Origin of the sequence: Nostoc sp. FACHB-888 (assembly GCF_014696655.1) — a bacterium.
GTDB lineage: Bacteria > Cyanobacteriota > Cyanobacteriia > Cyanobacteriales > Nostocaceae > Nostoc.
Genome location: NZ_JACJQM010000006.1, coordinates 1 through 115,343, shown reverse-complemented (window position 1 = coordinate 115,343; position 115,343 = coordinate 1). Strand labels below are relative to the sequence as shown.

The following is a 115,343-nucleotide window of genomic DNA, read 5'->3' as shown; positions in this document are numbered from 1 at the left end:
ATGGGCCAGCATTTACAGGTACAGTGAGCATTCCCACAGCTTTACTTGATGATGTTAAGAAGATATCACTCGCTCTCACTGATTATCCCGCTCAAGAATTGAAGCTAGAAGCATCGAATATTCCTGTAGAGAGGTAGATTGGGCATTGGGACTGGGGCATTGGTGATTGATTATCTGCTATTCCCTATTCCTCTAAATGGAGGGCGTGAGTTTTACACGAGCTTTGGCAGTGAGTGGTTTTCCTGATTTAAGTTGGACAGAGGTGGCACTGCGGTTATTATCAGTGCTACTACTGATTGCCATAAATGCCTTTTTTGTGACGGCAGAATTTTCGATGGTGAGCGTGCGGCGATCGCGTATTCACCAGCTAGTTAAGGCTGGGGATATTCCAGCGATCGCAGTCGAAATGCTACAACGTAGTATTGACCGACTGCTATCTACCACTCAGTTAGGCATTACCCTTTCTAGTTTGGCATTAGGATGGATTGGAGAAAGTACGATTGTCGTGCTGGTGAGGGCATGGTTAAAATCCTGGCCTTTACCTATTGGAATGACTACCTTCCTAGCGCATTCCTTATCAATTCCCATTGCATTTTTCTTGATTGCCTATTTACAAATTGTGATCGGAGAATTATGTCCCAAATCCCTAGCCATGCTGTACTCAGAACAGCTAGCTCGGTTTTTGGGGCCTTCGGTAAAAGCGATCGTGCGTTTTTTTGGCCCCTTCATCTGGATTCTCAACCAATCAACTCGTTTCTTATTGCGGATTTTTGGCATCCAATACACAGGCCAAGGCTGGAGGCCACCTGTGACTCCAGAAGAATTGCAACTGATTATATCTACAGAATGGGGATCTACTGGTTTACAGCACGCAGAGCGAGAACTGCTCAATAATGTTTTTGAGTTTGGGGATGTCATGGTTCAAGATGTGATGATCCCCCGCACCAGTATTATCGCGTTGCCAAAAGATGCTACCTTCCAGACATTACTCAGGGAAATGGCTTCCACTGGTTACTCTCGTTATCCCGTGATTGGTGAATCTTTAGACGATGTTCGCGGTATTGTTTATTTTAAAGATTTGGCGCAACCTTTGGCTGTAGGAAAGCTCAGTTTAGAGGCACAAATCCAACCTTGGATGCGTCCCGTCCGGTTTATTCCAGAACATACGCCATTGAGTGAACTTTTGCCAATGATGCAGCAAGAGAAACCCGCTATGGTCATGGTAGTGAATGAATTCGGCGGTACTGTGGGACTAGTGACAATCAAAGATGTCATTGCCGAAATAATCGGCCACGCAAGCGTTCCTGAAAGCAACGACGACTTACTGATTCAAATGTTAGATGAGCAAAAATTTCTGGTACAGGCACAAATCAACCTCGAAGACCTAAACGAAGTTTTGCATCTCAACTTACCTGTGACAAGAGAATACCAGACACTAGGGGGCTTTTTGCTGTATAAGTTACAGAAAATTCCTGCCAAAGGCGAAATTTTCTGTTATGAAAATCTTGAATTTACTGTGGTATCAATTGTTGGGCCACGCCTGCATCAAATTCAACTGCGACGGTTAGAAGAGTTAGGAGTTGAAAGTTAGGAGTTAAAAGTTATGAATTTTAACTCTTAACTCCTCATTCAACAAGCATATGCCAGTGGATCAACGAGTCCTAATTCGGCGAAGGCTGCCAATCGCAAGCGACAAGAATCACATACACCGCAGGCAATATCATCACCAGCATAACAAGACCAAGTTAGCTCCCAAGGGACTCCCAATTGGTTACCTAGCTGGATGATTTCAGTTTTTTTCAAATTTATTAGCGGTGCAACAATATTGATTAGTTGTCCCTCACGCCCTTGTTTGGTTCCCAGGCGAAAAACTTCCTGCATTGCCTGGATATAGTCGGGACGACAGTCAGGATATCCTGAGTAATCTAAAGCATTGACACCGATATAGACACGTTCAGCTGCGATCGCTTCGGCGTAACCAAGAGCAAAGCTTAAAAAGATGGTATTACGCGCCGGAACATAGGTTACAGGAATATTTTGAGACATTTTATCCAGCGATCGCTCCTGAGGTAAATCAATCGCGTCATCGGTAAGTGCTGAACCACCCCATTGCCGTAAATCAAAATTAACCACCTGATGTTGTGCGATCGCAGCTTTTTGAGCAACAGTGAGGGCTGAATGTAACTCTCGTCGGTGTCGCTGCTGGTAATCAAAGGAAATAGCATGACATTCACAGCCATCAGCCTTAGCTTTGTACAAAATTGTGGAAGAGTCTAATCCCCCAGATAACAGAATTACAGCTTTCATCTCGATTACAAATTTTGAATTTTAAATCGCCAAATTACACCAGAAATTTGAAGAATTTACGTTTAAGTGTTACTTAATGTTTTAAAGTTAATAAAAAGACACATATTTATTGTAGAAAGTGCAAAATCCAAAACCAACCCGAACTATCTATACAAAAGATATTTGGATTACGGGAACCGATGACAAACTTTGAAATTCTTCATAAACATAGGCTCTATGTTACCATCTGGATGGTTTTAGACGGATCGTAACTGGCTTTCGAGTATAAACGCCAACGGCCGTAGCGTCTCTAAATTTGGTGGTTGAGGAGAGAATAATAGTGCAAGATAGCATGTCAGTGGCAGAAACGAATCCATATACACAGCGCAACCAGCCACGACCGATCCGCATAGGCGTGATTGGAGTGGGTAACATGGGACAACATCATGCTCGCGTGCTGAGTTCAATGAAAGATGTTGAACTAGTTGGAGTAGCAGATATTAATGTTGAGCGAGGGCTAGAAACTGCCAGCAAGTACAAGGTGCGTTTTTTTGAAGATTACTGTGACCTGTTACCCCTTGTAGAAGCAGTTTGTGTAGCAGTTCCCACCCGTTTACACTATGCTGTGGGCATCAACTGTCTGTTAGCGGGAATTCATGTTTTGATTGAAAAACCGATCGCAGCCAGTATTTCTGAGGCAGAGTCCCTAGTAAATGCCGCAGCCGAGTCTGGGTGTATCCTACAAGTGGGTCATATTGAGCGTTTTAATCCAGCTTTTAAAGAACTAAGCCAAGTGCTGAAAACTGAGGAATTGCTGGCGCTAGAAGCCCACAGAATGAGTCCTTACTCAGATCGAGCAAACGATGTTTCAGTTGTGCTGGATTTAATGATCCATGACATCGACCTACTTTTGGAATTAGCTGCTTCGCCAGTCACGAAATTGACTGCTAGCGGTTCTCGCGCCCTAGACTCTGGTTATTTAGATTATGTAACCGCCACCTTGGGGTTTGCCAATGGTATTGTTGCTACTCTGACCGCCAGTAAAGTCACTCACCGAAAAATTCGCCGGATTGTTGCCCATTGCAAAAATTCATTTACTGAGGCAGATTTTCTTAAAAATGAAATTTTGATTCACCGACAAACGACTGCCAATTCTCTCACCGACCACCGACAAGTACTTTACAGGCAAGATGGTGTGATTGAAAAAGTCTACACCAGTAATATTCAACCCCTAAGTGCAGAATTAGAACATTTTGTCAATTGTGTACATGGTGGCAATCAACCCTCAGTAGGCGGGGAACAAGCTCTTAAAGCCCTGAGACTGGCAAGTTTGATTGAGCAAATGGCGCTGGAAGATCGAGTTTGGAATCCATTAGACTGGCAATCGGAACCAAGAGTACAATCATTGACTCCGACAGCCTAGAAGAGGGGATGAGGGGGATAAGGGGGATGAGGGGGAAAGGTAACATTTTCTCCTTAATCTCCCACAACTACAACCTCAGAAGAAAACTCTAAAGTGTGTTATTAAATTTGCCATCAAATCTTTAGATCCTTCCTAGTCCTTTTAAAAAAACGACTAAGGGGGATCTAAAAAATTAGAAAACAAAATCTAGTGGTTGGTTTGATTCTAGCTTTCACCGATCTTACTCTGTTTCTTCGTTGCGATACCAACTTTATAATGCAGCAAAATTACTTTGACTTTAGGTAGCAAGAATAATTACCTTTTATTGAAGGAGGCAGAAGGCAGAAGGTCTAATTCACAAGGGGATTCAGACCCCTCCTGAATAAAAGCCACCAAATTTTTAATTTGGTGGGGGTCTTAAACCCAAGTTCCCTCCGGTGACGGGCAGGAGCTAGGGGTCAGTTTTCCTCCTGCCTCCTGCCCCCTAACTCCTGCCTTCGTTGATAAAGCTAAGGCTGAATTTATTAACAAAACTAGTCCAGCAATTTCAGGAATTAACTCAATGCTTGAATGGATAACTAATACCATCAACTATTTTGGATATTGGGGAATAGCCCTGTTAATGTTCTTAGAGAACTTATTTCCCCCTATTCCTTCGGAATTGATTATGCCACTGGCTGGATTTACAGCAAGCCCATATCAACCAGGAGGGGCAAAGCTGAATATCATTGGTGTGTTTTTTGCAGGACTTTTGGGTTCTGTATTGGGCGCACTTATTTGGTACTATCCAGGTCAGTTTTTGGGGGAAACCCGTTTGAAAGCTTGGGCTGACAAATATGGTAAATGGCTGGGCATATCCAGTAAAGATATAACCAAGGCTAAAGAGTGGTTTAACCGACAAGGCAGAACAGCAGTATTAATTGGTCGCCTTGTACCGGGAATCCGCACTTTAATTTCTGTTCCTGCAGGTATTAGCAATATGCCCCTGCTACCATTTTTGGTTTACACAACCTTAGGTAGCGCTGCTTGGGTGGGTTTGCTAACATACTCAGGATACATATTGGGTAGTCAGTATGAACTTGTGGACAAGTACCTTGCTCCTGTATCCAAAATCGTACTTGGGGGTTTGGTTCTAGCATTTGTTTTCTGGATATTCAAACGCCAGTTAAGACGTACTAGAAGATGAAACACGGACGTTTTTGGTTTGAAAGCAGTGAAAGCAGGGGTTACATCTGGCCAAAATTCGCCTACACTATGCCAAATAATACTAGATGTGCGAAGGCATGAGCTTATCAGAGGTATCGCCTGAATTAATTTTTGGCGTATTTCTAGCTACACTTGACGCAACCTAGAATTTTTGGTTGCTCGCATTTTTGTAAGATGAGCATGACAACTTTTTACAGTTAAGTTTGAACTAGGAGCTTTCATGACAGACCAACCTTCCGCCGCTACCCCTATCAATGCTGCTGCTATACCCATGAATAGAGTGTCAGCATCGACTCCCATGAATGCTGTTAATAATAATCCTCCAAAGACAGGCAGTGTTCCAGGGAAAACCATTCTCAGTGTTGATTTAGGCAGAACTTCCACAAAAACTTGTGTGAGTCGCGAACCCGGCAGCGTGGTGTTCGTTCCTGCTAACGTCAAGCAGATGTCAATAGAACAAGTACGCGGTGGTGTTTTTGAAGCTAGGGCTACTGACCCTTTAATGGATTTGTGGCTGGAGTACCAAGGAAATGGATATGCTGTTGGTCAATTGGCAGCAGATTTTGGGGCAAATTTAGGAGTCGGCCAATCTAAGGTAGAGGCTGCACTGGTAAAAGTATTAGCAAGTGCTGGCTACTTTAAACTCAGAGACGATATCTCAGTTGTATTAGGTCTGCCTTTTCTTTCCTTAGAGCAATTTGAAAAGGAAAAAGCACAGTTGATTAGCCAAGTCGGTGGCCCTCATGTGTTGAACTTCCGAGGCGAATCTGTATCGCTGAATGTCAGTAAGGTATGGGTAATGCCAGAGGGCTACGGCAGCCTGCTGTGGTCTGAAGCTCAACCAAAGAAAAGTCCTGGCAGTCCTGATTTTACAAAAATATCGGTGGCGATCGTTGATATTGGACATCAAACCGTCGATCTTTTGATGGTAGATAACTTCCGTTTTGCCAGAGGTGCTTCTAAGAGCGAAGACTTCGGTATGAATAAGTTCTATGAATTGGTGTCTGCCGAAATCGAGGGAGCAGATAGTCAATCTCTAGCCCTGATTTCTGCTGTGAACAAACCTAGAGGTGAACGCTATTACCGTCCTAAAGGCGCTAGCAAACCCACCAACCTAGACGATTTTCTTCCCAACCTCACAGAGATGTTTTCTCGCGAAATCTGTAGCCGTGTACTCGCTTGGTTGCCAGAACGTGTCACCGATGTGATTCTGACTGGCGGGGGTGGTGAGTTCTTCTGGGACGACGTTCAACGTCTGCTCAAGGAAGCAAAGATTAATGCTCATTTAGCAGCACCTTCTAGGCAGGCGAATGCTTTGGGGCAGTATATTTATGGAGAGGCACAATTATCCTCCAATCGCGCTGCTAGGGCATAAAGCTGATGTTCCAATGGTCAAAAAAGGTAGTTAAATCCGTCACGTTCAACCCAGAGCTTGCTGATGAAAGCTTGTTAGCGCAAGTAGAAAGTTATTTGGAAAAACAACCAGACAAGACTTTCAGCGACCTCTGTAAAGAAGCCTTGTGGCAATCTTTATGTGTACCGGAATCTGTACAACCTGCTCCACAAACAGCAGCAAGAACACCGATTGAACAACAAATTGGTGAACTGCAACGTCAAGTGGCTGGACTTGAGGAACGTTTTTTTGCCAAGGGATCTAATCGTTTGGAGGCGATGGAACACCATCTACTGCAACTTTCTCAGCAAGTTGCACAACTGGCGCTCATAGTCAATGATCGATCAATCATTCAGTCTCCAACTCAATTAGAAGTAGTAAATAATACTTCTTATACTGTTGCTACCCCTCCTCAAGAGGTTGACCCTGTAATCAGTCGCCTTAGTCAGTTTCTCGATGATTTTTAAGTAACAATTGAGTTTGTGAGCAGTTTTTGCTCCTCTTAACAATCCTTAATAGTATTATCTGTTAAGGATTGTTAATATTTATACCCTCAAATATTGGAATTTTCAGATTTGTGTGGATGAAGCGATCGCTCATAATAGCGAATCCTCAGAGCAATTCTAGTTTATCTGTTCTGGTATTTCTGTTATTTAATGCCAAAGCGTACTTAATAACCCATCTTTTGTTTATTAAATTGTTGTAGATAAATATGCAGGAAGTATTAAAGTTGATTCAAACCTAGGATGTGGCACAGATTTTACCAACTGTATTCCTTTAAAAAGTAAAAATATTAAAATAGCTAAAGATTATATCATTAGTTTTTTGGATAATTTTTACCCTTATACTCAGAGGCGATATACTTTAATAAAGCTTTTTAAAGATGGGATGAGAGACGCCCCGACGCCGTTGACGGTTGACAGTTAACAGTCAACAATCAAGAATGATCTTCGGAGATATTTAATGAATTGGAAAGCCTACACTGAATCTATGGTACAGTTTAGGCAACTCACATAATAATTAAGTGAATTAAAACAAATCTAAATCTGTGACAGCACCAAGACTGCTAGAAGATACCAATTTGGCATATTTCGCCAATACGCCTTTGGTGTAACGTGGTGCAGGAGGTTGCCAATTAGCACGACGACGAGCTAATTCTGATTCAGATATGTTCAACTGCAAGAGGCGAGCAGGTGCATCAATGGTAATACTATCGCCTTCTTCTACAAGAGCGATCGCACCACCAACTGCCGCTTCTGGAGCCACATGACCAACCACCATGCCGTAAGTACCACCAGAAAAGCGCCCATCGGTAATTAATCCCACCGCATCACCCAAACCAGCCCCAATAATTGCCGAAGTAGGAGCCAACATTTCCCGCATTCCAGGGCCACCCTTAGGCCCTTCGTAGCGGATAACCAAAATATCACCAGCTTGAATCTTCCCAGCCAAAATTGCATCTAAAGAGGCTTCTTCCGACTCAAACACCCGTGCAGGCCCGGTAATAACTGGTTTTTTCACGCCAGTAATTTTAGCGACAGCACCTTCCGTTGCCAAATTACCTCTGAGGATGGCTAAATGTCCTTGGGGATACATCGGGTTATTCCAAGTCCGAATCACATCTTGATTGGCAGATGGTTCTTCGGGGATGTCTGCTAATATCTCTGCAATGGTTTGACCGCTAATAGTCAGGCTATCACCATGTAATAAATCGTGTACAAGCAGCATCTTCATGACTTGCGGAATGCCACCAGCTTTGTGCAAATCTGTAGCGACATATTTACCACTTGGTTTTAAATCACACAAAACGGGAACACGGGCGCGGATTGTTTCAAAGTCATCTATGGTTAACTCTACATTAGCGGCACGGGCGATCGCTAAAAAATGCAACACTGCATTGGTTGAACCACCGACTGCCATAATCACAGAGATGGCATTCTCTATTGATTTGCGGGTGATAATTTGCCGGGGCAAGATTTGTTTCTTGATGGCTTCGACTAATACAAATGCCGATTTTTCGGTACTGTCGGCTTTTTCGGCATCTTCGGCTGCCATTGTCGAGGAATAGGGCAAACTCATCCCCATCGCTTCAAATGCTGAAGACATGGTGTTGGCGGTGAACATTCCCCCACAGGAACCAGCACCAGGACAAGCGCGACTTTCGACTTCTAATAATTCCTTGTCGTCAATTTTTCCAGCACTGTATTGACCAACTGCTTCAAAAGAACTGACAACTGTTAAATCGCGTCCGTTGTAGTGACCGGGTTTAATTGTGCCGCCGTAAACAAATATTGCAGGGATATTCATCCGGGCGATCGCCAGCATTGCCCCTGGCATATTTTTATCACAACCGCCAATGGCTAGCACACCATCCATACTTTGTCCAGTACAGGCGGTTTCAATGGAGTCGGCAATCACTTCCCGCGATACGAGGGAATATTTCATCCCTTCAGTTCCCATCGAAATCCCGTCGCTGATGGTAATTGTGCCAAACATTTGTGGCATTGCTCCGGCGGTTTTAATCCCAGCCTCGGCTATGAGCGCTAGTTGATTGATTCCCATGTTACAGGGAGTGATTGTACTGTAGCCATTGGCAATACCCACAATGGCTTTATTGAAATCTTCATCTTTAAAACCAACTGCACGCAGCATTGCTCGATTTGGCGATCGCTGCACTCCTTGCGTCACTACTTGGCTTCTCAAATTTTCCGACATCTTTTTTCCTTCCGTCAGTAAATCGCAACTGTTGCGATTGTATTACCTGATTTTCTCATGCATATGCGGCGCGATCAAACATGAGTAATGTATGTACTAACGTTGGTGATAAAACACCCCTCTCCAAACAGAGAGTAGAGGTGTAAAAGCAAACGGAGTTTTAGTAGGGTGGGTTTCTAGCGGAAATTAAGATTAATTAATCTTAATTTCCGCAAATATCTCTCAAACTCTGGTTTTTCCATGTCTTCTGTACCTCTGTGGTAGCCTACGGCAAGCCGCTTTTCGTCTACGTTATTCCGTAACTCTTGCGTAAGTCCTAAATCTAACTTGATATTCGACCCAGGCTGTTCACTCATTAATTAAAGGATAATATCGCTTGCAACTAGCCCTGGTGATCCTGCAAGTTGAATCTCAAACTCGGGGGCAAAATTGAAATTAGTGTTACCTTCAAGAATGCCTCCTGAATAACGGACTTGACCGACTCTGGAGAATACGCCAGAACCAATGTAAGTGAAGGCTTGGTTGCCCGCTAGAAAGGGGTTAGCGTCAATAGCAGATAAATCGATTCGGTCACCTGGCAAGTTACCGTTTCCATCGAAGCCAGCGATAGTATCCCGTGAAGAACTAGTAAGACTATCTGAAACTGAGTTGAAAACGAAAACATCATTGCCCAATCCTCCAGTAAGGCGATCGGTTCCAATACCACCATTTAGGGTATCGTTGCCAGCATTCCCATTGAGGATATCGCTGCCAGCATTCCCATTGAGGGTATCGTTACCCAATCCACCATTGAGGTTATCGTTACCTAATCCACCATTGAGGATGTCGCTGCCAGCATTCCCATTGAGGATATCGTTGCCAGCATTCCCATTGAGGATGTCGTTGCCAGCATCCCCATTGAGGGTATCGTTACCCAATCCACCATTTAGGGTATCGTTGCCAGCACGCCCATTGAGGATATCGTTGCCAGCACGCCCATTGAGGGTATCGCTGCTAGCACCCCCATTCAGGGCAGCGCGAAAGACAGATGGTTCACCGTTGACGGTATTATTGTCATTAAAAATGGTACCGGTTATGGTTGCCATAATAGACATCTCCTTAATTTATAGGGTAAATAAACTACCTCATCATTTCCTCACCAAGAAAGGAAGAGGAAAAATGAACAGATAGCTAAATTAGAAATGATTGAAGCAGATATTTGCAGTCAGGACTGAAGATATGAGAAGCACTGGATGTGCTGATGATCTTGGCATCAAAATTTTGCCAACACTCATCTTATATAGCGGTGTACAGTTGAGTGAGATACAAAAAATGCTGAATTATTTCACATAAGGACTTTAGTGTTCTCATATAATCGAGAACCGCTATATTGTTGTACCTTATGCCTTCCCTGGTTCTAGTTGTAGACTGCTAGGAAAAAAGCAGATTTCCTACTACGGAATTGTATAGGTTTTAGAACGTTTTGAATCACACGACTATACTATTACCATTAAAGGGACTTTTTTCTATTTATAAGAAATAGTAATTAGCCCTATTTTATTTTTTTGTCATAGAAAAATTTGAAACTCTTGTTCAGATAGGGTTAGTTTTGCTTATTGAGATTTGCTTGGTGGTTTCTGGAGTTATGTATAAGTAATTAATTGCCTATCACTTAAAAGTCTTATTGACCAGTATGATCGTTACACTCCTACGTTACAATTTAGCTTTTAAAATATTCTTACTCTAATATATTTTTACTTCTCTAGGGTGATTGCAAATATTGTGATTGTATTGCCTAATTTTCTAATGCATATACGGCACAATCAAGCCTTAGCAAATTAGTAAACATTAGTAATTACATTTTTTAAATATGCTTATGTTAATGTGCAGCCAATATGAGCAACTTTATTAGAAAAATATCTATTCTTAGTGTTTAACTGTGCTTGATTACAGCAATACCATTCTTGACAAATTAAAGACGAGTGGATTTTGTCTTTGCATAATAATCACTATAAAAAGAAGAGGCAAGTTAAGCTTACCTCTTCCGGCACCTGTTAAATTATTAGAATTCTGCCTTATGCCTTATTTTCAAGACAGATCCGTTCAATTAAAGGATAATGTCGCTTGCTCCTAGTGATGGTGCGCTTGCCAGCTGAATCTCAAATTCAGCTGCTAGATCCCCATCACTACTAGCTTGAAGAATACCTCCTGAATAACGAACCTGACCGGCTGCGAAGAACCCGCGAGATCCAATGAAAGTAAAGCCTTGGTTGCCCCCTATAGTGGAGTTGGCGTCGATGTTAGATAGATCGATTAGGTCACCTGGCAAGTTACCGTTGCCAAAAAAGTCAGTGATAACATCCCGTCCAGATCCAGCAGGACTATCTGAAATTGAGTTGAACTGGAAACGATCGTTACCCGATCCTCCAATAAGAGTATCAGTTCCACTACCGCCAACGAGGCGATCGTTGCCATTACCGCCAACGAGGCGATCGTTACCACTACCACCGCCAAGGACATCATTGCCATCACCACCGCCAATGACATCGTTGCCATTACCGCCAATGAGGCTATCGTTGCCACTCTCACCGAGCAGGGTATCGTTGCTATTACCACCGACAAGGGTATCGTTGCCATTACCACCAATGAGGCGATCATTGTCACCACCACCGGTAAGGACATCGTTGCCAGTACCGCCAACGATACTATCTCTACCACCGCCACCAGTAATGACATCATTGCCAGCACCACCGATAAGGGTATTGTTGCCACCACCACCAGTAATCACATCGTTGCCATCACCGCCATCGATGCGATCGCTGCCACTACCACCGATAAGGACATCACTGCCACTAGTGCCGTTAATGACTCTGTTACCACTACCGCCGGTTTGGATAGAGTTGTTAGGAAGATTGACGGTAAGGTCACCGGGAATAAGGCTAGAGAGAGAGAGATCGAGAATGTCGTCCATAAATGCGCTTTTCCTGAATTTATAGGGTAAAACAAATTACCTCGTGACTTCTCCATCAGAAAACGGTGTTACTGATTAAGAGTATGAATTTCCTTTACCCCAAAGGCGCAAAGGAACCAGCTTCAAACATTAAATTTTTGAATTTCACACTTTTATTCAGCAATGCCGAGAAAACAAGGTGGAGAAATAACAAGTCGTAAGAGATAACTGAACCACACCTGATTGGAACAGGCGTTTCTGTTAAGTCTAAACATTTGAGAAGCACTGCATATATTAATGATTTGGCATCAAATTGCGCCAAGAATCATGTTAATATCCTTGTGCCTTATCTATTCATTGCTTACAGTACTAGGCTGCTAGGGAACAAGCAGATTTTTAGTACGCAATCGCATAAATCTTATGATGTTTTTTTTGTATTACAATCACAAGATTATGATATTACTCTCAAGGCTACTTTTTTCTATCTATAAGAAATAATAATTAATCTTCTTTTATTCTTCTCACCACAAAAAAATCTGAAACCTTTGCTCAGACAGGGTTTTGTAATCTATATCGGAATAATAAAGTCATGATAGCGTCTTGGGGGTAGTTTGTTTTATTTATAAAAAAAGTGGCATTAATTACCACTTTTTTTATAAATTTATGATGAATTTTAGCGAGGTAGAGGTAACCCTGTAACGGCAACTGCTCCAGCGATCGCACTAGCTGCAAGGGAAGTCAATGCTGTCCCAAATAACCACCACGCAGCATTTGCAACGGTTTTTTTGGTTTCTTGAGCTTGCTTTTTGGTTTGCTCTTGGATCGCTTTCAGGCGTTTTTGTGTTTCTTTTTGGATGCGTTCGGCTCGTTGTAGTACGCCATCGCGCGCCGCTTCTATTTGGTCAATGATCCGGTTAGCATCCTCTTGAGAAATATCCTCACGAGAACTGATGACAGCAACTAAGGTGTCACGATCAAATTGACTGAGGCGATCGCGCAATGCTTCAAATCCAGCTTGCGGATCGTCGAAGACTTTCGCAAAGTCTTGCTTAATTCCTTCATAGCTGAGTTCGGAACGATCCAGCGAGTTGAGATAGTTGCGAACTCTCGCAAAAACTCCATCAAGCACTGATTGCACCCTTTCCTGGATCTGCTGGAATTGTTCGACAATCGAGGTGCGAACAGACTCAATTTGATCCACAATTCGGTTAGCTTCCTCTTCTGAGATATCTTCCCGTTGGGATAACAGGGCTACAATTGTCGAACGGTCAAATTTGGAAGCGCGATCGCTTAAACTCCCAATTCCAGCACGGGGAGAAGATAGCAGCAGTTGCAAATCGCGTTTAATTTCTTCTGGGTTGAGTTCTTCTTTGTTGGTATTACGCAGATAATCTTCAAGATTTGCTTCAAAATCCAGAGCTACTTGAGTGGTACGCTTGGCCAAACGTCGTGGCGCTCTCACAATACTAGTGATCGCATCTTGTACCTGATCAATTATCTGATTAATCTGCTCTTGGCTCAAATCTCCCCGTTGACTCACGAGTTGAACCAAGGTTTCTCGATCAACCTGAGATAGGCGATCGCGCAGTGCTAAAGCTCCTGCTTTTGGGTCATCGAGTAATTTTTCCAAATCGCTCCTGATCCCTTCTGGATCAAGTTCTTCCAAGTTGGTATTACGAAGATATTCTGTGATCGCTTTTGTGGTCTTTTCGTACTGTTCTTTTGCCTGCTGTGGTACTTGCAAAATACTATCTCGGACTGCTTCGATTTGATCGAGAGTTTGGTTTATCTGTTCTTCGCTCAAATCCTGACGTTGATTGAGCAATTGGACTAGTGTATCGCGGTCAAATTGCGATAAGCGCGAAGTTAATTGGCTAATTCCAGCTTGTGGATCGTCTAGTAAGGTTCTAAACTCACGTTTGATACTTTCGGGATTGAGTTCTTCTTTGTTAGTATTTCGCAGATAATCTTCAACTCTTTGGCGCAGTTCATCGGCTCTGGCTTTTGCTTGTTCTTGCAGTTCTCTTGCACGATTCAAGAAATTATCGCGGCTGCTTTCAAGTTGACCAACAATATTGTTAGCTTCCTCTTCGCTGATATCTTGACGTTGCTGGAGCAATTTTACCAAGGTGTCGCGGTCAAATTGTCCGAAGCGATCGCTTAAATCTTCAAACCCAGCTTCTGGATCTTCCACTAATCTCGTAAAGTCGCGTTCAATACCTTCAGGGTTGAGTTCTTCTTTCCCGGTAGAACGCAGATAATCTTCGATGCGGCTGCGGAAATCTTGCCCTTTTTCTCGCGCTTGAGCCTGTTTTACAGTTTCTAAAACTTCCAGGCGATCGCTTTCCATTTGTTCGGAAATTTCTTTCACCCTGAGTTCGCTAATATCACCCCGTTGCTTCAGCAAGTTGGTAAAATATTCTTGATTGATTTCTTCCAACTCTCGTCTCACAGTTGTCGGATCTGCATTAACGTCATAGATGAGTTCTTTAAATTCATCTCTTAAGGTAATGCGGTTAAAATGCCAAGGAAACGAATTCAATATGTAGTCTTTTACATCTGCCTTAATTGTATTTTCGAGTGATATTGGCAACCTTGCAGATACTTGTTCAGTTGCTTCATCTCTAAGTCTTTGGAGTTGTTCTGTGATTTGATTTACATCAACATCTTGAACTTTTTCTTTCAGCTTTTGCAACTGATTAGTAATTTTGTTAACATCGATATTGGAAAGGTTAGCCTGCTCCATAACTGCTGGTACAGCAGCACTCAAGCCATATCGAATAGCTTGTTTGATTACACCATTGCTTTGCTTGCCATTCCCACCTCCAACTGCAACCAGTTCTTGAAGCCGTTCACCTAATTGATCTGAATTCAATTCTTCGGGAGTAGCAGACTTTAGCAAATTAATTACTTGTTCTGTGGGATTGCTGCGATTCAAAGCTTGTTGCCAAGCACCTTGAAATTGGTCAGCAATGCCATTTATATCTTCATTAGATAAATCCGTGCGACTGCTAATTAAATCAACAAAGGTTTGACGATTGATATTTTGCAGTAAGTCGCTGTTAGCAATAGATTGCAAATCTGTATCTTTAAGAAGCTGGTCAAATTGGTTACGAATTTCTGTGATATCCAGCTTTGGCAATTGCAAAGAGCTTAAAGAACTTTGGAGTGTATTGCTAATATCTTCAGGATTAAAACCTGAAGTTAATTCCCGCCTAACTGCGGCTGTAATATCTTCAGCAGTAGAAACCAATTGTTTTTTCGCACTATTAGCACCGATTCCAGCAGTTGCGGTACCCATCAGAGTTTGAAAACCAGAAGTCACAGTACTAGCGATAGAACCAATAAAAGAACCTACTGCTGATGAACCGAACCAAATTACTAGTGAAAAATAGGTAGCCCAGATGACTACACCCATAGTTGCGCCTAGAGATTCACTTTCGATTAAGCTAAGTTTTACCGCCAGAAAACAAGCAATAAATAATGCAATACTAACGGTTAGCAACGCCCAAGCACCAATTTTGGTTTGAGTCGCACGAATTTTACTACCTAAACTTTCTGACTCATCATCAGAATCTGAGTCAATTTCCCAAGATGAAATTCCTACAGCGACTGAAAAATTAGTAAGTAATAATTGAAAGGCAAATGCCATTAAGACTCCAGCCAGCAATGCTACCAAGAATTGAGGGCCAGAAAACAGAACTGATGCTTCTTCTGGAGTTAGTACTTCCTGAGCTAAACTTATTGGTGCTAATCCAAAAGATAGCCAGTCCCATCCCCAAATAGTTAAAACATTTTGAAACATAGTATTCTCTCACTTGCAGTCAATTTAATAACCATTTACAGCAGTTTTTATCTGCATGAAGTACAAAGACATGGATTTTAAGGCAGGGGGTATCACTGAGCGCAGCCGTAAAGCCTGCGGCATAGCTACGCTTCCGGGCGCAGCCTCTCCAAGAGTTGGGCGTAGCCGAAGTGAGGTAGGAGGTAGAAACTCTTTATATCTGATGCGTGAGTCCTGCATTTTGTACCTCACTTAAAAAGCAAACTGCTGTATAAAACGGCTTATTCATCAATTTAGTTGCCAGTTATATAAACTGGTACTTTCTTAGGTAAGAAGTTTGCTTGCCAGAAGTCGTATTTTACAAAAAACAAATCTTTTTATTATTTTTTGACTAAATAAAATAATGTAAATTTTGGTGGTTTAATATCAATCTATTTGATAAGATTCAATCCGTTTGTTGCTAGTAAGATTTTTCCCTAGAATGTTTTTATTAAAGATTACATCTAAGAGATAGTTCTTTTAACAGGAATTTAACTAATTTTAAAACTAATAATTTAGATATTTTTCTATAGATATAATAGCTAATTATATAACTTTTCTAAATCATAATTTGTTGGAATATTAAAGTTTTTTACTATCTTTAGATAAAAGCACGTATGTCTAATGATAGAGATAAAAATTCTTCCAAGCGATTGATGAAATGTAAAGCTAAATATGTATTAATAATGCTTATTAGGAGCTATAAATTAGTGAATAATTGATTTTTGCTGAGGAGAAAGAATAATGGTTGTAGGTGTACATAAACGTGGCGTAGGTGTATTTTCTCATCGTCGAGATGTTGAAAATGCCCTACATGAATTAAAAAAAGTTGGCTTTGACATGAACAGAGTCTCTGTCATTACCCAGGATGGAGACAAAGATAATATTGCTGGTGCTGATGTACGCGATCGCGTCGGTGATAAATCTGACGAAGGCGCTAAAGTCGGAGCAGCTACAGGCGGTGCTTTGGGCGGATTGACTGGGTTATTAGTCGGTCTTGGTACTTTGGCAATTCCTGGAATCGGGCCAATTATGCTGGCTGGGGCCGCAGCAACAACCTTAGCTACGACTCTCGCTGGTGCTGGTATTGGTGCAGTAGCTGGTAGTTTGCTTGGTGCATTGGTTGGTTTAGGAATCCCCGAAGAACAAGCTAGAGTTTACGACGAACGTGTAAAACGCGGACACTATTTAGTCATCCTAGATGGTACAGATACAGAAATAGCTAGAGCAGAAGCAATTCTACATCAGGGTGGTGTCGAAGAGTTTGGTATTTATGACAATCCAGATGCTAGAAATGCTGATTATGTAGCTCCAACTTCTAATGTTAATGTGGCTCATAGTAGTGTTGCTAAACGCGCGATTGGAGTATTCTCTCATCGCCGAGATGCAGAAGCAGCAATTACAGAATTACGAGATGCAGGTTTTCCCTTAAGCAGAATTTCCATCATCGCCAAGGATGCAAACGGTCATGGGATCGCTGGTGTAGATGTAGATAAAAATGTCGGCACAGGTAACAAAGCAGACGATGGTGTAAAGGCTGGAGCAGCTACAGGCGGTGTCGTAGGCGGCTTGACCGGTTTATTAGTTGGTCTTGGGACTTTAGCGATTCCTGGAATTGGGCCCGTAATCGCAGGTGGTGCAGCAGCAACTGCTTTAGCATCAACACTAGCTGGCGGTGCGATCGGTGCAGCAGCTGGGGGTATTGTAGGCGGACTCGTTGGCTTGGGAATTCCTGAAGACAAGGCGCGAGTTTATAGCGATCGCTTCCAAAGAGGCGACTACTTGGTAATTATCGATGGTACAGAAGCTGAAATCCGCCAAGCTGAACCCATTCTCAATCGTAGAGGCATTCAAGAATTTGCTATTTATGATGGTACTGATTTAGGCGAACATAGCTTAGGTTTAGACAGAGGAGCGCATCAGGGCACAGCAGTTATTAATAGCGATCAGACCAATTACTCAGGAGACATTCATAGAGACGATCCTGCTGTAGTCATTGTTGATCGCCGTGATGAAACACTCTAACCAAAATTGTAGGAGCAAGAAGATGAAAACTTTGCTCCTCTCATCTGCCTTAACATTAACGAACTTTACAAATTTCACTTTCCGATTCCGAATTAAACATATGCAAAAGCTAACTCCTTTCTTAATTAGTTGTCTTCTAGTTTTTGGCGTTGCTGCCTGTCAAGATGCTGCCAAAACAACTGTAACTGCGCCTGCTCCTAATGAAGCTCCAGAAGCACCAAGTACACAAGCAACACAAGCTGCTCAAGAAGACGCGCAAAGTGAAGTTCGCAGAAGACAACTTGATGCTGATATCCGTGCCCGCGAACAGCGCAATAATGCAACTGGTGGTGATACACAAAGAGCTACAGGTGATCTAGCGAGTGAAGTTCGCTCCAAGTTGGAGGCTAACATACCCAAGGGCCAACTAACAGTTGATGCAGCAGAGGATGGAACTGTCACTGTTGCAGGAACTGTAAACAATCAGCAGGAGTTGGCTAAGATTGAACGTTTGGCTAAAGAAATCAAAGGTGTCAAAACTGTAGTTGTTAAAGCAACTGTTGCTCCACCGCAAAGCTAAGATAGCTAACAATAAATCTAAATGAGTAGGTAGGCATAAATAAAAAATTTAGATGCCTCTGCTCAGTTTTAGTGGTCAGTTCTACTTATTACTGACCATTAATAATTGACAAATTGACAACTGATGACCTTGATAATTATATTCATTGACGATCAGTCAGTTATATAAACTCTTGTACTTACCGAAAATAAAAACTATGGAAACCGAACAACAGCAACTTGAATCCATCAATACCTCTTTTTCACAAGGTACGCTAGCACTTGAAGGTAGAGATACTGAAAACTTACCAAAGTTACCACCAGCAAGCGAACCTGAATCTCAATGGCAGCAAATCAGTAGACAAGTTTCTCAATTTTTGGAGCAATTGCCTGAATACTTAGGTAGCTTTTTTCAAAACTATAAGCAACCTCTAATAACAGTTGGTTTAATTTTGGCGGCAATTGTTACAGCCAAGTTAGTGCTAGCAGTACTGGGTGCAATCAATGATATTCCATTACTATCACCAACTTTTGAATTAGTTGGAATTAGTTATGTCACTTGGTTTATTTCCCGTTATCTCTTAAAGGCTTCAACCCGGCAAGAATTAGCCGATGAGATTCAATCACTGAAAAATCAATTAGTGGGTGAATAAATTTCTCAAGCATTAAACTAGTGCACTATGGCGTAAGTTAGTTTACCTTTAACAAGTTGCTTAAACCCCAAGTCTTGTTAATTTGAATAGTGATTGGATTTGCATCAAGCTGTCTTAGCCTCAGTACACTAGTCTGTATCGTTCCCTAATTAAATCTATACAATCTAATGGTTCACATTCCCGACTTCTTTAAGAAGCCGGGATTTTTGTAATTATCCTATTTTCGATACAAAACGCAGTCGGGATACAATAATTTTTATTGCTACCAGTGTTAACTTTAGCTAAAACCCTTGTTTCACACGATGAATGGAAATTACAAGTATTTAGCCGGGCTTTGTATTAATCTTTTGAATACATCATACATCAAAAGATAGAGAGCATAACATTATATTTAATTTTAAATCACTTCTAAAGATAGTAGATCGAAGATGAAAAACAGCCTAATCTAGGCTTTGAGTTTATTTAATAGATTCTTTAACGAGGGCATAATTTATGGCTAATGAAGCAGTTAATAAAGGTATAGATTCATCTGATCGAGCTGAAGTAGATACGTATGATCGCGGTATTATCCCAGCTGAAACAGCTGCGCGAATGGAAAGAGAGGGAACTCTGTACAAAACACTCCCTACAGAAGAAAGGGAGGCAGATGCACCTACCGATGACCAAACCCATCCAGACAGTATACGCACTACTGACGGATATACCGTGGACAAAGAAGGTTTGTTGAACAACTATGCTGTTGAACCGGAAATGTACTACGAAGAACCGGGTGATGCACGCAAACAGGCAGCAGAAGAGAAAGCCCAACGTATTGAAGAACTCGGAGAACTTAGTCAGGACGAAGAAGGCAAGTTGACCGAAAATAGTGATACACGCGGTAGAGGTCCAGGAATACTTTAATTACAACCATCCTTTTTGCTGAGTGCAATTACACGGAAGAAGGCTAAATAGGCGGTTTTGAGAGACGCAATGATCATTGCGTCTCTATTTGTATAAATGAATAAAGTACAACCTGGGATATGATAATTTTTTAGCTTTTGATACATTGGGCTTGTAATAACTTGTGGTGAGTAGTCCATGTTAAAAGAAAAGCCCTTAGTTATCACTAAAGAAGATGAGGTATTCCCGCTATTTCCACGTCTACCAATTCTCACAAGCCTTCAAGCAGGTTGGCAGGGTGCTTCATTTACATATATGTGTCAACCTGCTTATGAATTTCCTGAAGTTTGCACTCCCTTGTGGCATTCTCTGATCATTTTCACTCATGGAACGCGGGTAATTAATGCTGAACGGAAAATGGATGGACGCAAGCATCATGATGCTGTAGTTGGAGGCGATATTATTATTACTCCTGTTAACGTCGGGCATCAGGCAGCTTGGGATGCTGAAGGGGACTTTATTCTAGTTGCTATTGAACCACAAATTTTCGCTCGTGCAGTTGACGAAACAGCAGATGCCGAACAAATTCAACTTGTGCCGCACTTTGCCACACCCGATCCCCTAATTTATCAAATAGGGCTAGCACTAAAAGGCATTTTGGAAAATAATCCTTTAGGGAGCCGTCTTTATGCAGAGACGATGGTCAATGCTTTATCAGTGCATCTCATGGAACACTATTCCACGCGTAAACCGATATTAAAAGTATATAACAATGGTTTATCACGGCGTCAATTACAGCAAGTTATAGACTACATTCATGAACATCTTAACCAGAATTTAGGATTAGCAGAATTGGCGGCATTGATACCAATGAGTCCTCATTATTTTTCCCAGCTTTTTAAGCAATCTACGGGAATGACTCCCCATAACTATGTAATTCACTGTCGGGTGCAACGTGCCCAGGAATTATTGCTGAAGAGAGAAATGACAATAGCTGAAATTGCTCACTTGGTTGGTTTTGCTAGCCAAAGCCATCTCAATTTTCACTGTAAGCGTCTAATGGGTGTAACTCCTAAAACTATTCAACAAAGATAGGATAAATCTGCAAAAAATCGGACGAATTTGCAAGACTCCAGTCCGTAAATTCTCTAAAGTTTTCAAAAATAGCATCTTTTTCAGAAATATTTAGAGATTAGGGAAACTATTTATGGTCAGAATTGAAACTAAGACTGAGCCAATGGTGATTAACTTTGGCCCCCATCACCCCTCGATGCATGGGTGCTTTCGGATTGTTGTCACTTTAGATGGCGAAGATGTGGTGGACTGTGAACCTGTCCTCGGCTACTTACACCGAGGTATGGAAAAAATTGCCGAAAACCGCACCAATATAATGTACGTACCGTATGTAAGTCGATGGGACTATTATGGCGGAATGTTTAATGAAGCCGTGACGGTGAATGCTGTCGAAAAACTGGCAAATATCACTATTCCAAAACGTGCCAGCTACATTCGAGTAATCATGCTGGAGTTAGCCCGAATTGTCAATCATCTGCTGTGGTTGGGGCCTTTTGTGGGAGATACTGGCGCACAAACTCCTATATTTTACACTTTGCGCGATCGCGAAATGATTCTCGATTTGTTTGAAGCTGCTACAGGCTATCGGATGGTCAATAACAATTATTTTCGCATCGGAGGTCTTGCTGCTGACCTCCCTTTCGGCTGGGTGGATAAATGCAAAGACTTCTGTAACTATTTTGCACCTACCATTGATGAGTATGAAAAACTGATTACCAATAATCCTATTTTTCGCCGCCGAGTTGAGGGTGTAGGAGTTTTAAGCCGCGAAGAAGCGATTAATTGGGGGATTTCTGGGCCGATGTTACGGGCTTCTGGGGTGAAGTGGGATTTACGAAAGGTTGACCACTATGAATGCTACGACGATTTTAACTGGGAAGTACAGTGGGATACAGCCGGAGATTGTTTTGCTAGGTATGTCGTCAGACTTGGAGAGATGCGTGAGTCAGTCAAGATTGTTCAGCAAGCACTCAACGGATTACCTGGTGGTGCATACGAAAATTTAGAAGCTCAACGCATGAAAGCAGGTGCTAAATCTAAGTGGAACGGGTTTGATTATCAATTCATTGCCAAAAAAGTTGCACCCACATTTAAAATTCCTCAAGGTGAACATTATGTGCGTATAGAGTCAGGCAGGGGAGAGTTAGGAATTTATATCATCGGAGATGATCATATCTTCCCTTGGCGTTGGAAAATTCGTCCAGCCGATTTCAATAATTTACAAGTTTTATCTCAGTTAATCCAAGGTCAAAAAGTAGCAGATATTTTCGTTATTCTGGGAAGCATTGATGTTGTGATGGGATCGGTAGATCGCTAAAATAATTTGTAATTCAATTTTGTAACGGAGATTTAGACTCCCCTACAAACTCTGCTATGCTTAGTTGCTCTTTAGTCAAATCCCCAGAATTAATTAAATGATTAGTGGCTCGAGTTCTCGATTATGCCATTGTCGCTGATGCCATTCGGCAACCAAAGGACGGACAATAAACTTAGGCTGCCCATCTCCTTTAACGTCAATGCGTAAACCTGAGTAAGGTCGCCGCTTCTGAGAACCTTGACCGTTGCGACCAATGAAGAGATGCGATCGCGCCACTAATCTATTTTCATTTCCAAAAGTTTCCATCAAATCTGCTCCCTCAATCCGTTGGCGGCGCAAACTAAACCCGCTACCACCACAAACAATCCAGTGGATATGAGAGTCAGCGTGTCCTGTATCCATTGTCTCTAAGTGTTCCAAGCAGTGCGCGTGACCGTTTAATACCAAATCAACTAAAGGACGCCCCTGAGTTAGGGAACCTACTTTTTTCGCTACCGCATCCAGTACACCACGAAGACGATCGCGAATTATCAAAGTTTGTGCTTGTTGCCACTTTGTCGCTTCAGTTACGTATGGTGGATGATGGAAATAAATTATCCTTCCCCGAACTTCAGAGTTATTCCAAGATTCAATTAATTTTTGCTTGAGCCAGTCTAGTTGTTCGGTGTCAGTTAGCGTTGTTTTATCAGCAGCTAATTGCTTGTCGATATCAACAATAATTTCTTCAATTTGTGACAGGTTAGCGTGGTAGTCGTCTAATTGGTCAGCTTCGTTGGGGTTTTCTGGACGAAGCTTGGCTGATTTTTCAATGATTTGCTGCTTTTCTTGCTCTAAATCTTCACGACGTTTTTCTAAAAGTCTGCGATCAGCATCACCTTCTTTTGTTTTAGGCAGGGGTGGTGGATCGTTAAATGTATTAGAATCCAAGGCAAAGAAATCAATCCCGTTATAGCGAAAGGTGTAATAGCGATTGGGAAGGCGGGTAAAATGCCCGGGTTCATAGCTAAGACAATAACCTGTATCTGTCTTGGCTGTGTAGTGTTTATCTAAGTGGCTGGCTAACTCTCCTGGAAGCTGAAACGCCTTAAGATAGTCCAGAAACGCCCGTGCGTAAGCTTCACCGGTTCCTGAGCCATGCAAGCCTACATCTAGGTCTAACCGCGATCGCAACAGGCGGCGAATGGGTAATGTTGTCAGAGAGGCCAAGCTCAATAGAATCGGCAAGTTATAGTAATCGTGATTTCCCAGTACAGGTAAAATGGGGAGCTTAAAAATCATCTGGTCATAGGCAACCTGTCTGGGATGCTCTCCCCCCAAGATAAACTCTTGATAAGGCTGGATGAAGTTCTGCTGATAGTATTCACTCGACCCCACTAAATAGATCACATCTCCGGTATGCAGCATAAAACGGCATTCGCTGTGATGGGGCAACATAAGTTCAGCCACCTTTCGCTGGGGATTGTGTCCCCGGTGCTTGCCGGAACCACTATCACCTACAACTAAAAATGAGAACTCAGAATTGTCTGTTTGACCATGTTCCAACACCAGGCGAGTTTGATCGATGTTGCGTTCCGCAATTAACGGATCTTGCCACCGTACTCGCTGATTCATCTTACGAATTTTGTTAGCGATCGCTGGATCAGATACAAGTTTCAATGCAACCTACTCCTGAGTTTTCAATTGAAGAGGAGCAGGCGAGGCAGGAGAAGAAGCAAGGGAGCAGGGAGCAAGGGAGAATTTTCCCCTCTGCACCCCGCACCCTGCCCCTCTGCCTCTTTCCCAATGCCCCATGCCCCATGCCCTCACTCCTCTACCGTGTCTTTCATCTCAATAGTCAGATTAGGGAGTCCCTCTAGTTTTTCGGTAGGCTCAACTTCTTCTACTAATGGCACAAAAATGTTCAAACCTGCTGGTACACACTTAATTTCTACAGGAGTTGTGCCCACTATTTCACCATCTAGAACAACCTTTTGCGGTGGCTCAGTTGTGATTTTAAATTGTTTGGCTCGCAGAAAGCCAATATCATCCCGTTCTACGGCGTTACCTGTAGAAGCCGTTTGGAATAGATGAAATGTAGCTGCGATCGCTCCTGCTTTGTTAGTTGGAGCCACAATCGTCAAATCTAGTAACCCATCATCATAAATCAGGCCTGCTGGGCCTTGAGCCAAAACTGAAGTAGGAGGCGCGGCATTTGCTACTGTAACTGCACAGGCACTAGTTTTAATTATCCTATCTTCTGTTTCAATTTCAACATCAAAGTTTTTTAAATTTCTTAGTTGCTGAATTCCAGCGAAAACGTAGGCCATCATCCCAAACCGATTCTTAGCGCCCCTGTCTGCCAATTCTACAGTTTCAGCTTCAAAGCCAATACCTGCCAAAAGTACCATTGGCTGATCGTTGCAATAGGCTACGTCTACATGGCAGGTTCCTCCCTGCAAAATTGTCTGACACGCACCTGCGATCGTGTCAGGAATGTTTAAAGCTGTGGCAAAAGCGTTTGCTGTTCCTCGGGAAATGATGCCAAATGGAATATCAGTACCCACAAGAGCCGCCGCCGCTGCGGAGAGGGTTCCATCTCCACCCGAAGCAATGATTGCATCTACCCCTCGCTCTACGGCTGCATAGGCTAATTCGTCAGCGTCGATTTCTTCAGTTGTTAGATAAATATCTAGATCAATTTCTGGCTCTAATATTGCCCGAATTTCTGCCAGTTCTAAGTCTGGGTCACCCTGACCCGCAACTGGATTGAAGATGAGACAGGCGGAACGATTCATAAAATATAAAAGCTAAACTTAGATCACTAAAATACTAAATTCTTTCTAGCATTCTTGCGAAATTTCGGCTTCCTTCTGGCGGCTAATTTACCTTTTACAGAAAGTTTAGAAGTCTTCTGCATTAGAACATACCAATGCTGACGCGTATTTTGGTATCTTTTATCTATACTTAAACAATAAAATTTTTCCATGCGTCAATTATTACTAGTTCTAGCAAGTATGCTAACTCTCAGCAGTTTAGATACCCCCACCATAACAATAGCAGGCACAATCCCTGATTTACCAGAGATTCGCTTAGTTCAAAAATTCAACTGCAATAATCCTCAAACCCAAACAGCAATTAATGAATGCGCGAAGTTGTCTTATCAGAATGCAGATAAAAAACTGAATCAAGTTTATCAACAATTGCTACCTACCTTAGAAAGGTCTAGGAAACAGAAGTTGATTGCTGCACAACTTGCATGGATCAAGTTTCGAGATACCAATTGTGAGTTTGAGAGAAGCAAATATGACGGAGGAAGTATTGCCTCTAGCATTTATTCTGGTTGTCTAGAAAATACCACCAAGCTGCGTACCCAAGAATTACAGGAATATCTCAAATCTGACCCTTAATGTCGAATAAAACTGCAATCCGAGAGTCATTAATCATTAGTCCAATAAAAATCACGTCCACAAAGGATGTGGTTTGAATTAGTCTGATATTAATAAGATAATTTAAATCTTCGACTGAGCGATGGCTCAACGTTTTACGCCGAAGCCCCAACGGAAACTGAAGTTGCTCAGTCTGTTTTCATCCTTAACCAGCCAAATACCTCTTCTACGGTCAATTTTAAATCAACACCATCTAGAACAGGCAAGCTATCTCCTTTATGACAAAATTCTGGTTGTTGATGTGGTTGAAAAACGAGAACTGAACGGTCATCGGGATCAATCAAGCATCCCAACTGACAACCATATTTTAAACAGTGTAAGATATTGCTGGTAACTCGATTGGAACTTTGATCTGGAGAAAGAATTTCAATTGTCCAGTTTGGAGCAATTAGCACATCATCTACAGGTTCTCCATTATCGTCAAACTCAATTTGTTGCCAACGGATAACTGCCACATCTGGAACAATTGACCGACCACCAAAAGTACAACGCAACTTTGGAAAAGCATAAGCGATTTGCCGCTTTTCTGTGACTTCATTAATTCCATCGAGCAACTTAGCCTGAAGTCGGGAGTGGCGCGTTTTTGGCATTGGTTTTAGGATAATCTCACCATCAATATAAAGGCTTGCAGGCTTTGTTTCTGGTAACTTCAGAAACTCCTCTAGGGTTAGAGATGCAGATTTTGCAACACTCATAATTTTTGCTACTGCGAAAGTCCTACATCAAGTTTATAGCAGTTTTCAATCGATGCACCGTGTATTTTTATTGTCTGCGAGTAATAAATATAGTGGCTCGTACCGTAATAATGCTGTACTCAATAAAATTGTTTGAGATTCCTAAAACCAGCTTTAGGTAAAGAATTGTAATCCAAAATCCAAAATCCAAACCCCAAGATTGGTATGAGTCTCTGACTACGGTAGTCTAGATGAGAGTGAATTTATCGCCTGCGATATTATATTGTTTTATGACTTCAGTTGTTTCTAGCCCTCCACGCACTATTCGGATTGGTTCACGCAAAAGCCAACTTGCTCTGGTTCAGACCTACTGGGTACAAGAGCAACTCCAGAAAAGATTCCCTGATATCATTTTTGAAGTCCACACCATGTCTACCCAAGGCGATAAAATCTTGGATGTAGCACTAGCTAAGATTGGCGATAAAGGACTTTTTACTAAAGAACTTGAAGTCGGAATGCTCAATCAGGAGATTGACTTTGCGGTTCATTCCCTCAAGGATTTGCCGACTCATTTACCAGAAGGGTTAACACTGGCAGCCATTACTGAACGGGAAAATCCAGCAGATGCATTAGTGGTGCATGAAAAGCACAAAGATAAACAAATTGATACATTGCCAGAAGGTGCTGTAATTGGTACATCTTCGCTGCGGCGGTTAGCGCAGTTACGTCATCACTTCCCCCACTTTACCTTTAAGGATGTGCGGGGAAACTTGATTACACGGTTGGCAAAACTGGATGCAGGCGAATACGATGCCCTAATTTTGGCAGCAGCAGGCTTAGAAAGATTGGGAATGGGCGATCGCGTTCATCAAATTCTCCCTAAAGAAATCTCCCTCCATGCTGTTGGACAAGGAGCCTTGGGTATTGAATGCCGTGCTAATGATAGTGAAGTGCTATCTCTACTCAAAGCGATCGAACACCCCGAAACACGCGATCGCTGTCTCGCTGAACGATCTTTTCTACGCTCTCTAGAGGGTGGCTGTCAAGTCCCTATTGGTGTAAATACAGAAATATCTGGTGATAATTTGACCTTAACAGGGATAGTTGCTAGTGTAGATGGTCAAAAGTTCGTAAAAGATACCGTCACAGGGATTGCCAATAATGCTGAAGCACTAGGCATAGAACTAGCCCAAGTGTTGCGGCAACAGGGAGCGCAAGAAATTTTATCAGAAATTTTTGCGGTGATTCAACGCGGTTCTTAAGCAATTGGGCAAGCAGATGTGATTAGATAAGAGTTGATCGCCGTTGCACTCTCATATGTGCCAGACGCGACAAGAGTTAATTTGACAATATAGACAGAACCGGGGAAGCAAAAATTACCATGCGGATTCTATTTGTTGCAGCAGAGGCAGCACCCATTGCCAAAGTAGGAGGAATGGGTGATGTTGTTGGGGCATTACCCAAATTTCTGAGAGAAATGGGGCATGATGTGCGGATATTCTTGCCTTACTATGGCTTCCTGCCAGACAAAATGGAAATTCCCAAAGAACCCATCTGGCGGGGAGCTGCGATGTTCCAGGAATTTGCTGTTTATGAAAGCGTTCTGCCTGGTACTGATGTTCCCTTGTACTTATTTGGACATCCCGTTTTTCTACCCCGCCGCATTTATTCGGGAGATGATGAAGACTGGCGGTTCACCTTTTTTGCCAATGGTGCAGCCGAGTTTGCCTGGAATTACTGGAAACCGGAAATTATCCATTGTCACGATTGGCATACGGGGATGATTCCCGTATGGATGCACCAAGATCCTGATATCACCACAGTCTTCACCATTCATAATCTGGCTTATCAAGGGCCGTGGCGTTGGTATTTAGAAAAAATTACTTGGTGTCCCTGGTATATGCAAGGACACAACGTTATGGCGGCGGCGGTGCAATTTGCCAATAAGGTAAATACAGTTTCGCCCACCTATGCCGAGCAAATCAAGACACCTACTTACGGTGAAACGTTAGAAGGTTTGCTGTCCTTTATTAGCGGTAAGTTATCTGGGATTATTAACGGCATAGATACTGAAGTTTATAACCCAGAAAATGATAAATACATTGCCCAGACCTTTACTGCTGATACTTTAGATAAACGCAAAGTCAACAAAATTGCTTTGCAAGAAGAAGTAGGATTAGAAGTCAATTCCAAAGCCTTTTTAATTGGGATTGTGACCCGATTAGTTGAACAAAAAGGCATTGACTTGATATTGCAAATCCTCGATCGCTTCCTTTCTTATACAGATGCACAGTTTGTGCTGTTAGGGACAGGCGATCGCTACTATGAAACTCAGATGTGGCAATTAGCATCGCGCTTTCCCGGACGCATGGCAACTTATCTACTGTATAACGATGCCCTGTCTCGCCGGATCTACGCTGGTACTGATGCTTTCTTAATGCCTAGTCGTTTTGAACCTTGCGGTATCAGCCAAATGATGTCTTTACGCTATGGTTCTGTGCCTATTGTCCGCCGCACAGGTGGATTAGTTGACACCGTAAGCCATCACGATCCCGAAAATGCAGCGGGCACCGGTTATTGCTTTGATCGTTATGAACCGCTAGACCTTTTCACCTGTATGATCCGGGCTTGGGAAGGCTTCCGTTTCAAACCACAATGGCTAGAACTACAAAAGCGGGGCATGGCCCAAGACTTTAGTTGGTATCAATCTGCCAAAGAGTACGTGAAGTTATACAGGTCAATTTACGGTCTGCCAGAAGAAGAGGAGACACCACAACCAGAGTTAGTTTTAAACGAAGCGATCGCTACTAGTAAGTAATAAGCCTCTGTAGTGCTGTATAGATGTACACATCTAATTTTTGTGACTCATGATACCATTGTTCAGGTTAGCCTGATATCTGAAGATGCTATCATGAGTTTTTTGTTTCTGAAATAATTTTGTTTTGGGAAATATTTAACGCTCTTCTATGACTGTCACCAGATAAATATCAAAAATCTTTGTTGTTATAAGTTTTTATAAATATAGGTAAAGATAGCTTGAATTGAACGAAGTTAAACCCAAGTTACCTCTCCTCTGTATTATTTTTTCAAACTAATAACAGACGGCTAATTACATGATCAGTGGGATTCCTAAACCTTGCTTAAGGAATTTCATTTTGCTAACTTGAGTTTGATAAAGATGCTATAAAATTCAAAAAAACTTTTTGTAAACTTGTAGGTATTCATATATAGATAATTGTATATTATTTGTGGTATTTAACTACCAATTGTTTTCTTTCTATTCTCCTTGTTTTAAAAGTTTAACTAGGGAAGTATTTTTTAAATGGCACATTTAATAACTCTGTAAAATGAATTAAGCTTTGCTTGTTTTGATGTATTGACACGTTTCTCTGTATACCTTATAAGTGGCATACTTCGCCATTGAAGTAATATATGAGACGTTCCCTAATCGGGATTATTTATCCTATATTATAACAATTTTCTGTTTCTTAAATAAACAAAATGTCAGTAGAAAAAACTCAGATTCAGCCAATTTATAATATTCCTTCAATGAGGAATTATCGATGGTCAACTCATCTTGATTTATTAAGAGGGTTAGCTGCTTTATTGGTTTTTCTTGGTCATATGAGACTTTTATTATTTATAGAATATTCAGAAATTAGTAATCCTAATTTTTTGATAAAAAGATTAAATTCATTAACAGTATTGGGTCATCAATCTGTAATGATTTTTTTTGTGCTAAGTGGGTTTTTCATTTCAGCTAGCGTAATAAGAAGAATCCAGCAAAAGCAATGGTCTTGGGTTAATTATTTAGTAGATCGTTTAACACGCTTATATGTAGTATTGATTCCTGCTCTATTACTGTCTTCATTTTGGGATTTTCTAGGTATAAAAATATTTGGTACTGGACAAGATAGCTTTTATGGAGAAAAGTTTCATAACGGTCATTTAGCAACTTATAAAATTTTGGAAAATTTTACATTTCAAAATGCTTTGGGAACTCTAGCTTTTTTGCAAACAATTTTTGTAGATTTATTTGGTTCAAATAAGGCAGTTTGGACTTTAGCCTATGAATTTTGGTACTATATGCTTTTTCCTTCAATCATCCTATTTTTTTGTGTTAAATCCTTAAAAGCACGTGTTTTCTACGCTTGTTTAACTTTAGGGATATTATTAATGGTTGGTTCGAGTATTAGAATGTATTTTTTGGTTTGGCTGATGGGAGCGTTAGTTAGTATATGTCATCCTTCTAAATATCTTAAGAAAAACAATATCCTAAATTCACTCACTATTTTGTCTATAATAATCCTGTACATTGCCTTAACAAGTGAACGTTTTATATCTAGCCGGGAGACAGCAGATTTTTTAATAGGAACTTCTACTGCTGTTATGATATATCTTTTAGTTAATAGTCGTAGTCAAATAAGGCAAGAAGGAGCATACGAAAACTTCTCTAAAGCTTTAGCAGGATGTTCATATACTCTTTATCTCGTCCATATGCCGATACTGAGTTTTATTAGAGCATGTGTAATTGGCGATCGCCCTTGGGAACCAGATATTTTACACTTATTTTTTGCACTTATCATAGTTGTATTTGTATTTTTATATGCGGTTGTCATTGCACATTTTACTGAAGCAAAAACAGACAAGTTTAGAAATCTAATCATGTCTTGGATAAAAAATAGACGTTTAAATCAAGCTTAACTGTATTACTCCCAATTCTTGTAGAGACGGACGCGATTCATCACGTAAGTAGGGTTAAATTTCTGTGAAGGTAATTTCCCCACTGAGGATAACAGCATCTAAAAGCACCCGTAATCATCGCAACCGAAACACCAGAGATATAGGATAACAGGCAATTTCTGGGATTACTTTGTAGTAACGTGAATCAATCAGGTCTTGAAGCTGACCACCAATCGCTGTAATGTTTAGAATGTTTATATACCAAAAACTTTAAAAAGAAACAACAAGGTAAAAATCATCCGCAGGAGTAATTAGTAGGAGTCAGAAGATTGATAGACGCAATGGACTTTTTTCAGCTTAGTGCTGGTAAGTGGCGATCGCAACGTGCAACTCATCACCTAGCCTTTAAGCGCTCAGAAGTAGGAGAATCGGATATACAGGTAGAAACTCTAGATGCCAATCATCCAGAAATCATTGAGCTTTGCCAGTATCACCAGATTGACCCCAGCCTTTCGGTAGGTGGATCGAGGGTGCGTTGGCTAGGAACGATGTCTTGGGACAGAGAGGGTGAGGAGAACCATCAAGGAAAAACCATATTTGCGATCGTGCCTGATGCCGATAACCCCAGGGGTGGTAAATTACTGCGTGAAAGAGGCTATGCCGAAATTGTGCCTGTAGTCGGTCTTTTTCACATGGATGATGAAGATGGGCTAGTGTTGACAACCGAATACGAAACAATGAGTTCCATTGAGAGATTCTGGTTCGCCAGCCCAAATATGCGACTGCGAACCAGTACAGTAAAACGGTTTGGTGGCTTCAGCACGGCATCGTTTTGTACAGAAACCCGTATTGAAACTTCTAGTGAGGTTTCCAATACAGAAAATGTAACAGAAACACAAAGCCCGGATGTTCTGGAAAAAAGCCAGTTTTATTCAGTTTTGGGTTGGTGAATGATTCTTAAGCAGACCGATGCTTTTACTCGTGGCCGAGATTATCTGCATTGGGTACAGGGGTTTGCCCTAGAACCGGGTATGGTGGATGTGTTCGATAACCTGCGCGATCGCATCCCCATTTGTACTTGGATTGGCGATAATATTAACACCGTTAACGCTCAGATCAACGCCTATTTACAGCTTTGTCATGAGTGTTTTCATCCCCAAGAGCGTCGCCACATCCAAATTTTTGCAGCCCCCATAGCTCAATCCTTCGGCATCGACGGGCTGTGTAATATTCTCATAAACCCAATTACCATTCTGGTAGATGTTGGTCGTGTTGCACCTAAAGACTGGTTTGGTATAGTCATCCATGAATACGCCCATGCCCATCTAGGAGACTTCGGTCACAATCAGCAGTTTGCCAACATCCTATCTCATCTATGTTTAGGACTTGGATTGGAACCACCCTATTGCGAGCCAGGGATGGAAGCAACTTTGCGTAGTTGGCCTTACTGTAAGTCAACCATAGATCCTCTGGAATTTTGGTTAGGTCATTGAAGGAGGCAGGAGGTAAGGGACTTCCAAAGAAAAAATATCCTATCGCTTTTAAAGCAGGGGGCAGGGGGCAGGGAGCAGGGAGCAGGGGGAGGGAAAGTCGTTGTGATTCCAAAACATTTGATAATTTATTTTTTGGAGTTCCCTAACGACACATAACCAATGCCCAATGCCCAATTCCCCATTAATTTCTTTTGCTATATGTTAATAATTATTGCTTTATTTCAAAAAGGTGAAACTGAATCTCCTAATCTGAAATATGTGAATAAAATTTTTTAGGTAGTTATTAGCCTGAAAGCCCCACTGCCTTTATTGATTTAGCTATGGCTTGAATCCAACAGGCTAATCGTTATTTTTCACAATAGTTAAATTTCCCTTAGTTAAGTTTCGTGAAATTTTATCAGAATCTGAAGTTCTGATACAACTACTCCCTTAATATGTGATCTAAAGTTGTTAACTTTAATTAAGAATATGGAGGCTTTAGAGTGGCAATTCCTCTGTTAACATACGACCCTTCAAGTCAAAACCAGCGTGTAGCTGCATACGAAGTACCAGGTGATGAACAGCCTAGGATTTTTACTACAGACAATTTGCTTTCTCCGTCAGATTTAGACGTTCTGATTGAAGCAGCATATCGTCAAATTTTCTTTTATGCCTTTGCTGCCGATCGCGAAACATTTTTAGAGTCCCAACTCCGTAATGGACAGATTACAGTGCGGGACTTTATTCGTGGGTTGCTGCTTTCCAATACCTTTAGGAAAAGCTTCTACGACCTCAACAATAATTATCGCTTTGTTGAGCAAGTAATCCAGCGCGTTCTAGGACGCGACCCATACAGTGAGCGGGAAAAAATTGCCTGGTCAATTGTAGTCGCTACCAAGGGTATTAGAGGCTTTGTTGATGAAGTCCTCAACACTGAAGAGTACCTGAGCAATTTTGGAGACTCCACAGTGCCTTATCAGCGCCGTCGCATATTGCCATCCCGCGCTGAGGGTGAGTTGCCATTCAACATCAAATCTCCGCGATACGAAGCTTACCACCGTACCAAGCTGGGTTTCCCCCAAATCATTTGGCAGGTCGAAGTACGCAGATTCCTCCCACAAGAGCGAAAGCCCAAGGCAGGCGATCCAGCTCTATTCTTGTCTATGGCACAAAGTGTCAATGCAAAAGGCAATACACCACAAAGGATCTCGTCATTCAACATCGATATCGAAAAGTCTGTACCTTATCGCCAGTTAGCTGGAATTAAGTAACGATTTTTGTTCGACGGCTGTCTAGTACATCCATTTGATCATTTTATAGCGTGCATAAGTCTTGGGTTACGTAGGAGTTTCATTTAGGTATAACTAGTGGAACAGACTCTATCCCATGTCTAATGCACGCTAATCGTTTGTTTAGATGCACATATTAAAAGTTGTTTGAATGTAACTAACTTTAGGCACTTTATCTAACTTCCTTGCCCGGTCGTAACTTAGTAGATTTAAAGTTAAGTAAAGTCAGATTTGAGTAAAATCAGATAGCGCCAAGGGTTTCTCATGCTGTGGCTGGATGAGGAAAATGGTTAATGATTATATAGAAATTAGAAGGAAGAGGTACTTCAAACTCAGTTCACAAATTGCTCAGTTGGATAATGCACAATTGCGTTCTCTGTTTGACAATAGTGAGTCAAATGAGTCAAGCACGGGTTGGGGGATGAATCACGCCATCCTCCTTGGAGAATTCAAGGTCTTTGTGAAACGTATTCCAGTTACAAACATCGAATTTGACAACCTGTTCTCCACCAGAAACCTCTACGATCTGCCTACTTACTGTAATTACGGCTTCGGTTCCACTGGTTTTGGAGTCTTCCGGGAACTCGTGACCCATATCAAGACGACCAACTGGGTATTGGACGGGGCAATTGCCAGTTTTCCATTGATGTACCATTATCGGATTATTCGTTTCGACGGGCGGCGTGCAGATGTAGATAGGTTGCATCTAAAAGCTTATGTGGAGTACTGGGGCAATAGTGCGAACGCCGGGAATTATGTGTTAGATAGAGCAAACGCCAAGTATGAGTTAATTTTGTTTCTAGAGTACATACCGAATGTTCTGGAAACATGGCTGCGGGAAAACCCCAACAAACTTCAGAAACCCTTGGATGATTTACGCACGACGATTACCTTTTTGAGGACGAAGGGAATCATTCACTTCGATGCACATTTTCGTAACATCCTCACCGACGGCAAGCAAATATATTTGACAGATTTTGGTTTGGTACTTGACAAGAGTTTTACGTTGACGAAAGATGAAGAGTTATTCTTTAAACAAAACACATTTTACGACTATGGTGAAGTCCTGCGAAATCTTAGTCACCTGATTCGATCGCCCTATGATTTATGTTCGGAGAACGATAAACGCAGGATAATGGAAAAGTATGGCATAAAAGAAGGTTTAAAACCTTATGAACTGAGGTCTATATTACTCGACAACATTGAGCAGATACATTCTGATGGCGTCATGAAGTTAGATGAGTTCTATGTTGCCAGCATCGTCAAATACCGTAGCATCATTGCGCTGATGCAAGACTTCTTTTCTGATATGTGGGAAAATAAGAATAAGAACACGAAACTTCGTCACGCAGAACTACGACTGCTGCTCAAAGAGACGGGGTTTGCTTGAGCGCGATATCTACGGTAAGCTGCGCTAACGCACTGCACAACCAAAAATTCCGGCGTTAGTACCGAGGTGAGAGCGAGGGCGATTACAAGAATGCGATCGCCTTTGAATAAAATAAGATTAAGATGCAGTTCGTCTTTTTAACATCTCCACAAGTTTTGTAAAGTGGCTGGGAGGGTTTGCTGTCACTTCAATCAACTCTCCAGATACGGGATGCAGTAATTTTAGTCGCCAAGCGTGCAGTGCTTGACCGGGCAAATTTACCCCCACTGAATGACCAGAACTATAAACTGGGTCGCCAACAATAGGATGACCCATTTTGGCGCTATGGACACGAATTTGATGGGTGCGTCCAGTTTCTAGTTGGAAGTGAATTAATGTATAGTTACCGAGGCGTTCTAGTACTTGCCAATGAGTGACTGCGGCTCGTCCGCCTTGTTCAACAGGCATAATAGCCATTTTTTTGCGGTCTTGTGGATGGCGACCAATGGGTAAGTCAATCGTACCACTGTCAACTTTTGGCGCACCGTAAACCACACCCAAATATTCTCTCCGTGCGGTTTTAGCTTTGAGTTGTGCTTGTAGGTGATGATGGGCAACTTCTGTTTTAGCGATCGCGATCGCACCCGTTGTATCCTTATCTAATCGATGGACAATTCCCGGACGTTGCACTCCGCCAATTCCTGGTAAATTGGGGCAGTGAGCCAATAAAGCATTTACCAAAGTACCATCAGGATGACCGGGTGCAGGATGGACAACTAAACCTGCGGGTTTGTTAAGAATGAGTAGCTGGTCATCTTCGTAAAGGATATCTAAGGGGATATCTTCTGCTACTAGTTCTAAAGGTTGCGCTTCTGGTATTTCCAGAGTGATGCGATCGTTTAACTTGACATTGATCTTCTTAGATGTGCAAACTTTGTCGTTAAGTTGGACGTTACCCTGTTCGATTAACTGTTGGATGCGGGAACGGGATAAGTCTGGTAATTCTTTGGAAAGGTAACGGTCAAGGCGATCCTTGCCTTTAGTGTTAACACAGTGTATCGTATCCTTGAAGGGAAGTAAGCTAGACTCTGCATCCTCTAGTGGAGTTGACAAGGGTTCGCCCTTGGCGTTGCCGGAGCGATCGTTATTTTCTTGGATGTGCAAATTAAATTCGGTCACAATTGCTCTAAATTATTAATTCCCCGTTCTTTAAGTAAAGCGCGGAATGCTTGAAAAGGGGGTTTATAAATCGTGTCTACTCAGGTAAAACCTTGATGTATCCGCGAATTCTATTGCCTTAGCTGTCTTGTATTTGTTCTCTTACCGATTGTCGAAACGTTTTAAGTGTTGAACTCAATCCTGTGGTTCCCGCCATTTCCACAAATCGGGGAATGAGTTCTGTAATAGAAAAAGTGGGAAATGTGGGGCTGATGACAGATTTCACATATTGCTCACCTTGCAGCAAGCTAATTTCTAGGTTTTTGCTTTCATATCGCCAAATTTCAGGTACTTTTAAAGCGTGATATGCACTAATTTGGGTTTTAGAGGTGACATCAATTTCAATTACTAAATCAGGAGGAGGGTCAACACTTAGGTCTATCCTATCTTTCCCAATCATTAGCTTATAGTTTTGAATATAAAAACAATCATTGGGTTCAATACCTGCACTTATATCTTTTCGCTTAAAGGTAGTTGAACCTAAAGACTCCCAATTGAGATCGAGTTCATCTAGCAAGGCTTTCACTAAATCTCCAATAATTACCTTAGATCGCTCATGTTCTGGTAATGGAGCCATAATTTCTAACGTTCCTTGGCTGTATGCTACTCGACTCCCGCGATGCTCTCCTAACTCGTTGAGAATTGCTTCAAATACTTGCCAACTCACATCTTCCAAGATTATTCTTTGCCCTGGTGGAACTCGAATTTGTTTGAGTTGAAGAGTAACCATAAGATGTTAGTTGTTAAATAATTCTATTTTTACTCAAATTAGAGATGAGCGAAAAGAGGATTTCTCCAAATTCGATGTCGCAAATGCCTTGTAAAAAGCGATCGCTTATTAAAACTTACGCAATAACTCTCTGAAACTCTCATTCCTTTGCGCTTTTGCGGTTCGTTTTTTCATGATTTTCTTATTTAAAATCTTACTCAGAGATGCAAAGTTATTCTCAGCACCTGTTGGTAAAGCAATCATTTTATAGATTAGGGGGAATACAAACATCCGGCGCACACAAACCAACAAACTCTACCGTTATCACCTTAAGAGTATTCAAATCTACGCGGCGGATGGCATGATTATTGGTATCAGCAATATATAGATATGAACCGATCGCACTCAATCCCGAAGGTTCAAAAAATCGAGTGTTTTTACCCTGGCCATCTTGTAAGCCACTAGTACCATCTCCTAAAACTGTTTGACAATTATCTGTAGTTGGACTCACTAATTTAATTTTGTGATTGTAAGTATCTGCTACCCACAGAAAATTTTCAGCATATTCCACTCCTAAACAGTGCTGTAAACGGACATCTTCACCTTGTCCATCTACATCACCAAAACCAAATAAACCCCTGCTACCGCAAACAGTTCGCACTTGGTACGGTTCTACAATTCCAACACCGCGAATTGAGCTAACTTCACTGTCAGCAATATATAATTCATTCCCATCGGTGCTAATACCGCTAGGTTGAGCAAAGGCAGATTCGGTAAGTGAACCATCAACGCAAGCTTCTGCACCAGTACCAGCATACGTTTTGATGATGCCAGTTTCTAAATCCATTTGCCAAATTTGATGAGGCCCAGCCATTGCAATAAACAAAGTATTTCCCACTTTCACTAAATCCCAAGGAGAATTTAGCGCAGTTTCTAAACCAGTACCCCCATGAGGACGGATATTGCGGCTTTGTTCACCAGTTCCTGCGATCGCTTCCACTACTTGACGCTTCAAATCTACTCGCCGCAGGGTATGATTTTCTGTATCAGCAATATAAAGAATTTCATTTTCGGCATCATAAGCCATTCCCTGTGGTGCAGAAAATTGCGCTTCGCTAAAAGCACCATCAGTTAAACCAGATTTTCCAGTACCAATCAAGTGTAAAATTTCCCCATCAAAGCTACTCATAATCAGGCGATGATGTCCAGAGTCAGCGATGAATAAACCCGTTGGAGTAGCTATAACTTTACCAGGAAAAGCTAGGGGTGTGATTAATGGTTGGCGCTGTTTTTCTAAAGTCAAGCTGATTTCTTGAAAATTAATTGTGCCTTTTTCTTGATGTTGCTGAATTAACTTTTGAATCAACTCGTCTAAAGTGTCACGATTTCCTTCTCCAGAAATCTGGCCAATCACGTAACCTTCTGGATCAATAATTATTAATGTAGGCCAAGCACGTACAGCATACTCTTCCCAAATCCGAAAACCACTGTCAACTACAACTGGATGTTCAATGTCGTAGCGCAGGATAGCTTGACGAATGTTTTCTGTTTCTTTTTCATTTTCAAATTTGGCAGAGTGAACACCAATAACGGTAAGGCTGTCTTTATATTTTTGTTCTAAATATTTCAGGTTTGGCAAAATATGTAGACAATTGATACAGCAGTATGTCCAAAAATCTAAAATTATAACTCTACCCCTGAGTTGTTTAAGAGGCAAAGGTTTATCGATGTTGAGCCAAGAGTAATTTTGTGGTAGTTCTGGCGCTCTGACACGAGGAATCATACTAATTTGTAATTCGTAATTAATATCATGCTCGCATAATTAGTTATGATTCCCACAGTCATTGTACCCCACCCCTTAATCTTTTAAGAGGGTGCGGGGCTTGATGTACAGGAGTCCTAAAAACTTAGCTTGGTAAGACTTTCCCGTTCCCATATAGAGCATGGGAACGAGAGAATTTACGAAATCCTGTACCTTAGCTCTGGGCGACTCATCCGGTTTCATTCAACCAGTATTCTTAAAAACTTGGTTGCAATCGACACCTCTGATCTGATCTGGCACTGGTTCCGGTAAATCCAGATAGTTCGCAATCAAAAAGTTCCAATCGCGCACGATTCGCTGTGCCAGGATTTCCAACTACATCAATGCATTTGTTGGATAATCCATTTCTGAGAAATCCTGCACCAATGAATTCCCACCTTTGATCTGTGGTATTACCTGAACTGGAAAATCCAGATAATTCGCAATCAAAAAGTTCCAATCGCGCACGATTCGCTGTGCCAGGATTTCCAGCTACATCAATGCATTTGTTGGATAATTTATTTCTGATAAATCCACCACGAATAAATTCCCATTTTTGATCTGTGATTCTACCGGTTCCGGTGAATCCAGATAGTTCGCAATCAAAAAGTTCCAATCGCGCACGATTCGCTGTGCCAGGATCTCCAACTACATCAATGCACTTGTTGGATAGTTCGTTTATTATAAAGAATCCCCCCACTTGTGCAATAGCATTTTGATTTTCTACAACGCAAGTTGCTCCCCATAATAGCGAACCAACGAAGCCAACTGCGATCGCTGTACACTTTCTTGAATTAGGTTTCACAAGTTTTTCCCCTTGAACGTTAAATTGATTTTGTTTCACAATGCTTTTGTTCTGGCAGATCAACTTACGCCATGTGCAACTTATACTCAAAACTAACCCCCCAGCCCCCAACCGTTGTAAGGAATGGGGAGAACTACAGCAGATTTCAAGTTTATGAGCTAGAAAAATACTCCACCCGCGCACTCGCGCATCCTCCCCAATACATCGGGGAGGGTTGGGTAATTATTGGTATCAACTTAAGCTAAAATCTTCTGACTTCAGAATATTAAGTTGCACATTGCGTAAATTTAATATTCCTAAGCTTGTTCCGATTGAACTTGATATTGTCTTTTAACATCAATAACTTTCAAAAAGATTTCGCAGCTTATAGATGTTTTTCTGCTATTACAAAGCCTTGACGAGACTTATAATACACTGTTAATTGCTATTTAATACATGAGCTTTTAGAAAATTTACATTTTGAAACGACTTGACAAACTAACTACTATGAACTTATCAGCCTGGGTGCAACTAGCTAAAATTCAGGCTAAACAAGGACAAGTTATCGATCGCATTCCGCAATTAGCTAAAGCTAATCCTGCTTTGTTTGCAGTTCATATCTGCTGTGAATCGGGAAAAACTATCAGCTTTGGGGATACAGCTTGTATTTTCCCGCTAATGAGCGTGATTAAGATATTTTCTTTACTCTATCTGCTAGAACATCTAGGAGCAGAAAGAGTTTTTGGGTGGGTTGGAGTACAACCATCGGATGCACCTTTCAATTCTTTAGAACAACTCATTACTGATCGCGGATACCCCCGCAATCCGATGATTAATAGTGGAGCAATTACTCTCGCTGGTAAATTACCGGGAAAGGACGCAAGCGATCGCACTTTTTTATTTTGTCAATGGCTCAACCAATTAGCAGGTTGCCAACTATCTTTAGATGAGGCCATGCTAGCTTCAGTGCGATTAACACGCTCAAAAGCCAATGAAGCGATCGCAAACTACCTCGCCGAAACAGGTCATCTAGAAAATCAGGAAACCGCACTTGACAATTACGAGAAAATATGCTCTATATCAGGACGAGTTGAAGATTTAGCCCTGTTAGGAAAGCTCTTAGCTTGTGAAAATAGCTGTATATCGTTACAAAACCGTTGCATTGTCAATGCTGTGATGTCAAATTGTGGACTGTACGAAGCTTCTGCCCAGTATGCAGTCAAAATTGGGCTACCGATGAAATCAGGGATTGGTGGTGGACTTGTAGCAATAGTACCAGGTGAGGGTGCGATCGCTTGCTATAGTCCTGGGTTGGATAATATAGGAAATCCTGTAGGTGCGATCGCATTCGTTGAAGCTTTAGCGCAAGAGTTACACTTGAGCATTTTCGGATAAATGGTGCTTTTGAATTGGAAGAGAAATGATGAATTCTGTACCACTACCCACCTCAGATTTACACATTAATTGTCCTCCGTGTTTCTCAACTACAATCTGATGACTAATTGAAAGTCCCATACCAGTGCCAACACCTCTGGCTTTTGTAGTGAAGAACGTCTCAAAAATTTTTTCTTGAACATCAAGGGGAATCCCAGAACCATTATCACCAATGCGGACAACTACCCAGTTTTTATCTTTAAGTTCAGTAGCGATCGCAATTCGTGGCTTGTCTTGAGCATTGTGCTGTTCTTCAAATGCATCAAGCGCATTGCTAATAATATTCATGAACACTTGATACAGTGAGCTAGAAAAACCCTCAATGCTGGGAATATCGCCGTATAAGCGCTCAATCGTAATACCTTTTTTGATGCGGTTATTGAGAATGAGTAGGGTACTCTCAATACATTCGTGCAAATTTACTGGATGCGCTTCTGCTTCATCTAGACGAGAGAAGTTTTTCAAACTTAAGACAATTTGCCGCACGCGATCGGCACCAAACTTCATTGACTGCAAAAGTTTGGGTAAATCTTCTTCTAAGAATTCTGCATCAATTTCAGTGGCATAGGCTTGCACCGCTAGAGGTGGATTAGGCACTTCTTGGCGATAGGTTTGTAGCAATGCTAATAAATCGTCTACATATTGAATAGCAGGATCTAAATTTCCATAGATAAAATTTACTGGATTATTAATTTCATGGGCAATACCAGCTACCATTCGTCCTAAGCTAGACATTTTCTCACTTTGGAGCAATTGGGCTTCTTGCATTTGCTGCTGATGAAAAGCTGCTGCTTGCTGTTCTTCCAGTAGGCATTTAACTCTATATAAAACTTGGTTAAATGCAATAGCAAGTATCCCAATTTCATCTGTAGTCATGACGGGTGCTTGCAGGTCAAAGTTAGATTCTTTGGTGACTCGCTGCGCCATATTTGTCAGCACTTCGACCGGACGGGTAATGGTTCGACTGGTGAATAAAGCTAAAACAGTAGCAATTAGCGCTGATAGCAGTACACTAGCAGTAATAATATAAACCCGCATTTGTGCTGCTGTCTTGAACGCAGCCGTCGCTGCTGTTAAATCTTTATAAGAAGAATTAATGACGGTAACTAATTCATCAGATATCCCGTCAAACTTGATTGCTAACTCACTGTTGGTAAACTTCAACAGTCGTTGTTGAGCGATCGCAATTTTATTTTGAGTTAAAGGTGATAGTTCAAGTTGCTGAAGTAATTCTTTAAGCTGCCGAATATAAGTTTGAGTTAAACCATCATAAGTTTTTAGAAACAGGGGAATGTTCTCAATATGGTTTTCGCCCGCATAATCAGCATTTTTTATATATTTTTGGAGTTCAGACCAGACTTGCTCAATTTCAGGGACATGTACATTAGTAATGTGTGCGTATTCCTCTGTATATAACTTTGGATATGACACTAATGGAATGAGCTGCTGTTGGTGCGTCCGTGTCTGGAGGATACTTGTCTGGAGGCGATAAAGCAAATTCAGTTCCTTAAAAGCGTTTTGTTGCTCCTGCAAAGCTTTTTCTTGATAGTGTTCTCCAAAAATTAATCCAATCGTAGTTCCTAAAATTCCAACACTCAGAGCAAGAGCATAGCCACATTTAATTTTGTTAGCAACACTCAGACCATTTGTAAGTCGTGAAAACCACCCTTTTCGGTTCAATTGTACGGCAGCAATATCACCGGAAACTGCCTGAAAATTTGAACCTTGAGTCTGATAAGCCATAGGAATCCTAAGTAATAAAAGCTAATCCTTACTTAGAATTCCCTAGTTGTTCTGCAAAATAAAAATTTTGCAACTTTTTGCTCCCGATAGTAAAGCAAATTATCAACGAAGGCAGGAGTTAGGGGGCAGGAGGCAGGAGGAAAACTGACCCCTAACTCCTTCCCGTGACCGGAGGGAACTTGGGTTTAAGACCCCCACCAAATTTTTAATTTGGTGGCTTTTATTCAGGAGGGGTCTGAATCCCCTTGTGAATAAGACCTTCTGCCTTCTGCCTTCTGCCTTCTGCCTTCTGCCTTCTGCCTCCTTCAATTCACTTCTCTTTTTTCCGGTAATGGCGTTGATTCAGGTGTTGGCGTTACCTCTGGCTGTGGTTCTGCTGTTGGCGTAATTATTTCTGGTACTGGAGATTCAATAATCTCTGGCAGTGTAGGTGGCAAACTAGGAGATGGCGCAACTGGTACTTGTGGAGTAGGTGTCTTGCCTGTTCGACGGTTAAAAAATCCGCCAAATTTAGGTTTTGTTGTCTGAGGCACAACTTTTTCGGGTAATGGCGTTGATTCAGGAGTTGGCATTACCTCTGGCTGTGGTTCTGTTGTTGGCGTAATTATTTCTGGTACTGGAGACTCGATAATCTCTGGCAGCGTGGGTGGCAAACTAGGCGATGGCTCAACTGATGATTGTGGGTTGGGGACTTTACCAGCCCTACGGTTGAAATATCCATCTAATCTAGGTTTTATTGGTTGAGGTACAACTTTTTCAGGTAAAGGCGTTGATTCAGGTGTTGGCTTTACCTCTAGTTGCGGTTCTGATACCGGAGGCTCAATTATTTCTGATGGTGTCGGTGACAGACTAGGAGATGGTAAGGCTGTTGGAACTTCCAATTTTGGTTGTTCTGGCTGTGTTTTGGATTCTTTTGGAACTTCAGTTTCAGGAATGGGCTGTTTTTCTAGCTTCGGTTGTATTTGGGGTGTTTTCTCAACAGACGGCGTAGGTGCGAGTTTATAATTCGGGTCTACAATGCCACGCACCTCATCTGCTGTGAGTTCTCCTCTGACAATTTTCGACAAAGTGTCTTTACCTTTTGGTTGGTAGTCAATTAGCCTGACTGTAGTATTAAAGGCATTTTTAAGAGGATTTCCTTGGTTATCAAGAAATTCTAGTTTTACCCAGTTTTTTCCTGGACGGAAGCCTTTAAGATAAACTGCTTGCCAGCGATCAAAAATAAAGCTTTCACCATTAATTGTGGAGCGGATGCGCCAATCACTGAATTCGTCGTTAGCGTTTTCCTTCAGGGCGAGGTGCAAAGGAGCGTTAGTTAGGTAAAAGTCCAGTAAGATTGGTTCTGCTCCGTAGCTACTTTGAGGACGGCTGTAAGTTAGCAGGGGTAAATTAGGATCTGGGTTGTTGTCATCGGTTTTGGTGAAAATGTGAAATGTCGTCTCGGCATAAGCGCCTTCATTCTTAAAGCTTTCATGCCAAGGACGAGAAGCAAAGACGCGCAGGGTATGAGTACCTGGAGACAAGTCTGACAAAACCAAGGGCTGATTCAGGTCGTAAACAGGTATATAAGGTTGGTTATCTAAAATTACGTGTAAATGGGGCCCTAGTTGTAATTGTGGGTCTTTAAATATTGGTAGATCCTTAACCTGAAAACTGGCTGTGGCTTTGTTGTCTTGGAGAACTTCATCAGCTTGCGGAGTAACAATTGTAACCTGTGGCTGATAAACTTCCAAAATTGTCCGCAGTTCTTGGATAACAGAGGGTGGCGAAACTTCCGAAAATTGCTTTGAAATTTGAGAAATCTCTGGAGAGTTTTCTCTATATTCAGTAGATACTTCCTGGCTACTAACTTTCCCACCACAACTGGTCAAGCTTAATACCAGCAATAATGTCATTACCCACCTGAGAATCGGGAACCTCTGAGGGAGGAGCTTCTGTAATACCCTTTTCTGCCAAGAGTTCATGCGTTGCACCCAGTGATAATCTTCGACAATTGACAGATTATTTTGGCTCAAACTGTCCATAGGGAACAATAGCCTAAAAGATGAAATCTGCCTCAAATCTCATAAGTTTTCTTGTGTATCTCAGGAAATTTTAAAATAAGTCATATTCTTTACAGCTTTTTACTTACAACAATGAAAATATGACACAAATGTTCATGAATAATAGCAGCAAAAGCTGGAATGCCCGACACAGCCTGCCAAACCATAAATTTTACAAATTGTTATTCTTTGTAAATTAAATGGAAAAACTATTGACTTTTAGGCAAAGAGCTTGAAGTTAAAAGGCATACAAGGCAGTAATTCCAGCTAGATTTCAGCAAGTTTGAATTATTGTTAAAATATCTCTAACAAAGTGCAGGTTAAGACTCTATAATTCAACGAGAAACAACTATCCACATAGGGTGTTCATTACGGCTTCAGTAAAATTCTGGAGTATGTGATAATGGTTAACTTTGTGGTATTCATGATTCCTCATTCCTTATCTAGAGAGGAGGTCGAATGACAATAAGTCCTCCGGAGCGAGAGGAAAAAAAGGCAAGAGTAATCGTCGATAATGACCCAGTTCCAACCTCATTCGAGAAATGGGCGCAACCTGGACACTTTGACAGATCCTTAGCCAGAGGTCCCAAAACCACCACATGGATTTGGAACCTGCACGCACTCGCCCATGATTTTGATACACATACAAGCGATTTAGAAGACATATCCCGTAAGATATTCTCAGCCCACTTCGGCCACTTAGCCGTAGTGATGGTTTGGTTGAGTGGGATGATTTTCCACGGTGCGAAGTTTTCTAACTACGAAGCTTGGTTAAGCGACCCGTTAAACGTTCGGCCTAGTGCCCAGGTCGTTTGGCCCATTGTGGGACAAGACATTTTAAACGGTGATGTTGGCGGTGGTTTCCACGGTATTCAAATCACCTCCGGTTTGTTTCAAGTATGGCGTGGTTGGGGTATCACAAACTCCTTCCAGCTTTACGTGACTGCGATCGGTGGCTTGGTATTAGCAGGCTTATTCTTATTTGCTGGCTGGTTCCACTACCACAAACGCGCTCCAAAACTGGAATGGTTCCAGAACACGGAGTCGATGCTGAATCACCACTTGTCAGTATTGCTGGGTTGTGGCTCATTAGGCTGGGCTGGTCACATAATCCACGTTTCCGCACCGACCAACAAGCTTTTGGATGCAGGCGTAGCTCTTAAAGATATACCCTTGCCCCACGAGTTCATCTTGAACAAAGGCTTGTTGACCGAGCTGTATCCTAGCTTTGCTGCTGGTTTAGCACCTTTCTTCACCTTGAACTGGGGTCAGTATGCTGACTTCCTCACCTTCAAGGGCGGTCTAAACCCAGTAACAGGCGGCTTGTGGATGACTGACATTGCTCATCACCACTTAGCGATCGCAGTTGTCTTTATCATTGCTGGTCATCAGTACCGTACCAACTGGGGTATTGGTCACAGCATTAAAGAGATCCTAGAAAATCATAAAGGTCCTTTCACCGGTGAAGGTCACAAAGGTCTTTATGAAAACATGACCAGCTCCTGGCACGCTCAGTTGGGAACGAACCTAGCCTTATTGGGTTCGCTGACCATTATTGTGGCGCACCATATGTACGCCATGCCTCCTTACCCATACCTGGCAACTGACTATGCTACACAGTTGTGCATATTCACTCACCATATGTGGATTGGAGCCTTCTTTATAGTAGGCGGTGCGGCTCACGCTACCATTTTCATGGTGCGGGATTACGATCCTGTGGTCAACCAAAACAACGTTTTGGATCGGGTACTTCGTCATAGAGATGCAATCATCTCTCACCTAAACTGGGTGTGTATATTCCTTGGCTTCCATAGCTTTGGGTTGTACATCCACAATGACACGATGCGTGCCTTGGGTCGTCCCCAAGATATGTTTTCGGATACAGCAATCCAATTGCAACCAGTTTTTGCCCAATGGGTACAAAACATCCACACCTTAGCTCCTGGTGGCACTGCTCCCAATGCCTTAGAACCAGTTAGCTATGCGTTCGGCGGTGGAATCTTGGCGGTAGGCGGCAAAGTGGCGATGATGCCCATTGCTTTGGGTACAGCCGACTTTATGATCCATCACATCCACGCATTCCAAATTCACGTTACCGTCCTGATTCTGTTAAAAGGATTCCTGTTTGCCCGTAGCTCTCGTCTGATTCCAGACAAAGCAAACCTGGGCTTCCGCTTCCCTTGCGACGGTCCTGGTCGTGGTGGTACCTGTCAAGTGTCTGGTTGGGATCACGTGTTCCTCGGACTATTCTGGATGTACAACACCATATCCATCGCAATTTTCCACTTCAGCTGGAAGATGCAATCAGATGTATGGGGAACTGTAGATGCAGATGGTGCTGTGACTCACATCACCGGTGGTAACTTTGCCCAAAGCGCGATTACCATCAACGGTTGGTTGCGAGACTTCTTGTGGGCACAAGCTACACAAGTCATCAATTCCTATGGCAGTGCGCTATCTGCTTATGGACTCATGTTCTTAGGCGCTCACTTTGTTTGGGCATTCAGCTTGATGTTCCTGTTCAGTGGTCGCGGCTACTGGCAAGAACTGATTGAGTCCATTGTTTGGGCGCATAACAAACTGAAGGTAGCACCAGCAATTCAGCCTCGCGCTCTGAGTATTATTCAGGGTCGAGCTGTAGGGGTAGCTCACTACCTCTTGGGAGGAATTGCCACAACTTGGGCGTTCTTCCATGCACACATCCTTTCAGTAGGGTAGCAATCAGTTATTGAGTGCTGAGTACTGAGTGCTGAGGCAAAACTCAGAACTCAGAACTCAGGGCTCTAGAGGCTGATACTTGATGGCTAAAGGTCAGAGGATTTATTAAACCTATGGCGACGAAATTTCCAAAATTTAGCCAGGATCTGGCACAGGATCCGACTACCCGTCGGATATGGTATGCGATCGCTACAGGCAACGATTTTGAAACCCATGATGGCATGACGGAAGAAAATCTTTACCAAAAGATTTTCGCAACTCACTTCGGTCACTTGGCAATCATCTTCCTGTGGGCATCCAGCCTCCTGTTCCACGTAGCCTGGCAAGGTAACTTTGAACAGTGGATTAAAGATCCCCTTCATATCCGTCCCATCGCCCATGCGATTTGGGACCCCCACTTTGGTAAACCAGCGATCGAAGCTTTTACCCAAGCTGGCGCTAGTAATCCAGTAAATATTGCTTACTCTGGTGTTTACCACTGGTGGTACACCATCGGTATGCGGACAAACAGTGAACTGTACACTGGTTCAGTTGGTCTGTTGTTGTTGGCAGCAGTGTTCTTGTTCGCTGGCTGGCTGCACTTGCAACCCAAGTACCGTCCTAGCTTGGCATGGTTTAAGAGCGCTGAACCCCGCCTAAACCACCACTTAGCAGGTTTGTTTGGTGTTAGTTCTTTGGCTTGGGCTGGTCACTTAATTCACGTTGCTATCCCCGAAGCTCGCGGACAGCACGTAGGTTGGGATAACTTCCTGAATACCCCACCTCACCCAGCAGGTTTGACACCTTTCTTTACAGGCAACTGGGGCGTTTACGCTCAAAACCCTGACACTCCTGGGCATATATTCAGCACATCTCAAGGTGCAGGGACTGCAATTCTGACTTTCTTGGGTGGTTTCCATCCCCAGACAGAAGCTTTGTGGCTAACTGATATAGCTCATCACCACTTGGCGATCGCAGTTATCTTTATAATTGCCGGTCACCAGTACCGGACTAACTTCGGAATTGGTCACAGCATCAAAGAAATGCTGAACTCCAAATCCGGTTTAGTACCTGGTACAAAGAGTGAAGGTCAATTCAACCTGCCTCACCAAGGGTTGTACGACACCTATAACAATTCACTGCACTTCCAGTTAGGTATTCACCTAGCTGCTCTGGGAACCGTCACCTCTTTGGTGGCACAGCATATGTACGCCATGCCTCCTTATGCATTTATGGCTAAGGATTATACAACTCAGGCAGCGCTGTACACGCACCATCAATACATTGCTGGTTTCCTAATACTTGGTGCTTTTGCTCACGGAGCTATATTCTGGGTACGTGATTACGACCCAGAACAAAACAAAGGCAACGTCCTTGAGCGCGTGTTGAAGCACAAAGAAGCGATTATCTCCCACCTTAGCTGGGTATCTCTTTTCTTAGGCTTCCACACCCTCAGCTTGTACGTACACAACGATGTAGTTGTTGCTTTCGGTACTCCTGAAAAGCAAATTCTGATTGAGCCAGTGTTTGCCCAGTTCGTCCAAGCTGCTCATGGTAAAGTACTGTACGGCTTAGACACCTTGCTGTCTAACCCAGATAGTATTGCCAATACAGCATGGCCCAACTACGCTAACGTTTGGTTACCAGGCTGGTTAGATGCCATCAATGCTGGTACTAACTCCTTGTTCTTGACAATTGGCCCTGGCGACTTCTTGGTACACCATGCGATCGCTTTGGGTCTGCACACCACCACCTTGATCTTGGTCAAAGGTGCTTTGGATGCTCGTGGTTCTAAGCTGATGCCTGATAAAAAGGACTTCGGCTATGCCTTCCCTTGCGACGGTCCCGGTCGTGGCGGTACTTGTGACATCTCCGGTTGGGATTCCTTCTACCTCGCTACATTCTGGATGCTCAATACCCTTGGTTGGGTTACCTTCTACTGGCATTGGAAGCATTTAGGTATTTGGCAAGGCAACGTAGCTCAGTTCAATGAGAACTCTACATATCTCATGGGCTGGTTCCGCGATTACCTCTGGGCTAACTCTGCTCAGTTGATTAACGGTTACAACCCCTACGGCGTGAATAACCTGTCTGTCTGGGCTTGGATGTTCTTGTTTGGACACCTAGTTTGGGCTACTGGCTTCATGTTCTTAATCTCCTGGAGAGGTTACTGGCAAGAGTTGATTGAAACCCTTGTTTGGGCACACGAACGCACTCCTTTAGCTAACCTAGTCCGCTGGAAAGATAAGCCCGTTGCTCTGTCTATCGTTCAAGGTCGTGTAGTTGGTCTAGCTCACTTCACTGTTGGCTATGTCTTGACTTACGCCGCATTCTTGATTGCTTCTACTGCTGGTAAGTTCGGTTAATTGGGCTGCTAGTTTTGTAAGTAAGTAATAAAAATCCCCTGCCGCAAGGTGGGGGATTTTTTTACTCATTCATTAATGACGGTTGTTTAAATACTATTGCTGGGAACAATAAAAAAGATAGGCTCAGGATTTAAGTATGTCTGAACTTCCTTCAGAGTGGAACAATGAGGTTTATCGATCGCCTAAAATTAAACTTAATTACAAGCACTCAAAACCATGACAAACTGGCAAGAACGCATTACTCAAAACCCAAATGTATGTCACGGGAAACCGTGTATTAAAGGAACACGCATTATGGTATCAGTCATCCTTGATAACTTTGCCGAGGGACTGACATTTGAGGAAATTATTCAAGAGTATCCACCACTGGCTTTAGAAGATATCAGAGCAGCTATTGCTTATGCAGCCCAATTAACCAGGGAAGAGGAATTGTTGCCACTGCGATGAATAAAATGACAGTAAAACTCGACGAGAACATGGCACAAACCCACGTCGAGTTTTTACAGCAAGCTGGTTACAACGCTGACCGTGTGACTGATGAAGGATTATCTGGTGCTGATGATGAAACTGTTTGGGAGCAAGTTTGTGCTGAAGAACGATTTTTCATCACCCTTGATTTAGACTTCTCTGATGTTCGCCGCTTTTTACCAGGCACTCATCCTGGTATTTTACTAGTGCGTTCGCGTAACCGTAGCCGTCAAAAAGTGCTAGAAATTTTGTCTCGTGTTGTACAGGAGCAACCTTTAGAAAAGTTGAAAGGTTGTCTTGTAGTAGCAGACGATATACAAACGCGAATCCGGCGATCGCAATGATAGCATGGATACAAAGTTAATATACTCTCTGCGTTACTTTGCGCTTCCCTCTGTGTTCCTCTGCGTTAAAAAAATCACTTTTAAAATAAAATATCTAGACAATATAAAAACAAGCTATAACTATAAAAAACGAGATAATTTTATTACTCTTGCAAGAAGAACCAATAACGTCACCAAAAGAAATAATTTTTAATCCCTCTTATACCCAGCATTACGGAGCAGCATATTTGGGTGATAGCCTGAAACTTATTAAATTCATTGATAATAATAGTATTAATTTAATTATCACATCACCTCCATTCGCTCTGACACGAAAAAAAGAATACGGTAACGAAACTGCTGACAAATATATTGAGTGGTTCCTACCTTTTGCATCCGAATTCAAAAGAGTACTCGCAGATAATGGCTCATTTGTAATAGATTTAGGTGGTGCTTACCTTCCTGGTAATCCCGTGCGGAGTATTTATCAATATGAACTTTTAGTCAGATTATGTAAAGAAGTAGGTTTCTTTCTTGCTCAAGAATTCTACCACTACAATCCAGCCCGACTGCCAACCCCTGCTGAGTGGGTAACAATCAGGCGCATTCGCGTGAAAGATTCTGTAAATACAGTTTGGTGGTTGTCTAAGACACCAAATCCTAAAGCAGATAACAGAAAAGTTTTAAAGCCTTATAGCCAAAGTATGAAACAATTACTCAAAAATGGTTATGAGGCTAAACTACGTCCTAGTGGACATGATATTTCTGATAAATTCCAAAAGGATAACCAGGGTGCAATTCCGCCAAATCTACTAGAAATTGCTAATACTGAATCCAATAGTGCTTATTTACGACGCTGTAAAGCAGCAGAAATTAGACCCCATCCAGCACGTTTTCCTCAAGGGTTTGCCGAGTTCTTCATCAAATTTTTAACTGATGAAGGTGATATGGTTTTAGATCCATTTGCAGGTTCTAACACAAGCGGGTTTGTTGCTGAAACTCTGCAACGCCGATGGATATCTTTTGAAATTAACGAGGATTACGTAACGGGAAGTCGTTATCGATTTAGCCCGTAAAACATTAAGTAAAGAGTCAGGACCCAGAAGTGAAAATTTATAACTCACAACTCCTAACTCATAACTATTTACTTAAATTTCTCCATTCACCTGCATTTGATGAACCTGATCCGCTAGCTCTTGACGACCTTGATCATCTAGTTTGTCAATAGCTAACATCCCCATGAGAATAACTTCTTTCAGGGTCAAACGTGTCGAATGTGCCTGTTTTTGCACAATCTCTTTAATAATGGGACTGACACCAATCGCTGTACTAGCTCTAGCCACGGAAGAAAAGGAAAACACTAATGATTAAGCCTAAATCTTAGCACTTCCCATGAAGTTATTTTCTATAGTTAAAACTTAATTTAAATGTGTTTCACCTCATACTTCAATGAGTAAACATTAATTTTAAATTAGCTATGTAAAGAATAACGGTTCTAAACAGAGGGCACTATTCCCCAACTAGACATTTTATCTCAAATTCCAATTATCGCATCAAAAGTAAAATTTTACTTTTGTTATCCCAAGATAGCTGGTATAGTCTTTAACAGCACTATAAATGACTATAAAATTATCCCAAACCTTTTTGATTGAGGATCTTAAGCTCTTTTTTGAGTGAGTCTCAAACTTTCAGTATGGTGAATTTGATGCTTGCTCATTGAGGGCACGCCATCGTATGATATCAACATCCTTAAAAGTTCAAGTTTTGCCTATTTCTCTAGAATTTATCTTAAATATTCAATAGCTACATCAAAATTGTGGTCTAATTTGCGATTGGCAGTAAAATCAACTGTTGTCATTTCTTGGCAACTGGCATAACTTCTAACTGTGATGTAAATTACTCCAAAACGATCAAAAAGTTCTTTGAGTGTCAATCCTTTCTGATGCTAGTTTTGGAATGTTTAATCTGACTAATTCTATATTTAATAACTGGTGCATTTACACTGCTCAATCTTATATAAGAAATTAAAAAGCGATCGCCCCTTAATCTAGCAAACTCTCATGCGATCGCTACAATTGATTTAAATGTGGAAACCTGAAATCAAATGGTTATTTCTTATATTAGTAACATCAAAAGCAAAAAACCTCTGTCCTGAGATACTCAAAAATCACTCAATAATCGTCAAGTTCACATACACTTGCAATATTTATGACAACTTAGTTATAAAAAATGCTCAGTTTGTGAAAATAGCGCTTTAAGTAAAACTATCTTTACAAATAAGACTTGTATACTACCGAAAAAACCGTACTTTAAAGAGATCGTGAATTGTCTAATATAATCTCGTTAATACGCTTTACAGAACTATACAGTGTAAATAAGAATAATAACTTAACCGAAGTAAAATTTTCCTGAATACAGGCAGTTAATGCTGTCATAGGGAAAAGCAGTGAGTAGAGGAGAGACAAAGCGATGAGGGACCCTTATCTGTTGGCAGCAGGCTTGTTAACAGGATTAGCAATACCAGCATCGGCTCTTCCACATTTGTCAATTGTCCTGCCAGAAAATTCTAGATTCCTGTGGGATTTAAAACAAGGTTCGCAGACAATAGTAAGTAGACAAATCATCCCCAGTGTTGATCTCTCCTTACCAGAACTCAGCAGCCAAGCGTTCCAACCCCTAAAAAGTTCGCAGCCATCAGGTGAGAAAAATATCAACAGCGTTGATATCTCCTTACCAGAAGTTAGTAGTCAGGTATTACCAACCCAAACAGAGTCATCACTCAACCCCAGCCCCCAACCAGCTGGTCTTTCGCTGACATCTGGGAATCAACTTTACTACCAAAGATTGGCGGCTCTGAAAACAGGTCAGATTTATACACGCGTAAATAGTGATAATTTGCAATCATTGTGGGAGTCGATAAGGAAGCGTCAACTAACTTATGATGACTGGAAAAGTTTACTGGCTTTAGAAGCTAGAGCGATCGCTCAAGGTCAAGGTGCAAATCATTTAAGTATCTTAATTGGTGATTCTTTGAGTATGTGGTTTCCTAGAGAAAAACTGCCTGCTGGGAAATTGTGGCTGAATCAAGGTATATCCGGAGATACTTCCAGTGGCGTTTTAAAAAGATTAAAGGCATTTTCGGCAACGCGGCCGGATGTTATTTACGTTATGGCTGGGATTAACGACTTACGAAAAGGTGATAGTGATGATGCAATTTTGCGTAATTATCGCCGGATTGTCCGTCGGTTACGGCAGGCTCACCCACAAACTCAAATCATTGTCCAATCAATTTTGCCTACTCGCCTACCAAAACTTTCTAATAGCCGCATTCGTCAGATCAACACACAACTAACCCTAATTGCCAAACAAGAAGGCGCTAATTATCTAAATATTTATAGCTGGTTTACAGATATGGAAGGCAATTTGCGCCCAGAGTTGACTACTGATGGGCTGCATTTGTCTCAAGAGGGATACGATGTGTGGCGCTCGGCACTACAGCAGATAGAATACAGGCTGACTCAGCGTGAAAATTGAGCGATCGCTACGCCAACAACGACGCTTGGGGCAATGTCTACAACGGGCTGCGCCTACGCAATTTTACATTTATGGAAGTTACTGACAACGATGCAATCACCATACGTTTTGTAATTGAACACCAATTGGCAGCCTTTCAAAAGGATGATGCCCAAGGGGCTTTTGCCTTCGCTAGTCCGGCAATTCAGGCGCAATTTGGAACCCCAGAAAATTTTATCCAGATGGTCAAGATAAGTTACCCAGCAGTATACCGTCCTCGTTCTGTCTTTTTTGAGGAAATAACGACCATCCAGGGAAACATAACTCAGCCAGTGCTAGTACTAGCTCCTGATGGAGTTCCCTTGAGGGCTTTATATTTTATGGAAAAACAGCCAGATAGTACCTGGAGGATTAACGGTTGCTTTGTAGTTTCTGTAGAAGGTAAAAAAATATAAATTTTTACCTTTTATAACCAAAATATTATAATTTAAGGCTTAAGGGTTCCCGATTCAAAACCTGATTCAACTTACCACTGCGATAACCTTCTAAATCCAGGGTTATGTAAAGAAATCCGAAATCCTGAAAGGCAGAAACTACTTTCTGTAAATCCGTAGTCAACACAAACTCTTTAATTTGTTCTGGTGGTAATTCAATGCGTGCTGTATCCCCTTCCGATCGCACGCGCAAATTCTGCCAACCCAGCTTTCTTAAGAAAATTTCTCCTCTACCGACTCGTTGTAACTTAGCGACAGTAATCTCTTCACCGTAAGGAAACCGTGAACTTAAGCAAGGTTGAGCAGGTTTATCCCACCAAGGTAAACCGAGTTGTTGCGAAAGTTGCCGAACTTCGACTTTGGTGACACCAAGTTCAGCTAAAGGCGATCGCGCCCCTCTTTCTTTCGCCGCCTGAATTCCTGGGCGATAATCATGCAAATCATCGGCATTTACCCCATCCACTACGTAGGGATAACCCAGTTCTAAAGCTAAAGGTTTGAGAGTGTCGTGCAATTCACTTTTGCAAAAATAACAGCGATTAACAGGGTTAGAGGTGTAATTGGGATTTTCCATCTCGTGAGTCTGGACAACTTTATGAGGAATCCCAATAGTTGCGGCTTGAATTTTGGCGTCTTCCAACTCTTCTGGCAACAGCGAAGGAGAAACAGCCGTGACAGCCAAAGCGCGATCGCCCAACGCATCATAAGCAATTTTGGCAACCAAAGTGCTATCAACGCCCCCAGAGTAGGCAATCAATGCCTGCTCCATTTCTTCAAATAAAGCTTTTAATTGCTCAAATTTTTCTGTCAGCATTATTTCTCAATCCTGCCCAAATCCTATAGCACCCAACAAATTCTATTGTAGTGATTACTTATAGGGCATTGGGCATTGGGCATTCCCTACTCCCCATCAACTAAACTTGGTGCTTTACTGTACTTGGCCACCAGACTGGCTAAAAGTGGTAAATCAATCGGTTTAGAAATATAGTCATCTACTCCAGCTGCTAAACAAGTTTCGCGATCGCCTTTCATTGCCCTTGCTGTTTGTACAATTATCGGAATCGCCCGATATTGCCGATTTTCTCGCAGCTGGTGTACTAAGTTAAGGCCATTTGCATCTGCCAGATGAACATCCATTAAAATCACCACCGGGTCTAACTGTGTTAGAGCTTCCCACATTTCGTCAGCATTCTTAACCCAAGTCACCTGATATCCCAATTTACGTAGATAAATTTGCATCAAACTAGCGTTGGGTAAATCATTTTCTACCAGCAAAATCTCTACAGACGAGCTAGAGGTGAAAGGCAAAGAAGATGAAGAGTATTTTGCTTCCCCTGCTTCCTCTGCTTCCCCTGCTCCCCCTCCCTCCTCATCTCCTGCCTTTTGCTTAAGGGGAAGTACAAGGGTAAAACGAGAACCGCGATCTACTTCAGATTCAACTTTTACAGAACCACCATGAATTTGGGCGAGTTTCCGAGTCACTGTTAAACCCAAACCAGTACCTTCAGCACCACCAGCGACAGCCTTGGCAATTTGGAAATAGGGTTCAAACAGTTGAACTTGGTCTTCTTGGGAAATGCCAGTGCCAGTATCCCAAACTGTAAAATGCATAAATACACCTTTGGGAGCAACCTGTAAGCCAACACTTCCTTTACTAGTAAACTTTAGAGCGTTGGAGAGTAAATTAAACAGCATTTGCTTGAGTCGCAAGGGATCAGCTACTAGGGTTGTAATATCGGGGTCAAGTTCTAGACGAAGTTTCAAACCCTTATTAGCGGCTTTCTCTTTCACCAGTGCCAAAACATTGGTACACAGCAGTGGGACATCTATTGTTTCCCACTGCACTTCTAGTTGATTTGCTTCAATTTTAGAAAGATCCAAAATATCATTTATCAGAGCTAGCAAGTGCTTGCCGCTAGACTGAATGATATTTAAATACTCTTGCTGGCGTTCTTTAGTTGGTTCGTACCCTTGAGCTAAAAGCAGGTGGGTAAACCCAATCATAGAACTTAGCGGTGTCCGAATTTCGTGGCTGGTGTTTGCCAGAAACTGATTTTTGAGTTGGTTGGTGCGCTCCAATTCTTGATTAGACTTACTTAACTGTTGATACCGTTGTTGCCAAGACAGGATCTGTCTAAGCTGTACTAAGGCTGTAGTACAGTGTTTGGCAGACCTTGCCATTAATTGTGATCTGAGTTGAGCTTGTAATTTTTCTATGAGCGACTCACGATTAGAGTTTAGGCGTGCTAGGGCGATAATTAGCCAGCCCATGACGTTGCCAGAATCATCAGCTAACCGCCAAGCGCTCGGTGGTTGCTGATTCTCAAGCTGTTGCAAATCTTCGAGTTCTATAACCTCTTGCAATCTCAACAGCAGCTTTTTTTCTGCTGTCAGCACTTCTAAAAATAAAGGTTGTGAGTTTGGCGATGGAGAACGAGAAACATAGCAAACTGTGGCAACAGTTTCTTGTGGTTGAAACAGAGCAATGCCTACGGCACAATCTGTAAGCGCCAGCTTACTGCTGTGAACAGCACTGTTAATCTCGTTGACTACAGTTTGGAGAATTTGTGCTTCTGCGGCTTCTGCCTGCGGGACATTGTTACAAGCAGAAAGTACACAATCACTAAGGCGACTTTGCAACTGGTTCAAGCTGCTCTCCAGCCACAACTTGGCGCGAAGTTGCTGAATTGTTGTCAAAGGTTTTGGCCTTGCATATATCTGTGAGTTCTGGTCTGGTAAGCTTGAATACTGCTGCATGGTCAACTAGACCGCTGAACAAGTTTAGCTTTACATAAAAATCCTAAAAGGATTCTATGTATATTAGCGGACAATTCTTTTTTATTTATAAACCATAACCTATGTTGTTATAAACCATAACTTATGATGTTAAATTTAGCCGCTAATCCGAAAAAATTATTATATAAACCACGGATCTAAAATTTTTGAAAGCAACTTAAGCCTTATGGATACACAATTTGCCCAACTAATAGTTAACGGGATTGCGGTTGGGAGCATTATTGCTTTAGCCGCAGTCGGGCTCACTCTTACCTACGGGATTTTACGGTTATCTAACTTTGCTCATGGTGACTTTCTCACTCTAGGAGCCTATCTGACTTGGCTGATAAACACTATTGGAGTCAATATTTGGCTGTCGATGATCCTGGGAGCAGCAGGAACAGTAGCAGCAATGCTGTTATCGGAAAAGTTACTGTGGTCAAAGATGCGCTCTATTCGTGCTACTTCTACTACGCTGATTATTATTTCTATCGGACTTGCCTTATTTCTTCGCAATGGCATTATTTTTATCTGGGGTGGCAAGAACCAAAATTATAATTTACCTGTCACGCCAGCTTTAGACATCTTTGGTTTAAAGGTGCCGCAAAATCAATTATTGGTACTGGGGTTAGCGGTGCTAGCAATTTTGGCGCTGCATTACTTGCTGCAAAATACCAAAATTGGTAAGGCGATGCGAGCAGTTGCTGACGATCTGGACTTAGCCAGGGTTTCAGGTATTAATGTTGACCGAGTAATTCTTTGGACTTGGGTAATTGCCGGCACTCTTACTTCACTGGGCGGCAGTATGTATGGGTTAATTACAGCCGTGCGTCCAAATATGGGATGGTTTTTAATTTTACCATTATTTGCCTCAGTAATTCTTGGTGGGATAGGCAACCCTTACGGTGCGATCGCAGCAGCTTTTATTATTGGCATCGTCCAAGAAATCAGTACCCCTTGGCTGGGTTCACAGTACAAACAAGGTGTAGCACTGTTAATCATGATTTTGGTGCTGCTCATTCGTCCCAAAGGTTTATTCAAAGGAACGATTTGAGCAGCACCATTCCACTTCTACACTATTCAATAATGTGGAAATAGAAGGCTGCCACCACAAAATTGATAGCTAACAATAACAGTGCCCAGCCTGTGCGAAAGGCGTAGGGAGGTTTAGCTCCACTGTCGGCAACTGCGGAATCCTTTGTTTTAGCGGTCATAATGCGATTCTCCTAATGTCACGACTTTTTAAGAAATACCAAACTGGCGTACCAAATATTCAAATTCTTTAAGAATATTTGTGTGAAGTTAAGAATTGGGGAGTGGCGACTGGGTATGGGGCATTGGGAAGAGGACTTGGGGACAAGGAGAATTGGGGACAAGGGGAAAGACTTGTTTCAAGCGCCTCTTGTCCCCTTGTCTCCCTTGTCTCCCTTGTCTTCTCCTGCTCCCTCATCCCCGGCTTCTACTCCTCATTCCCTACTCCCTCCTCTCCAGCATGATAGGAACTGCGAACCAGAGGCCCAGAACGAACATGGTTAAATCCCATTTCCCATGCTAATCTGCCGAGTTGATCGAATTCCTGTGGAGTCCAATATTTTTGGACTGGCAGATGTTCTAAAGAAGGACGCATATACTGCCCAAGAGTTAAGCGATCGCACCCCACAGCCCTGAGATCAGCCATTGCTTCGACAACTTCATCAAGTGTTTCTCCGTGTCCCAGCATCAAACCTGATTTGGTGGGAGTTGTCAGATCGATTTCTTTGACCATAGCCAGTACCGAGAGGGAGCGATCATACTTGGCTCCCCGGCGCACTGGCCCAGTTAACCGTCGCACTGTCTCAATATTGTGATTAAAACAAGCAGGTTTGGCTTTCACAATCATCGCTATTCGCTGGTATTGACCTGACTCCCCAATACCAGCACCACCCCAAAAATCTGGTGTCAGCACTTCAATTTGAGTCTCTGGATTCAACTGGCGGATAGTTGCGATCGTCTCTACAAAGTGACCTGCGCCCTGATCGGGCAAGTCATCACGGGCTACAGAAGTCAGCACCACATAACGCAATCCCAAAAGCTGCACCGCCTGTGCTACCTTTTGGGGTTCCTCTAAATCAAGAGCCATCGGTGCATGACCTTTATCTACTTGACAGAAAGCACAAGAGCGTGTGCAAGTAGGCCCCATTAGTAAGAAAGTTGCAGTTTTTTGGGCATAGCATTCCCCCCGATTGGGACAGCGCCCTTCTTCGCAAATCGTGTGAATTTGGCGCTGCTTAATAATCCGTTGTACGGTAGAGATTTCACTGGCTTTGCCAATAGAGCGACGTAACCAGCTAGGCATTCCCTTAATTTCAGACTTTAGTTCGGCTTGTTGTGACGAAATCATAGACATCCAGGCAAGATGCGGATATTGAGTAACGATAACGGTCTGTCAATTAACAAATGATAGATAACAATAGGCGCAGGGATCGGCAGAGGCAAGGATACTCTTAATTAAGTCACGATGCCCCTTATGCCCTAGAACCAAGCTAAAGCCTTAAATATCACCATGACACAAATTGAAAAGAACACAAGCAAAAGTTTTGCAAAATACCTCTACCAGTGTCATTTATACCGAAATATACTATCCCCCAATTGCTAGAAATTTTGTATATAGTGGGGGAATTCTCAATGACAATCGGCAAAGCCGCTATTTACACTTAAAGTTTCTGTAGAGCGAACAGTCGTGGCAAGCAACAAGATTTTAGTTATCGATGACACTACAGTTGTCAGGGTGAAAGTACGAGAAATGTTGCCTCCAGGCAATTTTGAGGTACTGGAAGCAAAAGACGGTTTGGAAGGACTAAATTTTATTCTTCAGGAAAAACTCAGCCTGATTATGCTGGATTTCCTGTTGCCTAAAATGAGTGGTTGGGAGGTTTTCCAGAAAGTTCAAGCCGATCCGGAGTTAAGAAAAATTCCTTTAGTGATCATGTCTGGTCGCAAAGAAGAGGTAACTGAAAAAATCACAGAACCCTTTGAATACTTTGAATTTTTGGGTAAGCCTTTTGATCAGAAGCAACTAATCGGCGCGATTAAGTTAGCTATGACCAAGGCGAAACAGCCACGCCCAGAACTAGCCTCAGTAGGAGCAGTTGCCGTCAAAAATAGCACGGTTGCAACTTCTAGTGTTGCCAATGCTACGGTAGCAGTGCCTAGTGTCGCCAATACTACAGTAATAACTCCTAGTGCTACAAATACTGCGATGCCTACGGCGGCAAGCAACGCAACTCCTAGCGCCGGAGGAGCCTCCAACGCAGAAATTGATGCATTGAACGAGAAAATTGTCAAAATGCAAGTTGAAATCGATGGCTTAAAGAAACAGCTAACTCAAGTTGTGACCTTTATTAAACAAAAAATCAAGTAGCATTTGTGCTCATTATTATCGCAGCCAAAAATACTCCGTTTCTAATAACGGATGTCTGATTAATAGCGGGTAAAAATAGTTAGTTCAAAAATACTTATGTTGATAAATCATCGTTGACAACAAAATTCAAAAACTGGAAAAGTAGTTAGCAATTATCTCCACCTTTATCAACTTTAGATTTTGAATTCCCCGATCGCGTAACGTCTTCGTTAGAGAAGAGGTTGACAGTCTAGCAAAGCATCCCTAAACCCACTAAACCTGCCGCAGTTTGCTCTTGAACTAATGAGAACGGCAGGCTTTTTTGTTATGTAGTCTGCTACATTTACAATCTGCGTTACTTGAAAGCTACTCCACTAATCGAAAGCACAGAAAAATTCGCTAAAAATATGTTTAGCAAGCTTATGCCTTGATATCAAAATTAGCCTTTTCTAGAATTACATAGTCCAAGATAAAACTTTAAGAAAAAACTAAATTTTTAAATACAAACTAAACAAAAAAATTCTTATTTCATGATAATGATAGTCTTCGCATGGGAATACTAAGCCATAGAAACAAGAATTATGAGCATAGTCTGCGATGTTGGTAGTATTAGATACATTATATGCGTTTCCTGGCTATCGCCTCACTGAGCAAATCTACTTAGGTAGTAAAACCCTAGTTTATCGTGGCATTAGAGAACAAGACCAAAAATCAGTTGTTCTCAAATTGATGCGAAATGAATATCCTACGTTCGCGGAAATTGCCCAGTTCCGCAATCAATATATCATCGCCAAAAACCTCGATCTTCCTGGCATAGTCAAAACCTATAGCTTAGAAAGTTACCGTAACAGCTACGTCCTAGTGATGGAAGATTTTGGTGGCATTTCCCTCCAAGACTGGCGACTGGAGGACAAAGGGAAGGATGAAAACAGGTTTTCCCTAGATGAGTTTTTCAACATTGCCATTAAAATTGCTTCTACCCTTGAGGGATTGCATCGCGATCGCATCATTCATAAAGACATCAAGCCTGCCAACATCTTGATCAACCCTACTACAGATGAAATAAAACTCATCGACTTTAGTATTGCCACCCTGCTACCAAGAGAAATCCAATTTGTCACCAATCCCAATGTTTTAGAAGGCACCCTAGCTTACATTTCCCCAGAACAAACCGGGAGAATGAACCGAGGTATTGACTACCGCACTGATTTTTATTCCCTCGGTGTCACCTTCTTTCAACTCCTCACCGGACAGTTGCCCTTCACAACTAAAGATCCGATGGAGTTAGTTTACTCTCACATTGCTAAACAACCGCTAAAAGCCGATCGGATTAACTCTAATATTCCACTAATTTTGTCTGACATTATCAGCAAGCTGATGGCAAAAAATGCCGAAGACCGCTATCAGAGTGCTTTGGGATTAAAGCATGATTTGGAGATGTGCCAAAGCCAGTGGCAAGAAACAAAAAATATTGCACCCTTTGAACTAGGCGTTAAAGATATTTCAGACCATTTCGTAATCCCTGAAAAACTCTATGGTCGCCAAAGTGAAGTTGAAACTTTACTCGCTGCTTTTAAGCGTGTGACACAAGGGGCAACAGAAATGATATTAGTCGCGGGTTCCTCTGGAATAGGCAAAACTGCTGTGGTCAATGAAATCCACAAACCTATTGTGCGGCAGCGTAGTTACTTCATCAAAGGAAAATTTGACCAGTTTCAACGTGATATTCCCTTGTCAGGATTGGTGCAAGCTTTTCGGGACTTAATCGGGCAACTGCTCTCAGAAACTGATGCCCAAATTCAACAATGGAAAACCAAAATTTTGCGGGGGTTGGGTACACAAACTCAGGTGATTATTGATGTAATCCCTGAACTTGAACAGATTGTTGGCAAGCAACCTCCGGTTACAGAAATCTCTGGTAGTGCTGCCCAAAATCGTTTCAATTTATTGTTTCAAAAATTCATCCAAATTTTTACAACAAAAGAACATCCCCTGGTTATTTTTCTGGATGACTTGCAATGGGCAGATACGGCATCTTTGAAATTAATTCAATTATTAATGTCTGAAAGGACCTTGCCTTCTGTTTCAGAAGAGATAGAAGATATGCGTGAAGCAAAGGGAAGTTTCTTATTAGTCGGTTCGTATCGAGATAATGAAGTTTCCAAGGCACATCCACTTTCTTTAACACTACAGGAGGTTCAAAAAGCAGGAGCAAACATTAATACAATCACCCTAGCACCTTTAAATCAGGGTGATTTAAATTATCTAATTGCTGATACCCTTAATTGCCCTGAAGTAGTTGCTGTTCCTCTCACCCAGATGGTGTTTGCCAAAACTAAAGGCAACCCCTTCTTTTCCGTTCAATTCCTTAAGTCTTTATATGATGATGGACTAATTGTATTAAACTTTGATATTGGTTATTGGCAGTATGATATTTCAAAAGTCAAAGAATTAGCTCTTACAGATGATGTAGTAGAATTTATCGCACTTCAAATAGAGAAGTTGCCAATCAATACCCAAAAAGTTCTGAGACTTGCTGCCTGTATTGGTAATCAATTTGACTTAAAAACTCTTGCGATCGTCAATGAAAAATCTGTAGTAGATACAGCATCAGACTTGTGGCAAGCATTACTTGATGGGCTAGTTTTCCCTCAAACTGAAAACTATAACATCTTTTCACAAGATAATCTTAATCAAGAATTTATTGTTCATGGAATAGAATCTACACAATTTTCAAGTTTTAATTTACAGCTACCTAAATATAAATTTGTACATGACCGAGTGCAGCAAGCCGCTTATTCTTTGATTCCCGAAGAACAAAAAAAACCAATTCACTTAAAGATTGGACTACTGTTATTGAACAATATTCCAGTAGCAGAACAGGAAGAAAAGATTTTTGAGCTTGTCAACCAGTTTAATATCGCAGTAGAATTCATCTCTCATCAAGCTAAACGAGATGAACTGGCCCAGATGAATCTAATTGCTGGACGTAAAGCTTTAACATCAACAGCTTATCTAGCTGCGGTTAACTATTTAACTACTGGTATTCAATTGCTAGCAGCTGATAGCTGGGAAACCAAACATGATCTTACTCTGGCTTTATATGAAACTGCGACAGAGGCAGCATACCTAGCTGGCAATTTTGAACAGATGGAGGAATTAGCAGAGGTGGTGTTGGCACGTGAAACACTACTAGAAAAAGTGAAAGTTTATGAAGTCAAAATTCTAGCTTATGGGGCGCAGAATCAAGCACTAGAGGCTGTAAATACTGCATTAACCTTTTTAAAACTTTTGGGAGTGGAGTTTCCTGAACATCCAAGCCAGTCAGATATTCAGCTAGCAATGGCAGAATTAACGTCAAATCTAAATGGAAGGCCCATTGAGAACTTAATTGATCTGGCAAAGATGAGAGAACCCCAACCTCTGGCAATAATGCGTATATTATCGACTGCAACCTCTGTTACCTATGCAGTTGCACCTGAACTGTTTTCACTGATTGTTCTAAAACAAATCAAATTATCACTCCAACATGGTAATGCTCCTTTATCTGCTTTTGCCTATGTAAGTTATGGGTTAATACTCACTGGAGTAATAGGAGATATTGAGTCTGGCTATCAATTTGGCAAACTGGCCGCAAGTTTAGTGGATAAGTTTAATGCTAAAGAAGTTAAAGCTAAGATCATGCTGGTATTTTATACAAGTATCTCGCATTGGAAGCAACATACTAGGGTAATGTTAAAACCTTTGTTGGAGGCTTACTATGCTGGAATTGAAACAGGAGATTTAGAATTTTCAGCCTATTGTCTTAATGCTTATTCCTACTCTTTATATTTTATTGGTCAAGAACTGACAGGGCTGGAAATAGAGATGGCAACCTACAGCAATGCCATTAAGCAAATCAAGCAAGAAGCAATATTTAACTGGAGTACTATTTATCGGCAGACTATCTTTAACTTGTTAGGAAATGTGGCAAATCCTTGTTGTTTAATTGGTGAATTCTACGATGAGGATAAAATGCTGCCGCTTCAGCTTGAAGCCAATGATGCAATGGGAATTTTCCATTTTTATGTGAGTAAACTACATCTGTGTTACCTATTCCAGGAATATTCTTCAGCGTTAGAAAATGCTACTTTAGCAGAAAGATATTTACATGGTGGAACAGGACAGCTAGTTACTCCTCTGCTCTACTTCTATGATTCACTAGCACGACTAGCAGTATATTCTAATGCATCTTGTTCTGAGCAAAAGTACATTTTAGATAAGGTTCAAGCGAATCAGGAAAAAATGCAGCATTGGGCACATCATGCTCCGATGAATTATTTGCATAAATATTATCTTGTAGAGGCTGAAAGGTATCGGATTGCTGATGAATATCTTGAAGCAATAGAATTTTACGATCGCGCTATCTTCCTTGCTAAAGAATATGAATATATTAATGAAGAAGCGCTAGCTCAAGAACTTACAGCCAAATTCTATTTAGAATGGGGTAAAAATAAGATTGCCCAAACCTACCTTACAGATGCCTATTATAGCTACGTTCGCTGGGGAGCGTCAGCCAAGGTTGACGATTTAGCAAAACGTTATCCTCAATTACTTGCTCCTATATTTCAGCAAGAAAAACTGAGTATTCACTCCAGCGAGGAAAGCACTTCTTTTAACAGCACATCTCTTTCTACGTTGAGTAATCAACAAACTGTGATTGGATCGAAGACAAGTATTTCTGACTCTCTAGATTTAGCCGCATTCATTAAAGCATCTCAAGCACTCTCTGGGGAAATCGAGATTGAGCGGCTACTTTCTACTTTAATGAAAGTTGTAATGGAGAATGCAGGAGCCTCTAAATGCGCTTTGATTTTGAGTGAAGATGATAACTTAGCATTAACTGTCACAGCGGTTTGTTCAAGTTCAACCTTTGAGCATACCTACACAGAGTTCCCATCAACTTACCTAGAGTCAAGTTACGACGTTCCTATTACTTTGATCAACTATGTTAAACGTTCCAGAGAAATATTGGTTATTGATGATGCAATGTCCGTTCATTTTTTAGCATCTGATAGCTATATTATCTGTGAGGAACCCAAGAGTCTGTTGTCTATACCTATTATCAATCAAGGCAAATTGATTGGTATTCTTTACCTAGAAAATAATCTGGCTACAGGGGCATTTACGCACGAGCGCGTAGAAGTTATCAAACTCCTCACTACCCAAGCAGCAATATCCCTAGAGAATGCTATTCTCTACAAAAATTTAGCCCAAGCTAAAGAACATTTAGAGAAATACAGTCATACATTAGAAGAAAAAGTCGAGAAAAGAACGCAAGAAATCAACGATAAAAATCAACACTTACAACAAACTCTAGAAGAATTGCAACGTACCCAAACCCAATTGATTCAAAGTGAAAAAATGTCTTCGTTGGGAGAGATGGTTGCGGGAATAGCCCATGAAATAAACAACCCCATTAACTTTATTCATGGCAATATTACTTATGCTAATGAGTATGTCCAATACTTACTGGATTTGATAGCTGTTTATCAGCAGGAATACCCCCATCCTTTGCCTTTAGTTGAGGAGAAAGCTAAGGAGATTGATATAGATTTTCTAGCAAAAGACTTGCCAAAGATCCTAGATTCAATGAACGTAGGCAGTTCCCGTATCCGGGATATTGTTTTAGGCTTACGCAACTTCTCACGTCTAGATGAATCTGAAATGAAGCCTGTAGATATTCATGAAGGAATAGACAATACCTTAATGATTTTGCAGCACCGACTTAAGGAAAAAAGCGATTACCCTGAGATTAAAGTCATAAAACAATACGGAAAGCTGGGAGAAGTTACTTGTTACGCTGGTCAACTCAATCAGGTATTCATGAATATCTTGAGTAATGCAATCGATGCTTTAGAACAGTCTTTAGTAAATGACAAAACACAAATGATCAAAGACAGAGGAAAAATTCGTATTTTTACTGAACTAACAGATTCCAATACGGTAATAATTCGGATTGCTGATAACGGTTCTGGTATGACAGAAGCTGTGCAGCAAAAAATCTTTGACCCATTTTTTACCACCAAGTCGGTAGGAAGTGGAACGGGGTTAGGGTTGTCAATTAGCTATCAGATTGTCGTAGACAAACACAAGGGTAGTTTAAACTGTAATTCTACATTAGGAGAGGGGACTGAGTTCGTAATTGAGATTCCGATGCAACAGTCAGCCATATAGGCTAGTACTAGTTATATTAAGATACAAATTTGGGTTAAGCAGAGCGGAACTTAAGATTTGCAAGTTTTTGAGTTTTGTTTTACTCTACCCAACCTAATAATTATAAAAACCCAGCTTTGGTGAAAAGCTGGGTTTTTATAATTATTAAAACAACTCTAACGAACTACTAGTATACGGGTGTAGTTGTCATATTCACTAAAGGCTCTTGACGTACACGGCGTCCTGTAATTACCATCTTAACTCCACCTGCCGGCGCAAGGGTAAGACCTCGGCGCTGAGGTCGCTCTGGTCGTTGATCAACTAACGCAAACTCATAGCGTGACAAGGCTGTTGCTAATACTAACTTCATTTGAAATATAGCCAAAGTTTCACCAAGACAACGACGGACACCGCCACCAAAAGGCAGAAATTCATAGGGAGAAAATTGGTGTTTTAAAAAGCGCTCTGGTTGAAACTCCTTAGGTTGAGGATATAAATCCTCACGCTGATGAGTAAGATAAATGTTGGGAAGCAATACAGTCCCAGGCTCTAAAGAATGTCCCAATAGTTCGACGGGTTCTTGTACTACTCTGGGAAAAGAGAACATTACAACGGGGTGGATTCGCAAGGTTTCATTGCAGACAGCACCCAAATATGGCAGCCTCGAAATACTCATGGGATCTGGGGAATCACCAAGAGTGTCCAGTTCTTGGAGTAGTTTTTCACGGACTAGAGGCTTTTGGTGAATCCAGTATAATCCCCAAGCCATTGCCGATGCCGTAGTTTCATAGCCAGTAAGTATCAAGACCATCAACTGATCGTGCAATTCCTGCTCAGTCATCAGTTGGCCGGCTTCATCCCGAGATGATATCAGCAAGGAGAGGATATCAATGCATTCTGAATCTGGTTGTTGCCGGCGTTCGGCGATTTCAGCATAGAGCAATTCATCAATTGTCTGCCGATCGCGCAAAAACTTTCCCCAAGGACTCCAAGCTCCTAAATCTTTCTGCAAGGATGAGAAGAAAAATGAGATAGAAGTCAAAGGTGAGCGAAAAACATCCATCAGCAACGGTAACAGATGCTTAAATTGTTGAAATCTCTCTCCCTCATACAAACCGAAGACAGTCTGCAATATGACTCTTAGGGATATTTCCTGTGTTAAATTACGAGCTAAAAAGGGCTTATCTAGAGGTAACTTACTAAAGATTTGTTCAGTGAGATTACAAATTAGCTGACCGTAAGCTTGGATACGTTCTCCATGAAAAGATGGCATGAGCAGTTGTCGCTGCCGTTTGTGGCGATCGCCCTCTAGTGTGACAATTGAATAGTCTCCTATGAGAGGTTGTGTAATACTGTTGATCGCACCAACAGCTGTAAATTTTTTTCTATCATTGGTTAAAATTTCCTGAATTGCCTGGGGATGGTTCACAAATACTACAGTGTCACCAAAACCAATTATCTTACCAGTAAAAATGTCGGGATATTGCTGACTTGCCTTTTCCATATAGCCTACAGGGTCAGTAACCCATTGAAGCTTTTGTAGCAGAGAGGGGGTTTTAAGAAGATAGGGTAATGGCATTTAATTTTTTTGAATCGGATAAAGTCGAGCTTAGGAATTCACCATATTCTGATTTAGCGTTTCTAAAATTAAGTATGAATTTGCAAACATTCAATTCATAACCTTCTATCCTAGAGGCAATTCAGAAACTGCCTCTACAGAAATTATACTAAGAATCAAGAACACCTCTTATTTTGTGTTAGTTCCAATCCTTCTAAACTTTGGTAACGACCTGTTTGGGAATACCAATCATGGTTGCTACGTATCCAGGCGTGCATTCCTAATATAAATTTTGTAACTTCAGCATCTACTTCTTCTCCAAATTTTGGAATAGATGTTTCTAAATCCATCATTGTTTGGACGGCTGTATTGTGAATCTCTGTTACACGATTAACTGCCTGATTTAGAGGAATTTTCAGTTGTTCATGCAGTACCAATACTAAATTATTAACATCGCCACTTGAGATTTCTCTAGATGCAGAAAAAATATCATTACAACAGGCAATAATATGTCCTGTAAGAAATTGCATTTGGATAAGTGTTTCATGTTTTCGTAAAAAATCGGGAATCATCAAGTTATGGCAAAATTCAGTCAATGCTAGAAAAGCATCCACGCCTACACTTGATTTACGTATCAGCATATAAGTGTCAAAATCTGGTATGATTCCCTGTGCACGGATGTTTGCTTCATCAATGCATCCCTGTAACCATTTCTCAAAGCTACAGATGAAATGATGGAACCATATTAAGCTTCCTCTTGTGAGTGTCCTCTCTTTTAGGTTACTTAAAGCAAGAGTAAGGGGTATATCTTGACTGGTAACTTCTGCCCCATTTAATATTTCTAGAAATCTTTTATGAAAAATCTTTAGAACTTCAGGTTTTTTTCCTAAATCTGACAAATCACATTGATCATCCCAAATAAATACCCAGCTTAACCAATCACTTGCTATCTTAAGCTCTTCAAGATTACTGTCAGGATAAGCGGATGCAGCTAATAAGAAAAATTTTGACTTGCAAAAACGCTTATAAGTTGATTCCTTGGACAAAAGGTTGAAGTGAAGTACCCATTCAAGAGCTGACTCTTCTAGAACATCAACGTGCTTATTGATCTGGGACGGAAATGGGCAGTGTAAACCAGAGTAAAGTAATTGCTTCATAAAAAACTTATTAGCTAAACACAACGAACATAAACTACATGAAAAGAAAGGCGGTATATTTCTTAATACCCTGTCATAGACATTTTAAAAAAGTTCGCTATAACCCCACATTCACAGTACGTAAATTATATTTACGTTGCTATTATGGTTGCGTAAATATACATAGGGTTATAATTTGATTTTGTAAAAATGCTAAGAGTGAAAATCCAGTTTTATCAGGATTTTATCTAAAATCTTTTTCAGCACTAGGCAGGATTTCTAGATGAATATTTCAGAACTTATCTAGTTATTGTTAAACAATATTTTTATTAAAGTAACCGAAATTATCCTGAATTATAAATTTTTTATAATAACAGTTATGATTTTATTGGCTCAGTAATAAATACGATTGACTAACTTAAAAAGTCAACCTATGGCATCACAATATTTTTCTGAGCTAGGGGTACTTTTATAAAAATACAACGGTAATAATGACTAATTTTAGAGCGATCGCCTTTATAAAAAAAGATGCTTCACTCTAGTAAAAGTGAAGATTTAGTGGTTATTCCCATCCTGTAGCGATCGCTCTCCCAATCACATAGAACAATTTAGCGTAAAAATGTTGTTGTTATCAGAGTTTTGGGAACTATAGGATTGTCAGACGAAAAATTCGTCTGTAAGTCCACTGATAACATAGAGGTGACTTAGCTGCGATCACAAGGTGAATATTGAACAAGCAACAAGGAGCCAAATTAATTTAAATACATGAATTACAAGCAAAATATACAAATGCTTTATGTACCAGAAGACAATTCAATTTTAGTAGTAGATGATACTACAACAAATTTAGAAATTGTCTTTGATATATTAACGAAAGTAGGTTTTGAAGTTACTACAGAAACCTCTGGAGAAAGGGCAATTAAACAGGTTGAGAGGAGATTACCTGATTTAATTTTATTAGATGTAATGATGCCTGGAATAGATGGGTTTGAAACCTGTAAAAGACTTAAACAGAATTCAGCTACTTGTGATATTCCAGTAATTTTTATGACTGCCAATTCTGACACTGATAGTAAAGTAAAGGGACTAAATATAGGAGCCGTTGATTACATTACTAAGCCCTTTCATGAAGAAGAATTATTAGCTAGAATTAAAACCCATCTTCAATTACGAAATCTCACAAAAACTTTAGAAAAACGAGTTACAGAAAGGACAGGAGCGTTGTCTAGGGCATTAAAAGACTTACAAGAGTCTCAACTACAGCTTGTACAGACAGAAAAAATGTCTGCTCTTGGTCAATTAGTAGCAGGAGTTGCTCATGAAATTAATAATCCTGTTGGTTTCATTCATGGCAATCTCGGACACGCTTCAGCATATTTCCAAGACATGATTAATATTATTAACCTCTATCAGCAGCATTATCCTAATCCGGTTTCAGAAATTCAAGAGGAAATTACAGCGATAGATTTGAAGTATATCCTTGCCGATCTACCTAATTTAATTTCTTCAATGAAAGAGGGTGTTCAGCGCATTCGTAACATTAGTACGAGTCTGAGAACCTTTTCTCGCGCAGATAGCGATCGCAAAGTTTTTTGCAACATTCATGATGGCATCGATAGTACAATCATGATTCTTAAACACCGATTAAAAGCATCCGAGGATCGCCCTGATATTCAGATAATTAGAGATTACGATAATTTGCCAGAATTAGAATGTTTTATCGGACAGCTAAATCAGGTATTTATGAATTTATTAGCTAATGCTATTGATGCTTTAGAGGAGTCTAATGTAGGACGCACCTATATTGAAATCGAAGCAAATCCCAACCAAGTTTTGATTCAGACTAGCCTTAGCGAAAACAAAAATCACATTCTGATTTGTATTAAAGATAATGGGGTGGGAATGCCGACTGATGTGCAGCAAAAAATTTTTGACCATTTATTTACCACTAAGCCTGTAGGCCAAGGCACAGGGTTAGGATTATCAATTGCTCGTCAAATTGTTGTCGAAAAACATGGTGGGACTTTGGAGGTAAATTCAGCACCCGGACAAGGTTCAGAGTTTATTATTAAGCTTCCAATTGAAAAATCATAGAAAAAACACCTATCCATATAAATAAATTTATGTTTAAGCTTGATTGCGAGCAGGCAGATTTATGCGTAGTTTGTAATGTTTTACCCCGACTTCCAACCCACGCCAGTCGCTTCTCTGTGGAAACCAAAAAAACCGCGCTGGCTCCCTTTAAAAAGGCTGGCCCTCATTTAATTCTCTCCTAAGAAAGGAGGGCTAGAGAGGATCAAGCTTTAACCCAATAAGGTTCAAAATTTATGATGACCATTTCCATTCATTAGAAACAAAAGCAAGCATCAAATTCTCTAAAAAAAGAGATTAAGCAGTTATTTTAGAAGCATTTTGGGGAACTCTAGAACTGTAGCTCCAAAATTGTATTCTCAAAATTTATGACCAATGCACTTAACCGCTCAATACCTACGCTTAATCTTTCTTTAGAACGCGATATATTTTTACGTACATTAATCAGAGAATTATCTGGCACTTTGCAGGATGTAGTTGGCTTAGAAGAAGCTTCTGGATTTATTAGCGTAGTTGGTGAAAGGATGGCTAGCCAACTCAACCAAGATTACAAATCTGCCCTGGAAGTCTCAAATCTTTCTCGTAAGCAGGTCGCTGATGTCTTAATTGATATAAAAAAACGAATTCAAGGCGATTTTTATGTCATTGAGGAGGATAATGAAAAAATTATCTTTGGCAACCGTGTCTGTCCATTTGCCGAAAAAGTGCTTGATCGCCCTGCTATGTGTATGATGACTTCAAACGTCTTTGGGACGATCGCAGCTAATAATCTGGGATATGCGAAAGTAGAATTGCAAGAGACAATAGCACAGGGTGCTTCTGGATGTAGAGTTATTGTTTACTTAAAACTTACAGAGGAGGCAGAAGATGCAGAAGGTCGAGAATATTTTAGAGGACTAGAGTCTGTGTAAACTCTTCACCACTATATCAAGCACAGAATACAAGCTTGAGCGCAGATATGTAAAGTAAAGTCGAACCCTGAAATTGAAAGCCCCATGACCCCTGAACAATTTCTTGAATTTGCCAGAGTTTTACCAGAACCTTTACTCCTGGTGAGTAGTGAGGGTCAGCTTTTGGCTACCAATCAACCAGTAGCAGATATGCTGGGATTACGCCGTCAGGAACTGCGGGGAAGAATGCTTCTTGAATTTGTAACTGAGTCTGCTAACGATGTTGTAAAGTACCTGCAAGCTTGTTCAAGTAGCAGAACAATGGTTATTGGCTCCTTGACTTTACGAAAGAATGATGGACAAACCTTAATATGTCGTAGTCAAGGAGCCGTTATTCAACCTTGGTCTCCTGAATCTTCAGCTTTAATTCTCTTACGCTTGGAAAACAGAGCTTTAGCCAGCAGTAATTTCGTCCTTCTGAACGAGAAAATTGATGAGTTAGCAAAAGAAGTTCAGAAACGAAAACAGGCGGAGGAAGCGCTCAAGAAAGCGAATCAAAAGCTAGAAATTCGGGTTGAAGAACGTACAACTGCTTTACAAGAAACATTAAACGAACTACAACTTACCCAAACCAAGCTTATCCAGGCTGAGAAGATGTCTAGCTTAGGTCAGATGGTCGCTGGTATTGCCCATGAAATTAATAACCCTGTCAGTTTTATTTATGGCAACCTTTACCACGCCCATAAATATACTCAGGATTTACTGAAATTAGTGCAAGTGTATCAACAGGTTTTTCCAAATACTCCTCCAGAAATCCAAGAGCAAGTAGAAGAAATAGACTTAGATTTTCTGTTTCAAGACATAACTAGACTTTTCGAGTCAATGACAGTAGGAACAGAGCGCATTCAAGAAATTGTTAAATCACTACGTAATTTTTCGAGACTTGATGAAGCACAACTTAAGCAAGTCAATATCCATGAGGGAATTGATAGTACTTTAATGATTTTGAAGCATCGGCTGCAAGCTAGGGATGAGTACCCAGAAATCAAAGTAATCAAAAAATATAGTCAACTACCCAATGTAACTTGTTACCCTGGCGAGCTTAACCAAGTATTTATGAATATTCTTGTTAATGCGCTTGATGCACTGGAGGTGTCGGCGGTCAATGGCCAGCCTTTAGAAGTCAATCTACGAACTACTGGCAATCAAACACTGACAAAGAATAATCCCCAAATTGAAATTAAAACTGAGGTAATCGATGAAAAATGGATAATGGTTAGTATTGCTGATAATGGTTTGGGGATAAATGAACAAATTCACTCAAAGCTATTTGATCCGTTTTTCACTACTAAAGCTGTAGGCAAAGGTACTGGGCTAGGACTATATATAAGCTATCAGATTATAGTTGAAAGACATAACGGACAACTTAACTGTTTTTCTGTTCCAGGAGAAGGTGCAGAATTTGTAATTAAGATACCTATTAGCTCAGTCTCATAAAGTTTAATTACTACTTTAGTATTTTTATCAAAATTAATATAATCATGAGTTATTAGCAATAGTTCTATTTATATATAGCAGCCCTAAATCATTTATGAAAATTATATATTTCTTTCTTGTTTCTTTCCTTCGCGCAGCGTCTCGTTGGCGCAGCCTCTTGTAGAGAAGAGAAGGAAGCAAAGAAAAGAAATAAATGCTTAACATAAGTGTATTGGATTATATGTTAGTTAAAAGATATAACAAACGCCTGTCTGCTCATTAGCAGACAGGCGTTTCTTTAAATACAAACTTTAGAGGAGAATCGGTTAAATCTTGGCAGTAGAATCAACTGAGGTTTGAGACTGACTAACCGAATCTAACTTTGGTAAAAGCAGTGGATTTTCTGCTTTTACATTAGTGTTGATTGTTGCTTGTAAACTTGGGGTATTGGAGATGGAATTGTTCGCCAATGTAAACAGTGGATTTGACAAAATTCCTGCTATGGAAGTGGCAATTAATGTTACCACCAACCCGACCTGCAAAGGTCTTAGCCCAGGCAAATCCCAACGCACTTGTGGATAATTCTTCACCGAGTCGGACATTTCATGGGGTTCTTTGACTACCATCATTTTAACTACACGAATGTAGTAGTAGATGGAGACGACAGTGGTAACTAAGCCCAACAAGACTAACCAATAAAGACCTGCTTGCCAACCAGCCCAGAATAAGTAAATCTTGCCGAAAAATCCAGCCAACGGTGGAATACCACCCAGGGAAAGCAGGGAGATACTCAATCCCAGTGTTAGGAGTGGGTCTTTTTGATATAAGCCAGAGTATTCGGCAATCTGGTCGGTTCCTGTCCGCAGTGAGAATAAGATGATGCAGGTAAAGCCACACAGGTTCATGAACAGGTAAACCAGTAGGTAAAATATCATACTGGCATACCCTGCTTGTGTACCAGCAATTAAGCCAATCATCACAAACCCAGCTTGGGCAATGGATGAATAAGCTAGCATCCGTTTCATGCTGGTTTGAGCTAGGGCGACTACGTTACCCAAGATCATACTAAGAACGGCCAGAGCAGTGAAGACAAATCTCCACTCATCAGCAACAAGAGGGAAGGCTGTTGTTAGCAAGCGGATGGCTAGGGCAAACCCAGCTGCTTTGGAACCTACAGATAAAAAAGCGATTACTGGGGTAGGAGCGCCTTCGTAAACGTCTGGTGTCCACTGGTGGAAGGGTGCGGCGGAGATTTTGAAGCCAATACCTGCGATCGCAAAAACCAGGGCAATCACTAAACCTAAAGATTGTCCGACTTTAGCTGTGGCAATGCCATTAGCGATCGCACTTAGTTCAGTTTGTCCTCCAGATAGTCCATACAGCAGTGATACACCGTACAAAAAGATTGCTGTACTGGAAGCTCCAATTAACAAGTATTTCAGCGCCGCTTCATTGGAGCGGGGGTCACGCTTGGTATAACCTGTTAATAAGTAAGAGGAAATACTCAGGGTTTCTAGGGAGATGAAAATCATCACCAACTCACTAGCCCCGGATAAAAACATCCCTCCCAAAGTAGCACTCAGCAAAATAGCGATGAATTCGGCTAAAGCGGTGCCGCTCTGCTCAACGTAGCGAATTGACATTAGTATAGTCGCGATCGCAGACAAGGCAATAATACCGCGAAAGACGATACTCAGGTCATCACTATTAAAGCTACCGGTAAAACCAATGGGATTAGGAGAGTCCCATTGAAAATATAGGGCGACAATCGAAGCAAATAAACCTGCGATCGCTAGATATCCAATCCAGCGCGCGGATGTACGCCCCAAAATCAAATCAACAATCAAAACCCCCAAGAGGGTGAGAATAACAATCCCCTCTGGCAAAATCGTTCCAGCGTTTAGCTGGGATGCAATATTAGCAAAATCCATGAGATGTATAGGTTTTGGGGATTAGACATTAAGGCTAACTCTGTTCACTCTAGCAAGTTTTCTAATCCCCAGACTAGCTCTTTTAACAAGAGCTTAACAGCTTGGGTGCAGATGCCAATCGCACCAACTTTACTGACTTACCAGCAGTTTTCTCCGTATCTAAGAATTTACCTAACAACTTTCCTACTTCGTTTTTCAGGCGTGACCTTTAGCGAATATCATAAATAATCATGCCGCAACAAGTGTGTGCCGTGGGCGATCGCCACGGACAAAAAGCTCATAAAATTAATAAGGGCACAGCAATGCTGTGCCCCTACAATATTCATAATTCCTAAGTTTATTAAAAACCAACAGATGGCAGCTTGCCTTGTAGGGACTGAAATTTAGACTGAACACAGTTGGCACAATTGCAACCAAGTTGATCAATAATCGGATTAGATGTTTGATTAAACTTTGGTGTTGCCAGTTCAGGAATTTGTTGTGTAGATGCTACCGTAATAATTTGTGTAGCATATTCAGATTTCAGGCTGGATGCGTGTGCTGGATTGACTACCAGCAGCATGGATACTAGAAATGCGGGACAGGCAAGTAAAATCAGTTTGACTATGTTCATAATTCACACAAAGATAGCTTTGCTGATACAGCATAGCTAATAAATTGCCCACCTTCAATTTTAATTACCAAGTATTGCTTAACTACGCCCAAATCCTTGACCCCGCAAAACCTTCGACCATACAAGTAATTCGCCCTGTTCACCCCCTGCGGCCAGTAACTTGCCTTGGGGATGCCAAGCTAGGGTGGAAAATCCTGCTGAGACACCTGTGATAATTTGGGATACTTCTTTGGCTTTGTTCCACAAACACAACCAACCGTCAGCAGCAGCAGAAGCGAGCAGGAAGCTTTTAGGTGCAAAGGCGATCGCATTGATCACACCCACATGATTAGTTAATACTCGCGCTTCCCAACCTAAAGAATCATCCTCTAGCTTTTCCCAAACCACAATACCTTCAACGCTAGAAGATGCCAGTATTGGCGCACCCAGTTTTGTAGTAGCTTCTGACCATGCCAATTGGCGAATTTTACCAGGGAAGCCACGCATTACCCAAGGGTCGGGGTTGTTCCATTCTAAAACGGTGACACTACGATCCATGTTGCCAGAAGCGAGGTATTTGCCATCGGGCGACCAAGCCATCGCTACACTGACAGTAGTCATATCTAGGTTGTATGGTTCTTCATCCCAGTTTTGACTATGCCAAATTTTGACTCCCTTATAACCACTAATGGCTAAGTATTGTCCGTCAATGCGCCAATCTATACCCAATACTGAAGAGTTGTCGAAATTCAGCGTTACGACAATTTCACGAGTATCTGCATCCCAAACTTGGACATAACGCCCCAAGCTAAAAGCTAGTTGGTTACTGGTGTAATTCCAAGCTAACTTGTCAACCCATGCAGGGGCATTTTCCAAGGTGGCGATTAATTCAGTATCGCGCCAAATTTTTACCTGTCCATCTTGTCCACCAACCGCTAAAAATTTTCCATCTGGGGAAAATGCGAGACAGTCTACTGATTTACCGTTACCAGTTTGTAAAGTTGTGAGTTCGCCATCATTCCACAGAACTACTTCGCCGGCGGCGGAAGTTGCTGCTAAAGTTTTACCTTGTGGCGACCAAGCGATCGCAGTTACATAATCTGAAAGTGTCCCCGAATAGTGTTGTTCAAACTCTTTAGATTTACTGGTTGTGGAGTTCATATTTTATACATAAGTTAGGAGTTATAAGTTATACCAATTTAATATGAAGCTGCATAGAATAGAGCTTCCAAGATAAAGTTGTAAGAAGAGACAGACATTACCTGCTCAAAATTTAGGCAACTTAACGATAAAGCTTGTCCCCTTGCCCTCGGCACTTTCAACTTCAATCGTCCCCTGATGCGCCTCAATAATACTCTTTGCTAAAAATAATCCTAACCCCCATCCTGTTTGATCCTCAGCAGCGATGGTTCGACGAAATTGTTGAAATAAGATTGATTGAGCTTCTGAAGAAATCGGATTACCTTCGTTGTGGATGGTCAGGCTGATATGCGTTTCAATTTGCTCAAGTGTGAGTGTAATTGGTGTATCAGCAGCACCATACTTCACGGCGTTAATAGCTAAGTTTTCAATTACCCGTCGTATCTCTTTACGGCTGCAATTGCTCCTGATAGCAGTATCAGAAACTACAATAAACCGCTCTCCATAAGCAAAGTTTAAGTCCTCTACTACGTCTTGAACAAGGCTGTCTAAACTGCATTCTTCAAATTCAAACTTTAAGCTCTGACCTGCCCGCAGCCGACTAGCATCGAGCAGATTTTGAATCATCGAATTCAAACGCTCGACTGCTTTTAGCATTTTCGCCGCGATACTCGCATGAGTGTCTCCTTGTTCAAGCCGACGCAGAGTCAGGTGAGTACCCATTTTTATGACATTGAGTGGGTTTCTAAGATCGTGGGTCAGTGTCACCATAAATAATTCTTGAATATCTCGCAGCGTGTGGGAAAATTGAGTCGCCGCATCGTTAACGGCTTGCTCAATGGAATCGATGATAATATCTCGTTCCCTCACCTCCAAAGCCGCTTCTTCTTCTAAAATTTCAAATATGACCTGACGGAGAATGTGGTACTCAAAAATCACTTGAGTCATCGAGTAGTCGGCATAACTCGCCCGCTCATGTCCATGCTTTTTCCCAATCCGAGTGCTTTCTAGTTTATCGGTTTTTATTCTGGCTGGTGTCCTTTCAATCTTCGTTGACAGTTCATCCACCAATTGCTCTAGATACTCAGGTAGCGAATTTTGTAGCATCAGAGAGTCCTGATGTATTGATGCACCAACTTCATCACGCGCCCGCTCTTCCCACCTCTGCATAATTCTTTCAGCATTTTGCTTAAGACGCTTAGACGTTTGGTTAGACATATGATTATAAAAACACCAAAAAGGGAAGAATAAAGCCATCCTTCATTTGGAAGAACAAAATGGATATTATCACAAAAATGTAATAAGAAAGTGGACACAAATCCAAGAAACTAAAAATAAGAATTCAACTCCTATTAATATTACTCCTCGTCAACTTTTCTCTTACTTTTTTTTTGCTATTTTTTGGAGGTTTTTGCTAGGTAAGTTGGACAACCTTTCCAAAATCTTCTTCAAGTCACAACAGTAGGACTAGTCCTTTCAAGGTGTGTTATTTTGCAGCTTTTTCTGGTTTATACCAATTTTGTATTTTGTATAAAGTTGCATAGAATGAGAAAGCTAAAACCTTTGCTCGGCAATTATTTCACTCTTCTCCTGTTTCATGTACCTTCACAATAATTTGGTATTAGGAGTTAGAAGTTAGGAATTTTTAACTCATCAATCATCATTCCTAACTGCTAACTCGTTTTCTATACTAGACAAGCGAGAAAATCTTGCTTGAGTTGGGCTGCATCAAGGTTGCGACCAATGAAGACTAATTCGTTTTTAGGGGTTTCACTTGGTTTCCAGGGACGATCGGGTTTGCCATCAAATATCATGTGTACTCCTTGGAATACAAATCGATTATCTTCTCCAGCAATATTTAAAATGCCTTTCATCCGAAAAATATCTGGGCCTTGGGTACGCAGTAACTCAGAAAGCCAAGTGTTTAATTTTTCTCCATCAACTGCACCTGCTTCTACTAAAGCTACAGAAAAGACGCTTTCATCGTGTACGTGGGCATCTTCGCCTAAGAAATCTGGATCAATTTCTAATGCACGATCTAAATCAAAGGCTTTTACACCTAATAAAGCATCCATCCCTAATTCAGAATTTTGGGTACGGTGAATTTTTGCGATCGCATTCATCGCCCGAATCCGTTTTTCTAATTCATCCAACTCTTCTGGCGCTACCAAATCTGTTTTATTAAGTAAAATTACATCCGCAAAGGCAATCTGTTCTTGTGCTTCGTCTGCATCCCAGTGCTGCGAGATGTGCTTGGCATCTACGACTGTCACCACCGCATCTAAAGACAGTTGGCTTTGTAAATCTTCATCAACAAAAAATGTCTGAATCACTGGTGCAGGATCGGCTAATCCAGTTGTTTCAATTACTAAATGGTCAAATTTATCGCGCCGCTTCATCAAATTGCCAATGATGCGAATTAAATCGCCGCGCACTGTACAACAGATACAGCCATTATTCATTTCAAAAATTTCTTCATCTGCATCGATAATCAATTGATTATCAATACCCACTTCCCCAAATTCATTGACAATCACAGCAACTTTTTTGCCGTGTTCGTAGGTGAGGATGTGATTGAGTAGAGTCGTTTTACCTGCTCCCAAATAGCCAGTCAGAACAGTAACGGGAACTGAATTGTTGATTACGTCAGCCACCATACTCTAAATTCCTCTTGTCTCACCTTATGGATAATCATTATCGCCTATGATAAATCTTTTTATATTTTTTTTGTGCGAACTTACTATTATTTTGGGTTTCAGGAAAATAATCACATAATTTAATAACCAAACATTTTATTTCTATGCATCTGTAATAAGTAATAGATATTTAAAAGTTGGCTGGCAATATTGCATACAAGTTAACACCCTGCGGTAAGTCGCAGATTAGTAGCTTGACAATCTTACTATCATAATGATAATCATTATCTTAAAGAAAAAATTATACTTTGATGGAGTAGCGTGGTGGTTTCAAAAAACACTACCGGCTTGAGAAAGCAATTAACTCAAGCAGGACAAGCATCTGCGTCTCTTGCAGTCAGGTTTTTGGTCGTTGCGCCGTTGGTTTTATCTACCGCAATAGCCCCGGCACAAGGTGATGATACTCATAATCATTCGGATGAAACGGGCTTTTACATTGGGTTAGATGGTTTGGAGGTTCTCTCTACAGGGACATACGCAGGATTGGAGAACCCTAACTACAATCGTTTGACCCTTCTCTTTGCACACAGGAATGAAGACACGCCTGAATCTAGCCATTTCCACGGCATTGGTACTTATAGCTACTCAGGTTCTTTAGATAACCCAACTATTAACCCAACCAATACAAATAACCGAATTCCTGAGTCTTACTCAGAACAACCACCGCTAACATTATTACCTGGCACAGGGTTTTATACTGGTCGCTTGATTAGTACTCCAACAGATAAGGAATATAGTAATCTGACAATAGAAGCTCTAGCGTCTCTAAAAACTTCAAAAGAATTAGACAACCAGTATTTGTTCAATAGCTCTAATGGTCGTTGGCAGTCGTCTCTTGAGGGTGCAAATATTGGTTTACAATTAGCCTCAATTAGCAGTGGATTGAATATTGGTGATTCAGCAGGCGTTGATATTCTCAAGTCAGTAGGCGATATCTACACAATCGGCAGTGGTGATAATTTTTCGTTCACTCCTACCTTTTCAACTGATGCTGCTGCACCACTGGGAACTTACTCTGCATCATTCAAATTAGTGGATTTAGGCACTGATAATCACCGTATTCCCTTTAAAGAGTCTGGCACTTTCAATTTTGATTTTGAAGTCAAGGCAGTGCCTGAGTCATCAACTGTTCTTGGTCTTGGTATAGTCGGTTTACTGGCGCTTTCTCTTTCTCGCTTGCAAAAACTTACTCGTAGTAGCTTGAACTAATCTTAATCTCGCACCAAGGTGCAAAACGATTCTTTGCGTCTTGGTGCGACGATTTAATTTTCTGAGGAGAACAAAAAATCTTGAACTGCTTCTAAAACAACTGCTGGGTATTCTTCATGTAGTCCCAAAGAACCAGGGATAACAACGCTTCTCACTCCTGGTAAGGCTACCAAAGCATTCATTTCTTCTCGTGATTTGGGGGGGCTAGATTCCCCAATTACTACCATGAGGGGTACAGTTAAAGACTGCACAAGTTCCAGAAAATCAGATTGTTCATGTACAGCATCGAGATTACCAGTTACAAAGGCAGCAGATGCAAATCGCGCTCCTGGTTGTTGAGTTGTGTGCCACTTCTTCTCAATGAAACTGGGTGTAATTTTAGCCGCGTCAGTAAAGACATGACGACGGTACATCAAACTTAAGAAGGATGGGGTAGTGTTGAGTTTGTAGAGAGCTTGACCAAGTATAGGCGATCGCACCAATTCTCTCACCATGCCAGCTATTTGCTGACTTGCCCCCATTGTCGGCAAAGGCCCACGCCAAGTAGGAGCTAACAATACAATCTTTGACAAACCAGCCTGCTGAACAGCTAATTGTAAAACGTAACTAGCAGCATGGCCCGCCGCTACCACAGTAATGGGAGTATTAAAAATAGCTTTGACAAAATCTTCCAGAAAGTGCTGATATATTTCCGGTCGATAATTCAAGCTAGGACGAGAAGATTCACCAAATCCAGGCCAATCTATGGCCACAACTTGAAAATTCGGAGCTAGCAACTTAGCAAGTTCGCCTACTTCCAAACGCGTCGAAACACTGCTGAAAGATGGTAATAGCAATAGCGGTGAACCTTTACCAAGGGTTTCATATACAACGCGCAATTGCTGATTTTCCCAATTCCAGAGATATTCTTGAACCACTCCACCAAAACCAGTAGCAGCAGAGGTAGATAATAAATTTGTTGACATTAGACTAAATTTTGGTAGTTGTACCTTATTTGTCAGTTGTCTTTTGCTAATGACCAATGACAAATGACCAAGTTTAACTAGGCAAATCTAACTTACATTCCAATGCTTTCTTTTGCATGGTTTTAAAAATATTGTAAAATCCATTAGCACGGGAAGGTGTCAGGTTAACATTTAAACCTGTTTCTTGAATAAAATCTGGAGTAAGTTGCACAATCTCACTTGGCGTTAGTCCATGCAGTCCTTCAACCAGAAGACCTACTAATCCTTTGGTTAACTGAGAATCGGAATCGCCTTGAAACACAACCTTACCATCATCCAAAGCTGCGGTGATAAAAACTTGAGACACGCAACCAGGAACTTTATTTTCGGGTAGTTTATCAGCTTCTGGGAACTCATTGAGCTTCTGAGCATACCAGATTAGCTGTTCGTAGCGCCGCTTCGGTTCGGAAGCGCGTTGAAAGCGCTGGACAATTTTAGCAAGCGCAGGTGGCAAAGAATCTAGAGTTGAGGACATAACAGAAGCTGCCAATGATCGGTATCACTTTGAGTGTAGATTATCTTTAGAGCAATCGCGCCTCCGGTTCACCTTGGCATATCAGCTAGCTATAATATGTCAAATCTAGATAATTACTGCTTAGGCGCAGCCCGCCGCAGGCATCGCATCCCTATCGTCCAGTTTTTTTAATGCGTCTAATCACAAAAACTTAATTTTATTCTAAGTAAAAATCTTATTGCTTTGTAGCATATTCTCTGCGTGCCTCTGCGCTTACCTTCTCTACGAGACGCTGACGCTCCTAACGTCGCTACCGCTTCGCTAATGCGAATGCGTTCCTCTGCGTTTAAATTTCAGCCCTCAATTCTCCACGATTCGACAATTCCATGCCTACGGCTGGCTGCGCCTACGTACTTACAAAATTAGCTGCAAGTTCATTAAACTAAGCAGCTAGATAATTATCAACAATTAAAAATTAAAAACCAAAAAAAATTCTGATTTTTAATTTTTAATCTCTCTCCCTTAAGGATTAATTCGTAGTTTGTGCAGCTAGCATCTGCTTCAGCTTTTCTAATTCCGAAGCCCAACGAGGATCTGGACGAATAGCGTCTGAATCGGTGGTTGTGGTGCTGCTTTCACGAGAAGCTCCGCCGCCACCTGAGCCACGGCGAGGCTTCTTAGAGCTTTTCTCGCGGCGGCTACCTTCTCTAGTAGGCATAGGAGTGGGGGTACTACTAGCAGCAGTAACTGGTTTTGGAGCTTGCTCCTCGCCTTCATCACCTTTTGTCCGAGGTAATGCTTTCTCTAGCTTAATAGGAGTATCTTTGAACATCTGGCCATTATATTTTTCAATAATTTCGTCAGCTTGCTCGTCGTTGTTGACTGTAAGAAAACCGAAACCACGGCATTTGCCAGTTTTACGGTCTTTAATTAATTTAGTAGTTACAGCATCACCTTCTGCTGCAAAAACTGCTTGCAGATCCTGACGATCTATTTCTTCTTTAGGCAAATTACCTATATATAGGCGAATGGACATGAACTATACCTCCAGAGTTAAATGAACATGGCAAGGCAAGAAAACAATAACTTGGCTTTGGCTTTTAATTAAATAGATGCTATTGACCAAGACTGCCATCAACCAATTTTTTTGCTCGAAACTGTTAACTTATACAACAATACAGTTTTTCGTCGGGATCAAGCTTGTTTAATCCAAAGGCCCACACTATGGTGAGCTAATAACACCTTAATTCTAAGAATTGTAAATTTAATAGCCTATTGCCTGCTAAAGTACACGCTTTCTTCCATGCCTTTTTCGCAGAATCTAATACCATTCCTTACATTACCACGGTATTTTCTACGTAGCTAGTTTAGCGCATACATTTCCGACGTTAGTATTATTGCATCGTAACATAAAACACATTTTTTTATTCATGGGGGCATATTTTGAAACAAAAACCAGCCGATGGCTGGTTAATTTCCTGCTGTGTTAGGAGGATAAAAAGGTATGGAGCGGGGGAAAGCACGCCAATTGATAACTAAGCTGTAGCGCTGAGTTACATCGGCTGCTATTGTTTGTGTAAATAAATGTAACACTTTTAAAGAAAACCTGCAACTTTTCTTTACATTTCAATTTGTCCTTTGTCCTTTGTCCCTTGCTAATGACTAATTACCAATGACCAATGACCAATGACTAACCAGTGAGAAAAACGTATGCGCCCCAAGCCTGTGCTGCAACTGCCAAAAAAGTAGACCAAATGGGATGGGGGCTATGAATAGCTTTACCACTTTGAGTTTCTAGAGTTTGGATATCGATCCAAGGTGTTGCTCCTCGACGGAACCAACCTGTAACGATAATTTGCCTACCGATTAGATCCTGGTGATTAACTGGCTGTCCTAGCCAAGAAACGTGGTGTAATTTTACTAAACCTGCGCTGGATTGAAGGATTAAATCTTGCGCTAGGGAGTTGCTAGTACCTTGACGACCTAATAATTTACCTACAAGCCGCACGCTGATGCTATCAATTGGTAAGGCAGAAGGGTCAGCTAACAGGTTGGGTAAGTAATCGTCAGTTTGCACAGTGGCAGGTTTAATATCGGGGAAAAAAGAATTAATCCGCATCACTGTACCGATGCTAAAGCCAATCAGAAGGCAGCCTGTAATGAAAGACCAATCTTCATATATCCACTTTAGATTTAAAAACTTGAGTGTGAATGCTAGTTGCCAAGTTAGCCAAACTAAAGCTGCAAACAAAACCCCTAAAGGAATTCCTAACCAGGGAGCGATTTGTAATAAGAAAGACTGACGTCTAACCTTTGATGGTTCGCTTGCAAAGTGTAGTTCGGTGTCTAGATGCCAGTGACGGGCTATTTGGCAGAGGCGTTCGATGCGATCGCCCATCAAGGGATGACTATTATTTATCGTAAACCATTGGCGATAGGGATTGGCAGTATCCCACTTCAAAAAGGCTTCAAAAGATAGATTGCTGGCAATAGTTCCCAAAGAAAGGCTCTGTTGGTGGCTGACTGGTGTCAGGAGATTTAAGCTTTCTAGTTGCCAACTGGTCTGTTCCTGTTTTTGGATATCAGCTGCAATGCCAATAGCAATTTTGAGTAAAGCGCGAATCAGAGCATTGGGATTACCAGTGATTTCCGATGCGACGCGATCGCTATAATAAAGCCGCAACCGCGACAACCACAATGCAGTCCCAGTCAGTAAACACCAAACTCCATAAACGAGACTAGCCAAAATTGTCACCGGCCAGCGCCAAATACCTGATATTTTGCCTCCCAACTCCGACACTTGCTGATATAGCTTATGAGTTGGTAATGTTACGAGCAGCAACAAAGACATCACAGCAAAATCCCAGTGAGCAATATGCCCTAGCTGTGTGGCGTAAATAATGGCGATTTCATCATCAGCTAGTTGCTCTAATAACCCTTGACTTACAACAATCCTGGCATTACGTGGTAAACTACCATAGGTCAGAATAATTGGTGCAGCCATTGGTAAAATCCGCAGTTTGGGTAACGGCCAGTGCCTCTGTTGGCAACAACGTTGTAGCACCCGAACAGCTTCGCGGCTATGGGCATTCAATACATCTTTGGGAAATTCTCGCTGACCATACAAGTTCGCCAATAGCATATCCAGCAACCAAGGCGATACTCCGATTAAAATCACCAATAGTATTAGCAACGGTTGAGTAGGGTCGCGGTATAAAAACTGCAATGGTTCCAGATAAGGTAGTTTAACTAAAGTCTGGTTGATGAATCCAAATGCTAACTTGAGGATTTCTCGAATCACGCAAAACAGGGCAATGAATGTTCCTGCTGTCAGCAACCGCAAAGGAATTAATTTCGGTTTCCGTAGGGGTTGCCATGCTTTGGCGCGTTGTGCTTGTCGCCAATAAATAACGCCGAATAATTTAGCTTGGGTGCGGGTTACGGAACCCATAAAACCGCTTAGAGGGACACTAGGTGGTGGAGGCGGTGGTGGTGTCGCTATTGTAGCTTTGAGTTTACTTAGTGGCAGCATCGGCGAGGTGTCATCGCTCTTGGGTTCTATTACTTGATCTTTTTCTTTTGGCTGTTCCTCTAATGTAGAAGTTCCCGGGGGGGTAACTAGGGGAGAATCTGGAGTTGAATTATCAAAAGCAACAAACCCAGTTTCGACATTTTTTGATTCTTGATCGCGTTTTTTACGTTTTGTTAGGTGTTCGAGAGCGCGTGTTGCCCACTCTTGAACTTGCGGATTGTTACTCTCAATGAGATTTTGGGAAATAGCGATCGCTTTGGAGGCTTCGCCACTGCGAGCATAAGCCATTACTAAACCAACCTGGGCTTGTAAGCTAGCAGTCCCATTGCTTTGGCTACTAGCAATAGGTTCTAGTTGAGCGATCGCTGTTTGGTAATTTCCCTGCTTGAGGGCAATTAAACCAGCCTCCAAAGACGATTTGGCATGTGAAGGCATACAAATTCTGGCACTCCAATCTCTTCTATGTGATCCACGTTTGTGCAAAAGCGCGAACCTCGGATGCCGTGGAACTCAACCGCGCCCAAGTTTTGCTTGTCAAGTGAATGATTAAGCAAGAATCCAAAAGTCAAGAGCAGGAGTGCTGTCTTCCCCCAAAGGGAGAGGCTAGCGCCTTCTCTGCCAGAGCCTTCCGCCAACGCGGAGCGTCTCGTAGAGAAGGGGGTTTCCCCCATGAGCAACTGCCGTTCAGAATTCAGTTGTGTCTTTTATAGGACTAATTTTGAATTCTGGATTCTGTATTCTTGTTCATTTCTCCACTGATTGTTGACTAGAAAATACTGGAGCGATCGCGCTTAATTTTAACTCTGGATGGTCGCCCAGTAATTGTTGACAATTCCATTCATTGCGGAATAGCAACACTGGTCGTCCCATGCTGTCTTTAACTGTAGTGGTATTGAATATTCGTCCCACCTTTTCTAATGCTTCCCAACCACCTTCAACCCAACGGGCGACACTATAGGGCAATAAATCTAATATGGTTTCTACACCATACTCGTTTTGTAAGCGAAACTGCACTACCTCGAATTGCAATTGACCCACCGCCGCCAAAATTGGATCGCGCTTGGCTTCATCAGTTGAATACATAATTTGCACAGCACCTTCTTCTCGCAATTCCGCAACGCCTTTTTGGAATTGTTTAGACTTCGAGGGGTTGGGATTCCTCAGAGACGCAAACAGTTCCGGCGAAAAATACGGAATTCCCTCATATTCGAGCTTTTGTCCCGTGTAAATTGTATCTCCGATCGCAAAAACACCAGGATTGTTCAAACCGATCACATCGCCAGGATAAGCCACATCAATCGATTCTCGCTCTTGAGCAAAAAGTTTTTGCGGGCGAGACAGACGGATAGGTTTACCGATGCGGGCGTGATTCACCATCATATCTTTTTCAAACTTACCAGTGCAGACCCGGATAAATGCAACGCGATCGCGGTGTTTCGGGTCCATATTCGCTTGCAGTTTGAAGACAAACCCTGAAAATTCCGGGTATGTAGGAGCAACTTCACCTACACTGCTGTAATGAGAACCGGGTTTAAGGGCATAGTCGAGGAAGTACTTGAGGAATAACTCTACCCCAAAGTTAGTCATGGCGCTACCAAAGAACACAGGCGTCATTTTGCCTTCGTGTACCAGCTGCAAATCTAACTCTGGGCCAACTCCTTCTAACAGTTCTAAATCATTTTTCAGTTGGTAGTAGAGGTCTTGTTCTAGCTGTTCTTCTATTTTCGGATCACCTAACTCGACTATGGTATCACGGGCTTCTCGGCTGCCGTGGGCGCTGCGTTCAAACAAGTGAATTTGTTGCTGATGCCGATCAAAGATACCTTTAAAGCGATCGCCCATACCAATTGGCCAGTTGACTGCATAGGTTTGCAATCCCAATTCTTGCTCAATTTCATCCAACAGTTCTAGAGGTTCCCTTCCTGGGCGATCAAGCTTGTTGATAAATGTAAAGATCGGGATACCCCGCAACTTACACACTTCAAACAATTTGCGGGTTTGGGGTTCCAAACCTTTTGCTGCATCAACCAACATCACTGCATTATCGGCGGCAGCAAGGGTGCGATAAGTATCTTCACTGAAATCTTGGTGTCCGGGCGTGTCTAATAAATTTATTTGACAGTCTTGGTATTCAAATTGCAACACCGTAGAGGTAATGGAAATGCCCCGTTGTTGTTCCATCGCCATCCAGTCAGAGGTAGCCTTACGCTGTGCCCGTCGCGCCTTAACCGCGCCAGCTTCGTGAATTGCACCTCCGTATAGGAGTAGTTTTTCTGTTAGTGTAGTTTTACCCGCATCGGGGTGAGAAATAATCGCAAAGTTGCGGCGAAGTTCAACTGCTTGAATAAGTTCAGACTGAAGTTCAGTAGACATAAGTGTATTTGTTTGTTAGCTAACTTAATTTTTTCTACTCTGGCAAGTCTTTTAATCTTAAGACAACGATGCTCGTGATAGGGTCGTAATATAACCAACAATCTAACTAATAGGAGAAAGCAATGTACGACACAGACAAACGAAAGCTTCTATCTGGCTTATCGCATGGAGCCATTTTCCTCAGCACAACGCTGATATCTGTAGGTATACCTATCGCCATACTATTTGTATCTGATGATCCTGTTGTTAAAGAAAACGCCAAAGAATCCATCAATTTCCACTTTAATGTCTGGCTTTATGGAGGAATTCTAGGAGCGCTATTTTTTCTATTAGGCTGGTTAGTGTTACCTCTATTAGTGCTGGGGCCACTAGCAGGTATCGGGTATTTATTGCACTGGGGATTAACAATTTGGGCACTCATCAAAGTTTTCAGCAATCCTGATATACCCTTCCGTTATCCCTATATTTTCCGAATTTTCTAGCACAAATAATCATTGGGCATGGGGCATTGGTGATTGTCAGTTATTTTTTATTAAGCTGTTATGCCTTGAGTTTGCACACAACCAATCGCCCAGATTTTGCCAACAGACGATATTACCATTTTGAACTTGGAATTTTGAATTGCTTACTATGTTGTTTCTTTTCCAGTCCGTCGGATAGGCGCAACCAAGCTGTAGAATACAAAATTGCCCTACAACTTGATTAAGAGTAGGGCAAAGGACAGTTAAGCACTGTTTGTAGTCTGTCCGATGGCAGGAAAATTTTAGCCTGCTTTTGTGACGCTTTGTTTTGTGTCCATTAGCGTTGTTTTTCTTTATAAAATTTTATGTTTCCTATACATCGCCCCCGTCGTCTGCGTACTCAGCCCCAACTGCGCCGGATGGTTCGTGAAACTGTTTTGACAACCAGCGATTTAATTTACCCACTATTTGCTGTACCGGGTGAGGGAATCGCTAACGAAGTTAAATCAATGCCCGGAGTCTACCAACTTTCGGTAGATAAAATTGTCGAAGAAGCAAAAGAAGTTTATGACTTAGGAATTCCTTCGATTATTTTATTTGGTATTCCGGCTGATAAAGATATTGATGCCACTGGCGCTTGGCATGATTGCGGAATTGTCCAAAAAGCAGCGACTGCGGTAAAAACAGCAGTGCCAGATTTGATTGTAATCGCTGATACTTGTTTATGTGAGTACACTAGTCACGGTCATTGTGGTTATTTACAAGTTGGTGATTTAACGGGACGAGTTTTAAATGACCCAACTCTGGAATTGTTGAAAAAAACAGCAGTTTCTCAAGCGAAAGCCGGTGCCGATATCATTGCGCCTTCGGGAATGATGGATGGCTTTGTCCAGGCAATTCGTGTAGGCTTGGATGAAGCCGGATTTCAAGATACGCCAATTTTGTCTTATGCTGCTAAATATGCTTCGGGTTATTATGGCCCATTTCGGGATGCAGCAGACTCTACACCGCAATTTGGGGACAGAAGAACTTACCAAATGGACCCAGGTAACGCCCGCGAAGCAATTAAAGAGATTGAATTGGATATCGCCGAAGGTGCTGATATGCTCATGGTTAAGCCAGCCTTGGCATACATGGATATTATCTGGCGGGTGAAGGAAGCTAGTAACTTACCTGTTGCGGCTTACAATGTTTCTGGTGAGTATGCGATGGTGAAAGCTGCGGCTCTCAATGGTTGGATTGATGAAGAGCGAGTGGTTATGGAAACTTTAACTGGGTTTAAACGCGCTGGTGCAGATTTGATTTTGACTTATCATGCTAAAGATGCAGCGCGATGGTTAAAGTAGGCTAGTACCGCAAGGCGGAAGTCAAAAGTAACTAGACATATTGAATAGTAATTTAGGGGGAAATCTCACGCAGAGGCGCGAAGACGCAGAGTTGTGTTTTGGTGTTTGGGCGTGAGATTCTTTGTTTATGGCTAGTACCGCAAGGCGGAAGTCAAAAGTAAAAAGTATTATGGAATAAGCTCGTTAGGAATTTGAAATGGTTGCTCTATTCACGCCGTGGCATACTAGTGCTATGTCTGTGGTGGCTACGCCTAGACCAGCAATTATGACATGGTTATTAAAGAGCCATTTTACTGGCTTGATGAACTTCTAATTATGAATTTGAGAAGTGGAAAGCGATCGCAGATAAAACCTCTAAAATTTAAATTAAATAGCTGCTTTATGTATGGTTGGGCGATTCGTTTAAAAAACCAAATCTCTAACTAGTGCGATCGCTCACGGTATTTGCGACAGCAGCGCGATAAAATTCTAAAACCATAATCGTACTAAAAGGTCTAAATGGCAGAAACATTATTTTTCAACGCCTTACGGGAAGCCATTGATGAAGAAATGGCGCGTGATTCCAGCGTATTCGTTCTCGGTGAAGACGTAGGACACTACGGCGGTTCCTACAAAGTTACCAAAGACCTGTACCAAAAATATGGCGAACTCCGCATTCTAGACACCCCCATTGCCGAAAATAGCTTTACTGGCATGGCAGTGGGAGCAGCCATGACTGGCTTGCGCCCCATCATCGAAGGCATGAATATGGGCTTTTTACTGCTCGCCTTCAACCAAATATCCAACAACGCCGGGATGCTACGCTATACCTCTGGCGGTAATTTTAAAATTCCAATGGTAATTCGCGGCCCTGGCGGTGTCGGACGGCAGCTAGGCGCAGAACATTCCCAGCGACTAGAAACTTACTTCCAAGCTGTGCCGGGGTTGAAAATTGTTGCTTGCTCTACACCAAGAAACGCTAAAGGACTACTGAAATCTGCTATCCGCGATGATAACCCCGTGTTGTTCTTTGAACATGTTCTGCTTTACAACTTGAAAGAAGATTTACCAGAAGAAGAATATTTACTACCTTTAGATAAAGCAGAAGTTGTGCGTCAAGGAAAAGATGTCACAATTATCACTTACTCGCGGATGCGGCATCATGTGCTACAAGCGGTAAAAACACTTGAAAAACAAGGATATGATCCAGAAGTTATTGATTTAATCTCGCTTAAGCCATTAGATTTTGATACCATTGGCGCATCAGTACGTAAAACTCATAAAGTCATTGTGGTGGAAGAATCCATGCGAACTGCGGGTATTGGAGCAGAAGTCATTGCTTCAATTAACGATCGCTTATTTGATGAATTGGATGCGCCAGTACTGCGGCTTTCTTCCCAAGATATCCCTACACCTTACAACGGCAACCTGGAACGATTAACAATTATCCAACCAGAGCAAATCGTGGAAGCTGTGGAAAAAATGGTAGCGTTGCGAGTCTAGGGACTGGGGACTGGGGACTGGGGACTGGCGAAGAGTTTTCCAATGCCCAATGCCCAATCCCCGATCCCCAATGCCCAATGCCAATGCCCTAACTCCATAAAAGAGCGCTATTATAGCCTTTGTCAGTTGCGAGTTATGGTATGCAAAGACAGCGATCGCTATTAATTTTGATTTTAGTCCTGGTAATCGCCGCAATTACGGTGATTGCCACAATTCCAATCCCCTTGGGGCTGGACTTACGCGGAGGCTCACAGCTAACAATTCAGGTGAAACCATCAGCGGAAATTCCCCAAATCACCGAACGAGAATTGGAAGGCGTGAAGAGAGTTGTCGAAGGTCGGATTAATGGTTTGGGTGTTTCTGAGCCAGTGATCCAAACAGTCGGCACAGATAAAATATTAGTACAACTGCCAGGGGTTAATAATCCAGAGCAAGCTGAACGGGTGCTAGGAGGGACCGCGCAGTTAGAGTTCCGTACCCAAAAGCCAAATACAGAAACCCAACTGTTTGCTTTCCAGGCATCTAGGGTCGAATTGAAAGCCAAGCAAGAAGAGTTGAGAAAGAGTACTGACAAAGCAGCAATTGTCAAAAATCAAGAAGATTTGCAAAAAAATAATCAAGTGATCGCTGAATTGTTTGAAAGCACCAATCCACCGCTAATTGGCAAATATCTCAAGGATGCTTATGGTGAACCCACTCAAGGTGACAACTGGAACGTTGCTATTCGCTTCGACCAAAAGGGTGGTGAACTGTTTGCCAATTTGACGAAAAATCTTGCCGGTACTGGGCGGAGCATTGGTGTTTTTCTGGACAATGAACTGATCAGCGCTCCTACTGTAGGTATAGAATTTGCCGCTACTGGTATTACTGGTGGCTCTGCCGTAATTACAGGAAGGTTTACTGCCCAACAAGCCAATGATTTAGGTGTGCAGTTACGCGGTGGGGCATTACCCGTACCGGTAGAAATTGCGGAAATTCGCACTGTTGGGGCAACCCTGGGTAAAGACAGTATTACTAGCAGTATCTACGCTGGTATTGGCGGTCTGACTTTAGTATTAGTATTTATGGTAGTGTACTATAGACTACCAGGGCTGATTGCGGATGTAGCACTATTGATTTACGCCCTGCTAACCTGGGCTACCTTTGCGTTGTTGGGCGTCACCCTAACCCTGCCAGGTATTGCCGGTTTTATCCTCAGTATTGGGATGGCGGTGGATGCAAATGTGCTAATTTTTGAGCGGACGCGGGAAGAATTGCAAGCAGGCAAATCCCTATATCGCTCTGTAGAATCTGGTTTTTACCGTGCCTTTTCCAGTATTTTAGATGGCAACGTGACTACAGTCATTGCTTGTGCTGCATTATTCTGGCTGGGGGCTGGTTTGGTGAAAGGCTTCGCCCTAACTTTGGCTTTGGGTGTAGCAGTGAGTATGTTTACAGCAATTACCTGTAGTCGCACCTTGATGTTTTTAGCAATTACAATTCCTACACTCAAGAAACCAGAACTTTTTTGTCCGAACCTGCCAAGATCAAATAAGGCAGAGGTGGCTCAATGAAACTAAGTATTAACAAATCGCGATCGCTTTGGTGGGCTATTTCTAGTGCCATCATTCTTGCCGGTATCATCTCAATGGTGATTTCTTGGCAAAACCCGAACATCAAAGCACCCCTACGCCCCAGTTTGGATTTTGTCGGTGGTACACGATTACAGTTTGAACGCGATTGTACCAAACCCGGTAACTGCGGCCAGCCAATTGATATCAATGTCGTCCGGGAAGTAGCTAAAGCACAGGGCTTAGGTGATAGCAGCATCCAAATTATCGCTGATAGAGGCACTGGTGCAGAAAATGGAATATTAATTCGCACAAAAAACTTGGATACCGAGCAGCGTACCAACTTGCAAAATGCCTTAAGCGAAAAGGTCGGTACTTTTGACGAGCAAAAAAACCAATTTGACACGGTTGGCCCTACTCTAGGGGGAGAGCTGTTTAGGTCTGGGGTAATAGCTTTAATAGTTTCCTTTGCAGGCATCATAATCTACTTGACCTTCAGGTTCCAGTTAGATTATGCAGTGTTTGCGATCGTTGCACTATTACATGATGTCTTCATCACGGCAGGGATTTTTTCGATTTTGGGTTTAGTATTGGGTACTGAAGTAGATAGCTTGTTTATCGTTGCTCTACTGACAATTACAGGTTTCTCAGTCAACGATACAGTGGTAATTTACGATCGCATTCGGGAAACCCTCAAGACGAATCCCAACGGAGCGATCGCTGACATTGTAGATGATGCAGTTAACCAAACTTTAGGACGGTCAATCAACACAACCTTTACCACAATGCTGTCATTGTTTGCTATCTTTCTGTTTGGCGGCGAAACACTAAAAAACTTTGCTTTAGCTCTAATTATTGGCTTTACAGCAGGGGCTTATTCAAGTATTTTCATCGCCAGTACTCTTCTAACTTTGTGGCGAGAGCGCAATGGTCAAGCACCTATGGTAGTCAGTGGTGAGTCGATTGATACATCTGCTGGTAACTAATCATTGGGCATTGGGCATTGGTTAATAACCAATAGTTATTCTTCCCCTGCTCCTCATCTTCCTCATCCCCCACCTTCCTACAGCCTATGGATCAATCCGAACAATTGTCAATAACTGACCCATCCTTTGCTCAACAAGTACAAAGATTGCACAAGCTGACAATATATGGCAGGTGGCTATTTGTCGGCTGTCTGTGGCTCACCATTGCACCTGTTAGTTTGTGGGGTTTACGTGCAGAAATTTCTCTTTGGCAGCAATATTTTACCTGGGTAGCGGTGCGATATGGACTCTTCTATCATCCACTGTCTACCTTCGGTTTAGCGTTTTGTATTGGGATGACTGCTGCTGTTTTAGTTTGGCAAAGTCGGAATATCTTACTTGGAATACCACCCGAGGAAAAACAACGTTTAGAAAAACAAGTGTATCGGATACGTCAGCAGGGGCCAACTCATCCTCTATGGAAGTGGGTTTGTCATTAAACTTTCTTTCTCATTGCATATATATGTACACGTACAGCAATTTCTAGCAAAATATCACTTAACTATACAAAGATAGTGCTAGTGTTAAAGGTGGATGCCATAAATGAACGAGTCTCAGATTCAATTTAGCGAACATCTCGGCTGCGCCAAAGGCGATGCCTACGACGGGCTATGCCTACGCAAGTCTGAAATTGACCTTTATCAACTCCAAGAACTGTTAAATGTTTCAGCTTTCTGGGCAAAAGATCGCAATATTGAAGATTTAGGTATAGCGATTGCCAACAGTGAGCCAGTGATTTCCGTCTCCGATCGCGATCGACTTATTGGCTTTGCTAGAGCAACATCTGATGGTATATATCGCGCTACAATTTGGGATGTTGTGATTCATCCAGAGTATCAAAGTAGTGGGTTGGGAAGCAAGTTAGTAGAAACCGTTTTGAGTCATCCCCGGATGAAGCGGGTTGAGCGCGTTTACCTCATGACTACTCACCAGCAGGGGTTCTACGAAAAGATTGGTTTTCAACCCAATACAAACACTACGATGGTGCTACACAACCTAACTGACCCTGCTTTCGTTCCTGCTACAGAAGTTCAGCTTCAGGAATCACTAGGGGGATAGAAATTTGTAGTCTGGTAAAGTGCTGAGATGTTTCTTTGGCAATCGTCGAGGGCAGAATTTCTAACTTTCCTCCCATAACTTCCACTAGAGTCTGATTGATTAATAGCCTCATTCCTGGGGAAAGAGCAGCGTTTCCTTGATCAATCTGGGTCGGCTGATCTTCAGATTTGATCAAATCAATCGGTTCGCTCCAGGGTATGGCATGGGTTGGTATATCCAACCAAATGTTTACAAAATTATTTGTGGGTAAAGTACTGCTGGAAATACAGATACTGCCTTCCTCCATTTGAGTAATGGCAGTGTCTATTAAACTTATCAATATTTGGCGGAGCCAGAGGTAATCTGTCAAAACATAAATTTCTGGGTCGGCGGGTAATAATTGCAAGGGAAAATTGCGATTGGCCGCCAGCATATAAGTTAAGTTATGAACCTCTTGCAAAACTTGAGCTAAGGGTCTGGGCTGAATATCTAATTTATTAGTACCGTGTTCAGTTCTAGCAACGTTAAGAATTTCATCCATCAGCTTGAGTAGCTTCAGCGTTCGCTCGTTAGCTTGGGCAATAAATTCTCGTTCTTCAGCAGGGTCTTCACATAAATCCGACAAAATTAACTGATGCAAGCCGATCAAACCACTGAGAGGCGATCGCAATTCATGAGTAGTCCGCGCCAAAAAACCAGCTTTAAACTGACTCATTTCTCTTGCCATTTGGTATGCCAGCTGCGTTTGCTGTAGCTGTTGTGATATTGGTGGCATATCCTGTTGATCTAATGGCTCTACTGGAGATGAGCTAGATGAAACATTTGACGCTCGCGCAAATAACTGACGGAAAACCATACCTAGTGCTATTCCTGCTCCTAGATATATCCAGTTGCTCCAATTCATAATCTGGCAATTATTAACTTGTTAATTGACCACAACAGCGCAAACTAAAGTTCCAAATTTCTCTGTTGTTAAAATCAGGAAAACAACATTATAGCGACCTATATTTGGTTATCACTCGAAATATCTAACTTGATCGCACCTTGCCGTAAAATCTGCCAATTTATTCCTGTCCATTTAGCAACGGTGGAAGGTATACCCAGCCCCAGCATTTCACTTTGGTATTCTGTTGTTGCTAGAGTGAGAACGTTGGGAAACTGAACCTCAATTTCTGCCATACTTTGCAAAGGCGGCTGACCAGAAAAATTGGCGCTAGTAGTAGCAAGGGGGCCTGTTTGCGCCAAAATAGTTTGAGCGATCGCACTGTTTGGGACTCGAATACCAATTGTTGTTGGGTCGATGGGGTTCATAACTTTTGGCACGCGATTTGAAGCTGGTAAAACTAATGTCAGCCCTCCTGGCCAATACTTATCTGCTAATTCTTGCCAAACTTTATACTCGTTCTCATGACCTTTAACATACAGCCATAAATCTTCAGCACTAGCAGCCATCAAAATCAAAGGTTTGTCTTGACTACGTTGCTTCGCCGCAAAAATTAATGCTGCTTTTTCTGGTATCGCTGCAAGTGCAGGAACTGTATCCGTGGGAAAGCTCACTAAAAGACCAGCCCGTGCGCCAGCTATTAAATTTGTTAAAGAAACTTGTGTCATTTTTATGGGTACAGGTATAGCATGGAGCATTTTTCCTATGCGCTATGCCCCATGCCCTATTTCCTAACTTTTATAAGCAAGGGCAAAGCGTTCAATTCCAGCTAAATCAGGGTAAATTTGAATTTTACAATAGCTACCTTGATTTTGTAAAAGTTTTTGCACTGTATCCGCTTGTCCTGCCATCATCTCAATTAACCAAACCCCACCAGGTTGCAAATAGCTGGGAGAAATTTCTATCAAATGGCGAATGCAATCTAAGCCATCATTACCACCATCCAAAGCTAGATGTGGTTCATGGTTAACTACTTCTAGTTGCAGGGTAGGTAAGGTACTGGTGGGTATGTAAGGGGGATTGGACACCATACCACTGAATTGACCTTTGAGAAATGTCAGTGGCTCCCACCAAGAACCTTGATAAAATTTAACCCGGTCAATAAAACCTAAATTATGGGCGTTGGTTTGGGCGATCGCTAGAGCTTCTAAACTATAATCCACAGCATGAATTGTTGCTTTTGGCAAGACATCTGCTAATCCCAAAGCGATCGCTCCACTTCCAGTGCCTAAATCAGCCCAGTGTCCTGAAGCATTACTAGCAGATGCTAAAGCTAAATCAATTAAGCATTCTGTCTCTGGTCTAGGAATCAAAACCGCACTTGACACTGCAATTTGAAAGTTACGCCAAGGTGTAACTCCCGTAATATACTGCACTGGTAAGCGGTCATGTAATCGCCTCTGCCACAGATGGTCTAACTCTTTTAGCGGCAATTGCAGCTGAATTTGGGGCCAGTTTTTATAAGACTCCAAACGCAGTGCCAAGCGGTCTAACCCAGCAACTTCGAGCAGCAACCAATCTACCTCGGCAGGCGGGACATCAGTAGCGATCGCTGCTTGGTGAGCAGTATTGCGCCACTGCCAAAGTTGTAAACCAGATATCAGATGCTTCTCCCCCATGCCTCAACCTTAGATTGCATAACCGTTATTTTTTCGGAGCAGCGGGCGCAGCAGCAGGCTTGGCAGCTGGAGATTGATTTGGTGCAAGCGAGCGAATAAAATTGATGGACTCCCGCGATGGGTACAAAACAATTTTATTTATAGTAGGATCGGTACTGCTATTGAGAGCCTCCATAACACCGTACAAATCCACTACCTGAATTTCAGTGTTATTTGCTTCCTTTGGCACGGCTTTTTTGAATTCATCTAACAGAGCCGATGCTTGCTCTTTCTCAAAAAAGAAAGGAATATACCGCTCTTTGCCATTGGGGACAGGAATCGTCAAATAGCTATTATCTTTCTTAAATTTGGGTACAAATAAGGGAATACCATTAAATTGCTCCCCTTTTTTACCCTTTTGATTCAGCATACTTGTTGCTGAAGCTACCTGTGCTTGCGTCGGTACTAAAGTATAAATTACAGAGTCTGATTTCTTTTTGCCTTCTTGGACTATTTTATAGTAGTCTGCCAAGGACAAAGGTCTTACCTGTAGGGTGCTTGCCAACTGGGGGTTTTCTTTCTTAAGCCGATTGTCAAGGAATTTTTGAGCATCTTGCTTGCTAATAAAAAATCCCACTTGCGAGATTGGCTTGGATGCGTTGTTCCTCGAAAGAACTACGAATTCGCCTTTAGGATTGGTAAGCGTGAATACTGGTACTTCTTGAAGCTTTTTCACTACCTGATCTTGTGGCAATGCGATCGCCTCTAAATTGCCTATTCCTGGTAGATTGCCTATTCCTGAAAGCCCCGTAAAAAATACACTGCCAGCTATACCCAATGTTGCGCCCAAGCGAATAAATGATTTCATGACTGCTCCTCGCATCAATAGTCCACTTAAAATTAAACAAATGGTTGGATTTGCACACCATCAACTAGCTTTAGTTATATAGCAATCTATTTCAATTGTAAAAAATTCATTGTGTGCGTTGAGGTTGAGTGTTAACTCTCAACGGTCAAAATCCATATTCCACAACTATTTAAGGTTGCTATAGTAGCGTTTTGAAAAATTGACTGTCCTAAAGTTGTGTTTTTCTCGATTTCGTTTTGCTATTCACCAGGAAATGCTGTAGATGCCTATTATACGTCTTTTCAAACAGTGAAAAGTTTCTCTGTCTTTCGACTTTGGAGATGATAAATGCCATTTTATCGGCTTTCTCTAATATCGGGTGACGGGATTACTTAATCAATCGTTCCATCGCGCTGGCTTTAATATCTTCTCAAATCTATACAAAGCTTAGTATCAGAAATATCTTACCGCTTAAAATTGAAATTTACCTGTTAGGCTTCAAAAACTAACCCAATATATATAACAGGCAATTTCTTTTTATCCGTAAAATGTACAATTTAATTGCACTTTTAGCAAGACAACTTTAGTCAATCGCCTTAGACGTTAAATATATTACTTAAATCGGGATGACAGGATTTGAACCTGCGGCATCCTGCTCCCAAAGCAGGCGCGCTACCAAGCTGCGCTACATCCCGTTTCCACTTATCTGCTTTTTGGGGTTTGATTTTAATTCCCCATCAAAGCGATCGCGCTTTATCAAAAGCATTAAAGTAACTATATCACATCAGACGGCTTATGCCTAATCTTTTTATCCTTTGCCAAAGACAAGATAGATTACATTGTTATGATAAAGGTTTTTTGCCGACTTAGTTTTACAAGATAATTATACTTGCGCCTTCGTCGGCAGAAAAAAGCATAACTACATCAAAATAATAGATTTTCACCATTTGGCCTGATTTTCTTGTGCAAATCGGGTTTTATTTTGATTAAGCGCTAGTGAGGATACCAGAACATACCTTTAATGCCTTCTGGATCAGCCATAAACCCCATAGTTCGGTAGAAATCTACAACATGGGGATCGGCGAAGAGAGTGACATTACTAATTTCTTCACTTCTAAGTTTTTTGAGAACGTATTTCATTAGTGCCTTGCCCAGCCCTTGACTTTGAAAGTCTGGGTGAACCACCACATCCCAAATAGTGGCATTAAACGCGTGATCTGAGGTAGCGCGGGCAAAACCAATGAGCCGCTTTTGGTTTCCTCTCACCTGCCACATTGAGGCGACAAGAAAACTATGCTCAATAGCTTTTTTCACTTTTCTTAGAGGACGACGCGACCAACCAACTGCATCACAAAGTTCTTCTAGCTCATACAGGTCAATATCTCGCTCCGTACTGAAGACGATGCGAGTTTCCTTTGAAGAAGCTTCGCTAATGCTGCTGGGGTTGGAGTTGCCCAAAGCATTCACTGTATGTTCTTCAAAGGAGGTTGTCCTAGTCGTCGCTACAGATTCAGGAGTACTAAACCAAGTTTTCCAAAAACCCATGCCAGCGTGGTTCGGGTAGTATAACTGAATTGGTTTCCACTCTCAGGAGTGTTGATTTACGTTTAACATAGCTATGCCCATTTACTACCCTTTACACTCAAAGTTTTTCGGTTGTTTTCGGGATTTGCAATGGTAACAGCTAGTTAGAGCGTGTTTCACACCAATCATTTTCAACTTTAGCATTTTGTTGTAAAGGCTAGGAGAATTTCACCAAAAGGGTAAGTCCTGAAATAATTTAAAATTCAAAATGGAAAAACCTAATACTGGCAATTGCTCGTATAGAGCTTAAATGCAAGTTAGTTTAGGAGTGATTTATATACAAGAGATTGGGTGTTTGGAAAAATTCTTCCCCAGTCCCCATTCCCCAGTCCCCAGGTGATGAAAGCAAGCGAGTCTTACCCTTAACAATGGCTTCTGGTTTAAAAACTTCGACACTAGAACTCCTTAAGCGCTTTAACCGAGCGTTTCCCCAGTTTTATGAGCAATTTGTCAGCAGTGAGATTCAACTGCAAAATTTACGCCTAGCCTACCGTCTCTATAAAACTAGACGCGCTGTTATTGAGCTAAAACCGGAAGGTAGCAAAAGTGCCCTGCATTTTGCTTACCGTAACCAGTCTTTTCTCCTCAGTGATATTTTTGGCGTACTAGCAGCTTATGGGTTGACTATTCACGGTCTGAGTCTATACGGTCAGATCCGTCCGCCGATGTTAGTTTTTATCAAACTTTTGGTGTCTCGTGGTAGTAAAGCCTTGACCGAGAAAACCGCAGAAAATGTCTGTCGCGCCATTCGCGAGGCTTTAGGAGGTCGGTTTGAAGTAGAAGAGATGCTGGCAGTAGAATTCAATCTTGATACGGGCTTAGAGCAGGTACAAACTGAGTTTTATGTCGATCCGGTTTTTCATCTCCCTGCCTTAGTGATTGAAGCCGATAATCAACCAGGATTATTCTATAAGGTGATGTATGCCATTTGGCAGGAAGACCTTCTAGTAGTCAATGCCAATTTACTGGTTTGGCGCGGACGTACACGACTAATTCTCTACCTGTTAGGGCCCAATGAAAGCCTCATTCCTGAATATCTGGGTCACAAAATTGCTGAAGGGGTACGACAGAGGTTGTTGGATAAATGAAAAAAGTTATAAAAAGGCGTCGGGAAAACTTATTCTTTCCTAGAGATGGGATGAGAGACGCCTTTTTAGTCCATGACGGTTGACGATTGACGGTTAACAGTCAATAACTCCTAACTCTTCACACTCCGTATTTAGCCGCACCCGTCCTTAGGGGTACGATATTAAGTATGGCAACTATCGAAATCTTGGGCGTTCCACACGCATACGAGCTAACGGCTCCAACCTCCTGCCCCCATGCTTTAGTATTTATCCACGGTTGGCTCAATAGCCGTGGATATTGGCAACCTGTGATTTCCCGCCTCTCAGATGATTTGCAATGCCTTTCTTATGATTTGCGGGGTTTTGGTGAATCCCAGTCCCAGGTAAAAACCGATGTTAGTCGAGCAGAAACGTCTCTAAGCCTGACGCCCATCTCCAATAATGCACTTGGATCACCAATCGATTCTCTTTATACTCCTGTTGCCTATGCTAAGGACTTGGCAATTCTCTTGAAGCAGCTGAATATTACCAGTGCTTGGCTAATTGGTCACTCTTTGGGAGGCACGATCGCTCTTTGGGGAGCAGATCAAATACCTGAGTGTGTTAAGGGAGTTATCTGTATCAACGCTGGCGGTGGTATTTACCTCAAAGAAGCCTTTGAGCAGTTTCGCTCGGCGGGTCAGAAATTTTTGCAAGTCCGCCCGCGTTGGCTGTCCCAAGTGCCTTTAATTGATCTGCTGTTTACCAGAGCCAGTGTAGTTCGTCCTTTGGAGCGCCATTGGGCACGTCAGAGGCTGATTGATTTCGTTGTGGCTGACCCGGAAGCAGCTCTAAGAACTCTGTTAGACTCCACAACTGAGGAAGAAATCAATCGTTTACCTGAGCTAGTATCTCAATTGAAGCAGCCAGTTTATTTTTTGGCTGGTGCCGAAGATAAAGTTATGGAACCTAAGTATGTGCGCCATTTAGCTAGCTTTCACAGACTGTTCCAATATTGTGGTGACAATGTTTTAGAAATTCCTGATTGCGGACATTTGACGATGTTGGAACAGCCGGATGCTGTGGCTGATCACATCCGGTCGATAGTCATTAGTCATTAGTCATTGGAACTAAACAAAAGACAAATGACTACTCAACAGCTTGATACAACTTCATCACTTGGGTAAGAGCTAACCTAGACTCAACGCCTAGTGTGAGGGGAGATGTATGACCACGAGAGAGATGTTCGGCGGCGGCACAGCCGATCATGGCGGCGTTATCGGTACAGAATTTTAGAGGTGGGAATAAAACGCGTAGGTTATGTTCAACGGCGGCGGCTTGGAGATTTTTTCTCAATCCGCTATTAGCTGCTACACCGCCACCAATAGCAATTGTGTCTAGACCATAGTCTAAGGCACAGGCGATCGCTCTTTTGGTTAGCGATCGCGCTACGGTTTCCTGAAAGCTAGCTGCTACATCTGCCACTGGTACTTGTCCACCATCTTTCTCTAACTGCTGCACTAAACGCAATACAGCCGTTTTTAACCCGCTAAAACTCGCATCATAACGATGGAATCCTCCACTAGGTAAAGAAACTTTTCCTTCTGGTAGAGCAAAGGCTTGCGGATTACCCTGTTGCGCCAATTTGTCAATCACTGGGCCGCCCGGATAACCCAGGTTTAACAATCGCGCCACTTTATCAAAGGCTTCACCCGCAGCATCATCACGGGTTTGTCCCAATGTTTCGTAGCTACCACAATCTTTGACGAAAATCAAGCTTGTATGTCCGCCAGAAACTAATAAACTCAAGAAAGGGGGGTTTAAACTTGGTTCGCTCAAATAAGTTGCGTAAATGTGACCTTCAAGGTGATGAACTCCCAAAAATGGCTTGTTGTGTACCATCGCCAGGGTTTTAGCAGCAGTTAACCCCACCAATAGCGCTCCTACAAGTCCAGGGGCACAAGTAGCGGCAATTGCGTCAATTTTATCCCAGTCTAGTTGGGCTTGCTCTAAGGCTTGTGCGATCGCAACATTTATCGTTTCCAAGTGCTGCCGAGACGCTACTTCCGGCACTACCCCGCCATACTGCTGATGGACTGGAATTTGTGAGGATACAATACTACTGCAAACTTTACGATTGTTAACAATTGCGACGGCAGTTTCATCACAACTGGTTTCTATTGCTAAAACGGTTGTCATTGAGAGTAATCAGTACTGAGTCTGGAGTCTGGAATAAATAATAGAGAGAAAATCTTGCTTCCTTACTACCCTACAACAACAATTCTTGTACTCAGCACTCGTTACGGGCTAAACCATACCTATCCGCTAACAGGACTCACCACTCATTTTGGTTGAGAAGCTTTAACTTTTATTTACTTAAACTTTACTCGGTTCCCACCCAAGAGTATGATGACTTCCTAGTTATGCAAATAAACAACTGTACAAGCCGCTTCGTTTTGTACAATCAACTTTCTGTTTTGTAATAAAAGGAAACAACTCTATGCGACGATTGTTTGCTTTGATTTTAGCGATTTGTCTTTGGTTCAATTTTACCTCCCCAGCAAAAGCTCTAGGGGCTAATTTGACACCATGCAGTGACAATCCCGCTTTTCAACAGCTAGCTGCTAATGCCCGTAATACCACCTCTGACCCCCAATCAGGGATAAAGCGATTTGAGCGTTATTCTCAAGAGCTGTGTGGCCCTGAAGGTTACCCCCACTTGATTGTTGATGGTCGTCTAGATCACGCTGGTGACTTCTTGATCCCTAGTATTCTGTTCCTCTATATTGCTGGTTGGATTGGTTGGGTAGGTCGTGCCTACCTCCAAGCGAACAAGAAAGAGGGTGGCAGCGTGGAAATGAGAGAAGTAATCATTGAAGTTCCTTTGGCACTGCCAATTATGCTATCGGGCTTTGCTTGGCCTGTATCAGCCATAAAAGAATTTCTGTCTGGCGAGTTAACAGCTAAAGATACAGAAATTCCGGTTTCGCCACGCTAACCCTTACCGCAACTTTTGATTTATTTGGGAGAATAATTCATGCAGCAAAAATACTTCGTTAAGTATCTATCCTTGGGACCAGTTTTGCTTTTTGCCAAATTGTCTTTTACGGCCGTTTTATTGATTTTGGTTAACTACTGGTTTCCTGACCTACTTTTCCACCCATTACCATAAGTTGAAGACAGAATCTAAAAATTTGTTAGCCGTTAGTTGGCAACTAACTAGTAACTACTAACTAAACTACTAACAAAGTAGTTCTTTGAAACTCGTGATGTTGAAACCAGCTTGCGAGTTTCAAAGTTTTGAAAGCAATTAAATTAATTTTTCTAAACTTCCTACGCAAAAAACATCTTTAGCCGCAATTATTATTAATATAAAAATGCCACCATTCTAATTTGAGGCGAACATAAAATATGGCACAAGCAGTAGATGCATCAAAAAATCTTCCTAGCGATCCGAGAAATCGGGAAGTTGTTTTTCCCGCATTCCGCGATCCGCAACTGGGTAATCTAGAAACCCCGATTAATGCTTCTCCCTTGAGCAAGTGGTTCATCAATAATTTGCCAGCTTATCGTCCTGGTATAACTCCTTCCAGACGCGGGCTAGAAGTTGGTATGGCTCATGGTTACTGGATATTTGGCCCCTTTGCCAAATTGGGCCCACTGCGGGACACAGCTAATGCAAACTTAGCTGGGTTATTGGCAACCATTGGTTTGATTGTTATTCTGACGGCGGGACTATCCCTCTATGCGAATAGTAATCCTCCGAAAGCTCTTGCCAGTGTTACTGTACCCAACCCTCCAGTAGATGCTTTTAACTCTAACGAAAGCTGGAACAACTTCGCCAGTTCTTTCTTAATTGGTGGTATTGGTGGTGCAGTAGTTGCTTACTTTTTGACTAGCAACCTGGGAGTAATTCAAGGTTTATTTGGTTAATTTAGAAATGAGGAGTTAGGAATTAGGAGTTAGGAGTTTAAATTCATAACTTCTAACTCCTAACTCCTAACCTATTTAAACAAAACCATTTCAATATCATTTAAAGCAGTTTCAAAATCGTCATTAACGATTTGAATATCAAATTCATCTGCGGCTTTAATTTCTTCTTGAGCGCGCAGTAAACGACGAGAGATCGCTTCTTCAGAATCTTGGGCGCGAGAGCGTATTCGTTTCTCTAATTCATCAAAAGAAGGCGGTAAAATAAAAATGCTAAGGGCACTGGGAAAGGAAGCACGAATTTGTCTTGCGCCTTCTAACTCAATTTCTAGCACTACCAACTTGCCAGAATGAATTTGGTTAAGTACAGCTTCACGGGGAGTGCCGTAATAGTTACCAGCAAATTCTGCCCATTCTAAAAATTCACCTTCAGCAACTAATTGTTCAAACTTACTGCGACTGATAAAGTAATAGTTTTTGCCATCGATTTCCCCTGGACGGGGAGAACGCGTCGTCACGGATACGGAATAATAAAGTTCTGGATGACGTTGTAGGAGCGATCGCATTAAAGTGCCTTTACCGACCCCACTGGGGCCAGTGAAAACAATCAATCTGCCTAAATGTAAGCATTCTTCGGTAGTAGCAATACTCTGGATGGGTAAAACTGGTATCATCCCTTCAACCTGTGAATCAATCAATAGATATTATTCATTAGTCTTGTGTTACTGCCCAAGCCCACTAGTGACCAAAGAATTTGTAGCAAGGGTGACATAAAACTTATCTAATTCACATGGTACTACCGATATGGTGCAAATAGAAATGAGATTGTTAATCCACTCCTAATCAATTATCTACAGTTTGATGATCGCGGGAAATCACAAAGCGATTCGCTACCGTTTCCGGCTGAATTGCTGACAGAATTACATGGCTGGAATCGGTGATAATTACAGCCCTAGTCCGACGACCGTAAGTTGCATCAATCAGTTGACCTCTGTCCCTTGCATCAGTAATAATCCGCTTAATCGGGGCAGACTCTGGACTGACAATGGCAACTACTCGGTTGGCAGACACGATGTTACCAAAGCCGATGTTGATTAATTGAATCTCCATAAAAAACTGACGCCAAACGCGGTTTGAAAAGTATTAAATAAACCTATTTCCATGTTATCGCCAAAAAACGGGAGTCACAACGCTTAAATTCAAGCCAGCTTTGGTTTTTAAATAATGTCTGCTTTTTTTTCGCCATTTATCAGCTATTTTTCCTGAAAATCCTCCCTAGGATATAGGCGTAATTACACTGATACAAGCTAGCTGAATTATGTACATTTATTTTGTTTGAAAACAAGTATCTAGCTTGAAAATTGATGGAGAACAAAACCGATTAAAACGGCCTCATTCTAACTACGCTAGCTCAGTAAAATTGTCAGTGCTGCTCAATTAGTATTTTTGGGTCAATGCGAAACATTACATTTTCGCATTGACACTGGAAATGGTGAAAATCTTGCTACTTCTGGACTACTCTGTAAATATCTCTACAAATTAATTATGTGTTACCTGAAACGCTTGTAGAGACGTTGCATTGAAACACTTCTACATTCTTTTTCAGCAGATGTTTTGTATACATCATCCCATTGCTCAGTTCGGCGATCGCATCCGTCGTACACTTCCAGCTTGACAATCGCGTAACCAAGTTTTAACCCCTTGGGCAACAGTGCCGTTACTACTATCGCGTGGCGGAGATATTGGCTGCTGTGCTGAGTAGGAACCAATTTGAGAAAACATCATCACTAAACGCCAACCAATTTGAGTTTTAGTCAACAATAGCCAGTGGAATTCTTGCAATTCTACCGCTTTATTTCCTATGTATTGCCGCTCTAAGGTAGTAAAAAAAACTTGCTCAACTCCTGATGCAGAGCTTTTAGATGCTGCACTATATTCTTCAAGGTTAAGGGGCAGAGGTGTAAACTCAGGTCTTCCTGCCACTAGCATATAAGTGTAAACATCACTGCTTCTTTTGAGGCGGCGGGCGCGTTGACTAGCGCGATTGGTATAACTAGGTAAATCTTGCAGTAGCTGTATAGTAAATGTTTCTAAATTTTGCTCAGAACATAAAGACTTCGCCCCGTCGTTGACAGTTTCCCTTTCTGCTAGTACAGAGGGTTTAGGGGTGAGGTTTATCGAGAACGCTGGGTAAACAAAGCTATTTGATCCTAAAACCCAGAACCCACAAGCTAAAAGCCAAATATAATTTTTTTTCTTGAGTGAAGAGGCAAGATTGTTCTCCCCTAAACTCTGCACCCTATCCTCCAGTTTCTCACTGACTTTTAGCTTCATGCTACCGTGCTTAACTCATCAGAAATCCTCTTCCAGGCTAGCTCTGGCTCAGTAGCAGTAGTAATAGGACGCCCAATCACTAGATAATCTGCACCAGCGATAATTGCTTCGGCTGGGGTGAGCGATCGCTTTTGATCACCTTTGTCTGCCCAAGTTGGTCTAACCCCCGGACAAACTAGCAAAAAGTTATCTCCACAAGTTTGCCGTAGTTGTGCCGCCTCTTGGGGCGAACAAACTGCCCCATCCAATCCCGTCTCTTGAGCCAGTAGTGCCATTTCTAGGGCGTATTCTGGTAACTCTAGGGGAATCTTTAAATCAAACGCCAACTGCCTCGAAGAAATGCTTGTTAATAAAGTAATGGCGATTAATTTAGGCGGTTTTATACCTGCTTGGGTAGCCCCTTCTTGTGCCGCTTCGGTTGCAGCTTTGAGAGCATCTTTCCCACAAGTAGCGTGAATTGTCAATAAATCTACCCCGTAACGAGCAGCACTACGGCAAGCACCAGCGACTGTGTTTGGGATATCGTGAAACTTTAAATCCAGGAAAATGCGTTTTTCCTTGGACTTTAGCACTTCTAGAATTTTCGGGCCAGTGCTGGTAAACAACTCTAAGCCAACTTTCCACCAAACCACTTGCGGGAGTTGATCTATAAGAGCGATCGCACTTTGCTCATCTGGCACATCCAAAGGCACTATAATTCGTTGTTCTGCGTTCATTTGCGATTACCCATTCCCCATTTAAGGCACTAAACGCACAAACTTATTTTTCCCAACTTGTAAAACCTTACCTTGTAACTGGGCAGAATCAGCAAAAGTCGTATCAACATCGGTAATGCGATCGCCATCTAAGCGCACTCCACCTTCTTGAATTTTCCGCTTTCCTTCACCTGTACTTTTGCATAAACCAGTGACATTGAGAATATAGGCTAACTTAGCCGGATGTGATACTTCAGCTAGAGAGAATTCTGGAACTGCACCTTCCTTTCCACCACTTTGGGCGGCTTCTTTAGCTTCTTGGGCTGCTTGTTCGCCGTGGTACTGTTTGACAACTTCCCATGCTAAAAGTGTTTGGCGATCGCGGGGATTTTCAGGCAGATTATCCAAAGGTAAATCCGTCAGTAGTTCAAAATACTGTTCCAGTAGATTATCTGAAACTCCTTGTAACTTCTGGTATTTTTGACCTGGATGTTCCGACAACCCAATATAATTACCTAAAGACTTGGACATTTTTTGCACACCATCCGTGCCGATCAAAATGGGCAACAGCATCCCAAACTGTGGCTCTTGACCAAAATGGCGCTGCAAATCTCTGCCCACAGCAATGTTAAATTTCTGATCAGTCCCTCCTAATTCCACATCTGCCTCAACGGCAACGGAATCAAAACCTTGCATTAACGGGTACAGGAACTCATGGATAAAAATCGGATTCTCTTTTCTATAGCGATCGGCAAATCCTTCCTTAGCCAACATTTGCCCCACCGTCATCGTAGAGAGTAACTCCAAAATTTTCTCTAAGTTTAGCCCAGAGAGCCATTCGGAGTTATAACGCACCTCTAACCTTCCTGGTGTGTCAAAATCCAAGATAGGACGTACTTGATCAAGATAAGTCTGAGCATTTTGCGCTACATCTGCTTCTGTAAGCTGACGACGCACTTCAGATTTACCTGTTGGATCGCCAATCCGTGCTGTAAAATCGCCAATAATCAGAACTGCTATATGACCTGCATCTTGAAACGCTCGCAGTTTCCGTACTGGTATGCTATGACCAAGATGAATATCAGTACCTGTAGCATCAATCCCCAATTTGATCCGCAAAGGTCGGTTTGTAGTTAATAAGCGCTTTTCTAGACTATCACTGTCAACATCAGCTGGTTGTGGGAAAACTTCTACCACACCACGACGCAGCCAACCAAAATCTGGCGTCATACTAGAAAATCCACTGTTAGCTATGTTTTGCACACTAGGAGTTAAGTTGGTTATAAACACTTGCAATTTATCCGCTTTCTCATCTGCCAAACTACTATAATTGCAAAAAATTAACCGCTTTGCTTCGTCCAATCAATTACAGTTAAATTTATAAGAGAGGAAGTGAAATCGCCGTGTCGTCTTCTAGGACTTTTGAAGATAAACAGCCACAACGTCGGGCTTCATCAGGTTTTGAGTTTTTGAAAGGAGTCGGTCAGGTAACTGGCGGTACTCTCCTCTCAATCACTATGTTGGCAAGTTCCATTGTAGCCGGAGGACTGGTTGGTTTAGCCATTAGTTTCCGTAATTTGCCAGATGTAAGACAGCTACGTAACTTCTTTCCCTCAGAAACAACTTACATCTATGACCTTAAGGGTAAACTTTTAACGAGTATCCACGGGGAAGCAAACCGGGAAGTCGTACCCCTGGATAGAATTTCCCCAAATTTAAAACGAGCAGTATTAGCAAGTGAAGATAGCCACTTCTACGATCACCACGGTATTAACCCCAGTGGTGTTGGCCGGGCCGTAGTAGTTAACGCTGTAGCAGGTGGAGTCAAAGAGGGTGGCTCTACTGTTACTATGCAATTGGTAAAAAACCTGTTTTTGTCTCGCAAGCGTGCCTTTACCCGCAAGTTAGCGGAGGGGGTGCTAGCAATTCGATTAGAACAAATTCTTACCAAAGATCAAATTTTAGAAATGTACCTCAATCAAGTTTATTGGGGTCATAACAATTATGGTGTACAAACGGCAGCCCGCAGTTACTTTAATAAGTCATCAGAATATTTAAGCTTGGGTGAGTCAGCAATGATGGCGGGTTTGATCCAAGCACCAGAAGAATTCAGCCCCTTTGTGAGCATGAAGCTGGCAAAACAGAAACAAAAAGAAGTGCTGGGGCGGATGCTGGATTTAAACTGGATCAACCAGTCAGAGTACGACAATGCGCTCAAACAGGAAATCAAACTTGGTAAAATCAAATCCTTTCAAGGTAGTGCCCTACCTTATATAACCAACACTGTAGCTCAGGAGTTGGCTAAGAAGTTTGGGCGTGAAACCCTACTCAAAGGCGGGATGCGGGTGCAAACTACAGTTGATGCCAACTTCCAAATCATGGCAGAGGAAACTGTCGGTAAGTGGCATAAATCACTGCTTGGGCAGGGATTATCTAAAAATCAAATCGCTTTGGTAGCAATTGATCCACGCACGCATTTTATTAAAGCACTGGTGGGCGGTGTAGATCCCAAGGTTAGTGAATTCAATCGTGCAACTCAAGCTCAACGCCAGCCCGGATCTTCTTTTAAACCGTTTGTCTACTATGCTGCTTTTGCTACTGGTAAATATGGGCCAGACTCAACGGTGGTAGATTCTCCAGTCAGCTATCAAGATGGTAATGGTCGGTACTTTCCCAGAAATTATGATGGGGGTTTTAGCGGCCCTATGCCAATTCGCACGGCTTTAGCCCAATCGCGCAACATTCCCGTGATCAAGATTGGTAAAGCTGTAGGGATGAATCGAGTCATAGAAACCTGCCGTACCTTAGGCATTATGAGTCCGATGGAACCTGTTACCTCTCTGCCTCTGGGTGCAATTGGTGTAACTCCCCTAGAAATGGCTAGTGCTTACGCTACCTTTGCTAATTATGGCTGGCAATCTCCACCAACTGTAATTGCCCGTGTCACCGATAGTAGTGGTAACGTGTTATTAGATAACACCCCTAAACCGCAGAGGGTTTTAGACCCTTGGGCATCGGCAGCCATTATCGATGTGATGCGAACGGTAGTTACTAATGGTACAGGTAAAGGTGCTGCCATCGCTCGCCCCAGTGCCGGTAAGACGGGTACAACTTCCTCGGAAAAGGATATTTGGTATGTTGGCACTGTGCCACAACTAACAACTGCTGTCTGGGTGGGGAGAGACGATAACAAACAATTAGCTAGCCGTGCTACAGGCGGTGGTATGGTTGCTCCCATCTGGAAAGATTTTATGGAAAAGGCACTTAAGAATGTACCAGTAGAAAACTTCAAGCCACCTTCCCAGTTTTCTCGTCCCAAATCACAATAATTTTAGATTTTAGATCGCACTTTTGGTGCGCTTCCAAGGCAATTTAGATTTTGGATTAATTACCAATCCAAAATCTAAACTTGACCTAAGCCTGTTTTTCTAACTCGGCTTTCATCCGTTCTAAAGTAAGGTGCATTTGGTCAAACATTTGTTGTGGGGTGACACCGAACTGACCTAATTGCGTTTTCAGTTGTTCTACTGTCATTTGTGCCATGAAGTCTTCTGATAGCTCGAAGCGCTTCATAAAGATGCGATACCGATCCATCATGGCTTCCATTTGCTCGATAAACAACTTTTTGCCATCGCGGTCAAATTTGCCGTAATTGTTACCAAGCTTGATTAGCGCTTGATAATCCTCAAACAGTTGTTTTGCTTCTTGCTGAATTATCTCAGAATCGAAGAATCCCATATTGCTTATATTAAACTGAGCGCCTAGACTCAGCAGCTTAATAGCTTTACTTCTATTTATTATTTTAGTCTAGGTGAGTAATCTCGTGGCGAAGCTTCGGTTTTAGTACGGTTTGTTACCGAAATTTCAACACTTGACTTGAGATCCTTTCCCTTTTGTAAACCGACTTAATAAAGCCGCAATACTCATAGCTTTAGCCATTGATTTAGGATTGGTATTTTCACCCGGTTGAATTTTCAGTCTGGGAGCGTATTTTAAGGCTAGTGAGTTTTGCGGGTTCAGTTTTAATGCTTGACAGATGTAAACCCTAGCCATCCCGATAAATTTCTGTTGGAGATGTACTAAACCTAATAAGGCATAATAGTCGCTGTTATTTGGCTCTAACTTGATGGCATCGCGCAGCTCTTGCACGGCTAGAGGCCATTTAGCTAGCCTGACGTACTCAATAGCTCGCTGATAGTGACGTTGAGCGTAGTTTGTCAAACCAGTTTTGACATCAGTTTTTTCATCTAATCTCAATTCAACTGGCTTGGCTTCTACCTCAGAGGTGATGCGAACAGCTTTTTCCGGTAGGAACAGGTCTGGTTTATGCAACCGTAAGTATACTAAATTCAGTATCCTAATTTGTCGCGTTACCTGATAAAACTGATCTAATGATTTGTATTGAGCTTCTGCATAGCAGGCGATCGCTTCTTCGTAAAACAATTCTGCTTGGGGTGGAGACATTTCCATAATTTTCTGAGCTATGGCACTTTGAGAAGACAAAGCTTGCTGCTCTAAAATTGCGTCTGATCGCAGCGTAGCTACGGCAATCAAGCGCTTCTGTCGATGTTTCAGTTTTTCATAAGCTGGATTGATTAAACGGCTAAATATTGCCGTTGCTAATTCTGGGTCTGCATTGCAGCTTTTAGTGTAGCGATCGGGATGTAACAGCTTCGCTAGAGTGTGATAGCGTTTAAAAATCTGACGATCATCAGCAATCACAGAAATTCCTAGCACAGCGTAAGGATCACAAAGCTGTTCAAGCCATTTTGGTGGTAGGAAAGTCTGTGACATAGTAGTAATAAAGCTGTTAAAAACTTAAAATTAGCATCAAAGCTCAATGCACACTCATGTGAAACTTACTCAAATTTCTTCAAATACTAAATTAAATTGTGCGTGGGACTCCCCATCTAAAAGTCTGAAGGGCAAGGCAGGGTAATTGACTATCTTATTGTAGAAACTGTGGTATTGGTATATTTATTAGAAATATGTTGACTAAGCGCAAAAGCCGAAGTGTTGCTGCTGTTTTAGCTTTTTCTGGCACACTGACAATTTCAGGATTACATAAATTCTATCTGGGACAGCCGTTGTGGGGTGTTTTGTATGTGTTGCTTTCCTGGACACCTATCCCCAAGGTCGCTAGTGCGATTGAAGGAGTTTGGTATTTAGCCCAAGACGAAGAAGCTTTTGATCGTAATTTTAATCTAGGGAAGTCAACGGTAAGGAACTCACAAAGGGCGAGTAATCAGGTAGGAGCGATCGCTGACGCAATGCGTGAATTAGATGCTCTACGACAGGATGGACTGATTTCAGAGTATGAGTTTGAGCAAAAGCGCCGCCAATTGCTAGACCAGATTTCTTGAGGTAATCAACAATCATGAATAACTGGCTACCTTTGAACTCCAGGCTGCAAAAACTCCGGGCCAAGCTCCTCAACGATCCCTACTATCGCCTACAATCTGGGGAAGAAATTCAGCTAGCGGCTAAATTAGGTATTCGCATTGATGCTAATCAAGCGACTGTAGATGATTGGTTACGTTTACCAGGTTTGTCAATTCACCAAGCGCGATCGCTTGTAGAACTTTCGCGTTCTGGTGTTAAATTTTACTGCATTGAAGATATCGCTGCGGCTTTGGCTGTACCAGCGCCACGCCTGGAGCCATTAAAGCCTCTGCTGAATTTTATTTACTATGATCACGAATCTCTAGAAAACCCGACCCATTTAGTCAACCCAAACACAGCAACAGTTGAAAAGTTAGCACAAATTCCATTTATCGATTTGTCTCTAGCGCAAGCAGTGGTTCAAAATCGGCAATCAGTTGGGCCGTACCGTAACCTGGCTGATTTTCAGAGGCGGTTGGAGTTACCTGGTGATGCGATCGCCCAATTGATGTATTATTTAAGATTTTGAGTGAAAAGTTAGAAGTTTTAAAATAACTCCTAACCCTGCCAATTTTAGATTTTGAGTCGAACCTTTGGTACGCTTACAGCGCAACTTCGATTTAAAGAAAAATCTAAAATCTAAAATTGAATGACTCTTAACTAATTAAATAAACCCAATGCGATCAAGAGGCCAAAAGCGAAATGTTGCCCGGCCGATGACATTCTTTCTGGGTAAAAAGCCCCAATAGCGAGAGTCATTACTATCGTTGCGGTTATCTCCCATGACAAAAAACTCATCTTCTGGAACTTTCGCTGGTTGATATGGCTGATTTGGAGGTTCAGCGATGTAGTCTTCTGCCAAAGGTTGACCGTTGAGATAGACTTTACCAGAAGCAACACTAATTAC

98 protein-coding genes and 1 tRNA gene (1 of these 99 running past the window's edge) are annotated in these 115,343 nt (G+C 41.9%); 50 read left to right on the top strand and 49 right to left on the bottom strand.

Annotated features, from left to right (window positions below; translation table 11 throughout):
* Both H6G26_RS06085 and H6G26_RS06080 read left to right on the top strand, forming a co-directional pair.
* A protein-coding gene (locus H6G26_RS06085) for a hypothetical protein (RefSeq protein ID WP_190728391.1) crosses the window boundary here: on the top strand, positions 1 to 137 show its final stretch. It extends 565 nt beyond the left edge of the window; 137 of the gene's 702 nt are visible here — the last part of the coding sequence; its start codon lies beyond the left edge, outside the window; its stop codon occupies positions 135 to 137.
* A gap of 59 nt (positions 138 to 196) precedes the next feature.
* Complete coding sequence (locus H6G26_RS06080) at positions 197 to 1,591, top strand: hemolysin family protein (RefSeq protein ID WP_190728390.1); 1,395 nt, start codon at positions 197 to 199, stop codon at positions 1,589 to 1,591.
* 38 nt (positions 1,592 to 1,629) lie between these two features.
* On the opposite strand, the gene queC is transcribed toward H6G26_RS06080, so the two are convergent.
* Positions 1,630 to 2,307, bottom strand: a complete 678-nt coding sequence (queC, locus tag H6G26_RS06075; protein ID WP_190728389.1) for a 7-cyano-7-deazaguanine synthase QueC — start codon at positions 2,305 to 2,307, stop codon at positions 1,630 to 1,632.
* Positions 2,308 to 2,626: 319 nt separating this feature from the next.
* Between queC and H6G26_RS06070 the strand changes: the two genes are divergently transcribed.
* The 4 genes from H6G26_RS06070 to H6G26_RS06055 all read left to right on the top strand — a co-directional run bounded on the left by H6G26_RS06070 (position 2,627) and on the right by H6G26_RS06055 (position 6,754).
* On the top strand, positions 2,627 to 3,709 hold the full coding sequence (locus tag H6G26_RS06070; protein WP_190728388.1) for a Gfo/Idh/MocA family oxidoreductase: 1,083 nt from the start codon (positions 2,627 to 2,629) through the stop codon (positions 3,707 to 3,709).
* Positions 3,710 to 4,250: 541 nt separating this feature from the next.
* Positions 4,251 to 4,874, top strand: a complete 624-nt coding sequence (locus H6G26_RS06065) for a DedA family protein (RefSeq protein ID WP_190728387.1) — start codon at positions 4,251 to 4,253, stop codon at positions 4,872 to 4,874.
* Positions 4,875 to 5,114: 240 nt separating this feature from the next.
* Entirely contained in the window at positions 5,115 to 6,269 is a 1,155-nt protein-coding gene (locus H6G26_RS06060; protein ID WP_190728386.1) for a ParM/StbA family protein, read from the top strand.
* A gap of 5 nt (positions 6,270 to 6,274) precedes the next feature.
* Entirely contained in the window at positions 6,275 to 6,754 is a 480-nt protein-coding gene (locus H6G26_RS06055) for a plasmid segregation centromere-binding protein ParR (protein WP_190728385.1), read from the top strand.
* 562 nt (positions 6,755 to 7,316) lie between these two features.
* On the opposite strand, the gene ilvD is transcribed toward H6G26_RS06055, so the two are convergent.
* The 5 genes from ilvD to H6G26_RS06030 all read right to left on the bottom strand — a co-directional run bounded on the left by ilvD (position 7,317) and on the right by H6G26_RS06030 (position 15,736).
* Positions 7,317 to 9,002 carry a dihydroxy-acid dehydratase gene (gene ilvD / locus H6G26_RS06050; protein ID WP_190728384.1) on the bottom strand — a complete coding sequence of 562 codons (1,686 nt, stop codon included), beginning with the start codon at positions 9,000 to 9,002 and terminating at the stop codon, positions 7,317 to 7,319.
* Between the two features lie 176 nt (positions 9,003 to 9,178).
* On the bottom strand, positions 9,179 to 9,358 hold the full coding sequence (locus H6G26_RS06045; RefSeq protein ID WP_190728383.1) for a hypothetical protein: 180 nt from the start codon (positions 9,356 to 9,358) through the stop codon (positions 9,179 to 9,181).
* A gap of 3 nt (positions 9,359 to 9,361) precedes the next feature.
* Positions 9,362 to 10,087 carry a calcium-binding protein gene (locus H6G26_RS06040; protein WP_199326660.1) on the bottom strand — a complete coding sequence of 242 codons (726 nt, stop codon included), beginning with the start codon at positions 10,085 to 10,087 and terminating at the stop codon, positions 9,362 to 9,364.
* Between the two features lie 1,001 nt (positions 10,088 to 11,088).
* Positions 11,089 to 11,952 carry a calcium-binding protein gene (locus H6G26_RS06035; protein ID WP_190728381.1) on the bottom strand — a complete coding sequence of 288 codons (864 nt, stop codon included), beginning with the start codon at positions 11,950 to 11,952 and terminating at the stop codon, positions 11,089 to 11,091.
* Positions 11,953 to 12,604: 652 nt separating this feature from the next.
* On the bottom strand, positions 12,605 to 15,736 hold the full coding sequence (locus H6G26_RS06030; RefSeq protein ID WP_190728380.1) for an MFS transporter: 3,132 nt from the start codon (positions 15,734 to 15,736) through the stop codon (positions 12,605 to 12,607).
* Positions 15,737 to 16,498: 762 nt separating this feature from the next.
* Here H6G26_RS06030 and H6G26_RS06025 point away from each other — a divergent pair.
* The 6 genes from H6G26_RS06025 to H6G26_RS06000 all read left to right on the top strand — a co-directional run bounded on the left by H6G26_RS06025 (position 16,499) and on the right by H6G26_RS06000 (position 22,240).
* Positions 16,499 to 17,779, top strand: a complete 1,281-nt coding sequence (locus H6G26_RS06025; RefSeq protein ID WP_190728379.1) for a general stress protein — start codon at positions 16,499 to 16,501, stop codon at positions 17,777 to 17,779.
* A gap of 100 nt (positions 17,780 to 17,879) precedes the next feature.
* A complete protein-coding gene (locus tag H6G26_RS06020) occupies positions 17,880 to 18,338 on the top strand; it encodes a BON domain-containing protein (RefSeq protein ID WP_190728453.1) in 459 nt (152 codons plus the stop codon).
* 196 nt (positions 18,339 to 18,534) lie between these two features.
* Positions 18,535 to 18,969, top strand: coding sequence for a CAAD domain-containing protein (locus tag H6G26_RS06015; RefSeq protein ID WP_190728378.1), 435 nt, complete (start codon positions 18,535 to 18,537; stop codon positions 18,967 to 18,969).
* Positions 18,970 to 19,461: 492 nt separating this feature from the next.
* The gene (locus H6G26_RS06010; RefSeq protein ID WP_190728377.1) at positions 19,462 to 19,869 is read left to right on the top strand and encodes a hypothetical protein; all 408 of its coding nucleotides are present in this window, start codon (positions 19,462 to 19,464) and stop codon (positions 19,867 to 19,869) included.
* Between the two features lie 177 nt (positions 19,870 to 20,046).
* Positions 20,047 to 20,943, top strand: coding sequence for an AraC family transcriptional regulator (locus H6G26_RS06005; protein WP_190728376.1), 897 nt, complete (start codon positions 20,047 to 20,049; stop codon positions 20,941 to 20,943).
* 112 nt (positions 20,944 to 21,055) lie between these two features.
* Positions 21,056 to 22,240, top strand: coding sequence for an NAD(P)H-quinone oxidoreductase subunit H (locus H6G26_RS06000; protein WP_190728375.1), 1,185 nt, complete (start codon positions 21,056 to 21,058; stop codon positions 22,238 to 22,240).
* Between the two features lie 93 nt (positions 22,241 to 22,333).
* On the opposite strand, the gene H6G26_RS05995 is transcribed toward H6G26_RS06000, so the two are convergent.
* Positions 22,334 to 23,896, bottom strand: coding sequence for a metallophosphoesterase (locus H6G26_RS05995; RefSeq protein WP_190728374.1), 1,563 nt, complete (start codon positions 23,894 to 23,896; stop codon positions 22,334 to 22,336).
* Between the two features lie 146 nt (positions 23,897 to 24,042).
* A complete protein-coding gene (locus H6G26_RS05990; RefSeq protein ID WP_190728373.1) occupies positions 24,043 to 25,014 on the bottom strand; it encodes a YegS/Rv2252/BmrU family lipid kinase in 972 nt (323 codons plus the stop codon).
* A gap of 189 nt (positions 25,015 to 25,203) precedes the next feature.
* Here H6G26_RS05990 and H6G26_RS05985 point away from each other — a divergent pair, with 189 nt between their 5' ends.
* Entirely contained in the window at positions 25,204 to 25,626 is a 423-nt protein-coding gene (locus H6G26_RS05985; RefSeq protein ID WP_190728372.1) for a lysozyme inhibitor LprI family protein, read from the top strand.
* Between the two features lie 167 nt (positions 25,627 to 25,793).
* Here the strand turns inward: H6G26_RS05985 and H6G26_RS05980 are convergent, their stop codons facing one another.
* Positions 25,794 to 26,360: a Uma2 family endonuclease gene (locus H6G26_RS05980; RefSeq protein ID WP_190728371.1), complete on the bottom strand. Its 567-nt coding sequence runs from the start codon at positions 26,358 to 26,360 to the stop codon at positions 25,794 to 25,796.
* 269 nt (positions 26,361 to 26,629) lie between these two features.
* Here H6G26_RS05980 and hemC point away from each other — a divergent pair, with 269 nt between their 5' ends.
* The 6 genes from hemC to H6G26_RS05950 all read left to right on the top strand — a co-directional run bounded on the left by hemC (position 26,630) and on the right by H6G26_RS05950 (position 33,765).
* The gene (gene hemC / locus H6G26_RS05975) at positions 26,630 to 27,601 is read left to right on the top strand and encodes a hydroxymethylbilane synthase (protein ID WP_190728370.1); all 972 of its coding nucleotides are present in this window, start codon (positions 26,630 to 26,632) and stop codon (positions 27,599 to 27,601) included.
* Positions 27,602 to 27,720: 119 nt separating this feature from the next.
* Positions 27,721 to 29,157 carry a glycogen synthase GlgA gene (gene glgA / locus H6G26_RS05970; RefSeq protein WP_190728369.1) on the top strand — a complete coding sequence of 479 codons (1,437 nt, stop codon included), beginning with the start codon at positions 27,721 to 27,723 and terminating at the stop codon, positions 29,155 to 29,157.
* A gap of 683 nt (positions 29,158 to 29,840) precedes the next feature.
* Positions 29,841 to 31,043 carry an acyltransferase gene (locus tag H6G26_RS05965; RefSeq protein WP_190728368.1) on the top strand — a complete coding sequence of 401 codons (1,203 nt, stop codon included), beginning with the start codon at positions 29,841 to 29,843 and terminating at the stop codon, positions 31,041 to 31,043.
* A 311-nt stretch (positions 31,044 to 31,354) separates the two neighbouring features.
* Positions 31,355 to 31,972: a phycobiliprotein lyase gene (locus H6G26_RS05960; protein ID WP_190728452.1), complete on the top strand. Its 618-nt coding sequence runs from the start codon at positions 31,355 to 31,357 to the stop codon at positions 31,970 to 31,972.
* Positions 31,973 to 32,515: a hypothetical protein gene (locus tag H6G26_RS05955; RefSeq protein WP_190728367.1), complete on the top strand. Its 543-nt coding sequence runs from the start codon at positions 31,973 to 31,975 to the stop codon at positions 32,513 to 32,515.
* A gap of 482 nt (positions 32,516 to 32,997) precedes the next feature.
* The gene (locus H6G26_RS05950; protein ID WP_190728366.1) at positions 32,998 to 33,765 is read left to right on the top strand and encodes a phycobilisome rod-core linker polypeptide; all 768 of its coding nucleotides are present in this window, start codon (positions 32,998 to 33,000) and stop codon (positions 33,763 to 33,765) included.
* Positions 33,766 to 34,186: 421 nt separating this feature from the next.
* Here H6G26_RS05950 and H6G26_RS42365 read toward each other — a convergent pair whose 3' ends face one another.
* Positions 34,187 to 34,438: a hypothetical protein gene (locus tag H6G26_RS42365; RefSeq protein WP_242053602.1), complete on the bottom strand. Its 252-nt coding sequence runs from the start codon at positions 34,436 to 34,438 to the stop codon at positions 34,187 to 34,189.
* Between H6G26_RS42365 and H6G26_RS05945 the strand changes: the two genes are divergently transcribed.
* The gene (locus tag H6G26_RS05945) at positions 34,427 to 35,173 is read left to right on the top strand and encodes a hypothetical protein (RefSeq protein WP_242053601.1); all 747 of its coding nucleotides are present in this window, start codon (positions 34,427 to 34,429) and stop codon (positions 35,171 to 35,173) included. The two genes, H6G26_RS42365 and H6G26_RS05945, sit on opposite strands and share 12 nt — an antisense overlap.
* 117 nt (positions 35,174 to 35,290) lie before the next feature.
* Here the strand turns inward: H6G26_RS05945 and H6G26_RS05940 are convergent, their stop codons facing one another.
* The 4 genes from H6G26_RS05940 to H6G26_RS05925 form a co-directional block, all read right to left on the bottom strand.
* Positions 35,291 to 36,211 (bottom strand): RluA family pseudouridine synthase, encoded by a 921-nt coding sequence (locus tag H6G26_RS05940; RefSeq protein ID WP_347242436.1) that lies wholly within the window; start codon positions 36,209 to 36,211, stop codon positions 35,291 to 35,293.
* A 238-nt stretch (positions 36,212 to 36,449) separates the two neighbouring features.
* Positions 36,450 to 37,100, bottom strand: a complete 651-nt coding sequence (locus tag H6G26_RS05935; RefSeq protein WP_190728363.1) for a Uma2 family endonuclease — start codon at positions 37,098 to 37,100, stop codon at positions 36,450 to 36,452.
* A 244-nt stretch (positions 37,101 to 37,344) separates the two neighbouring features.
* Complete coding sequence (locus H6G26_RS05930; RefSeq protein ID WP_190728362.1) at positions 37,345 to 38,862, bottom strand: thioredoxin-like domain-containing protein; 1,518 nt, start codon at positions 38,860 to 38,862, stop codon at positions 37,345 to 37,347.
* A gap of 235 nt (positions 38,863 to 39,097) precedes the next feature.
* Positions 39,098 to 39,685, bottom strand: coding sequence for an RICIN domain-containing protein (locus tag H6G26_RS05925; RefSeq protein ID WP_190728361.1), 588 nt, complete (start codon positions 39,683 to 39,685; stop codon positions 39,098 to 39,100).
* A gap of 459 nt (positions 39,686 to 40,144) precedes the next feature.
* Here H6G26_RS05925 and H6G26_RS05920 point away from each other — a divergent pair, with 459 nt between their 5' ends.
* A complete protein-coding gene (locus H6G26_RS05920; RefSeq protein WP_190728360.1) occupies positions 40,145 to 41,059 on the top strand; it encodes a glutaminase in 915 nt (304 codons plus the stop codon).
* On the opposite strand, the gene H6G26_RS05915 is transcribed toward H6G26_RS05920, so the two are convergent.
* Positions 41,036 to 42,841: an ATP-binding protein gene (locus H6G26_RS05915; RefSeq protein WP_190728359.1), complete on the bottom strand. Its 1,806-nt coding sequence runs from the start codon at positions 42,839 to 42,841 to the stop codon at positions 41,036 to 41,038. The two genes, H6G26_RS05920 and H6G26_RS05915, sit on opposite strands and share 24 nt — an antisense overlap.
* A 305-nt stretch (positions 42,842 to 43,146) precedes the next feature.
* Positions 43,147 to 44,805, bottom strand: coding sequence for a hypothetical protein (locus H6G26_RS05910; protein WP_190728451.1), 1,659 nt, complete (start codon positions 44,803 to 44,805; stop codon positions 43,147 to 43,149).
* Positions 44,806 to 45,342: 537 nt separating this feature from the next.
* On the opposite strand from H6G26_RS05910, the gene psaA reads away from it, so the two are divergent.
* The 5 genes from psaA (at position 45,343) to H6G26_RS05885 (ending at position 51,813) form a co-directional block, all read left to right on the top strand.
* Positions 45,343 to 47,601 (top strand): photosystem I core protein PsaA, encoded by a 2,259-nt coding sequence (psaA, locus tag H6G26_RS05905; RefSeq protein WP_190728358.1) that lies wholly within the window; start codon positions 45,343 to 45,345, stop codon positions 47,599 to 47,601.
* Positions 47,602 to 47,714: 113 nt separating this feature from the next.
* Positions 47,715 to 49,946, top strand: coding sequence for a photosystem I core protein PsaB (gene psaB, locus H6G26_RS05900; RefSeq protein ID WP_190728357.1), 2,232 nt, complete (start codon positions 47,715 to 47,717; stop codon positions 49,944 to 49,946).
* Positions 49,947 to 50,162: 216 nt separating this feature from the next.
* Complete coding sequence (locus H6G26_RS05895) at positions 50,163 to 50,393, top strand: DUF433 domain-containing protein (RefSeq protein WP_118169120.1); 231 nt, start codon at positions 50,163 to 50,165, stop codon at positions 50,391 to 50,393.
* The gene (locus H6G26_RS05890) at positions 50,390 to 50,758 is read left to right on the top strand and encodes a DUF5615 family PIN-like protein (protein WP_199326658.1); all 369 of its coding nucleotides are present in this window, start codon (positions 50,390 to 50,392) and stop codon (positions 50,756 to 50,758) included. Before H6G26_RS05895 ends, H6G26_RS05890 begins: the two co-directional genes overlap by 4 nt.
* A gap of 149 nt (positions 50,759 to 50,907) precedes the next feature.
* Complete coding sequence (locus H6G26_RS05885; protein WP_190728356.1) at positions 50,908 to 51,813, top strand: site-specific DNA-methyltransferase; 906 nt, start codon at positions 50,908 to 50,910, stop codon at positions 51,811 to 51,813.
* A 72-nt stretch (positions 51,814 to 51,885) separates the two neighbouring features.
* On the opposite strand, the gene H6G26_RS05880 is transcribed toward H6G26_RS05885, so the two are convergent.
* A complete protein-coding gene (locus H6G26_RS05880; RefSeq protein ID WP_190728355.1) occupies positions 51,886 to 52,098 on the bottom strand; it encodes a hypothetical protein in 213 nt (70 codons plus the stop codon).
* 422 nt (positions 52,099 to 52,520) lie between these two features.
* The gene (locus H6G26_RS42040; protein ID WP_242053600.1) at positions 52,521 to 52,670 is read right to left on the bottom strand and encodes a hypothetical protein; all 150 of its coding nucleotides are present in this window, start codon (positions 52,668 to 52,670) and stop codon (positions 52,521 to 52,523) included.
* A 536-nt stretch (positions 52,671 to 53,206) separates the two neighbouring features.
* On the opposite strand from H6G26_RS42040, the gene H6G26_RS05875 reads away from it, so the two are divergent.
* Complete coding sequence (locus H6G26_RS05875; RefSeq protein WP_190728354.1) at positions 53,207 to 54,271, top strand: SGNH/GDSL hydrolase family protein; 1,065 nt, start codon at positions 53,207 to 53,209, stop codon at positions 54,269 to 54,271.
* Between the two features lie 71 nt (positions 54,272 to 54,342).
* Positions 54,343 to 54,705, top strand: coding sequence for a DUF4864 domain-containing protein (locus tag H6G26_RS05870; RefSeq protein WP_190728449.1), 363 nt, complete (start codon positions 54,343 to 54,345; stop codon positions 54,703 to 54,705).
* Between the two features lie 25 nt (positions 54,706 to 54,730).
* On the opposite strand, the gene larE is transcribed toward H6G26_RS05870, so the two are convergent.
* Both larE and hrmK read right to left on the bottom strand, forming a co-directional pair.
* On the bottom strand, positions 54,731 to 55,558 hold the full coding sequence (gene larE / locus H6G26_RS05865) for an ATP-dependent sacrificial sulfur transferase LarE (protein WP_190728353.1): 828 nt from the start codon (positions 55,556 to 55,558) through the stop codon (positions 54,731 to 54,733).
* An 86-nt stretch (positions 55,559 to 55,644) separates the two neighbouring features.
* The gene (hrmK, locus tag H6G26_RS05860) at positions 55,645 to 57,501 is read right to left on the bottom strand and encodes a hybrid histidine kinase/response regulator HrmK (protein ID WP_190728352.1); all 1,857 of its coding nucleotides are present in this window, start codon (positions 57,499 to 57,501) and stop codon (positions 55,645 to 55,647) included.
* A 205-nt stretch (positions 57,502 to 57,706) separates the two neighbouring features.
* Here hrmK and H6G26_RS05855 point away from each other — a divergent pair, with 205 nt between their 5' ends.
* Positions 57,707 to 58,573: a branched-chain amino acid ABC transporter permease gene (locus H6G26_RS05855; protein WP_190728351.1), complete on the top strand. Its 867-nt coding sequence runs from the start codon at positions 57,707 to 57,709 to the stop codon at positions 58,571 to 58,573.
* A 22-nt stretch (positions 58,574 to 58,595) separates the two neighbouring features.
* Here the strand turns inward: H6G26_RS05855 and H6G26_RS05850 are convergent, their stop codons facing one another.
* Positions 58,596 to 58,733 carry a photosystem I protein PsaX gene (locus tag H6G26_RS05850; protein ID WP_190728350.1) on the bottom strand — a complete coding sequence of 46 codons (138 nt, stop codon included), beginning with the start codon at positions 58,731 to 58,733 and terminating at the stop codon, positions 58,596 to 58,598.
* A 245-nt stretch (positions 58,734 to 58,978) separates the two neighbouring features.
* Positions 58,979 to 59,899, bottom strand: a complete 921-nt coding sequence (lipA, locus tag H6G26_RS05845) for a lipoyl synthase (RefSeq protein ID WP_190728349.1) — start codon at positions 59,897 to 59,899, stop codon at positions 58,979 to 58,981.
* Positions 59,900 to 60,238: 339 nt separating this feature from the next.
* Between lipA and H6G26_RS05840 the strand changes: the two genes are divergently transcribed.
* Both H6G26_RS05840 and H6G26_RS05835 read left to right on the top strand, forming a co-directional pair.
* Positions 60,239 to 60,919, top strand: coding sequence for a response regulator (locus tag H6G26_RS05840; protein ID WP_190728348.1), 681 nt, complete (start codon positions 60,239 to 60,241; stop codon positions 60,917 to 60,919).
* A 576-nt stretch (positions 60,920 to 61,495) separates the two neighbouring features.
* On the top strand, positions 61,496 to 67,114 hold the full coding sequence (locus H6G26_RS05835) for an ATP-binding sensor histidine kinase (protein WP_190728347.1): 5,619 nt from the start codon (positions 61,496 to 61,498) through the stop codon (positions 67,112 to 67,114).
* A gap of 166 nt (positions 67,115 to 67,280) precedes the next feature.
* On the opposite strand, the gene H6G26_RS05830 is transcribed toward H6G26_RS05835, so the two are convergent.
* Together H6G26_RS05830 and H6G26_RS05825 are read right to left on the bottom strand one after the other, a co-directional pair.
* Positions 67,281 to 68,672: a cytochrome P450 gene (locus H6G26_RS05830; protein WP_190728346.1), complete on the bottom strand. Its 1,392-nt coding sequence runs from the start codon at positions 68,670 to 68,672 to the stop codon at positions 67,281 to 67,283.
* Positions 68,673 to 68,827: 155 nt separating this feature from the next.
* Positions 68,828 to 69,808 (bottom strand): terpene synthase, encoded by a 981-nt coding sequence (locus tag H6G26_RS05825; protein WP_190728345.1) that lies wholly within the window; start codon positions 69,806 to 69,808, stop codon positions 68,828 to 68,830.
* 744 nt (positions 69,809 to 70,552) lie between these two features.
* On the opposite strand from H6G26_RS05825, the gene H6G26_RS05820 reads away from it, so the two are divergent.
* The 3 genes from H6G26_RS05820 (at position 70,553) to H6G26_RS05810 (ending at position 74,265) form a co-directional block, all read left to right on the top strand.
* A complete protein-coding gene (locus H6G26_RS05820; protein ID WP_242053599.1) occupies positions 70,553 to 71,881 on the top strand; it encodes a response regulator in 1,329 nt (442 codons plus the stop codon).
* A gap of 365 nt (positions 71,882 to 72,246) precedes the next feature.
* A complete protein-coding gene (locus tag H6G26_RS05815; RefSeq protein WP_190728344.1) occupies positions 72,247 to 72,789 on the top strand; it encodes a methanogen output domain 1-containing protein in 543 nt (180 codons plus the stop codon).
* Positions 72,790 to 72,873: 84 nt separating this feature from the next.
* Complete coding sequence (locus H6G26_RS05810; protein WP_190728343.1) at positions 72,874 to 74,265, top strand: ATP-binding protein; 1,392 nt, start codon at positions 72,874 to 72,876, stop codon at positions 74,263 to 74,265.
* Positions 74,266 to 74,570: 305 nt separating this feature from the next.
* On the opposite strand, the gene H6G26_RS05805 is transcribed toward H6G26_RS05810, so the two are convergent.
* From H6G26_RS05805 to H6G26_RS05785, 5 genes are all read right to left on the bottom strand, one after another.
* The gene (locus H6G26_RS05805) at positions 74,571 to 76,175 is read right to left on the bottom strand and encodes an NAD(P)H-quinone oxidoreductase subunit N (RefSeq protein ID WP_190728342.1); all 1,605 of its coding nucleotides are present in this window, start codon (positions 76,173 to 76,175) and stop codon (positions 74,571 to 74,573) included.
* A 340-nt stretch (positions 76,176 to 76,515) separates the two neighbouring features.
* The gene (locus tag H6G26_RS05800; protein WP_190728341.1) at positions 76,516 to 76,788 is read right to left on the bottom strand and encodes a hypothetical protein; all 273 of its coding nucleotides are present in this window, start codon (positions 76,786 to 76,788) and stop codon (positions 76,516 to 76,518) included.
* Between the two features lie 78 nt (positions 76,789 to 76,866).
* Positions 76,867 to 77,928 (bottom strand): WD40 repeat domain-containing protein, encoded by a 1,062-nt coding sequence (locus tag H6G26_RS05795; RefSeq protein ID WP_190728340.1) that lies wholly within the window; start codon positions 77,926 to 77,928, stop codon positions 76,867 to 76,869.
* 105 nt (positions 77,929 to 78,033) lie between these two features.
* Positions 78,034 to 79,125, bottom strand: a complete 1,092-nt coding sequence (locus H6G26_RS41740; protein WP_206757532.1) for a HAMP domain-containing sensor histidine kinase — start codon at positions 79,123 to 79,125, stop codon at positions 78,034 to 78,036.
* Positions 79,126 to 79,592: 467 nt separating this feature from the next.
* Positions 79,593 to 80,564 carry a GTP-binding protein gene (locus H6G26_RS05785; RefSeq protein ID WP_190728339.1) on the bottom strand — a complete coding sequence of 324 codons (972 nt, stop codon included), beginning with the start codon at positions 80,562 to 80,564 and terminating at the stop codon, positions 79,593 to 79,595.
* 303 nt (positions 80,565 to 80,867) lie between these two features.
* On the opposite strand from H6G26_RS05785, the gene H6G26_RS05780 reads away from it, so the two are divergent.
* Positions 80,868 to 81,812 carry an all3515 family Zur-repressed PEP-CTERM protein gene (locus H6G26_RS05780; protein WP_190728338.1) on the top strand — a complete coding sequence of 315 codons (945 nt, stop codon included), beginning with the start codon at positions 80,868 to 80,870 and terminating at the stop codon, positions 81,810 to 81,812.
* Positions 81,813 to 81,865: 53 nt separating this feature from the next.
* Here the strand turns inward: H6G26_RS05780 and H6G26_RS05775 are convergent, their stop codons facing one another.
* The 5 genes from H6G26_RS05775 to prfC all read right to left on the bottom strand — a co-directional run bounded on the left by H6G26_RS05775 (position 81,866) and on the right by prfC (position 89,175).
* On the bottom strand, positions 81,866 to 82,777 hold the full coding sequence (locus H6G26_RS05775; RefSeq protein WP_190728337.1) for an alpha/beta hydrolase: 912 nt from the start codon (positions 82,775 to 82,777) through the stop codon (positions 81,866 to 81,868).
* A 73-nt stretch (positions 82,778 to 82,850) separates the two neighbouring features.
* Entirely contained in the window at positions 82,851 to 83,291 is a 441-nt protein-coding gene (locus H6G26_RS05770) for a SufE family protein (RefSeq protein WP_190728336.1), read from the bottom strand.
* 508 nt (positions 83,292 to 83,799) lie between these two features.
* Positions 83,800 to 84,306 carry an RNA-binding protein gene (locus H6G26_RS05765; protein ID WP_190728335.1) on the bottom strand — a complete coding sequence of 169 codons (507 nt, stop codon included), beginning with the start codon at positions 84,304 to 84,306 and terminating at the stop codon, positions 83,800 to 83,802.
* 654 nt (positions 84,307 to 84,960) lie between these two features.
* Positions 84,961 to 87,237: a M48 family metalloprotease gene (locus H6G26_RS05760; protein WP_190728334.1), complete on the bottom strand. Its 2,277-nt coding sequence runs from the start codon at positions 87,235 to 87,237 to the stop codon at positions 84,961 to 84,963.
* A gap of 309 nt (positions 87,238 to 87,546) precedes the next feature.
* Entirely contained in the window at positions 87,547 to 89,175 is a 1,629-nt protein-coding gene (prfC, locus tag H6G26_RS05755; RefSeq protein WP_190728333.1) for a peptide chain release factor 3, read from the bottom strand.
* Positions 89,176 to 89,297: 122 nt separating this feature from the next.
* Here prfC and H6G26_RS05750 point away from each other — a divergent pair, with 122 nt between their 5' ends.
* The 7 genes from H6G26_RS05750 to H6G26_RS05720 all read left to right on the top strand — a co-directional run bounded on the left by H6G26_RS05750 (position 89,298) and on the right by H6G26_RS05720 (position 96,098).
* Positions 89,298 to 89,657, top strand: coding sequence for a DUF4870 domain-containing protein (locus tag H6G26_RS05750; protein ID WP_190728332.1), 360 nt, complete (start codon positions 89,298 to 89,300; stop codon positions 89,655 to 89,657).
* A 344-nt stretch (positions 89,658 to 90,001) separates the two neighbouring features.
* Complete coding sequence (hemB, locus tag H6G26_RS05745) at positions 90,002 to 90,982, top strand: porphobilinogen synthase (RefSeq protein WP_190728331.1); 981 nt, start codon at positions 90,002 to 90,004, stop codon at positions 90,980 to 90,982.
* A 498-nt stretch (positions 90,983 to 91,480) separates the two neighbouring features.
* Positions 91,481 to 92,464 carry an alpha-ketoacid dehydrogenase subunit beta gene (locus tag H6G26_RS05740; protein ID WP_012410204.1) on the top strand — a complete coding sequence of 328 codons (984 nt, stop codon included), beginning with the start codon at positions 91,481 to 91,483 and terminating at the stop codon, positions 92,462 to 92,464.
* A 140-nt stretch (positions 92,465 to 92,604) separates the two neighbouring features.
* A complete protein-coding gene (secD, locus tag H6G26_RS05735; RefSeq protein ID WP_190728446.1) occupies positions 92,605 to 94,017 on the top strand; it encodes a protein translocase subunit SecD in 1,413 nt (470 codons plus the stop codon).
* Positions 94,014 to 95,000: a protein translocase subunit SecF gene (secF, locus tag H6G26_RS05730; RefSeq protein ID WP_190728330.1), complete on the top strand. Its 987-nt coding sequence runs from the start codon at positions 94,014 to 94,016 to the stop codon at positions 94,998 to 95,000. Before secD ends, secF begins: the two co-directional genes overlap by 4 nt.
* Before the next feature lie 86 nt (positions 95,001 to 95,086).
* Complete coding sequence (locus tag H6G26_RS05725; protein ID WP_190728329.1) at positions 95,087 to 95,479, top strand: hypothetical protein; 393 nt, start codon at positions 95,087 to 95,089, stop codon at positions 95,477 to 95,479.
* Positions 95,480 to 95,582: 103 nt separating this feature from the next.
* Positions 95,583 to 96,098: a GNAT family N-acetyltransferase gene (locus tag H6G26_RS05720; protein ID WP_199326655.1), complete on the top strand. Its 516-nt coding sequence runs from the start codon at positions 95,583 to 95,585 to the stop codon at positions 96,096 to 96,098.
* Here the strand turns inward: H6G26_RS05720 and H6G26_RS05715 are convergent.
* The 6 genes from H6G26_RS05715 to H6G26_RS05690 all read right to left on the bottom strand — a co-directional run bounded on the left by H6G26_RS05715 (position 96,061) and on the right by H6G26_RS05690 (position 101,010).
* The gene (locus tag H6G26_RS05715; RefSeq protein WP_190728328.1) at positions 96,061 to 96,981 is read right to left on the bottom strand and encodes a HAMP domain-containing sensor histidine kinase; all 921 of its coding nucleotides are present in this window, start codon (positions 96,979 to 96,981) and stop codon (positions 96,061 to 96,063) included. The two genes, H6G26_RS05720 and H6G26_RS05715, sit on opposite strands and share 38 nt — an antisense overlap.
* Positions 96,982 to 97,079: 98 nt before the next feature.
* Complete coding sequence (locus tag H6G26_RS05710) at positions 97,080 to 97,688, bottom strand: L-threonylcarbamoyladenylate synthase (RefSeq protein ID WP_190728327.1); 609 nt, start codon at positions 97,686 to 97,688, stop codon at positions 97,080 to 97,082.
* 63 nt (positions 97,689 to 97,751) lie between these two features.
* Positions 97,752 to 98,639 (bottom strand): peptide chain release factor N(5)-glutamine methyltransferase, encoded by an 888-nt coding sequence (gene prmC, locus H6G26_RS05705; protein ID WP_190728326.1) that lies wholly within the window; start codon positions 98,637 to 98,639, stop codon positions 97,752 to 97,754.
* Between the two features lie 25 nt (positions 98,640 to 98,664).
* Entirely contained in the window at positions 98,665 to 99,486 is an 822-nt protein-coding gene (locus H6G26_RS05700) for a Tic22 family protein (RefSeq protein WP_190728325.1), read from the bottom strand.
* A 600-nt stretch (positions 99,487 to 100,086) separates the two neighbouring features.
* A tRNA-Pro gene (locus H6G26_RS05695) sits at positions 100,087 to 100,160 on the bottom strand.
* A 298-nt stretch (positions 100,161 to 100,458) separates the two neighbouring features.
* Positions 100,459 to 101,010: a GNAT family N-acetyltransferase gene (locus H6G26_RS05690; protein ID WP_190728324.1), complete on the bottom strand. Its 552-nt coding sequence runs from the start codon at positions 101,008 to 101,010 to the stop codon at positions 100,459 to 100,461.
* Between the two features lie 407 nt (positions 101,011 to 101,417).
* Here H6G26_RS05690 and H6G26_RS05685 point away from each other — a divergent pair, with 407 nt between their 5' ends.
* Positions 101,418 to 102,137 carry a hypothetical protein gene (locus H6G26_RS05685; protein ID WP_190728444.1) on the top strand — a complete coding sequence of 240 codons (720 nt, stop codon included), beginning with the start codon at positions 101,418 to 101,420 and terminating at the stop codon, positions 102,135 to 102,137.
* Between the two features lie 167 nt (positions 102,138 to 102,304).
* On the top strand, positions 102,305 to 103,216 hold the full coding sequence (locus H6G26_RS05680) for an alpha/beta hydrolase (protein WP_190728323.1): 912 nt from the start codon (positions 102,305 to 102,307) through the stop codon (positions 103,214 to 103,216).
* Positions 103,217 to 103,244: 28 nt separating this feature from the next.
* Here the strand turns inward: H6G26_RS05680 and tsaD are convergent, their stop codons facing one another.
* Positions 103,245 to 104,294 (bottom strand): tRNA (adenosine(37)-N6)-threonylcarbamoyltransferase complex transferase subunit TsaD, encoded by a 1,050-nt coding sequence (gene tsaD, locus H6G26_RS05675; RefSeq protein WP_190728322.1) that lies wholly within the window; start codon positions 104,292 to 104,294, stop codon positions 103,245 to 103,247.
* A gap of 301 nt (positions 104,295 to 104,595) precedes the next feature.
* Between tsaD and H6G26_RS05670 the strand changes: the two genes are divergently transcribed.
* The 3 genes from H6G26_RS05670 (at position 104,596) to H6G26_RS05660 (ending at position 106,028) form a co-directional block, all read left to right on the top strand.
* The gene (locus H6G26_RS05670; protein ID WP_190728321.1) at positions 104,596 to 105,093 is read left to right on the top strand and encodes a Photosystem I reaction center subunit III; all 498 of its coding nucleotides are present in this window, start codon (positions 104,596 to 104,598) and stop codon (positions 105,091 to 105,093) included.
* 39 nt (positions 105,094 to 105,132) lie between these two features.
* Positions 105,133 to 105,267, top strand: a complete 135-nt coding sequence (locus tag H6G26_RS05665) for a Photosystem I reaction center subunit IX (RefSeq protein WP_190728320.1) — start codon at positions 105,133 to 105,135, stop codon at positions 105,265 to 105,267.
* Positions 105,268 to 105,506: 239 nt separating this feature from the next.
* Positions 105,507 to 106,028 carry a photosystem I reaction center protein subunit XI gene (locus H6G26_RS05660; protein ID WP_190728319.1) on the top strand — a complete coding sequence of 174 codons (522 nt, stop codon included), beginning with the start codon at positions 105,507 to 105,509 and terminating at the stop codon, positions 106,026 to 106,028.
* Positions 106,029 to 106,099: 71 nt separating this feature from the next.
* Here H6G26_RS05660 and gmk read toward each other — a convergent pair whose 3' ends face one another.
* From gmk to tyrS, 5 genes are all read right to left on the bottom strand, one after another.
* Positions 106,100 to 106,699, bottom strand: coding sequence for a guanylate kinase (gmk, locus tag H6G26_RS05655; RefSeq protein WP_190728443.1), 600 nt, complete (start codon positions 106,697 to 106,699; stop codon positions 106,100 to 106,102).
* Between the two features lie 169 nt (positions 106,700 to 106,868).
* Entirely contained in the window at positions 106,869 to 107,135 is a 267-nt protein-coding gene (locus H6G26_RS05650) for a DUF370 domain-containing protein (protein ID WP_012410221.1), read from the bottom strand.
* Positions 107,136 to 107,660: 525 nt separating this feature from the next.
* Positions 107,661 to 108,359: a hypothetical protein gene (locus H6G26_RS05645; protein ID WP_199326654.1), complete on the bottom strand. Its 699-nt coding sequence runs from the start codon at positions 108,357 to 108,359 to the stop codon at positions 107,661 to 107,663.
* Positions 108,356 to 109,075 (bottom strand): orotidine-5'-phosphate decarboxylase, encoded by a 720-nt coding sequence (gene pyrF, locus H6G26_RS05640; RefSeq protein ID WP_190728318.1) that lies wholly within the window; start codon positions 109,073 to 109,075, stop codon positions 108,356 to 108,358. The genes H6G26_RS05645 and pyrF overlap by 4 nt, the downstream gene beginning before the upstream one ends.
* A gap of 21 nt (positions 109,076 to 109,096) precedes the next feature.
* On the bottom strand, positions 109,097 to 110,284 hold the full coding sequence (tyrS, locus tag H6G26_RS05635; RefSeq protein WP_190728317.1) for a tyrosine--tRNA ligase: 1,188 nt from the start codon (positions 110,282 to 110,284) through the stop codon (positions 109,097 to 109,099).
* Between the two features lie 173 nt (positions 110,285 to 110,457).
* On the opposite strand from tyrS, the gene H6G26_RS05630 reads away from it, so the two are divergent.
* Entirely contained in the window at positions 110,458 to 112,383 is a 1,926-nt protein-coding gene (locus tag H6G26_RS05630) for a PBP1A family penicillin-binding protein (protein WP_190728316.1), read from the top strand.
* A gap of 85 nt (positions 112,384 to 112,468) precedes the next feature.
* On the opposite strand, the gene H6G26_RS05625 is transcribed toward H6G26_RS05630, so the two are convergent.
* Positions 112,469 to 112,792 (bottom strand): DUF1825 family protein, encoded by a 324-nt coding sequence (locus H6G26_RS05625; protein ID WP_109011164.1) that lies wholly within the window; start codon positions 112,790 to 112,792, stop codon positions 112,469 to 112,471.
* Positions 112,793 to 112,918: 126 nt separating this feature from the next.
* Positions 112,919 to 113,848 carry a DnaJ domain-containing protein gene (locus H6G26_RS05620; RefSeq protein ID WP_190728315.1) on the bottom strand — a complete coding sequence of 310 codons (930 nt, stop codon included), beginning with the start codon at positions 113,846 to 113,848 and terminating at the stop codon, positions 112,919 to 112,921.
* 194 nt (positions 113,849 to 114,042) lie between these two features.
* Here H6G26_RS05620 and H6G26_RS05615 point away from each other — a divergent pair, with 194 nt between their 5' ends.
* Both H6G26_RS05615 and H6G26_RS05610 read left to right on the top strand, forming a co-directional pair.
* Positions 114,043 to 114,417: an NINE protein gene (locus H6G26_RS05615; RefSeq protein ID WP_190728314.1), complete on the top strand. Its 375-nt coding sequence runs from the start codon at positions 114,043 to 114,045 to the stop codon at positions 114,415 to 114,417.
* Positions 114,418 to 114,431: 14 nt separating this feature from the next.
* Positions 114,432 to 114,965 (top strand): ComEA family DNA-binding protein, encoded by a 534-nt coding sequence (locus H6G26_RS05610; RefSeq protein WP_190728313.1) that lies wholly within the window; start codon positions 114,432 to 114,434, stop codon positions 114,963 to 114,965.
* Between the two features lie 135 nt (positions 114,966 to 115,100).
* On the opposite strand, the gene lepB is transcribed toward H6G26_RS05610, so the two are convergent.
* A partial coding sequence (lepB, locus tag H6G26_RS05605; RefSeq protein ID WP_190728312.1) for a signal peptidase I occupies positions 115,101 to 115,343 on the bottom strand: 243 nt, incomplete at its 5' end.

Excerpts from the sequence above, each read along its gene's own strand:
- H6G26_RS06080 (WP_190728390.1), top strand. The coding sequence starts at position 197 with ATGGAGGGCGTGAGTTTTACACGAGCTTTGGCAGTGAGTGGTTTTCCT.
- queC (WP_190728389.1), bottom strand. The coding sequence starts at position 2,307 with ATGAAAGCTGTAATTCTGTTATCTGGGGGATTAGACTCTTCCACAATT.
- H6G26_RS06065 (WP_190728387.1), top strand. The coding sequence starts at position 4,251 with ATGCTTGAATGGATAACTAATACCATCAACTATTTTGGATATTGGGGA.
- H6G26_RS06060 (WP_190728386.1), top strand. The coding sequence starts at position 5,115 with ATGACAGACCAACCTTCCGCCGCTACCCCTATCAATGCTGCTGCTATA.
- H6G26_RS06055 (WP_190728385.1), top strand. The coding sequence starts at position 6,275 with ATGTTCCAATGGTCAAAAAAGGTAGTTAAATCCGTCACGTTCAACCCA.
- ilvD (WP_190728384.1), bottom strand. The coding sequence starts at position 9,002 with ATGTCGGAAAATTTGAGAAGCCAAGTAGTGACGCAAGGAGTGCAGCGA.
- H6G26_RS06045 (WP_190728383.1), bottom strand. The coding sequence starts at position 9,358 with ATGAGTGAACAGCCTGGGTCGAATATCAAGTTAGATTTAGGACTTACG.
- H6G26_RS06040 (WP_199326660.1), bottom strand. The coding sequence starts at position 10,087 with ATGGCAACCATAACCGGTACCATTTTTAATGACAATAATACCGTCAAC.
- H6G26_RS06035 (WP_190728381.1), bottom strand. The coding sequence starts at position 11,952 with ATGGACGACATTCTCGATCTCTCTCTCTCTAGCCTTATTCCCGGTGAC.
- H6G26_RS06030 (WP_190728380.1), bottom strand. The coding sequence starts at position 15,736 with ATGTTTCAAAATGTTTTAACTATTTGGGGATGGGACTGGCTATCTTTT.
- H6G26_RS06025 (WP_190728379.1), top strand. The coding sequence starts at position 16,499 with ATGGTTGTAGGTGTACATAAACGTGGCGTAGGTGTATTTTCTCATCGT.
- H6G26_RS06020 (WP_190728453.1), top strand. The coding sequence starts at position 17,880 with ATGCAAAAGCTAACTCCTTTCTTAATTAGTTGTCTTCTAGTTTTTGGC.
- H6G26_RS06015 (WP_190728378.1), top strand. The coding sequence starts at position 18,535 with ATGGAAACCGAACAACAGCAACTTGAATCCATCAATACCTCTTTTTCA.
- H6G26_RS06010 (WP_190728377.1), top strand. The coding sequence starts at position 19,462 with ATGGCTAATGAAGCAGTTAATAAAGGTATAGATTCATCTGATCGAGCT.
- H6G26_RS06005 (WP_190728376.1), top strand. The coding sequence starts at position 20,047 with ATGTTAAAAGAAAAGCCCTTAGTTATCACTAAAGAAGATGAGGTATTC.
- H6G26_RS06000 (WP_190728375.1), top strand. The coding sequence starts at position 21,056 with ATGGTCAGAATTGAAACTAAGACTGAGCCAATGGTGATTAACTTTGGC.
- H6G26_RS05990 (WP_190728373.1), bottom strand. The coding sequence starts at position 25,014 with ATGAATCGTTCCGCCTGTCTCATCTTCAATCCAGTTGCGGGTCAGGGT.
- H6G26_RS05985 (WP_190728372.1), top strand. The coding sequence starts at position 25,204 with ATGCGTCAATTATTACTAGTTCTAGCAAGTATGCTAACTCTCAGCAGT.
- H6G26_RS05980 (WP_190728371.1), bottom strand. The coding sequence starts at position 26,360 with ATGAGTGTTGCAAAATCTGCATCTCTAACCCTAGAGGAGTTTCTGAAG.
- hemC (WP_190728370.1), top strand. The coding sequence starts at position 26,630 with ATGACTTCAGTTGTTTCTAGCCCTCCACGCACTATTCGGATTGGTTCA.
- glgA (WP_190728369.1), top strand. The coding sequence starts at position 27,721 with ATGCGGATTCTATTTGTTGCAGCAGAGGCAGCACCCATTGCCAAAGTA.
- H6G26_RS05965 (WP_190728368.1), top strand. The coding sequence starts at position 29,841 with ATGTCAGTAGAAAAAACTCAGATTCAGCCAATTTATAATATTCCTTCA.
- H6G26_RS05955 (WP_190728367.1), top strand. The coding sequence starts at position 31,973 with ATGATTCTTAAGCAGACCGATGCTTTTACTCGTGGCCGAGATTATCTG.
- H6G26_RS42365 (WP_242053602.1), bottom strand. The coding sequence starts at position 34,438 with ATGGTACATCAATGGAAAACTGGCAATTGCCCCGTCCAATACCCAGTT.
- H6G26_RS05935 (WP_190728363.1), bottom strand. The coding sequence starts at position 37,100 with ATGGTTACTCTTCAACTCAAACAAATTCGAGTTCCACCAGGGCAAAGA.
- H6G26_RS05930 (WP_190728362.1), bottom strand. The coding sequence starts at position 38,862 with ATGATTCCTCGTGTCAGAGCGCCAGAACTACCACAAAATTACTCTTGG.
- H6G26_RS05915 (WP_190728359.1), bottom strand. The coding sequence starts at position 42,841 with ATGGCTTATCAGACTCAAGGTTCAAATTTTCAGGCAGTTTCCGGTGAT.
- H6G26_RS05910 (WP_190728451.1), bottom strand. The coding sequence starts at position 44,805 with ATGAACTCTTGGCAGAAAAGGGTATTACAGAAGCTCCTCCCTCAGAGG.
- psaA (WP_190728358.1), top strand. The coding sequence starts at position 45,343 with ATGACAATAAGTCCTCCGGAGCGAGAGGAAAAAAAGGCAAGAGTAATC.
- psaB (WP_190728357.1), top strand. The coding sequence starts at position 47,715 with ATGGCGACGAAATTTCCAAAATTTAGCCAGGATCTGGCACAGGATCCG.
- H6G26_RS05895 (WP_118169120.1), top strand. The coding sequence starts at position 50,163 with ATGACAAACTGGCAAGAACGCATTACTCAAAACCCAAATGTATGTCAC.
- H6G26_RS05890 (WP_199326658.1), top strand. The coding sequence starts at position 50,390 with ATGAATAAAATGACAGTAAAACTCGACGAGAACATGGCACAAACCCAC.
- H6G26_RS05875 (WP_190728354.1), top strand. The coding sequence starts at position 53,207 with ATGAGGGACCCTTATCTGTTGGCAGCAGGCTTGTTAACAGGATTAGCA.
- H6G26_RS05870 (WP_190728449.1), top strand. The coding sequence starts at position 54,343 with ATGGAAGTTACTGACAACGATGCAATCACCATACGTTTTGTAATTGAA.
- larE (WP_190728353.1), bottom strand. The coding sequence starts at position 55,558 with ATGCTGACAGAAAAATTTGAGCAATTAAAAGCTTTATTTGAAGAAATG.
- hrmK (WP_190728352.1), bottom strand. The coding sequence starts at position 57,501 with ATGCAGCAGTATTCAAGCTTACCAGACCAGAACTCACAGATATATGCA.
- H6G26_RS05855 (WP_190728351.1), top strand. The coding sequence starts at position 57,707 with ATGGATACACAATTTGCCCAACTAATAGTTAACGGGATTGCGGTTGGG.
- H6G26_RS05850 (WP_190728350.1), bottom strand. The coding sequence starts at position 58,733 with ATGACCGCTAAAACAAAGGATTCCGCAGTTGCCGACAGTGGAGCTAAA.
- lipA (WP_190728349.1), bottom strand. The coding sequence starts at position 59,899 with ATGATTTCGTCACAACAAGCCGAACTAAAGTCTGAAATTAAGGGAATG.
- H6G26_RS05835 (WP_190728347.1), top strand. The coding sequence starts at position 61,496 with ATGTTGGTAGTATTAGATACATTATATGCGTTTCCTGGCTATCGCCTC.
- H6G26_RS05830 (WP_190728346.1), bottom strand. The coding sequence starts at position 68,672 with ATGCCATTACCCTATCTTCTTAAAACCCCCTCTCTGCTACAAAAGCTT.
- H6G26_RS05825 (WP_190728345.1), bottom strand. The coding sequence starts at position 69,808 with ATGAAGCAATTACTTTACTCTGGTTTACACTGCCCATTTCCGTCCCAG.
- H6G26_RS05820 (WP_242053599.1), top strand. The coding sequence starts at position 70,553 with ATGAATTACAAGCAAAATATACAAATGCTTTATGTACCAGAAGACAAT.
- H6G26_RS05815 (WP_190728344.1), top strand. The coding sequence starts at position 72,247 with ATGACCAATGCACTTAACCGCTCAATACCTACGCTTAATCTTTCTTTA.
- H6G26_RS05810 (WP_190728343.1), top strand. The coding sequence starts at position 72,874 with ATGACCCCTGAACAATTTCTTGAATTTGCCAGAGTTTTACCAGAACCT.
- H6G26_RS05805 (WP_190728342.1), bottom strand. The coding sequence starts at position 76,175 with ATGGATTTTGCTAATATTGCATCCCAGCTAAACGCTGGAACGATTTTG.
- H6G26_RS05800 (WP_190728341.1), bottom strand. The coding sequence starts at position 76,788 with ATGAACATAGTCAAACTGATTTTACTTGCCTGTCCCGCATTTCTAGTA.
- H6G26_RS05795 (WP_190728340.1), bottom strand. The coding sequence starts at position 77,928 with ATGAACTCCACAACCAGTAAATCTAAAGAGTTTGAACAACACTATTCG.
- H6G26_RS41740 (WP_206757532.1), bottom strand. The coding sequence starts at position 79,125 with ATGTCTAACCAAACGTCTAAGCGTCTTAAGCAAAATGCTGAAAGAATT.
- H6G26_RS05785 (WP_190728339.1), bottom strand. The coding sequence starts at position 80,564 with ATGGTGGCTGACGTAATCAACAATTCAGTTCCCGTTACTGTTCTGACT.
- H6G26_RS05775 (WP_190728337.1), bottom strand. The coding sequence starts at position 82,777 with ATGTCAACAAATTTATTATCTACCTCTGCTGCTACTGGTTTTGGTGGA.
- H6G26_RS05770 (WP_190728336.1), bottom strand. The coding sequence starts at position 83,291 with ATGTCCTCAACTCTAGATTCTTTGCCACCTGCGCTTGCTAAAATTGTC.
- H6G26_RS05765 (WP_190728335.1), bottom strand. The coding sequence starts at position 84,306 with ATGTCCATTCGCCTATATATAGGTAATTTGCCTAAAGAAGAAATAGAT.
- H6G26_RS05760 (WP_190728334.1), bottom strand. The coding sequence starts at position 87,237 with ATGCCTTCACATGCCAAATCGTCTTTGGAGGCTGGTTTAATTGCCCTC.
- prfC (WP_190728333.1), bottom strand. The coding sequence starts at position 89,175 with ATGTCTACTGAACTTCAGTCTGAACTTATTCAAGCAGTTGAACTTCGC.
- H6G26_RS05750 (WP_190728332.1), top strand. The coding sequence starts at position 89,298 with ATGTACGACACAGACAAACGAAAGCTTCTATCTGGCTTATCGCATGGA.
- hemB (WP_190728331.1), top strand. The coding sequence starts at position 90,002 with ATGTTTCCTATACATCGCCCCCGTCGTCTGCGTACTCAGCCCCAACTG.
- H6G26_RS05740 (WP_012410204.1), top strand. The coding sequence starts at position 91,481 with ATGGCAGAAACATTATTTTTCAACGCCTTACGGGAAGCCATTGATGAA.
- secD (WP_190728446.1), top strand. The coding sequence starts at position 92,605 with ATGCAAAGACAGCGATCGCTATTAATTTTGATTTTAGTCCTGGTAATC.
- secF (WP_190728330.1), top strand. The coding sequence starts at position 94,014 with ATGAAACTAAGTATTAACAAATCGCGATCGCTTTGGTGGGCTATTTCT.
- H6G26_RS05725 (WP_190728329.1), top strand. The coding sequence starts at position 95,087 with ATGGATCAATCCGAACAATTGTCAATAACTGACCCATCCTTTGCTCAA.
- H6G26_RS05720 (WP_199326655.1), top strand. The coding sequence starts at position 95,583 with ATGAACGAGTCTCAGATTCAATTTAGCGAACATCTCGGCTGCGCCAAA.
- H6G26_RS05715 (WP_190728328.1), bottom strand. The coding sequence starts at position 96,981 with ATGAATTGGAGCAACTGGATATATCTAGGAGCAGGAATAGCACTAGGT.
- H6G26_RS05710 (WP_190728327.1), bottom strand. The coding sequence starts at position 97,688 with ATGACACAAGTTTCTTTAACAAATTTAATAGCTGGCGCACGGGCTGGT.
- prmC (WP_190728326.1), bottom strand. The coding sequence starts at position 98,639 with ATGGGGGAGAAGCATCTGATATCTGGTTTACAACTTTGGCAGTGGCGC.
- H6G26_RS05700 (WP_190728325.1), bottom strand. The coding sequence starts at position 99,486 with ATGAAATCATTTATTCGCTTGGGCGCAACATTGGGTATAGCTGGCAGT.
- H6G26_RS05690 (WP_190728324.1), bottom strand. The coding sequence starts at position 101,010 with ATGGGTTTTTGGAAAACTTGGTTTAGTACTCCTGAATCTGTAGCGACG.
- H6G26_RS05685 (WP_190728444.1), top strand. The coding sequence starts at position 101,418 with ATGGCTTCTGGTTTAAAAACTTCGACACTAGAACTCCTTAAGCGCTTT.
- H6G26_RS05680 (WP_190728323.1), top strand. The coding sequence starts at position 102,305 with ATGGCAACTATCGAAATCTTGGGCGTTCCACACGCATACGAGCTAACG.
- tsaD (WP_190728322.1), bottom strand. The coding sequence starts at position 104,294 with ATGACAACCGTTTTAGCAATAGAAACCAGTTGTGATGAAACTGCCGTC.
- H6G26_RS05670 (WP_190728321.1), top strand. The coding sequence starts at position 104,596 with ATGCGACGATTGTTTGCTTTGATTTTAGCGATTTGTCTTTGGTTCAAT.
- H6G26_RS05665 (WP_190728320.1), top strand. The coding sequence starts at position 105,133 with ATGCAGCAAAAATACTTCGTTAAGTATCTATCCTTGGGACCAGTTTTG.
- H6G26_RS05660 (WP_190728319.1), top strand. The coding sequence starts at position 105,507 with ATGGCACAAGCAGTAGATGCATCAAAAAATCTTCCTAGCGATCCGAGA.
- gmk (WP_190728443.1), bottom strand. The coding sequence starts at position 106,699 with ATGATACCAGTTTTACCCATCCAGAGTATTGCTACTACCGAAGAATGC.
- H6G26_RS05650 (WP_012410221.1), bottom strand. The coding sequence starts at position 107,135 with ATGGAGATTCAATTAATCAACATCGGCTTTGGTAACATCGTGTCTGCC.
- H6G26_RS05645 (WP_199326654.1), bottom strand. The coding sequence starts at position 108,359 with ATGAAGCTAAAAGTCAGTGAGAAACTGGAGGATAGGGTGCAGAGTTTA.
- pyrF (WP_190728318.1), bottom strand. The coding sequence starts at position 109,075 with ATGAACGCAGAACAACGAATTATAGTGCCTTTGGATGTGCCAGATGAG.
- tyrS (WP_190728317.1), bottom strand. The coding sequence starts at position 110,284 with ATGACGCCAGATTTTGGTTGGCTGCGTCGTGGTGTGGTAGAAGTTTTC.
- H6G26_RS05625 (WP_109011164.1), bottom strand. The coding sequence starts at position 112,792 with ATGGGATTCTTCGATTCTGAGATAATTCAGCAAGAAGCAAAACAACTG.
- H6G26_RS05620 (WP_190728315.1), bottom strand. The coding sequence starts at position 113,848 with ATGTCACAGACTTTCCTACCACCAAAATGGCTTGAACAGCTTTGTGAT.
- H6G26_RS05615 (WP_190728314.1), top strand. The coding sequence starts at position 114,043 with ATGTTGACTAAGCGCAAAAGCCGAAGTGTTGCTGCTGTTTTAGCTTTT.
- H6G26_RS05610 (WP_190728313.1), top strand. The coding sequence starts at position 114,432 with ATGAATAACTGGCTACCTTTGAACTCCAGGCTGCAAAAACTCCGGGCC.